Source organism: Stenotrophomonas maltophilia group sp. LNF247, from assembly GCF_054083135.1.
Genome location: NZ_JBSRQL010000014.1, coordinates 1 through 114735, shown reverse-complemented (window position 1 = coordinate 114735; position 114735 = coordinate 1). Strand labels below are relative to the sequence as shown.

At 66.7% G+C, this 114735-nt stretch carries 97 protein-coding genes, 1 other RNA gene and 2 riboswitches (1 of these 100 only partly in view); of the genes, 30 read left to right on the top strand and 68 right to left on the bottom strand.

Going from position 1 to position 114735, the window contains the following annotated elements:
• The 4 genes from ACTXG9_RS14505 to ACTXG9_RS14490 form a co-directional block, all read right to left on the bottom strand.
• Positions 1-24, bottom strand: partial view of a ChuX/HutX family heme-like substrate-binding protein gene (locus ACTXG9_RS14505; RefSeq protein ID WP_021203452.1) — the beginning only. Its footprint begins 576 nt before the window's first position; 24 of the gene's 600 nt are visible here — the first part of the coding sequence; the start codon lies at positions 22-24; the stop codon falls past the left edge of the window.
• Between the two features lie 4 nt (positions 25-28).
• A complete protein-coding gene (locus ACTXG9_RS14500; protein ID WP_456115518.1) occupies positions 29-2272 on the bottom strand; it encodes a TonB-dependent hemoglobin/transferrin/lactoferrin family receptor in 2244 nt (747 codons plus the stop codon).
• 153 nt (positions 2273-2425) lie between these two features.
• Positions 2426-2620, bottom strand: a complete 195-nt coding sequence (gene hemP / locus ACTXG9_RS14495) for a hemin uptake protein HemP (protein ID WP_005412278.1) — start codon at positions 2618-2620, stop codon at positions 2426-2428.
• 305 nt (positions 2621-2925) lie between these two features.
• Positions 2926-3897: an aldo/keto reductase gene (locus ACTXG9_RS14490; RefSeq protein ID WP_031270250.1), complete on the bottom strand. Its 972-nt coding sequence runs from the start codon at positions 3895-3897 to the stop codon at positions 2926-2928.
• Positions 3898-4090: 193 nt separating this feature from the next.
• Between ACTXG9_RS14490 and ACTXG9_RS14485 the strand changes: the two genes are divergently transcribed.
• The 5 genes from ACTXG9_RS14485 to ACTXG9_RS14465 all read left to right on the top strand — a co-directional run bounded on the left by ACTXG9_RS14485 (position 4091) and on the right by ACTXG9_RS14465 (position 8995).
• Positions 4091-5389, top strand: coding sequence for a NupC/NupG family nucleoside CNT transporter (locus ACTXG9_RS14485; protein ID WP_019661098.1), 1299 nt, complete (start codon positions 4091-4093; stop codon positions 5387-5389).
• A 25-nt stretch (positions 5390-5414) separates the two neighbouring features.
• Positions 5415-6380, top strand: a complete 966-nt coding sequence (locus ACTXG9_RS14480) for a ribokinase (protein ID WP_019661097.1) — start codon at positions 5415-5417, stop codon at positions 6378-6380.
• 149 nt (positions 6381-6529) lie between these two features.
• Entirely contained in the window at positions 6530-6961 is a 432-nt protein-coding gene (locus ACTXG9_RS14475) for a hypothetical protein (protein ID WP_111098003.1), read from the top strand.
• A 147-nt stretch (positions 6962-7108) separates the two neighbouring features.
• Positions 7109-8104, top strand: a complete 996-nt coding sequence (gene dusB / locus ACTXG9_RS14470) for a tRNA dihydrouridine synthase DusB (RefSeq protein ID WP_031270248.1) — start codon at positions 7109-7111, stop codon at positions 8102-8104.
• Positions 8105-8167: 63 nt separating this feature from the next.
• Complete coding sequence (locus ACTXG9_RS14465; RefSeq protein ID WP_019661094.1) at positions 8168-8995, top strand: class I SAM-dependent methyltransferase; 828 nt, start codon at positions 8168-8170, stop codon at positions 8993-8995.
• 57 nt (positions 8996-9052) lie between these two features.
• Here the strand turns inward: ACTXG9_RS14465 and ACTXG9_RS14460 are convergent, their stop codons facing one another.
• From ACTXG9_RS14460 to ACTXG9_RS14450, 3 genes are all read right to left on the bottom strand, one after another.
• Positions 9053-10120 carry a metal-dependent hydrolase gene (locus ACTXG9_RS14460; RefSeq protein WP_456115517.1) on the bottom strand — a complete coding sequence of 356 codons (1068 nt, stop codon included), beginning with the start codon at positions 10118-10120 and terminating at the stop codon, positions 9053-9055.
• A 123-nt stretch (positions 10121-10243) separates the two neighbouring features.
• Positions 10244-11044 carry a UDP-2,3-diacylglucosamine diphosphatase gene (locus ACTXG9_RS14455; protein WP_329867298.1) on the bottom strand — a complete coding sequence of 267 codons (801 nt, stop codon included), beginning with the start codon at positions 11042-11044 and terminating at the stop codon, positions 10244-10246.
• Positions 11041-12756 (bottom strand): lysophospholipid acyltransferase family protein, encoded by a 1716-nt coding sequence (locus tag ACTXG9_RS14450; protein ID WP_021203444.1) that lies wholly within the window; start codon positions 12754-12756, stop codon positions 11041-11043. The genes ACTXG9_RS14455 and ACTXG9_RS14450 overlap by 4 nt, the downstream gene beginning before the upstream one ends.
• Positions 12757-13083: 327 nt before the next feature.
• Between ACTXG9_RS14450 and metK the strand changes: the two genes are divergently transcribed.
• Together metK and ACTXG9_RS14440 are read left to right on the top strand one after the other, a co-directional pair.
• Positions 13084-14295 (top strand): methionine adenosyltransferase, encoded by a 1212-nt coding sequence (gene metK / locus ACTXG9_RS14445; RefSeq protein WP_005408103.1) that lies wholly within the window; start codon positions 13084-13086, stop codon positions 14293-14295.
• A 140-nt stretch (positions 14296-14435) separates the two neighbouring features.
• The gene (locus ACTXG9_RS14440; protein WP_021203443.1) at positions 14436-14942 is read left to right on the top strand and encodes an acyl-CoA thioesterase; all 507 of its coding nucleotides are present in this window, start codon (positions 14436-14438) and stop codon (positions 14940-14942) included.
• Positions 14943-15009: 67 nt separating this feature from the next.
• Here the strand turns inward: ACTXG9_RS14440 and ppc are convergent, their stop codons facing one another.
• Both ppc and ACTXG9_RS14430 read right to left on the bottom strand, forming a co-directional pair.
• Positions 15010-17721, bottom strand: a complete 2712-nt coding sequence (gene ppc / locus ACTXG9_RS14435) for a phosphoenolpyruvate carboxylase (protein WP_456115516.1) — start codon at positions 17719-17721, stop codon at positions 15010-15012.
• A 237-nt stretch (positions 17722-17958) separates the two neighbouring features.
• The gene (locus ACTXG9_RS14430; protein WP_456115515.1) at positions 17959-20475 is read right to left on the bottom strand and encodes a S9 family peptidase; all 2517 of its coding nucleotides are present in this window, start codon (positions 20473-20475) and stop codon (positions 17959-17961) included.
• Between the two features lie 120 nt (positions 20476-20595).
• Positions 20596-20679, top strand: a riboswitch (S-adenosyl-L-homocysteine riboswitch).
• A gap of 36 nt (positions 20680-20715) precedes the next feature.
• Here ACTXG9_RS14430 and ahcY point away from each other — a divergent pair.
• The 3 genes from ahcY (at position 20716) to ACTXG9_RS14415 (ending at position 23277) form a co-directional block, all read left to right on the top strand.
• Positions 20716-22161 (top strand): adenosylhomocysteinase, encoded by a 1446-nt coding sequence (gene ahcY / locus ACTXG9_RS14425; protein WP_019661087.1) that lies wholly within the window; start codon positions 20716-20718, stop codon positions 22159-22161.
• Between the two features lie 157 nt (positions 22162-22318).
• On the top strand, positions 22319-22792 hold the full coding sequence (gene ybaK, locus ACTXG9_RS14420) for a Cys-tRNA(Pro) deacylase (protein WP_019338083.1): 474 nt from the start codon (positions 22319-22321) through the stop codon (positions 22790-22792).
• Positions 22792-23277: a hypothetical protein gene (locus ACTXG9_RS14415; protein WP_188250052.1), complete on the top strand. Its 486-nt coding sequence runs from the start codon at positions 22792-22794 to the stop codon at positions 23275-23277. Before ybaK ends, ACTXG9_RS14415 begins: the two co-directional genes overlap by 1 nt.
• A gap of 75 nt (positions 23278-23352) precedes the next feature.
• On the opposite strand, the gene ACTXG9_RS14410 is transcribed toward ACTXG9_RS14415, so the two are convergent.
• The 4 genes from ACTXG9_RS14410 to ACTXG9_RS14395 are packed head-to-tail and all read right to left on the bottom strand — an operon-like array spanning position 23353 to position 26687.
• Positions 23353-23910, bottom strand: coding sequence for a DUF3228 family protein (locus ACTXG9_RS14410; protein ID WP_010481895.1), 558 nt, complete (start codon positions 23908-23910; stop codon positions 23353-23355).
• Between the two features lie 51 nt (positions 23911-23961).
• Entirely contained in the window at positions 23962-24693 is a 732-nt protein-coding gene (locus tag ACTXG9_RS14405) for a LytR/AlgR family response regulator transcription factor (RefSeq protein WP_111098010.1), read from the bottom strand.
• Positions 24690-25736, bottom strand: coding sequence for a sensor histidine kinase (locus ACTXG9_RS14400; RefSeq protein ID WP_031270244.1), 1047 nt, complete (start codon positions 25734-25736; stop codon positions 24690-24692). The genes ACTXG9_RS14405 and ACTXG9_RS14400 overlap by 4 nt, the downstream gene beginning before the upstream one ends.
• A gap of 24 nt (positions 25737-25760) precedes the next feature.
• Positions 25761-26687 carry an alpha/beta fold hydrolase gene (locus ACTXG9_RS14395; RefSeq protein WP_456115514.1) on the bottom strand — a complete coding sequence of 309 codons (927 nt, stop codon included), beginning with the start codon at positions 26685-26687 and terminating at the stop codon, positions 25761-25763.
• A gap of 203 nt (positions 26688-26890) precedes the next feature.
• Here ACTXG9_RS14395 and metF point away from each other — a divergent pair, with 203 nt between their 5' ends.
• Positions 26891-27718, top strand: coding sequence for a methylenetetrahydrofolate reductase [NAD(P)H] (gene metF / locus ACTXG9_RS14390; RefSeq protein ID WP_456115513.1), 828 nt, complete (start codon positions 26891-26893; stop codon positions 27716-27718).
• 40 nt (positions 27719-27758) lie between these two features.
• On the top strand, positions 27759-28343 hold the full coding sequence (locus ACTXG9_RS14385; protein ID WP_019338075.1) for a DUF4124 domain-containing protein: 585 nt from the start codon (positions 27759-27761) through the stop codon (positions 28341-28343).
• A 51-nt stretch (positions 28344-28394) separates the two neighbouring features.
• Here ACTXG9_RS14385 and ACTXG9_RS14380 read toward each other — a convergent pair whose 3' ends face one another.
• From ACTXG9_RS14380 to ACTXG9_RS14355, 6 genes are all read right to left on the bottom strand, one after another.
• Entirely contained in the window at positions 28395-29351 is a 957-nt protein-coding gene (locus ACTXG9_RS14380; RefSeq protein ID WP_456115512.1) for a Nudix family hydrolase, read from the bottom strand.
• Positions 29352-29448: 97 nt separating this feature from the next.
• Positions 29449-30273, bottom strand: coding sequence for a hypothetical protein (locus ACTXG9_RS14375; RefSeq protein WP_262257629.1), 825 nt, complete (start codon positions 30271-30273; stop codon positions 29449-29451).
• Positions 30270-30911: a HEAT repeat domain-containing protein gene (locus tag ACTXG9_RS14370; RefSeq protein ID WP_262257627.1), complete on the bottom strand. Its 642-nt coding sequence runs from the start codon at positions 30909-30911 to the stop codon at positions 30270-30272. Before ACTXG9_RS14370 ends, ACTXG9_RS14375 begins: the two co-directional genes overlap by 4 nt.
• A 233-nt stretch (positions 30912-31144) precedes the next feature.
• Positions 31145-31270, bottom strand: a complete 126-nt coding sequence (locus tag ACTXG9_RS14365; RefSeq protein ID WP_258390945.1) for a hypothetical protein — start codon at positions 31268-31270, stop codon at positions 31145-31147.
• Between the two features lie 633 nt (positions 31271-31903).
• The gene (gene secA / locus ACTXG9_RS14360) at positions 31904-34636 is read right to left on the bottom strand and encodes a preprotein translocase subunit SecA (protein ID WP_456115511.1); all 2733 of its coding nucleotides are present in this window, start codon (positions 34634-34636) and stop codon (positions 31904-31906) included.
• 278 nt (positions 34637-34914) lie between these two features.
• On the bottom strand, positions 34915-35871 hold the full coding sequence (locus ACTXG9_RS14355; RefSeq protein ID WP_019661077.1) for a M23 family metallopeptidase: 957 nt from the start codon (positions 35869-35871) through the stop codon (positions 34915-34917).
• A gap of 12 nt (positions 35872-35883) precedes the next feature.
• Between ACTXG9_RS14355 and ACTXG9_RS14350 the strand changes: the two genes are divergently transcribed.
• Positions 35884-36333, top strand: a complete 450-nt coding sequence (locus tag ACTXG9_RS14350; RefSeq protein ID WP_026347140.1) for a DUF721 domain-containing protein — start codon at positions 35884-35886, stop codon at positions 36331-36333.
• A 282-nt stretch (positions 36334-36615) separates the two neighbouring features.
• On the opposite strand, the gene lpxC is transcribed toward ACTXG9_RS14350, so the two are convergent.
• From lpxC to mraZ, 15 genes are all read right to left on the bottom strand, one after another.
• Positions 36616-37527: a UDP-3-O-acyl-N-acetylglucosamine deacetylase gene (gene lpxC / locus ACTXG9_RS14345; RefSeq protein ID WP_019661076.1), complete on the bottom strand. Its 912-nt coding sequence runs from the start codon at positions 37525-37527 to the stop codon at positions 36616-36618.
• Between the two features lie 171 nt (positions 37528-37698).
• Positions 37699-38934: a cell division protein FtsZ gene (ftsZ, locus tag ACTXG9_RS14340; RefSeq protein WP_058980418.1), complete on the bottom strand. Its 1236-nt coding sequence runs from the start codon at positions 38932-38934 to the stop codon at positions 37699-37701.
• A 177-nt stretch (positions 38935-39111) separates the two neighbouring features.
• The gene (gene ftsA / locus ACTXG9_RS14335) at positions 39112-40347 is read right to left on the bottom strand and encodes a cell division protein FtsA (protein ID WP_005408083.1); all 1236 of its coding nucleotides are present in this window, start codon (positions 40345-40347) and stop codon (positions 39112-39114) included.
• Positions 40344-41093 carry a cell division protein FtsQ/DivIB gene (locus ACTXG9_RS14330; RefSeq protein WP_456115510.1) on the bottom strand — a complete coding sequence of 250 codons (750 nt, stop codon included), beginning with the start codon at positions 41091-41093 and terminating at the stop codon, positions 40344-40346. The genes ftsA and ACTXG9_RS14330 overlap by 4 nt, the downstream gene beginning before the upstream one ends.
• Positions 41090-42052, bottom strand: a complete 963-nt coding sequence (locus tag ACTXG9_RS14325; protein ID WP_021203431.1) for a D-alanine--D-alanine ligase — start codon at positions 42050-42052, stop codon at positions 41090-41092. The genes ACTXG9_RS14330 and ACTXG9_RS14325 overlap by 4 nt, the downstream gene beginning before the upstream one ends.
• The gene (murC, locus tag ACTXG9_RS14320) at positions 42049-43485 is read right to left on the bottom strand and encodes a UDP-N-acetylmuramate--L-alanine ligase (RefSeq protein WP_019661073.1); all 1437 of its coding nucleotides are present in this window, start codon (positions 43483-43485) and stop codon (positions 42049-42051) included. Before murC ends, ACTXG9_RS14325 begins: the two co-directional genes overlap by 4 nt.
• A 40-nt stretch (positions 43486-43525) precedes the next feature.
• Positions 43526-44614, bottom strand: coding sequence for an undecaprenyldiphospho-muramoylpentapeptide beta-N-acetylglucosaminyltransferase (murG, locus tag ACTXG9_RS14315; RefSeq protein WP_111098015.1), 1089 nt, complete (start codon positions 44612-44614; stop codon positions 43526-43528).
• A complete protein-coding gene (gene ftsW / locus ACTXG9_RS14310; RefSeq protein WP_456115509.1) occupies positions 44611-45936 on the bottom strand; it encodes a putative lipid II flippase FtsW in 1326 nt (441 codons plus the stop codon). The genes murG and ftsW overlap by 4 nt, the downstream gene beginning before the upstream one ends.
• A gap of 1 nt (position 45937) precedes the next feature.
• Positions 45938-47023 (bottom strand): phospho-N-acetylmuramoyl-pentapeptide-transferase, encoded by a 1086-nt coding sequence (mraY, locus tag ACTXG9_RS14305; RefSeq protein ID WP_019661070.1) that lies wholly within the window; start codon positions 47021-47023, stop codon positions 45938-45940.
• Positions 47013-48407 (bottom strand): UDP-N-acetylmuramoyl-tripeptide--D-alanyl-D-alanine ligase, encoded by a 1395-nt coding sequence (locus ACTXG9_RS14300; protein ID WP_134731232.1) that lies wholly within the window; start codon positions 48405-48407, stop codon positions 47013-47015. Before ACTXG9_RS14300 ends, mraY begins: the two co-directional genes overlap by 11 nt.
• On the bottom strand, positions 48404-49912 hold the full coding sequence (locus ACTXG9_RS14295) for a UDP-N-acetylmuramoyl-L-alanyl-D-glutamate--2,6-diaminopimelate ligase (protein ID WP_207049920.1): 1509 nt from the start codon (positions 49910-49912) through the stop codon (positions 48404-48406). The genes ACTXG9_RS14300 and ACTXG9_RS14295 overlap by 4 nt, the downstream gene beginning before the upstream one ends.
• Positions 49909-51753, bottom strand: a complete 1845-nt coding sequence (locus ACTXG9_RS14290; RefSeq protein WP_019661067.1) for a peptidoglycan D,D-transpeptidase FtsI family protein — start codon at positions 51751-51753, stop codon at positions 49909-49911. Before ACTXG9_RS14290 ends, ACTXG9_RS14295 begins: the two co-directional genes overlap by 4 nt.
• A complete protein-coding gene (gene ftsL / locus ACTXG9_RS14285) occupies positions 51750-52013 on the bottom strand; it encodes a cell division protein FtsL (protein ID WP_005412242.1) in 264 nt (87 codons plus the stop codon). Before ftsL ends, ACTXG9_RS14290 begins: the two co-directional genes overlap by 4 nt.
• Complete coding sequence (gene rsmH, locus ACTXG9_RS14280) at positions 52010-52978, bottom strand: 16S rRNA (cytosine(1402)-N(4))-methyltransferase RsmH (protein ID WP_012479154.1); 969 nt, start codon at positions 52976-52978, stop codon at positions 52010-52012. The genes ftsL and rsmH overlap by 4 nt, the downstream gene beginning before the upstream one ends.
• Before the next feature lie 14 nt (positions 52979-52992).
• A complete protein-coding gene (gene mraZ, locus ACTXG9_RS14275) occupies positions 52993-53439 on the bottom strand; it encodes a division/cell wall cluster transcriptional repressor MraZ (protein WP_004143635.1) in 447 nt (148 codons plus the stop codon).
• A gap of 323 nt (positions 53440-53762) precedes the next feature.
• On the opposite strand from mraZ, the gene ACTXG9_RS14270 reads away from it, so the two are divergent.
• Both ACTXG9_RS14270 and ACTXG9_RS14265 read left to right on the top strand, forming a co-directional pair.
• Complete coding sequence (locus ACTXG9_RS14270; protein WP_111098018.1) at positions 53763-54515, top strand: NRDE family protein; 753 nt, start codon at positions 53763-53765, stop codon at positions 54513-54515.
• Positions 54516-54870: 355 nt separating this feature from the next.
• On the top strand, positions 54871-55350 hold the full coding sequence (locus ACTXG9_RS14265; protein ID WP_111098020.1) for a DM13 domain-containing protein: 480 nt from the start codon (positions 54871-54873) through the stop codon (positions 55348-55350).
• A gap of 89 nt (positions 55351-55439) precedes the next feature.
• Here the strand turns inward: ACTXG9_RS14265 and rnpB are convergent.
• Positions 55440-55791: RNase P RNA component class A (rnpB, locus tag ACTXG9_RS14260), an RNA gene on the bottom strand.
• Positions 55792-55946: 155 nt separating this feature from the next.
• Positions 55947-56765, bottom strand: a complete 819-nt coding sequence (gene rsmI / locus ACTXG9_RS14255; RefSeq protein ID WP_019661063.1) for a 16S rRNA (cytidine(1402)-2'-O)-methyltransferase — start codon at positions 56763-56765, stop codon at positions 55947-55949.
• A gap of 81 nt (positions 56766-56846) precedes the next feature.
• Between rsmI and ACTXG9_RS14250 the strand changes: the two genes are divergently transcribed.
• The 4 genes from ACTXG9_RS14250 (at position 56847) to ACTXG9_RS14235 (ending at position 60975) form a co-directional block, all read left to right on the top strand.
• A complete protein-coding gene (locus ACTXG9_RS14250; protein WP_019661062.1) occupies positions 56847-58568 on the top strand; it encodes a penicillin-binding protein activator in 1722 nt (573 codons plus the stop codon).
• Positions 58558-58926: a YraN family protein gene (locus ACTXG9_RS14245; RefSeq protein ID WP_031270824.1), complete on the top strand. Its 369-nt coding sequence runs from the start codon at positions 58558-58560 to the stop codon at positions 58924-58926. Before ACTXG9_RS14250 ends, ACTXG9_RS14245 begins: the two co-directional genes overlap by 11 nt.
• 85 nt (positions 58927-59011) lie before the next feature.
• The gene (locus ACTXG9_RS14240) at positions 59012-59593 is read left to right on the top strand and encodes a metal-dependent hydrolase (RefSeq protein WP_021204563.1); all 582 of its coding nucleotides are present in this window, start codon (positions 59012-59014) and stop codon (positions 59591-59593) included.
• Positions 59590-60975 (top strand): FAD-linked oxidase C-terminal domain-containing protein, encoded by a 1386-nt coding sequence (locus ACTXG9_RS14235; RefSeq protein ID WP_207049918.1) that lies wholly within the window; start codon positions 59590-59592, stop codon positions 60973-60975. The genes ACTXG9_RS14240 and ACTXG9_RS14235 overlap by 4 nt, the downstream gene beginning before the upstream one ends.
• 100 nt (positions 60976-61075) lie before the next feature.
• On the opposite strand, the gene ACTXG9_RS14230 is transcribed toward ACTXG9_RS14235, so the two are convergent.
• Both ACTXG9_RS14230 and ACTXG9_RS14225 read right to left on the bottom strand, forming a co-directional pair.
• Complete coding sequence (locus ACTXG9_RS14230) at positions 61076-63085, bottom strand: acyltransferase family protein (RefSeq protein ID WP_456115508.1); 2010 nt, start codon at positions 63083-63085, stop codon at positions 61076-61078.
• 195 nt (positions 63086-63280) lie between these two features.
• The gene (locus ACTXG9_RS14225) at positions 63281-66508 is read right to left on the bottom strand and encodes an autotransporter family protein (protein ID WP_111097823.1); all 3228 of its coding nucleotides are present in this window, start codon (positions 66506-66508) and stop codon (positions 63281-63283) included.
• A gap of 338 nt (positions 66509-66846) precedes the next feature.
• Between ACTXG9_RS14225 and ACTXG9_RS14220 the strand changes: the two genes are divergently transcribed.
• Positions 66847-69246, top strand: a complete 2400-nt coding sequence (locus ACTXG9_RS14220; RefSeq protein WP_456115507.1) for an autotransporter family protein — start codon at positions 66847-66849, stop codon at positions 69244-69246.
• A 174-nt stretch (positions 69247-69420) separates the two neighbouring features.
• Here ACTXG9_RS14220 and ACTXG9_RS14215 read toward each other — a convergent pair whose 3' ends face one another.
• The 3 genes from ACTXG9_RS14215 to ACTXG9_RS14205 are packed head-to-tail and all read right to left on the bottom strand — an operon-like array spanning position 69421 to position 73498.
• The gene (locus tag ACTXG9_RS14215; RefSeq protein ID WP_146256780.1) at positions 69421-70404 is read right to left on the bottom strand and encodes a hypothetical protein; all 984 of its coding nucleotides are present in this window, start codon (positions 70402-70404) and stop codon (positions 69421-69423) included.
• Between the two features lie 5 nt (positions 70405-70409).
• Positions 70410-70919 carry a fimbrial protein gene (locus ACTXG9_RS14210; RefSeq protein WP_021204588.1) on the bottom strand — a complete coding sequence of 170 codons (510 nt, stop codon included), beginning with the start codon at positions 70917-70919 and terminating at the stop codon, positions 70410-70412.
• A gap of 38 nt (positions 70920-70957) precedes the next feature.
• Positions 70958-73498, bottom strand: a complete 2541-nt coding sequence (locus tag ACTXG9_RS14205) for a fimbria/pilus outer membrane usher protein (RefSeq protein ID WP_111097820.1) — start codon at positions 73496-73498, stop codon at positions 70958-70960.
• Positions 73499-73755: 257 nt separating this feature from the next.
• Between ACTXG9_RS14205 and ACTXG9_RS14200 the strand changes: the two genes are divergently transcribed.
• From ACTXG9_RS14200 to ACTXG9_RS14185, 4 genes are all read left to right on the top strand, one after another.
• Positions 73756-74271, top strand: coding sequence for a fimbrial protein (locus ACTXG9_RS14200; RefSeq protein ID WP_021204586.1), 516 nt, complete (start codon positions 73756-73758; stop codon positions 74269-74271).
• A gap of 60 nt (positions 74272-74331) precedes the next feature.
• The gene (locus ACTXG9_RS14195) at positions 74332-75054 is read left to right on the top strand and encodes a fimbrial biogenesis chaperone (protein ID WP_031270831.1); all 723 of its coding nucleotides are present in this window, start codon (positions 74332-74334) and stop codon (positions 75052-75054) included.
• A 485-nt stretch (positions 75055-75539) separates the two neighbouring features.
• Positions 75540-75950 (top strand): hypothetical protein, encoded by a 411-nt coding sequence (locus ACTXG9_RS14190; protein ID WP_021204584.1) that lies wholly within the window; start codon positions 75540-75542, stop codon positions 75948-75950.
• 129 nt (positions 75951-76079) lie between these two features.
• Positions 76080-76451 carry a DUF805 domain-containing protein gene (locus tag ACTXG9_RS14185; RefSeq protein ID WP_021204583.1) on the top strand — a complete coding sequence of 124 codons (372 nt, stop codon included), beginning with the start codon at positions 76080-76082 and terminating at the stop codon, positions 76449-76451.
• 147 nt (positions 76452-76598) lie between these two features.
• On the opposite strand, the gene thiL is transcribed toward ACTXG9_RS14185, so the two are convergent.
• From thiL to ACTXG9_RS14160, 5 genes are all read right to left on the bottom strand, one after another.
• The gene (gene thiL, locus ACTXG9_RS14180; protein WP_111097819.1) at positions 76599-77561 is read right to left on the bottom strand and encodes a thiamine-phosphate kinase; all 963 of its coding nucleotides are present in this window, start codon (positions 77559-77561) and stop codon (positions 76599-76601) included.
• 125 nt (positions 77562-77686) lie between these two features.
• Entirely contained in the window at positions 77687-78166 is a 480-nt protein-coding gene (gene nusB / locus ACTXG9_RS14175) for a transcription antitermination factor NusB (protein WP_005408062.1), read from the bottom strand.
• On the bottom strand, positions 78163-78630 hold the full coding sequence (gene ribH / locus ACTXG9_RS14170) for a 6,7-dimethyl-8-ribityllumazine synthase (RefSeq protein ID WP_005408061.1): 468 nt from the start codon (positions 78628-78630) through the stop codon (positions 78163-78165). The genes nusB and ribH overlap by 4 nt, the downstream gene beginning before the upstream one ends.
• Positions 78631-78761: 131 nt before the next feature.
• A complete protein-coding gene (gene ribB / locus ACTXG9_RS14165; protein WP_457654786.1) occupies positions 78762-79862 on the bottom strand; it encodes a 3,4-dihydroxy-2-butanone-4-phosphate synthase in 1101 nt (366 codons plus the stop codon).
• Positions 79859-80485 (bottom strand): riboflavin synthase, encoded by a 627-nt coding sequence (locus ACTXG9_RS14160; RefSeq protein ID WP_021204341.1) that lies wholly within the window; start codon positions 80483-80485, stop codon positions 79859-79861. The genes ribB and ACTXG9_RS14160 overlap by 4 nt, the downstream gene beginning before the upstream one ends.
• Positions 80486-80562: 77 nt before the next feature.
• A riboswitch (FMN riboswitch) is annotated at positions 80563-80708 on the bottom strand.
• 187 nt (positions 80709-80895) lie between these two features.
• On the opposite strand from ACTXG9_RS14160, the gene ACTXG9_RS14155 reads away from it, so the two are divergent.
• The 3 genes from ACTXG9_RS14155 to ACTXG9_RS14145 all read left to right on the top strand — a co-directional run bounded on the left by ACTXG9_RS14155 (position 80896) and on the right by ACTXG9_RS14145 (position 83074).
• Positions 80896-81516: an outer membrane beta-barrel protein gene (locus ACTXG9_RS14155; protein ID WP_021204340.1), complete on the top strand. Its 621-nt coding sequence runs from the start codon at positions 80896-80898 to the stop codon at positions 81514-81516.
• Positions 81517-81668: 152 nt separating this feature from the next.
• A complete protein-coding gene (locus ACTXG9_RS14150; RefSeq protein ID WP_111102122.1) occupies positions 81669-82553 on the top strand; it encodes a hypothetical protein in 885 nt (294 codons plus the stop codon).
• 134 nt (positions 82554-82687) lie between these two features.
• The gene (locus ACTXG9_RS14145) at positions 82688-83074 is read left to right on the top strand and encodes a hypothetical protein (protein WP_227852434.1); all 387 of its coding nucleotides are present in this window, start codon (positions 82688-82690) and stop codon (positions 83072-83074) included.
• A 25-nt stretch (positions 83075-83099) separates the two neighbouring features.
• On the opposite strand, the gene ribD is transcribed toward ACTXG9_RS14145, so the two are convergent.
• The 6 genes from ribD to ACTXG9_RS14115 form a co-directional block, all read right to left on the bottom strand.
• Positions 83100-84185: a bifunctional diaminohydroxyphosphoribosylaminopyrimidine deaminase/5-amino-6-(5-phosphoribosylamino)uracil reductase RibD gene (gene ribD, locus ACTXG9_RS14140; RefSeq protein WP_456115506.1), complete on the bottom strand. Its 1086-nt coding sequence runs from the start codon at positions 84183-84185 to the stop codon at positions 83100-83102.
• A gap of 120 nt (positions 84186-84305) precedes the next feature.
• Entirely contained in the window at positions 84306-84827 is a 522-nt protein-coding gene (nrdR, locus tag ACTXG9_RS14135) for a transcriptional regulator NrdR (RefSeq protein ID WP_019661036.1), read from the bottom strand.
• 145 nt (positions 84828-84972) lie between these two features.
• Complete coding sequence (locus ACTXG9_RS14130; RefSeq protein ID WP_021204335.1) at positions 84973-85422, bottom strand: hypothetical protein; 450 nt, start codon at positions 85420-85422, stop codon at positions 84973-84975.
• 27 nt (positions 85423-85449) lie between these two features.
• On the bottom strand, positions 85450-85869 hold the full coding sequence (locus tag ACTXG9_RS14125; RefSeq protein WP_111096753.1) for a hypothetical protein: 420 nt from the start codon (positions 85867-85869) through the stop codon (positions 85450-85452).
• Between the two features lie 66 nt (positions 85870-85935).
• Positions 85936-87189, bottom strand: coding sequence for a serine hydroxymethyltransferase (gene glyA, locus ACTXG9_RS14120; RefSeq protein WP_019661033.1), 1254 nt, complete (start codon positions 87187-87189; stop codon positions 85936-85938).
• 159 nt (positions 87190-87348) lie between these two features.
• Positions 87349-87825: an RcnB family protein gene (locus tag ACTXG9_RS14115; protein WP_019661032.1), complete on the bottom strand. Its 477-nt coding sequence runs from the start codon at positions 87823-87825 to the stop codon at positions 87349-87351.
• A gap of 252 nt (positions 87826-88077) precedes the next feature.
• On the opposite strand from ACTXG9_RS14115, the gene ettA reads away from it, so the two are divergent.
• Together ettA and ACTXG9_RS14105 are read left to right on the top strand one after the other, a co-directional pair.
• On the top strand, positions 88078-89742 hold the full coding sequence (ettA, locus tag ACTXG9_RS14110; RefSeq protein WP_005415249.1) for an energy-dependent translational throttle protein EttA: 1665 nt from the start codon (positions 88078-88080) through the stop codon (positions 89740-89742).
• A 124-nt stretch (positions 89743-89866) separates the two neighbouring features.
• Complete coding sequence (locus ACTXG9_RS14105) at positions 89867-91183, top strand: NCS2 family permease (RefSeq protein ID WP_456115505.1); 1317 nt, start codon at positions 89867-89869, stop codon at positions 91181-91183.
• A 65-nt stretch (positions 91184-91248) separates the two neighbouring features.
• Here ACTXG9_RS14105 and bcsZ read toward each other — a convergent pair whose 3' ends face one another.
• The 13 genes from bcsZ to ACTXG9_RS14040 all read right to left on the bottom strand — a co-directional run bounded on the left by bcsZ (position 91249) and on the right by ACTXG9_RS14040 (position 110455).
• Positions 91249-92382 carry a cellulose synthase complex periplasmic endoglucanase BcsZ gene (gene bcsZ, locus ACTXG9_RS14100; RefSeq protein ID WP_021204333.1) on the bottom strand — a complete coding sequence of 378 codons (1134 nt, stop codon included), beginning with the start codon at positions 92380-92382 and terminating at the stop codon, positions 91249-91251.
• Positions 92366-95947: a cellulose synthase complex outer membrane protein BcsC gene (gene bcsC, locus ACTXG9_RS14095; RefSeq protein ID WP_456115504.1), complete on the bottom strand. Its 3582-nt coding sequence runs from the start codon at positions 95945-95947 to the stop codon at positions 92366-92368. Before bcsC ends, bcsZ begins: the two co-directional genes overlap by 17 nt.
• Entirely contained in the window at positions 95947-98310 is a 2364-nt protein-coding gene (gene bcsB, locus ACTXG9_RS14090) for a cellulose biosynthesis cyclic di-GMP-binding regulatory protein BcsB (RefSeq protein WP_219634192.1), read from the bottom strand. The genes bcsC and bcsB overlap by 1 nt, the downstream gene beginning before the upstream one ends.
• Complete coding sequence (gene bcsA / locus ACTXG9_RS14085) at positions 98307-100931, bottom strand: UDP-forming cellulose synthase catalytic subunit (protein ID WP_021204330.1); 2625 nt, start codon at positions 100929-100931, stop codon at positions 98307-98309. Before bcsA ends, bcsB begins: the two co-directional genes overlap by 4 nt.
• Positions 100931-101686, bottom strand: a complete 756-nt coding sequence (gene bcsQ / locus ACTXG9_RS14080; RefSeq protein WP_021204329.1) for a cellulose biosynthesis protein BcsQ — start codon at positions 101684-101686, stop codon at positions 100931-100933. The genes bcsA and bcsQ overlap by 1 nt, the downstream gene beginning before the upstream one ends.
• Positions 101683-101862, bottom strand: a complete 180-nt coding sequence (gene bcsR, locus ACTXG9_RS14075) for a cellulose biosynthesis protein BcsR (RefSeq protein ID WP_021204328.1) — start codon at positions 101860-101862, stop codon at positions 101683-101685. The genes bcsQ and bcsR overlap by 4 nt, the downstream gene beginning before the upstream one ends.
• Entirely contained in the window at positions 101862-103493 is a 1632-nt protein-coding gene (gene bcsG / locus ACTXG9_RS14070; protein WP_031270787.1) for a cellulose biosynthesis protein BcsG, read from the bottom strand. Before bcsG ends, bcsR begins: the two co-directional genes overlap by 1 nt.
• Entirely contained in the window at positions 103490-103669 is a 180-nt protein-coding gene (bcsF, locus tag ACTXG9_RS14065; protein WP_021204326.1) for a cellulose biosynthesis protein BcsF, read from the bottom strand. The genes bcsG and bcsF overlap by 4 nt, the downstream gene beginning before the upstream one ends.
• On the bottom strand, positions 103666-105204 hold the full coding sequence (locus ACTXG9_RS14060) for a BcsE family c-di-GMP-binding protein (protein WP_111098852.1): 1539 nt from the start codon (positions 105202-105204) through the stop codon (positions 103666-103668). The genes bcsF and ACTXG9_RS14060 overlap by 4 nt, the downstream gene beginning before the upstream one ends.
• Before the next feature lie 215 nt (positions 105205-105419).
• On the bottom strand, positions 105420-106454 hold the full coding sequence (locus ACTXG9_RS14055; RefSeq protein ID WP_021203174.1) for a fimbrial protein: 1035 nt from the start codon (positions 106452-106454) through the stop codon (positions 105420-105422).
• Positions 106445-109009, bottom strand: coding sequence for a fimbria/pilus outer membrane usher protein (locus ACTXG9_RS14050; protein WP_021203173.1), 2565 nt, complete (start codon positions 109007-109009; stop codon positions 106445-106447). The genes ACTXG9_RS14055 and ACTXG9_RS14050 overlap by 10 nt, the downstream gene beginning before the upstream one ends.
• Positions 109010-109101: 92 nt before the next feature.
• Positions 109102-109830, bottom strand: coding sequence for a fimbrial biogenesis chaperone (locus ACTXG9_RS14045; protein WP_111098854.1), 729 nt, complete (start codon positions 109828-109830; stop codon positions 109102-109104).
• An 85-nt stretch (positions 109831-109915) separates the two neighbouring features.
• On the bottom strand, positions 109916-110455 hold the full coding sequence (locus ACTXG9_RS14040) for a fimbrial protein (protein WP_019661017.1): 540 nt from the start codon (positions 110453-110455) through the stop codon (positions 109916-109918).
• A 459-nt stretch (positions 110456-110914) separates the two neighbouring features.
• On the opposite strand from ACTXG9_RS14040, the gene ACTXG9_RS14035 reads away from it, so the two are divergent.
• Complete coding sequence (locus tag ACTXG9_RS14035) at positions 110915-111280, top strand: hypothetical protein (RefSeq protein ID WP_111098855.1); 366 nt, start codon at positions 110915-110917, stop codon at positions 111278-111280.
• Between the two features lie 10 nt (positions 111281-111290).
• Here the strand turns inward: ACTXG9_RS14035 and pncB are convergent, their stop codons facing one another.
• The 3 genes from pncB to ACTXG9_RS14020 all read right to left on the bottom strand — a co-directional run bounded on the left by pncB (position 111291) and on the right by ACTXG9_RS14020 (position 114258).
• A complete protein-coding gene (gene pncB / locus ACTXG9_RS14030; protein WP_021203170.1) occupies positions 111291-112469 on the bottom strand; it encodes a nicotinate phosphoribosyltransferase in 1179 nt (392 codons plus the stop codon).
• A gap of 101 nt (positions 112470-112570) precedes the next feature.
• A complete protein-coding gene (locus ACTXG9_RS14025) occupies positions 112571-113410 on the bottom strand; it encodes a glycosyltransferase family 2 protein (protein WP_019661014.1) in 840 nt (279 codons plus the stop codon).
• Positions 113407-114258, bottom strand: a complete 852-nt coding sequence (locus ACTXG9_RS14020; RefSeq protein ID WP_021203169.1) for a glycosyltransferase family 2 protein — start codon at positions 114256-114258, stop codon at positions 113407-113409. The genes ACTXG9_RS14025 and ACTXG9_RS14020 overlap by 4 nt, the downstream gene beginning before the upstream one ends.
• Between the last annotated feature and the right edge of the window lie 477 nt (positions 114259-114735).

Sequence of the window (114735 nt, the reverse complement as noted above, 5' to 3'; positions counted from 1 at the left end):
GCGTGCGGACAAGGCTCGGCTCATGAGATCACCAGGAAACGGCAAGGCTGGCGGAGAAGGTGCGGCCCGGGCTGCTGAAACGATCGCTCAGTGCGCGATCGGTGATCAGGCTCGGGGTGATCGACGACCATTCGATGTAGCGCTTGTCGGCCAGGTTGAACACGCCGACATTGAAGGCGGCACCCGGCGCGAAGTTCCAGTGCGCCATCAGGTCCAGCACGCCGTAGCCGGCCGGCTGGTAGACGAACGGCGCCGGTGCGTTCGGATTGGTCTGCGCCGCAGGCGGCGGCAGGCGCTTCTTGCGCTGCACGAAGGTACCGGCCAGTTCGACGCCCCAGGTATCGGTGTCGTACATCAGGCCCAGCGTGCCACGCAGCGGATCGACCGAGGCCAGCGGTTCGTCATCGGTCCGGTTGTCACCACGCGACCATGCCAACGCACTGCGCAGCGCCCAGCCCTTCAGCGCCGGGCTGAGTTCGCCAAACTCGATGCCGGCCTTCATTTCCGCGCCATAGATGCGCGCGTCGGCGATGTTCTGCGACTGGAACACGGTCAAACCCTGTGCGTTGCGACCGGTATCGACGTTGGACTCGATGAAATCCTTGTAGTCGTTGTAGTAGCCGCTGACGCTGACGTACGCCGCCGGCGCGATGAAGCGCAGGCCCAGTTCGTAACCGTCGCTGGTTTCGGGCTTCAGGTCCGGATTGGCGATGGCGGTATAGTGGAAGGCGACATTGGTTAGGCCGATGTTGACGTCGTTGTACGGCGGCGAACGGAAGCCACGCGCATAACCGGCGAACAGCGACCATTCGTCGGTAAAGCGCCAGACCATGCCCAGCTTCGGCGACACGCTGGTCTTCTTTAGCTGCGCCACGGCCGTGGTCGGGTTGTCTTCGGCGAAGACGCTGTCCACTTCCGGCTTCAGCTCGTAGCGGTCCACGCGCACGCCCGGCACCAGCGACAGCCTGCCATCGGCAAAGCGCATCTCATCCTGTGCATACAGGCCCAGCTCGGTAGTCTTGCTGATCGGGAAGTCACGCACCGGGAAGGTGTCCGGCAGCACCGTGTTGCTGACCACGCCCGCCTTACTGACCTGATAGCCGTCGCGCTTCTGGCGGATCTCGGTACGGGTGCCTTCGAAACCGTAGGTCAATGCGTGCTCGACGCTGCCGGTGGTGAACGCCTTGTTGAACTGCGCCTGCAGGCCATAGGCATGCTGGTCGAAGGAGAACACGCGGTGGCGGCGGGTGCCGTCGGTGCGCGTTTCGTCGGTCTGCTGCCGGGTTTCGCTGTTCTGCGCGTACACCTGCCAGTGCAGGCTGTCGGCGAACGGCTGGTCCAGCGCATCCATTTCGTGGGCGAAGGAGACGCGGTTGCGCTTCTGGGTGTCGTGGGACTTCATGCCAGTGGCCGCAGCCATCGCGCCGGGGCGCGGTGCAACGCTGGCGATCGCCGACAGCACATTGGTATCGGTGGTGTCTTCGTTGCCTTCCACGGTCAGGCGGAAGCGCTGGTCCTCGCTGGGTGCATAGACCAGTTTGCTGAGCAGGCTGCGGCCGTCGCGATCCTGCGGATTGGACGCGGTGCGGGTGTCGTTGTCGCTGCGAACCGTGCCCTTGTTGTCCGTTTCCTGGCCCTGGTGGTGGTTGACGTTGACCAGGCCGCTCCAGTGGTCGCCACCGAAGGCGGCCGTGGCACCGCCGAGCAGGCCCTTCCACTCACCGTCGTAGCCGAACTTCAGGCCGAAGTAGCTGTTCTTGCCGTCCTTGAGATAGTCGGCCGGGTCTTTGGTCACGAACGCGACCACGCCACCGAGTGCATCGGAGCCGTACAGCGGGCTGGCCGGTCCACGCACGATCTCGACGCGCTTGAGCGTATCGAGGTCGGTGAAGTTGCGGTTGGAACTGGCGAACGAACCGATGTCGAACCGGGTCGGCATGACGATGCCGTCGGTCTGGATGCGCACGCGGTTGCCGTCCAGGCCACGGATGCGGAAACCATCCAGGCCGAAGCGGGTCGCGCTGCGGGTGACCGACAGGCCCGGCTCGTAGCGCACCAGATCCTTGATGTCCTGCACCAGGTGCCGGTCCATCTGCTCACGGTCGATGACATCCACGGTGGCCGCCACGTCGCTCAGCGCCCGCTCGGTGCGGGTGGCGGTGACCTGCACCCGATCGAATTCGCGCGCATCGGGGGCAGCAGTGGCAGCAGCGTGGGCGGACAGCGGCAGCGCCATCCAGACAGCAAGGCAAAGGGCGGTATGGCGGGTCATCGGGTTCGTTCGGTCAGGCAGGGGACCCCCCGGTTACCGGCGCACCCGGAAGGTGCACGCGGTAGACCGAGGGGGAGAGAGCGGGAGCGGACGGGTCGCCCACCCTGTCGGCGCTGCCGGCAGGAGGGAGGGAGGCGGGCGACCAGACCGCGATTACTTGGTCAGGATCAGCTTGTCGTTGCTGGTGTGCCGCAGGCGATAGAAACGGTCGCCGTGCTGGATCAGGATTTCACGACGGCCCTTGAGCAGGGCTTCGCTGTCGATGACCTCTTCCGGCGGAACGACACGGACCGGACGATCGCGGAGGGTCAGCGTTTCGGGGCGCAGCAGTACAGGTTGAGCATTCATGAGCATCTGGACTCGTGCGAGGGACGAGTTAAATGATAATGATTCTCAGTTGACAATCAACAACCATTCTCAATTTCATTGGTGAGATTAATGATCGAATTCCGTAATTCGATAGATCGCATCAATTAAATGGCGAAGCAGGTGTGTAGAGTCGACTGTTGGTCGACTGCTGTTGCTCGAAGCAGTCGGTTATTCGAAGCAGTCGACTAACAGTCGACTCTACCGTTCCCGTTCCTGTTCCCGTTCCTGTTCCCTCGGCCAAGCCGGCCCGACCGAGGCCCCCGAGGCCCGGTCGGCCCCGGGGTTCAGGCGAAGACGGCTTCGACCTGCGCCCAGCCGGCGGCGTCGACCTGCTCCAGCACCTCCAGTGCCTGCAGGTTCTGCAGCAGCTGGCTGACCCGGCTGGCGCCGAGGATCACGCTGGAGACATTCGGGTTGCGCAGGCACCAGGCGATGGCCAGCGTGGCCGGCGCCTGCCCCAGCGCACGCGCCACCTCGCTGAAGCGGCGCACCTGGGCCAGGCGGGCTTCGGCGTCGGCACCCAGCACCAGGTCCTGCAACCACTGCATGCCTTCCCGGCCCAGCCGCGCATCGGCCGGAATGCCCTGGTCGTACTTGCCGGTGAGCAGGCCCGAGGCCAGCGGCGAGAAGATGGTGGTGCCCAGTCCGGCGCCGGCATACAGCGGCGCGTACTCGACCTCCACGCGCTCGCGGTGCAGCAGGTTGTACTGCGGCTGCTCCATCGACGGGCCCTGCAGGTTGCGCGCCTGCGCGATGTCCAGCGCCTGCTGGATCTGCACGGCCGACCACTCCGAGGTCCCCCAGTAGAGGATCTTGCCCTGCCGCACCAGGGTGTCCATGGCATGCACGGTCTCGGCGACCGGTGCGTCCGGATCCGGGCGGTGGCAGTAATAGAGGTCCAGGTAATCCACCCGCAGGCGCTTGAGCGCGGCGTGGCAGGCATCGGTCACATGCTTGCGCGACAGGCCGCGCTGGGTCGGCCGCGGGTCCTTGGCGCTGCCGAAGAACACCTTGCTGGAGACGCAGAAACCGTCGCGCGGCAGGCGCAGGTCGGCGATCACATCGCCCATCACCTGTTCGGCGCGGCCGTTGGCATAGCCCTCGGCATTGTCGAAGAAGTTGACGCCATGATCCCAGGCGGCCGCCACCAGGTTGCGGGCCTCGTCGCGCGGGATCTGGTCACCGAAGGTCACCCAGGCGCCGAAGGACAGGGCGGAAATCGGCAGGCCGGTGGAGCCCAAGCGACGGTATTGCATGCGAATCTCCTGCTGCGGGCCCGCATCCGGGCCGGGATCGAACTCCATTCTACCTGCCGCCGCCGGCCGCAAGCCCTTGCCGTTGCTGGCCCGATCGGTACCGTTGGGTGCGCGCACGCTGCTTTTTCTTGCCCCGGCCCCTGCCCTGCACTAGGCTTCCCGTTTTTCGCGACGCCCCAGGGGAGTCACTCACATGGTCGAAGGTTTGGGCAGGATCGGCTTCGGCCTGTTCGGGTTGGCGGTGCTGATCGGCATCACCTGGTTGTTTTCCAACAACAAGCGTGCAGTTGACTGGAAGCTGGTTGCCACCGGTATCACCCTGCAGATCGCCTTTGCGGCGCTGGTGATCCTGGTGCCGGGCGGGCGCGACGTGTTCGATGCGCTGGGCAAGGGCTTCGTCAAGATCCTCAGCTTCGTCAACGAGGGCTCGGGCTTCATCTTCGGCTCGTTGATGGACACCAAGAACTACGGCTTCATCTTCGCCTTCCAGGTGCTGCCGACCATCATCTTCTTCTCGGCGCTGATGGGGGTGATGTACCACCTCAACGTCATGCAGGCGATCGTGCGCGTGATGGCCTGGTCGATCACCAAGGTGATGCGCGTGTCCGGCGCGGAAACCACCAGCGTCTGCGCCAGCGTCTTCATCGGCCAGACCGAGGCGCCGCTGACCGTTCGCCCGTACATCGCCAGGATGACCCAGTCCGAACTGCTGACCATGATGATCGGCGGCATGGCGCATATCGCCGGCGGCGTGCTGGCGGCCTACGTGGGCATGCTGGGCGGCGGCGATCCGGCGCAGCAGGCTTTCTACGCCAAGCACCTGCTGGCGGCCAGCATCATGGCGGCCCCGGCCACCCTGGTCGTGGCCAAGCTGCTGATTCCGGAAACCGGCACCCCGCTGACCCGCGGCACGGTGAAGATGGAAGTCGAAAAGACCTCCAGCAACATCATCGATGCCGCCGCTGCCGGCGCCGGTGACGGCCTGAAGCTGGCACTGAACATCGGCGCGATGCTGCTGGCCTTCATCGCCCTTATCGCGCTGCTGAACGCGCCGCTGACCTGGGTGGGCGAAGTGACCGGCCTGGCCGCTGCCATCGGCAAGCCGACCAACCTGTCGACCATCTTCGGCTATCTGCTGGCCCCGATCGCCTGGGTGATCGGCACGCCGTGGGCCGACGCCACCACCGTCGGCTCGCTGATCGGCCAGAAGGTCGTGATCAACGAGTTCGTCGCCTACACCGAACTGTCGCAGATCGTGAACGGCCAGATCCCGGGCGTGAGCCTGTCCGCCGAAGGCCGCCTGATTGCCACTTACGCGCTGTGCGGCTTCGCCAACTTCAGCTCGATCGCGATCCAGATCGGCGGTATCGGTGGCCTCGCGCCGGAGCGCCGCCACGACCTGGCCAAGTTCGGCCTGCGCGCGGTGCTGGGCGGTACCATTGCCACCTTCATGACGGCGACCATCGCCGGCGTGCTGACGCACTTCAGTTGAACCCCTGGTTGAGAAAAGATTTCCTATGAGCAGCAGTGTCGTTGTCGTCGGTTCCTTCAATGTCGATCACGTGTGGCGGTGCGAAACGCTGCCGGCACCGGGTGCGACCATTGCCGGCCGCTACAGCACCGGCCCCGGTGGCAAGGGCTTCAACCAGGCCGTGGCGGCCTGCCGCGCTGGTGCGGACACCCACTTCGTGTGTGCGTTGGGCGATGACGCCGGTGGCGCCACTGCGCGCGAACTGGCTGCGCACGATGGCTTCGCGCTGATCGCCGAGGCCAGCAGCGAGCCGACCGGCACCGCCGGCATCTACGTCGATGCCCGTGGCCGCAACACGATCGTGATCGGCCCCGGCGCCAATGCCGCGCTGGGCACCGATTTCCTGCAACAGCAGCAGGCCCTGCTGGCCGGTGCCAAGGTGGTGCTGGTGCAGCTGGAATCGCCGGTGCAGACCATCGAAGCGGCGCTGGCCACGGCCCGCGAGGCCGGTGTCACCACCGTGCTCAACACCGCGCCGGCCGATGCGCCCTCGACCATCGGCCTGCTCAAGCTGGCCGATGTGATCACCCCGAACGAGACCGAGTTCGCCGCCCTGCTCGGCCGCCATGTCGGCGAGCGCGTGGATGCCAACGACGTCGCGGCGCTGGATGGCGCCAGCCTGCATGCGCTGTGCCGCAAGCTGGTCGGCAACGGCACGGTGGTGGTGACGCTGGGTTCGGTGGGCGTGTTCGTCTCTCACGCCGACGAGAACCTGCGCGGCGATACCCAGCCGTACTACCGCGTCGGTGCCGAACAGGTGCAGGCCATCGACACCACCGGTGCTGGTGATGCCTTCAACGGTGCGCTGGCTGCGTCGCTGGCACAGGTGGCCGATGCACCGTTCGCCCGCCACGTGCGCTTTGCCAACCAGTTCGCCGGTCGCTCGACCGAGAAGGAAGGCGCTGCAGCGGCGATGCCGCGCTTCACCCCGGCCGACGCCGAAGCCAAGTAATTCCACGCCACGCGTGGATGACAAGGCCCGGGTGCACAGGCACCTGGGCCTTTCTTTCGCCCATTGCCCAGCCCCTGCGACCGCCTGTCGCATTGCCCACATCCTGCCCCTCGCTCACGATCCGCGCAGCTTCCTTGCACGGGCAGGACATGGACGGATTCCCCTGGTTGCTGGTCGCGGCCGCAGGCAGTGCCGCTGCGGCGCTGCTGCATATCGGCTGCATCGCCTTCGGCGCCGCGTGGTACAGGTACTTCGGTGCCGGCCAGCGCGTGGTCCGGCTGGCACAGGCCGGGCATTGGTGGCCACCGCTGATGACCGCCGGCATCACGGCCGTGCTGGTGGCCTGGACGCTGTACGCACTGGCCGCTGCGGGCTGGCATTCGCCACTGCCGGCCAGTCGTCTGGTCCTGTCGGGCATCGCCCTGCTGTTGCTGCTGCGCGCCGCGATGGGCTTCGGGCTGGCGCTGCTGCGGCCCGGCCACAACGGCCGGCGCTTCTGGATGGTCAGTTCACTGGTCTGCCTCAGCCTGGGGCTGGCCTTCGCACTGGGTACCCGCCAGGCCTGGCAGCGCCTGGGGTAGCCGCCCACCTTCGCCCGCCCTTGGGGGCGGCGGAAGCAACCGTCAAGCATCTGCTGATGCCGGTACGGCATGAGGTCGGTGCCGATCGGCCTGAACCGGGGCGCAGCCGATACGGCCGCGTCGCTGTCGGCGCCCTACAATGGGCGCATGCAGATCGGCCCGTACACCATTGCTCCGAACGTCGTGCTGGCGCCCATGGCCGGCGTCACCGACAAACCCTTCCGCCTGCTGTGCAAACGGCTGGGCGCGGGCCTGGCCGCCTCGGAAATGACCATCAGCGACCCGCGCTTCTGGACCACGCGCAAGTCGATCCACCGCATGGACCATGACGGCGAACCGGCACCGATCAGCGTGCAGATCGCCGGGACCGAGCCGCAGCAGCTGGCCGAGGCCGCGCGCTACAACGTCGACCACGGCGCGCAGATCATCGACATCAACATGGGCTGCCCGGCCAAGAAGGTGTGCAACGCCTGGGCCGGCTCGGCGCTGATGCGCGACGAGCAGTTGGTGGCGCGCATCCTCGAAGCCGTGGTCAACGCGGTGGACGTGCCGGTCACGCTGAAGATCCGCACCGGTTGGGACTGTGACCACCGCAATGGCCCGCTGATCGCGCGCATCGCCGAGGACAGCGGTATCGCTGCACTGGCCGTGCACGGCCGCACCCGCGACCAGCACTACACCGGCCAGGCCGAGTACGCCACCATCGGCGAGATCAAGGCCGCACTGCGCATTCCGGTGATCGCCAACGGCGATATCGATTCGCCGCAGAAGGCGGCCTACGTGCTGAAGGAAACCGGCGTGGACGCGGTGATGATCGGCCGCTCCGCACAGGGCCGGCCGTGGATCTTCCGCGAGGTGGCGCACTACCTGGCCACCGGCGACGAACTGCCACCGCCGTCGTTGGCGGAAGTGCGCGACATCCTGCTCGGCCACCTGCATGCGCTGCATGCGTTCTATGGCGAGCCGCAGGGCGTGCGCATCGCGCGCAAGCACCTGGGCTGGTATGCCAAGGACCGGCCGGAGAACGCCGCCTTCCGCGCCGTGGTCAACCGTGCCGAAGACCCACAGAGCCAGATCGCGCTGACCACCGAGTACTTCGACCGCCTGATCGCCGGGGAACCGGCGCTGCCTTCGGCCGCCTGACCGCCCTGCCGCGTCGCAACGTCGAGCCTGCTCGACCGAATTGAACTCCGAGAGCCCGCCTCCATGACCCCGCCGATCTCCTCTCCCACCTACCTCCACGGGTTTTCCGGCACCGAGCAGCAGCGCCTCATGACCCAGGCCCGGCTGCTGGAATCGAGCATCTTCGGCCAGATCGACTACAGCGGCGCGCGGCGCCTGCTGGAAGTCGGCAGTGGCGTTGGTGCACAGACCGAGATCCTGCTGCGCCGCTTTCCCGAGCTGCACGTGACCGGCGTGGACCTGAGCGAAGCGCAGCTGGCTACCGCACGCGAAAACCTGGCGCGTACGCCATGGTGCAGCGACCGCTACACCCTGCAGCAGGCCGATGCCGGCGAGCTGCCGTTCGAGGCCCGCAGCTTCGACTCCGCGTTCCTGTGCTGGGTGCTGGAACACGTGCCGTCACCGGCGCGCGTACTCAGCGAAGTGCGCCGCGTGCTGGCACCGGGTTCGCCGGTGTACATCACCGAGGTGATGAACGCCTCTTTCCTGCTCGATCCGTATTCGCCGCACATCTGGCGCTACTGGATGGCGTTCAACGATTTCCAGTACGACCATGGTGGCGACCCGTTCGTCGGCGCCAAGCTGGGCAACCTGCTGCTGGCCGGCGGCTTCCGCGACGTGCACACCGAGATCAAGACCATCCACCTGGACAACCGTGAACCGGCGCGCCGCAAGACGATGATCGCGTTCTGGGAGCAGCTGCTGCTGTCGGCGGCCGACCAGCTGCTGCAGGCCGGCTCGGTGGACGAGGAAACCGTGGAAGGCATGCGCCGCGAGTTCCGCCTGGTGCAGAACGACCCGAATGCGGTGTTCTTCTATTCGTTCGTCCAGGGCCGCGCCACGGTGTATTGATCCGGTGTTCTGCTGCCGATCGAGGCCGCAGAGCCACGCCATGCGTGGATCCACTGATCAATGCACGGCGGTGTGGTCGGCCGCGCCCGGCGCCGCCGCCGGCTCCTGCCAGATCCGCTGCCACATCGCCGCCAGGCGGCGACCGGCGTCGGCACGCGCGGCGGGACTGCTGTAGTCCACGCGCACCTGCTCGGGAACGATCGCCCGCCACTGCCCGTCGGCCTGCTCGGCCACGACGAAATTGAAGGTGTAGTCCGGCTCCAGCCCCATGCGCAGGTCGCTCAGCACCAGCCGGCCGTCCACGACCTGCGCACGCATGAAGCCACGGTTGAACCACTGCAGGCGCCGCACTGCCGGAATGCCCCCCGCTTCGCGCAAGGCCTTCACGTTGGACGCATGGCCTTCGAACTGCATCGGCCCGTGGTCGGCCACCAGCGAGCGATCACCCACCACGTAGCCGTTGGGCGTCATCGCCACCACCCGCCACAGCAGGGTGTTGAACGGCATCGGCACCGAGAAGCGCGGCGCATCGCCCAGGCCCATCGCGGACAGGCTCTGCTGCGCGGCACGGTCGACCTGTGCCTTGGCGATCAGGCCCCAGCCCAGGTAGCCACTGCTGATCAGCAGCGCCACGCCCAGCACCTTGCCCACCCAGGACCGGGCGCGACCAAACCAGGCCAGCACGCAGCCCAGCAGCAGCCATACCGTGTAGCCAGGATCGATGATGAAGACACTGGAACCCATGGTCGGATGTGGCCGCAACGGCCACCACAGCTGGGTACCGTAGACGGTGAACGCATCCAACAGCGGATGGGTGACCAGCGCCAGCTGGATCGCCCAGAACCAGCGCAGCGGTGATTGCGCGACGCGGCCATTGCCGAAGCGCTTGAACAGCCACCAGATCAATGCGGCCACCCAGGGCAGCACCAGCAGCGAATGACTGAAACTGCGGTGCTCGATCATGTTCGCCACCGGATCGGCTGCGGTGAAACCGAGCCACAGGGCGTCGAGGTCCGGCAGGGTGCCAAGCGCGGCACCGGCCAGCAGGGCCGCGCGGCGGTGGCCAGGCGGGGCGATGGCAGCAGCGACGGCGCCACCGAGCACGATCTGGGTCAGGGAGTCCATGGGCCGATGCTAGCGGCTTGCGGGCGGTGCATGTAGAGCCGAGCCCATGCTCGGCTGCTCTTCATTGCGTGTAACGGCAGCCGAGCATGGGCTCGGCTCTACAAGGGTACAGACGCGGGCGGGTTACGCCGCCTGCGACATGCGTGCGCCCGGCAGCTCCGCCAGCGTCTGGCCGTTGTGGTCCAGCAGGCGCAGCGCGCCATCATGGTCTTCGGCCAGCGCGGTCAGGCTTTCCACCCAGTCGCCGTCGTTGGCGTAGACCAAGCCATCGCGTTCAATCAACGCAGCTCGGTGGATGTGGCCACAGACGATGCCATCCAGCCCGCGACGGCGGACATCGTCCAGCCCGGCCTGCACGAAGCGCTCGATGTAGCGTTCGGCGGCGCCGCTGCGCTTCTTCAGGAATTCAGACAATGACCAGTAGCGCATGCCCAGCAGCCGCCGCACCGCGTTCAGCGCCTGGTTGCCGGTCAGGATGCGGTAGTACAGCCAATCGCCGAATTTCTCCTGCAGGCCACCGAAGTGGGTCACGCCGTCGTACTCGTCGCCGTGTGCGACCAGCAACCTGCGGCCATCGGCGGTCACGTGGATGGCACGGCGGCGCACCTGCATGGCCGGCAACATCACCCCGCATATGTGGCGCAGCGATGCGTCGTGGTTGCCGGGAATGTAGATGATCTCGGTCCCTGCGCGGCGCAGGGCGTGCAGGGCCTGGATGACTTCACTGTGCGACTGCCGCCAGTTGGCGCGGCGATGTGCCATCCACCACAGGTCGATGATGTCGCCCACCAGATACAGCCGTTCGCAGCGCAGCTGCGAGAGGAACCGCGCCAGCTCGGGGGCATGGCAATGACGTGAACCCAGGTGCACGTCGGAGACGAACACTGCGCGCCGGTGCGGCGACAGGTTCGCCAGCGTGCTCATGCCGGCGTCCCCGCGTCGCGCAGGTAGCGTTTGCGCTTGTTCGGCCGGATCGCACACAGGTCCACTTCGATCAGGCCGTCGATCGAATCGCTGAAGTCCGGGTCGACACCGAAGGCGAGGAAGCGGGCACCACCGGGTTCACACAGGTCGGTGTACTGGCGGTACAGCGTGGGTACGCCGGTACCGAGCGCAGCCAGGTTGGCCTTGAGCACCTCGAACGCGGCGCCTGCATCCAGCTCACCGAAACTGGGCGGTGCGGCGAAGTACTGGAACGGGCGGTTCGATTCGGCCATGCCAGCGGTACCGCTGTAATAGCGCTGGTAGTACGCCACCAGCTGCTCGCGCGCTTCACGCGGTAGCGCCGCGCTGATCGACACGGCGCCGAACAGGTAGCGGATGCCCGGCCGGCACTGCAGGTAGGCGCCGATGCCCTGCCACAGATAGTCCAGGCTGCGGCTGCCCCAGTAGTCGGGCACCACGAAGCTGCGGCCCAGTTCCAGGCCCTCGGCGATGTGGGTGATGGCATCGTCGGAATAGCGGAACAGCGACGCGCTGTAGAGCCCGGACAGGCCGTGCCGGGCCAGTGCGTGGGCGCCGCGCATGATCCGGTACGCGCCGGCGATGCGCTGCGCGGCGGCGTCCCAGATCACGATGTGCTCGTACTGCGGGTCGTAGTTGTCGAGGTCACGGCTGCGCCCGGTGCCCTCGCCCACCTGGCGGAAGGTCAGTTCGCGCAGGCGGCCCAGCTCCAGCAGCAGCGGCGAATCGGCAGTACAGGCGGCTAGCAGAATCTGCTTGCCATCGGCGGTCTGGCCCAGCTGGGTCGCTGCGGCAATCCCTGCGGCAACCTGCGAAGGGGGCACCGGGGCGGCCAGCGGCTCAGGGCCTGCGCAGGCAGCGGCATTGCCGGCCGCGCCATTGCGGCCCAGCGCATACAGCGCGCGACGTACCGCCAGCAGCTGTGCGCCCGGGTCACCGCCATCGCCCAGCCGCATCGGCTCGCCGATGCTCAGCCGCAGCGGGCGGCCACGACGGGTGAACATCTCGCGTGCCAGCAGGGCGGTGCCGGCCGGCTTGAACAGGGTTGATGCGCCGTAGAACAGCGCCGAGTTGCGCGCTTCCACCCGCACTGGCAGCACCGGCGCCCCGGCGGCGCGGGCAAAGCGCACGAACCCGCGCTGCCAGCGACCATCGCGGATGCCTCGCAGCGAGAGGCGCGAGACCTCGCCGGCCGGGAACACGATCACGCACTGCTCGGCGGCCAGCGCCTCCTCCACCGCGTGCAGACTGCCGCGCTGGGCCTTGCCGCCAAGGATGCGCACCGGCAACAGCAGATCCTGCAGTGGCGCGATAGCCCCCAACAGATCGTTCGCCACGATCCGCACGTCACGGCGGATGCGGCCGACCGCGTCCAGCAGCGCCAGCGCGTCCAGCGCCCCGGACGGATGATTGGCAACAATCAGCAGGCGTCCGGTGGCCGGGATCTTCGCCAGCGCGGCCGGATCCACCTGGTACTGGCCATCGACGAATTCCAGGGCGGCGGCGACGAAGCCGAATCCGCGCAACCCTGCACTGCGCTTCAGGAAGGCCTCGATCTGGTCCAACCGCGACCAGCGACCGACGCTGCGCAGCAGCGGCCGTGCCAGCTGGCCACGACGGCCATGGAACCAATCGGGGAAGCGTTGCTGGAGACGCTGTTCGAGTTCCTGCATGGCGGATCCACTCATGCCCGGCGGCCGGATTGGCCGACAGCCTGCGCCCGGCAGGCGGCAACCAGATGGCGGTTTCGGGGCAGAACGATGACGGCCGGCCCGGCAGGGTCGCGGCCTGCGTGGTCCGGGGTTGGACAGCCCCGTCCGTCGTCACGCTGGTGGAACACTGGGCCTCGAGGCCGGGCCCCAATCCCGTCACGACGGCCCCTGCCAGGCCTACGCGGGCTTAACCACCGGCAACCGGTACCGGTTCACAATGCACAGGCGGCGCACCCCGTGTATCATGCGCGCCCATCTTTCCATCCGAATCAAGGGATATTACGCCTGATGTCCAGCTATCTCTTCACCTCCGAGTCGGTCTCTGAAGGCCATCCGGACAAGGTTGCCGACCAGATCTCCGATGCGGTGCTGGACGCGATCCTGACCCAGGACCAGCGTGCCCGCGTGGCCTGCGAGACCATGGTCAAGACCGGCGTTGCCATCGTGGCCGGTGAAATCACCACCAGCGCCTGGATCGACCTGGAAGCGCTGACCCGCAAGGTCATCACGGACATCGGCTACGACAGCTCCGACGTCGGCTTCGACGGCGCCACCTGCGGCGTGCTGAACCTGATCGGCAAGCAGTCGCCGCACATCGCCCAGGGCGTGGACCGCAAGAAGCCGGAAGAAATGGGCGCTGGCGACCAGGGCCTGATGTTCGGCTATGCCACCAACGAGACCGACAGCTACATGCCGGCCGCGATCCACCTGTCGCACCGCCTGGTCGAGCAGCAGGCCAAGATCCGCAAGAAGAAGAACTCGCCGCTGTCGTGGCTGCGCCCGGACGCCAAGAGCCAGGTCACCCTGCGCTATGAAAACGGCGTGGTCTCGGCCATCGACGCCGTGGTCCTGTCGACCCAGCACGCCCCGGGCATCAAGCAGAAGGACCTCATCGAGGCCGTCCGCGAAGAAATCATCAAGCCGGTGCTGCCGGCCAAGTGGCTGCACAAGGGCACCAAGTTCCACATCAACCCGACCGGCAAGTTCGAGATCGGCGGCCCGGTGGGCGACTGTGGCCTGACCGGCCGCAAGATCATCGTCGACACCTACGGCGGCTGGGCCCGTCACGGTGGTGGCGCGTTCTCCGGCAAGGACCCGTCCAAGGTCGACCGTTCGGCTGCCTACGCGGCCCGCTACGTCGCCAAGAACGTGGTTGCTGCCGGCCTGGCCGACCGCTGCGAAGTGCAGGTCTCCTACGCCATCGGCGTGGCCGAGCCGACCTCGATCTCGGTCACCACCTTCGGCACCGGCAAGATCAGCGATGACAAGATCGAGAAGCTGATCCGCAAGCACTTCGACCTGCGCCCGTACGGCATCATCAAGATGCTGGACCTGATCCACCCGATGTACCAGCAGACTGCGGCCTACGGCCACTTCGGCCGCAAGCCGAAGGAGTTCAGCTACCTCAACGGCGAAGGCGAGACCGTCAACGCCACGGCCTTCTCCTGGGAGAAGACCGACCGCGCCGCCGCCCTGCGCGCCGATGCGAAGCTGAAGTAAGAAACACGAAGGGCCGCTCACGCGGCCCTTCTGCTTTCTGTAGAGCCGAGCCCATGCTCGGCTTTCTTTTTCTTGCGACAAGAGCAGCCGAGCATGGGCTCGGCTCTACAAGAGCTACGCCACGCCGATACAATCGGCCCATGTCGACCGAACTGAAAACCCACCAGCTGTCCATGACCGTGCTGATGTCGCCGGACATGGCCAATTTCTCCGGCAAGGTCCACGGTGGCGCGATCCTGAGGCTGCTCGACCAGGTCGCCTATGCCTGTGCCAGCCGCTACGCCGGCAGCTATGTGGTCACCCTGTCGGTGGACCAGGTGATGTTCCGCCAGCCCATCGCGGTGGGCGAGCTGGTCACCTTCCTGGCCTCGGTGAACCATACCGGCACCTCGTCGATGGAGATCGGCATCAAGGTGGTGGCCGAAGACATCCTCAAGCGCAGCGTGCGCCACGCCAACAGCTGTTTCTTCACGATGGTGGCCGTGGATGAGGAAGGCCGGCCGACGCCGGTGCCAACATTGCGGCCGGTCACCTCGGACGAGAAGCGCCGCCAGGCCGCAGCGCTGATCCGCCGCCAGCTGCGCCAGGAAATGGAACAGCGCCACCTGGAACTGCTGGCATCGAATCCTCCGTCGCCGGAGGAGTGAGGGCGTGCGGGGCACGCCCCGCACCCACCGAGGCAGGTAGCGCCGGGCCATGCCCGGCGGATACGCATCAACCCGTGTTCTGCACCCCCTGCGAAACACCGTTCACGCACGCCACCAGCGCGCGCAGCAGCTCGTCATCCTCGCGCCCGCTGGCCCGCCAGCGCTGCAGCAGATCCACCTGCAGCACGCTGATCGGATCGACGTAGGGATTGCGCAGGCGGATCGACAGCGCCAGCCGCGCATCATGGTCCAGCAGCGTCTTCTGGTCCATCAGCGCCAGCAGCCAGTGCCGGGTAAGTTCCAGTTCGCGCTGTACCTGCGGGAAGAAGCGCCCGTGCAGGTCGCCAGACAACAGCGAGAACTGCTCGGCGATGGTGATATCGCCCTTGGACAGCACCATCGCGATGTCGTCCAGGAAGGTGCGGAAGAACGGCCAGTCACGCGCCATTTCGCGCAGGGTCTCTTCATGGCCAGCGTCCACCGCCGCCTGCAGGCCGCTGCCCACGCCGTACCAGCCGGGAATGACGGCACGCGCCTGGCTCCAGGCAAACACCCAGGGAATCGCACGCAGGTTGCCCAGTGCCGCATCCTGGCCGAGCCGGCGCGAAGGACGCGAGCCCAGCGTCATCCGCTCGATCACGTCGATGGGTGTGGCGGTACGGAAGTAGTCCATGAAGCCGGCCTGGCCAACAAAGGCGCGATACACCTCGCTGCTGGCCGATGACACCGCGTCCATCACCGGCCGCCACGCATCCTCGCGCGGCTCGGCGGCACGCGGGCGCAGGCTGGCGCGCAGCACCGCACCGGCGGCCTGTTCCAGCGAGCGCAGGGCCAGCGCGCGGATGCCATATTTGCGATGGATCACTTCGCCCTGCTCGGTCACCCGCAGGCGGCCATCGATGCTGCCGCGCGGTGAAGCATCCACCGCGTGCGTGGTCTTCCCACCGCCACGGCTGATCGAGCCGCCACGGCCATGGAAGAAGGTCAGGCGGATGCCCGCCTCGGCCGCCACCTCCAGCAGTTCCACCTGCGCGCGCTGCAGGCCCCAGCGCGAGGCGGCGATGCCACCGTCCTTGCTGCTGTCCGAGTAGCCGAGCATCACCATCTGCACGTCGCCGCGCGCGCGCAGATGGGTGCGGTACACCGGGTCGTCCAGCAGGTCGCGCAGCGTGGCGGTGCCGCGCTTGAGGTCATCCACGGTTTCAAACAGCGGCGCGATGTCCAGCGGCACCGTGTCATCGGCGTCGACCAGGCCACCACGCCGCGCCAGCGCCAGTACCGCCAGCACGTCGCTGCGGTCGTGCGCCATCGAAATGATGTAACTGCCCAGTGCATCGCCGCCATGGCGTGCGCGTGCATCAGCCAGCGCGGCAAACACCGCATCCAGCCGCTGGTTGCCTTCGTCGTCGCCCTTCGGCAACGGGGCCTCACCGCTGGCATGCGGGGCCAGCAGGCGCGCGCGGCCCAAGGCATCCAGACCCTCCCACGCTGCGTCGCCGCCCAGCACTGCGGCCAGCGCGCGCGCATGCACGCTCGATTCCTGGCGTACGTCCAGCCGTGCCAGATGGAAGCCGAAGGTCTTCACCCGCCACAGCAGACGCTGCACGGCAAAGCCGCCAGCGTGTTCGCCGCGATTGGCGCGCAAACTGTCGAGGATCAGCTGCAGGTCGTCGATCAGTTCATCCGGACCGGCGTAAGCGCCCTCGCCGTCTTCCAGCGTGGCCTGCAGGCGCGCGCGCATGCGATCGTTGAGCAGGCGGTAGGGCATGTCGGCATGGCGCGGGCGCGACTGTACCTGCGGCAGCAGCTGCTGGTAGTGCGCCACGCGCGCCTGCAGCGCATCGCTCACGCCCACCCGCTCGGTGGACTGGCTGAGCAGGCTGGCCAGCTGCAGCAGTTCCTTCTGATAGCGCGCCAGTACCGCCTGCCGCTGCGCATCCAGCGTAGTGCGGATGGTGTGGGCATCCACGTTCGGGTTGCCGTCCATGTCCCCGCCCACCCACGTACCGAAGCGCAGCAGGCGCGGCAGCGGCAGTTCTTCGCCGAAGGTATCGCGCAGCGCCTGCTGCAGCGATTCGTACAGCACCGGAATCACGCGGTACAGAACCTGCACCAGATAGAAGCCGACGTGCTCGCGCTCGTCATCGACGGTGGGCCGCACCGGCGAGGAATCAGTGGTCTGCCACGACGCGGTCAGCGCCATGCGGAAGCGCGCAGCATCGGCGGCCGCTTCCCCCGGCGTGCGCTGGCCGTCGAGGTTGTCGACCAGGCTGGCCACCATCAGCTGCTCTTTCTCCAGCAGCGCGCGGCGCACCGCTTCGGTCGGGTGCGCGGTAAACACCGGTTCGATGTCGATGCGCGGCAGCCACTGCGCCAGCTCGTCCAGCGTCACGCCCTGCGCCTTCAGGTGCTGCAGCGCATCCTGCAGGCCATCGGGCTGCGCCCCTGCGGTACCGGCACGCTGGTAGTCACGGCGGCGGCGGATGCGATGCACGCGCTCGGCGATGTTGACCACCTGGAAATAGGTGCTGAACGCCCGCACCATAGTCTCGGCCTGCTGCGGCGTGCGTCCGGCCAGGCCATCGGCAAGCTCGGACAACGCCGCCTGGTTCTCGCGACGGGCGATGGCGCGGGTGCGCACGTCCTCGACCTCGTCGAGGAAGGCCGCCGATACCTGCTCGACCAGCAGGTCACCGACCAGTGCGCCGAGCCGGCGCACGTCATCGCGAAGCGGAAGATCGGGGGAAGCAAACTCGATGCTGCTGCGGTACTCGTTCATCGGCGACGCACAGGCCTCGGTCAACGGATCCAGACCCCAAGCCTAAACCAGAACGGGCAGCGTGCTGCGATGCAAAAATGGTTTCATCTGCACGTATCCATGGCGGACGCAGCCGAGCATGGGCTCGGCTCTACAAGCGTCATGGCGCGTGACACCGTGTAGCGCCCGAGCCCATGCTCGGGCGGCGGCGCAGCCGCACAGGCGGCCGCTGTTGCAGCGGCCACCCTCATGCACGTATCAGCGCTTCTTCTTCGCCTTGCCCTGCTCGGCCGGGCCAATGGTCTGCTCCAGCCAGCGCTCGCTCTCGGCCAGCATGGTCATGATCGATTCGCGTGCGCGGTAGGCATGCGATTCGTTGGGCAGCATCACCAGCCGCGCGGTGCCGCCCAGGCCCTTCACCGCGGCGAACATGCGCTCGCTCTGGATCGGGAACGTGCCGGAGTTGTTGTCGTCCACGCCGTGGATGAACAGGATCGGATCCTTGATCCTGTCGGCGTAATTGAACGGCGCCATCTTCTGGTAGACGTCCTGCGCCTGCCAGTAGTTGCGCTCCTCGGCCTGGAAACCGAACGGAGTAAGCGTGCGGTTGTAGGCACCGCTGCGCGCGATGCCGGCCTTGAACAGGCGGGTGTGTGCCAGCAGGTTGGCCGTCATGAACGCACCATAGGAATGGCCGCCGATGGCGATGTGATCGCGATCGGTCACGCCTCGGCGCACCACCTCATCCACCGCTGCCTGCGCGTTGGCCACCAGCTGTTCGATGTAGGTGTCGTTTGGCTCCTTGTCGCCCTCACCGATGATCGGCATCGACGGGCTGGCCAGCACCACATAGCCCTTGGCCAGGAACGCCTGCGGGCCCCAGTAGCTGACCGCGTTGAAGCGGTACGGCGAATCGGTCACCTGGCTGGCCGCAGCCGCGCTCTTGAACTCACCCGGGTAGGCCCACATCAGCAGCGGCCGCGGGCCGTCGCGCTTGGGGTCGTAGCCCGGCGGCAGCAGCAGGGTCGCGGTCAGGTCGACCCCATCCTTGCGCTTGTAGCGGATCTGCTCCTTCTGCACGCCCTTCAACTGCGGCAGCGGGTGCGCGAAATGGGTCAGCGCGCGCGGTGCAGCACCGGCATCGGCCAGCGACTGCACGTAGAAGTTGGCCGGCTCATCCGGGCTCTCGCGGCTCAGCAGCAGCGAGCTGGCCTGGTCGTCCAGCAACGCCACCGGCAGCGAATAGCTCGGCGCCTGCGAGTGGAACAGGCGCGTTGCCTTGCCCGTGGCGATGTCGAAGCGGTCCACGAACGGACGGTCGCCTTCCGGCGAAGCACCGGCACCGGCCAGGTACAGGCTGCTGCCATCGGGGCTGGTCTGCAGCAGCGAACGACCCCGCTCGTCACTGGCCAGCAGCGGCCGGCCCGGATCGGCATAGCGGTCCTGCGCGTCACGATCCCACAGCAGGCGCGGCTCGGCACCGGCGTTGTCCGGGGCGATCAGCCAGGTCTTGGTCCTGCGGGTCTTCCACCACGATTCGGTCAGCAGGGCCAGGTCACCGCGGCCCCAGCTGATGCCGGCCAGGCGGCTGCCAAGCTGGGCCAGGGTGACCGGCGGTTTGTCGAACGGCGCGGCCTGCATCAGCACCGCATCGCGCACCCTGGCCTCCCTGTTCGGGTCGCCGCCGTCCTGCGCTTCGGCCCAGACCAGGGTGGCGTCGGCATCACCGCGCCAGCTGATGTCGCGCACGCCGGTCACTTCGGCATCGTTGCCGGTCGGCAGCCCTTCCACCAGCGGGCGAACGGCGACGGTGTGCACCAGCTTGCCGCTGGCGCGGTCGATCACTTCAATGCGGCGCGGGAAACTGCTCACCGGCACCACGTAGGAGTACGGGCGCTGCACCGGCTGGCGCAGCACGAAGCGGCCATCCGGCGACACTGCAAAGCCCATGAAGATGCCGGCCGCGCCGATCACGCGGGTGCTGCCATCCAGGCCGACTTCCATTGGCTGGGTAGTGGCGTAGTAGTCGAACTGGCGTGCGTCGGCCTCGTTCTTCAGCAGGTCCTGGTAGGTACGGATCGACACCACGCCGCCGCCCTGGCTGGTCTGCTGCACGGCCGGGCCGGTCGGAATGCCATCGGCAGCCGGGGCCGCACCGAGGTTGGCCGGGCGGGTGAACACCACCAGGCCGCGGCTGTCCGGCAACCACTGGTAGCCGCTGCCGATCACCGTGTTCAGGCCGGCAACCAGGCGGCGGGCGCTGCCGCCGGCCACGTCCACCAGCCACAGTTCATTGGCGCCACTGGCAGCGTCGACCTGGTTGAAGGCAAGCCACTTCTGGTCCGGCGACCACATCACACTGGCGATCGACAGCTTGGCCGGCAGGCCGCTGATCTGCCGCTCCTTGCCGTCGGCCACGTTCATCAGCCACAGCTTCTCGCCGAAGCTGAAGCGGCTGTCGGAGAACGTGCGCGGGTTGATGCGCAGGCCAGCCAGCTTCAGTTCCGGCTGCGCCACCACCTGGATCGAAGGCAGCGACGGCATCTGCATCATCGCGGCCACGTCGCGTCGCGGCGACAGGTACAACGAGGGTGCACGCGGCGCGTCCACCACCGCCTGCAGCGCGGCCGACGGCAGTTCGTAGCCGTTGACGCCCTGGGCCTGTGTGGCCACCGGCTGCGGCGCTGCGGCCCAAGCCAGCGGGGCCACCGCCAGCAGTCCCATCGACAGGACCAGGCCGGTCCAGCGCCGTGTACGGCGCGCGTGCATGCTCATCGTTCCACCTGTGTGATGCGTGAAAACACCGACCTTAACAGGCCGTGCACGCGGCCCCATCTGCCGATGGTTGGGTCATCCGGATGTCACGCCGGGGCCGCGATATAATGGGGGTTCTCCCCTGCCGAGGGGCGCTGCGACCGGATCCCACGAGGCCCGGCCAGGCTCGGTAAGGTGGCTTTGTAACAACGGCGCCCGGCTAGATGCGAGCATCCGCTCGTCCACAACCGGAGCACACGAATGAACGCTGTTGCCAAGACCTTCTCCACCGAAGGTGACTACAAGATCCGCGATATCACGCTGGCCGACTGGGGCCGCAAGGAACTGGACATCGCCGAGCACGAAATGCCGGGCCTGATGTCGATCCGCCGCAAGTACCAGGCCGAGCTGCCGCTGAAGGGCGTGCGCGTGACCGGGTCGCTGCACATGACCATCCAGACCGCGGTGCTGATCGAGACCCTGAAGGACATCGGCGCCGACGTGCGCTGGGCCTCGTGCAACATCTTCTCGACCCAGGACCACGCGGCCGCCGCCATTGCCGCCACCGGCACCCCGGTGTTTGCCTGGAAGGGCGAGACCCTGGAAGAGTACTGGGACTGCACCCTGGACGCGCTGACCTTCACCCTGGCCGATGGCACCCTGACCGGCCCGGAGCTGGTGGTGGACGACGGCGGTGACGTGACCCTGCTGATCCACAAGGGCTACGAGCTGGAAAACGGCAGCGACTGGGTCAACACCGCCTCCGCCTCGCACGAAGAACAGGTCATCAAGAACCTGCTCAAGCGCGTGGCCAAGGAGCGCCCCGGTTACTGGGGCCGCGTGGTCAAGGACTGGAAGGGTGTCTCCGAGGAGACCACCACCGGCGTGCACCGCCTGTACCAGCTGGCCCAGGCCGGCACCCTGCTGATCCCGGCGATCAACGTCAACGACTCGGTCACCAAGAGCAAGTTCGACAACCTGTACGGCTGCCGCGAGTCGCTGGCCGACGGCCTGAAGCGCGCGATGGACGTGATGCTGGCCGGCAAGGTGGCCGTGGTCTGCGGCTACGGCGACGTCGGCAAGGGCTGCGCGGCCTCGCTGCGTGCCTACGGTGCGCGCGTGATCGTCACCGAGATCGACCCGATCTGCGCCCTGCAGGCGGCGATGGAAGGCTATGAAGTCAACACCATCGAATCGACCCTGGGCCGTGCCGACCTGTACGTCACCACCACCGGCAACCGCGACATCATCCGCATCGAGCACCTGAGCGCGATGAAGGACCAGGCCATCGTCTGCAACATCGGCCACTTCGACAACGAGATCCAGGTCGACGCACTGGTGTCCTACCCGGGCATCAAGCACGTCAACATCAAGCCGCAGGTGGACAAGTACATCTTCCCGAACGGCAACGCGATCTTCCTGCTGGCCGAAGGCCGCCTGGTGAACCTGGGCTGCGCCACCGGCCACCCGAGCTTCGTGATGTCCAACAGCTTCGCCAACCAGACCCTGGCACAGATCGACCTGTGGGCGAACAAGGACAGCTACGAGAAGAAGGTCTACCTGCTGCCGAAGAAGCTGGACGAGGAAGTGGCGCGCCTGCACCTGGAAAAGATCGGCGTGAAGCTCACCACCCTGACCCAGGAACAGGCCGACTACATCGGCGTGCCGGTGGAAGGCCCGTTCAAGCCGGACCACTACCGCTACTGATGCCTTCAGGGTGCCGGACAGCGGCCGGCACTACCGGTGCATGCGACACGGACGGGCGCCTTCGGGCGCCCGTTCTGCGTTGGCGCGCCACCGCCGCGCATCCACCCGCAGTAGCCTCGGTCAAGGCAACGCGCCCAGCGCGCGCTACGATGCAGCCATGACCCCGGCCATCAACCTGCTCAAGCGCGAGAAGATCGCCCACACGGTGCGCAGCTACGTGCACGACGCCCACGCCGAATCGTACGGCGGCGAAGCCGTCGACAAGCTTGGCCTCGATCCGGCCCAGGTGTTCAAGACCCTGCTGGCCAGCACCGAGGCACACGAACTGCTGGTGGCGATCGTGCCGGTGGCCGGCCAGCTGGACCTGAAGGCTCTGGCCGAAGCGGCCGGCTGCAAGAAATGCGAGATGGCCGCCGCCGACGCCGCACAGCGCGCGACGGGTTACCTGGTCGGTGGCATCAGCCCGCTTGGGCAGAAGAAGCGCCTGCGCACCTTCCTGGATGCCAGCGCTCAGGCATTGCCCGCGCTGCATGTCAGCGCCGGTCGCCGCGGTCTGGAAGTGGAACTGGCGCCGGCTGACCTGCTGCGCCTCACCGCCGGCCACTACGCTGCCATCGGCAAGTCTCGCTGATGCGCTGGCCCTGGTCTGCAGCGCGGGTACCCCGTCTCGACGATGCACAGGCCGATGTGCTGTTGCAGGACCTGCTGTCGCGCGACGCAACGCGCATCACCGATGCCGCACGTAGCGTCGCACGGCTGTTCAGTGCCTCATCGTTGGACGCGTTGGCCACACATGTCGACCTGATCGAACGCAGCTGCGAGGGCATCGCCCTGGGCGGCATGCTGATCAGCAACCAGGCACACCTCAAGGCGGGCCTGCAACGGCTACGCTACTGGCAGGCGCGTAAGGGATGCCTGTGTGCGCTCAACCCCGGCTACCCGTTCTTCGATCCGCGTCGCCTGATCGAACAAGGGCAGATGCAGCTGCTCTCGTTGCAGGAGGCCGAGGAGGGTTGGGGCGATTGCCACACCGTTGCCTGCACGCAATGCGGCCAGCATTGGCAGGCCATCGACCGCGAGTACCATTACCCGTGGTGGGAATGGAAAGCTGCCTGAAGGCCAAGCAGCCACGCATGGCGTGGCTCTACTACGGCCCGCACATTCACGCGATGCGTGGATGGCAAATATTGCTCACGGCCGCCAGTTCGCGTTGTTCTCCCAGAACTCGACAGAACGCCGGTACGCCTCACGGTCCAGCGGCACGCCGGAGCCCCCCTCCTCCACGCCCAGCGCATTGCGCATCATCGTGATCGGCGCCATTGGCACCTCTTCCGGTTCGGCGGTGTAGATGCAGCCGACGATGCCCCAGTCGGCCTCGATCGGCGAACCTTCCCTGGCCAGCTGCTCGGCGCTGTACAGGATCACCACCAGGTAGTTCGCACGCGGCGATTCGACGCCCTCGAACCAACGCACCAGCACCGGCAATTCCTCGCGGTTGCGCGCTTCGTAACCACTGCGCAGCAGGTGGCGGTTGGCCTCGGTGACCGGCACCGTCAGGCAGCGCGTGCTGGTCCAGTTCTCGTAGACGAACAGCTTGCAGAACGGGGCGTAGCCGTCGAGCACCTTCAGCGGCGCCTGCGCATTGAGGTGTGCCTCGAACTGCTCGGCAGTGCAGTCCTGGATGGTGTTGCCGCGCGGCACGCGCGGGAACAGGCGGGGACGGGCGAAATCGGTGAGGACGATGGACATGGCGCAGGTGTGATCAGGAGTTCTGCTGCACAGGGTAACTGCTGGCAGCCCCTACAACGCCATCCGCTCGCGCAGTTCACGTGCCTGCCGCCGCGATACCTCCACCTCGCTGCCGTCGTCCAGCGTCAGGTCGTAGCCATCTGCAATGCTGGGCGTCACGCCACGAATGCGGCGCAGGTTGACCAGCGTGTTGCGGTTGGCGCGGAAGAACAACTCCGGCGGCAGGCGAGCTTCCAGCGCGCTCAGGCTGCGGGTCAGCAGGGCGTTCTGGTCGCGGAACCATAGCCGTGTGTAGTTGCCATCCACCAGCAGCAGACGGATCTCCGAGACCGCGACGAACCAGCAGCGTTCGCCCTCGCGCACGAACACCTGGTCCTGCGCGCCCAGCGTGCTGCGCGGCTCCGGCGTTTCGCCCGCCACCACCTCGCGCTGGCGCGCCCGCTGCAACGCTTCCAGCAAGCGCGGCGCCTCGACCGGCTTCACCAGATAGTCCAGCGCGTTGGCCTGGAAGGCGCGCACCGCATAGGTGTCGTAGGCGGTAACGAAGACCACCGCCGGCACCGTCTCCAGCCCATCCAGCACATCGAAGCCGCTGCCGGAGGGCATCTGCACATCCAGCAGCACCAGGTCCGGCGCCAGTGTGGCGATCGCCTCGCGTGCAGCGGGCACATCGTCGGCCTCGCCCACGCACTGCACCCATGGCAGCGCCGACAACAGCGTGCGCAGCTCCTGCCGCGCCAGCCGTGCATCATCAACGATCAACACACGCAGCACGCCACTCATTGCGGAATCTCCAGCAGGGCCTGCATGCGGTCGCCGACCGGCTGCAACATGAAACTCCCCTGCGTGCCAAGCTGCGCACGCAGGTAGGCAAGGCCGACGCCATGGCCATGGGTGGGCTCGTTGGCGCCGCCCAGCGGATTGTCCACCTGCAGGCGCAGTACGTCATTGTCCAGCGTGGCCCGGATCTCTATCCCGCCGCCGCCCGGGCGGCTGGCGATGCCATGCTTGATCGCGTTTTCCACCAGCAGCTGCAGCGCCATCGCCGGCAGCTGTGCCTGCAGGGCGTCGGCATCGATCTGCCGGTTCACCTGCAGGCGCTGTTCGAAGTGGACTGCCTCGATGGCCAGGTAGTCGTCCACGACCGCCAGTTCCTCCGCCAGCGTGACCTGCTCGCTGCGGTTGTGTGCCAGCGCCTGGCGCAGCGTGCGCGACAGGCGGGTGACCATGTCGCGCGCACGCTCAGGATCTTCCAGGATCAGCGCACGCAGGTTGTTCAGCGCATTGAACATGAAATGCGGGTTGAGCCGTGCACGCAGTGCATCGCGCTCCAGCGCGCTGCGCTCGGCCTCGGCACGCAGGCGCGCCAGGTCCGCACTGCGTATCCGGCGCAGGCTGTGCAGGCCTGCCCAGAGCGCTGCCCACAGGGCCAGCATCACCGCAGTGGTGTACCAGTAGAGCAGCAGCGCCTTGGGGCTGAAGTCGGCCGTCTTCCGCCCCAGGCTCACCCAGTTCCAGGCCAGCGCCGAGTGCAGCGCGATGTTCACCAGCAGCTGCGCCACTGCCGCGCCCAATGCCACCGACAGCGCCAGCCGCAGCAACAGCCCGGCCGTGCCGCGCGCCCACCAGTCGGCACGCAGCGCCAGCGCACGGATGGCACCGCTGCACCCGAACAGGGCCAACGCCAGGCCCAGCGTGATCAACACGCCTGCGCTTCCGGCATCGCTGAAATAGGCCTGGCGCAGGCCGATTCCGGCAACGCCATAGAGCGCCCACACCAGCGCATTGAGCAGCCAGAAGCGTACCGTCGAGGAGGAATCCGGCATGTCCATTCCGAGGCGTGTTGAAACTCAGTGGTGGTGGTCGAGGAAGGCCTGCACCTGACCGCGCAGCCAGCGCGGATCATCCCACATCAGGACGTGGAACCCCTGCGCGCTCATCGCGATCTGCACGCCCTGCAGTTTCGCGTACTGCGCATGGAACACCGCGCGCGTGCTGTCCTCGGTGCCGCCCATCGGCTGGTAGCCGGCCCAGCTGCCCAGCACCAGCGTCGGTGCGGTGATCGAGGCGATGCTGTCACGCAGGTCGGTGGTCATCACCGCATGCATGGCGTCAGCGGTGGTCTGGCGGTCGCTGGCTTCGCCCCAGCGCCCCAGTTCGGCCTGCCGCTGCGGATCGCGTGTCATGCCCGGCAGGCCGGCTTTCAGCTGCGCCTGCCACTGCGCGGCATCGGCGGCGAGCATGCCCTTGCGCAGGTGGTCGGCCATCGGCCGCACGCTGTCTGCGGTGGCGTTCGGGTCACGCGCCGCCGGCAGGAACGGCAATGCATCGACCACCACCAGTGCGCTGACCGCCTTCGGCTCGGCCTGCGCCACCTGCAGCCCCAGCAGGCCGCCAAGACTGTGGCCGATCACCACCACCGGGCCCAGCTGTTGGTCGTGCAGGTAGGCCAGCAGCTGCCCGCGCATCGCCGTCAGGAATTCGGCCGGGCGCGGGTCGGCAGGCGCAGCGCCGGCAAAGCCCGGCAGCTGCACCAGATGGCACTGCACGTCCTTCAGCGCCAGGCAAGTCTCGCGCCAGACCTCGGCGCTGCTGTTCAGGCCGGGGATCATCAGCAGCGGACGGCCCTTGCCGACCACCTCGACCTGCACCTTGCCGGTGCCGGTGGCGGCCGCCGCATGGGCCGAACCGGAGCCGAGCACGGCCATCGCCATGCCGATCATCGCCAGCCGGGCCAGCGCCTTCATTGCGTACCAGAGTGCCAGGAAGATCTTCATCGTCTGCTCCTTCATCGGGTGGGTGCTGCCGGGATGGGAGCAGCGTGGGCCCGGCCGACGCATGCCGGTTGCGATTTCGGAGCATCGGCCGCACGGCGGGGCGAACGGTCGCGGGTTGGGGACGGCTGGCCCTCACGCAATCTTCAAGCATCCATCTTGATGAAGAGATATACTGCTTCGCACCGACCGCCGCCATCCGCGCCATGACCGCCATCAGCTTCGAGTTCTATCCGCCCAAGACCGACGAACAGCGCAGCCAGCTGGACCGTGCTGCGGCCAAGCTGAAGGACTACGCCCCCGAGTACGTGTCGTGTACCTTCGGCGCCGGTGGCTCGACCCTGAGCTACACCTCCGAGACCGTGCGCCACCTCAACCAGCACCATGGGTTCGATGCGGCGCCGCACCTGTCATGCGTGGGCGGCACCCGCCAGGAGATCCGCGAGCTGCTCAAGCTGTACCGCGCCATCGGCTGCCGCCGCTTGGTCGCGCTGCGTGGCGACCTGCCCTCGGGCATGGGCTTTCCCGGCGACATGCGCTATGCCGCCGAACTGATCGACTTCATCCGCGCCGAGCACGGCGATGCGTTCCATATCGAAGTAGGCGCGTACCCAGAAACGCATCCGCAGGCCTCCGACGCACTGGCCGACCTGAAGCACTTCAAGGCCAAGATCGATGCCGGTGCCGATGCGGCGATCACCCAGTACTTCTTCAACCCGGACGCGTACTTCCATTTCGTCGACGAAGTACGGCGGCTGGGCGTGCAGGTACCGATCACCCCCGGCATCATGCCGATTGCCAACTTCAGCCAGCTGCGTCGCTTCTCCGAACAATGTGGTGCGGAGATTCCACGTTGGATCAGCCGCAAGATGCAGGCCTATGGCGATGACGCGGAGTCAGTGCGTGCATTCGGCACTGAAGTGGTGGCCCGGCTATGCCAGCGCCTGATCGAGGGCGGCGCACCCGGCCTGCACTTCTACACCCTGAACCTGGCCAAGCCGACCACCTCGGTGCTGAAGCTGCTGCAGGGCTGAGAGCACGACGCGCAAGCGTGATCGGCGCTACCCTGCAGGAATGATCCGGCTTTCCTTCCTGCTGTTGCTGCTGCCGCTGTGCGTGCTGTCAAGCGTCGCCCAGGCGCAGTCCACGCGCCTGAACCGCTGTACCGATGCCCAGGGCCAGAGCGTGTATACCGACCGTCCCTGCGACAGCCTGGGTGCGCAGTCGCGGCTGCCGCCGCCTGCGCCCGCCGGCAACACCCTGCAGCGCGACACCCTGGGGGCACGCTGCCCGCGGCGACTGAGCGAACTGGTGGATGCGCTGCGTACTGGCATCCTCAGCAACGATGTGAACCGGCTGTCCTCGCTGTACCTGTGGGGCGCGGTCTCTGATGCGGGTGCGCAGCGCATCCTCGGCCAACTAGAATCGTTGGCGCGGCGGCCATTGGTGGACGTGGTGCCGGTGTATCCCTCGCAGGCGCTGCCGCAATCGCAGGATGAGGGCCAGAGCCCTGCTGCGCAGGGATCCGACTCTGTGGCCTCCGTGGCGCGGCATCCGATCGGCCTGCGCCTGGAACAGACCTTGCCCGGCAGCGTGTCGCGCGCTTCGACGGTGCTGGGGTTGCGGCGGCAGTACGGGTGTTTCTGGATCACGTTGTGATCGGGAGGGGTCAGAGCCCTGCTGCGCAGGGATCTGACCCCGCATGCCGGCTCACTCCGGCCACAGCCCGCGAATGGCGGCAATACCTTGCCCGCCATGGCGGCGCGCTTCGGCAATGTGACTGCGGCCCATGCCTCCCAGCGCATAGATGGGCAGTGACACCTGCGCGCGCAGCTCGGCGAAGGCATCCCAACCCAGCGGCACGGCATCTGGATGGCTGGGCGTGGCCTGCACCGGGCCCAGCACAGCGAAGTCGCAGCCCAACTGTTGTGCCTCCTGCAGTTGCTGCAGGTCGTGGCAGGATGCAGCCACCAGCTGGCCTTGGGGTAGTGGGCGCTGCGACAGCTGCAGCAGCTGTTCGCTGCCCAGGTGCACGCCCACGCCCAACGCACGCGCCAGTTCGATATCGCGGTTGAGCAACCATTGCACGCCGCTGCGGCGATGCGCACGCACGACCTGCTCGACCATCGCCTGCCGCTGCGGATAGGCCGTCGGCAACCGCAGTTGGATGCGCTGCTGGCCCGCAGCCACCACGCGCTGCAGCTGTTCGTGCCAGTGCTGCATGCCGCCCTCATCATCGGCCGGCGCCGGGGTGATCAGGTAGCTGTCGGGCTGGCGCAGGGCGGCCACCACCGGCAGGTCGGCCGGCGGCATCGAATAGCGGCCCAGCTTGTCCTGCGCCACCCAGGTGATCGCCTGGCCTTCGCGGCCACGCGGGGTGCCTTTCCAGCTGCGCACATGGCGCACCTCCAGGGTCAGGTGCTTGTCCGGATAGCGCTGCGGCACATCCATCAGCCAGGGCCCGACATCGGCCTCGATGCCCAGCTCTTCGCGCAGTTCACGCGCCAGCGCCTGTTCGGAGGTCTCGCCGGATTCGCGCTTGCCGCCGGGGAACTCCCACAGGCCGGCCATGTCGCGGTTCTCGGTACGGCGGTTGAGCAGCACGCGGCCACGGGCGTCGGTGATGACGGCGGCCACGACGTGGATCGATCGGGTGGGGGAAGGCATGGAGGAAGCATGCCGAACAACACCAAATCGATGCAACATCTGCCAAGCGAGAGTTCAATGCCTTCCTGATGAATGAGTTTCGCGATCAAATGGACGGTTAAAGGACCATTGCACGAACATAGATGCTCTCATCCTTCAGGGCCGATAGCCGATACTTCGAATCCATCGCGACAAGCGCTTTGAAAGCCACTGCTCGCTCATACTCGCCACCGGTCGAAGCAACCTCCTCGACATACTTCACACCCTCGCCACCCAGCGCGCAGGCAGCGCGTACCAACAACGATACTGGATTCACGTTTATTACCCTTCGAATCTGGGAGAAGTCACTATCAAATTCGTACTGCCTTCTCCTGATTCCAAATGCGTTAATGTCCTGAAGGACATTGAAACTGATGGATAGAGAACTGGGAGGCATTTGACAGTGGATGTCTTTCCCTCCTTCGTAGAAAACAACCCTCTGCTCCTTCAGCAGCCATCGCTCGTTACCATCGGTGCTAACGCCTTCGCCGGGCAGTCCAACAACGCTGGAGTGATCGTAGTGTTTCACTACAGTTTCATAACCCGGCCCGTAATAGCCGAGGGTAAAGAAGGAGAAGTCATGGTCATGAGGGAGCTCGTAGAGGAAAATCTCCTCACCCGGCAGACCTTGAGGCGCCTCCCAGAGAACCACCCTGAGCGTGAAGTACTTTGAGCGATGCATGACAAATACTTGCGACGAGTAGTCATTCCCCTCGGGATTACAAATCAACACCTTCTGAAGAAAACTGCTAATGAAATCACGATCATCGAAGAGCCCCCGAAGAACTTCGGCGGTAGAATCCAGATCTTCATGAAAAAGTCTGTCACCCATACTTTCCAGGTATCTGATAGCATCGCCAAATCTTACTAAACCAGCCCTCTCGATATCCCAAATCAATGTCATTGATTCGCCTCACATAGCTTTAGGTTTTGAAGGCAAGCATTTTGGACATGCCTGTGCGGGTCACACTGAGAGCGCTCCCGGAGCAGCTCAAGCATGTTCCTGTATCCCATGCCGAACAAAGACCTAATAGCCTCCATTCGAACAAAGTGGAACTCATGCTCCCGGGCGATCTGGCAGAGCACTTCAATAGAGCCGTCTTGACAGAGCGCTCCCAACGCTCGACAAGCCAGCTGATCACGTGTAGCGGCGACAGACGCTGATGAAACTGCACAAGCCCGTCGCGTTTCAAGGTCAAATGTCCAGATAAGCCGCTGTGATTGGCGCATCGAAACCTGCAGGACGTAGGTTCCCTCAGCAGGAGCATCGATCAACAAACATTCAGTGTCCGGCACGATTCTTAATGTACACCCCAGATCACAAGTACTAGCGCCCAGCGAGTGAATCATCGCATCCTTCGTAAACAAATCCATATTGCTCACGCCGCTCAATGAGAATCTCGTATACGTGATCGCACCTCCTGCAAATGGCAGCAAAACAGATGAAACTGGTGAAGTGGCTACTTTTGAAATCTTTGATTGACCATTTTTTCCGGGACACAGCCAGCGCAGATGAATGACAACAAACTCATCTTCAAACACGACAACCACATGCTCATCTCCCGCTCCGCCTCGTACCGGGAGACCATCTCCGCGAGTGAAGTTCCGCAACCAGAGTGCCAACGATGCAGCCAGTCCTCCTGACTTGTAGAAATTCCTCAACCAATCATCGTACGCATCCAACCTTGAGCTTCTTATCTTTCCAACATTATCCAAAACCACCCCCGCCTGCTTAAGAGAGGGAGGGACGGCTGTCCCTCCCCTTTTGCTAAATGTCAGGAAGCCGCATAGACCCAGATCGCCGCAAGTAGCACTACTGCAGGGAGCCCTGCCTGCATATCAATACTCTGCGTGTAGCCAACTTCCTGCTCCATGCCAACAAATTCATGCTTGATGTTCATTTATTAATTACCGTGTTAGCCATCGGGTCATGGCCTAACCAAACTATTCAGACCACAGCATCCAATCCGTGACATAAATCTCACATCAAAAGAAGCGACGCCAACCTACACATATTTCAGAATATTCTTAGGTTTTACTGGGCTTTTGCCTTCATCCCCATAAACATCCATGCACATTTCGCAAGCACGAATTCAAAACTCCTCACCAGAACTGGGCAATTCCGACAATTAAGGCTGGAGTGGTAGAGGAGTCATACGGCCAACCCGATCCGGCCTTGATCTCCAATTTCAGAGAAATCAATTTTCTTCCTGCGTCCGCCAAGCACATAGCTCCGTCGCTTAAGCCGTCAGGACAGATGTTTGCGATCGCCTCAAGGCTCTGCAGTCCGGCGCAGTCCACTTTGCGATGGTGGACACAAGTAACTGTCCGCACTGGGCTCCCGATCAAACGCCGAACTCAATGGATGGCGTCACTACGACTGCCCAGAGTGACCGCCCTGCATAGGCACTCGCCAGCATTTGCCCTGGATAGCTTTGATCCAGGCAACATGAGCCTCTTTCCGAAGATTAGAGAAGAGCAAAAAAATGCCCCGCATTGAGCGGGGCATTGTCAGGACTACAGCTCGCGACTTTTCAGCTCAGCTGGCCGTGGCAGTGCTTGTACTTCTTGCCACTGCCGCACGGGCACGGATCATTGCGGCCGATCTTCGGCTCGTCGCGCTGCATCTGCGCCACCCCCTGCTGGGCAGCCTGCACCTGCGCGGCTTCCTCGTCGGCACTGTAGCCGCCCGCATCCTGGTGCTGGAACTGCGACTGGTTCAGGCGAGCCTGCGCCTGCTGGCGCTCGGCGGCCTCCAGCGCCTGCACTTCCTCGTCGCTGCGGATGCGCACGCGCGACAGCAGGGTCACCACTTCGCGCTTGACGTTCTCCAGCATGTCCGAGAACAGTTCGAAGGCTTCCTTCTTGTACTCCTGCTTCGGCTGCTTCTGCGCGTAACCACGCAGGTAGATGCCCTGGCGCAGGTAATCCATGCGGGCCAGGTGCTCCTTCCAGCTCTGGTCCAGCACGGTCAGCATCACGTGCTTCTCCAGCGCGCGCATGGTCTCTTCGCCCACGCCGGCTTCCTTCTCGGCGAAGTGCTGGTTGACGCCTTCCTGCACCTTGGCAGCGATGGCTTCGGCGTCCAGCTCTTCGTGCGACTTGACCAGGTCGGTCAGCGACATCTGCAGGCCGAAGTCCGACTCCAGGGTCCCTTCCAGGCCACGCAGGTCCCACTGCTCGTCGATCGAGTTCGGCGGCACGAAGCGGGCCACCACGTCGAAGATCACGTCGTCGCGGATGCCGTCGACGTTGTCCTTCACCGACTCGGCGTCCAGCAGCTCGTCGCGCTGGGCGTAGATCACCTTGCGCTGGTCGTTGTTGACGTCGTCAAAGTCCAGCAGGTTCTTGCGGATGTCGAAGTTGTGGGCCTCGACCTTGCGCTGCGACTTCTCGATCATTCGAGTGACCAATCGATCCTCAATGACGTCCTCTTCCTTCATGCCCATCATGCGCATCATCTTCTGCACACGCTCCCCCCCGAACACCCGGAGAAGATTGTCTTCCAATGCGAGGTAGAAGCGGGACGAACCCGGGTCACCCTGGCGGCCGGAACGGCCACGCAGCTGGTTGTCGATACGGCGCGACTCATGGCGCTCGGTGCCGACGATGTGCAGGCCGCCCGCCGCCTTCACTGCCTCGTGGCGCTTCTGCCAGTCGGCCTTGACCGCGGCCTTCTGCTCGTCGGTCGCGTCCTCGCCCAGCGCGTGGAGCTCTGCTTCCAGCGAACCGCCCAGCACGATGTCGGTACCACGGCCGGCCATGTTGGTGGCGATGGTCACCGCGCCCGGACGGCCGGCGTTGGCGACGATGGTCGCTTCGCGGTCGTGCTGCTTGGCATTGAGCACTTCGTGCTTCACACCGGCCTTGCTCAGGTGCTCGGACAGCATTTCCGAAGTTTCAATCGAGGTGGTACCGACCAGCACCGGCTGGCCGCGCTTGGCGCACTCTTCAATGTCGGCCAGCACCGCATTGAACTTGCCCTTGCGGTTGAGGAACACCTGGTCCGGGCTGTCCTTGCGGATGGTCGGGCGGTTGGTCGGGATCACCACCACTTCCAGGCCGTAGATGCTCTGGAACTCGAAGGCTTCGGTATCGGCCGTGCCGGTCATGCCGGACAGCTTCTTGTACATGCGGAACAGGTTCTGGAAGGTGATGCTCGCCAGCGTCTGGTTCTCGCGCTGGACCGGCACGCCTTCCTTCGCTTCCACCGCCTGGTGCAGGCCATCGGACCAGCGGCGGCCGGCCAGGGTACGACCGGTGAACTCGTCGACGATGACCACTTCGCCGTCGCGCACGATGTAGTCAACGTCGCGCTGGTAGATCGCGTGCGCGCGCAGGGCGGCGTTGAGATGGTGGACCACGGTCAGGTTCTGCGCCGCGTACAGGCCTTCGGTTTCGCCGTTGAGGATGCCGGCTTCAACCAGCAGCTGCTCGGCGTGCTCCATGCCCGCTTCGGACAGGTGCACCTGCTTGCCCTTCTCATCGACCCAGAAATCACCTTCGCCGTCCTCGCTCTCCTGCTTTACCAGGTGCGGCACGACGCGGTTGACACGGATGTACAGCTCCGGGGAATCGTCGGCCGGACCGGAGATGATCAGCGGGGTACGCGCTTCGTCGATCAGGATGGAGTCGACTTCGTCGACGATGGCGTAGTGCAGGCCGCGCTGGTAGCGGTCGGCCTTGGACAGCGCCATGTTGTCGCGCAGGTAGTCGAAACCGAATTCGTTGTTGGTGCCGTAGGTGATATCCGCAGCGTAGGCTTCGCGCTTGTCGCTGTGCGGCATGCCCGGATACACCACGCCCACGCTCAGGCCCAGCCAGTTGTACAGCTTGCCCATCTGCGCGGCGTCGCGGCGGGCCAGGTAGTCGTTCACGGTGACCACGTGCACGCCCTTGCCTTCCAGCGCGTTGAGGTACACCGGCAGGGTCGCCACCAGGGTCTTGCCTTCACCGGTACGCATTTCTGCGATCTTGCCCAGGTGAAGCACCATGCCGCCGATCAGCTGCACGTCGTAGTGGCGCATGCCCAGCACGCGGCGGCCGGCTTCACGGCAGACCGCGAAGGCTTCCGGCAGCACCTTGTCCAGGGCTTCACCACCGGCAATGCGCTGCTTGAACTCCGGCGTCTTGGCCTGAAGCTGCTCGTCGGAAAGCTTCTCGATCTCCGGCTCCAGCGCATTGATCTTGGCGACGATGCGGTTGAGCTGGCGCAGCTGTCGTTCGTTACGACTGCCAAATACGCGGGTAAGCAGGCTGTTGATCATTGAAGGAACCGGGTTGGATGGACACGACGCCCGGCCTCCCCCTGGGGATCCGTCCGCCGCAAACGAAACAGGGCGCCTGGCGCCCTGTCGATGGCAACACCCATTGTAGCTTGGGACGGGCGGCTGAGGTTTCAACCCCGAGGGGGTAGTGCCGGCCGCTGGCCGGTGATCCGCGATGCTGCCGAAGATCATGAGGTTGCCGGCCAGCGGCCGGCACTACCAGGTCAACCGCATCGGGTCAGAGCCCTCCCGCGGCGCGGAAGGGATCCGACCCGGGATCAGCCGCGGCTGACGCGGCCGACCGGCGTGTTGCCGCCGTCGCCGAGGAATTTGCGCGGGTTGACCACGTTGCCGTTCTCCCACACCTCGAAGTGCACGTGGGCGCCGGTCGAACGACCGGTGGAACCGGCCTTGGCCACTTCCTGGCCGGCACGGACCAGGTCGCCGGCCTTCACCACCAGGCGGGAATTGTGCGCGTAGCGGGTGACGTAGCCATTTCCGTGGTCGACGTCGACCACGTTGCCGTAGCCCCCCTTCACGCCGGCGAAGCTGACCACGCCTTCGGCCACGGCCATCACCGGGTCACCGACCTTGGCGTGGAAGTCCATGCCCTTGTGGGTGGCGGCGCCTCGGCCGAACGGGTCGGCACGGGTGCCGAAGCCGGAGGTCACGTAGCTGTTGCGGATCGGCATGCGCGAAGGCACGGCGTTCTGCTGCAGCTGGTGGTCGAACATCAGCGACTCCATCACCGACAACTGGCGGCCTGAAGCAGCGAAGCGCTGCTCCAGCACCTGTAAGTCGGCGTTGACGTCCTTGACCGGGATGTCGCTGGTCGGACCGCCTGCGTCACCGTCACCGAGACCGGGGGTCTCGTTGAAGTCGAACTCGCCATCCTCCAGCTTGCCCATCTGGGTCAGCCGTTCGCCGAGCGCGTTGAGGCGGGTGGCCTGGGCCTGCAGCTCGCCGAGACGGGCCGCCAGCGCGTTGACCTGGGTCTGCGCATCGCGCTTGACCTTGGCCAGCTCCGCATCCTGGCGCTCGACCTTGGCCTGCAGCCGGGAATCATTCAGCGCGCTGACGCCAATGCCGCCAGCAAGGCCGATAATGCAGCCTACCCCGAGCACGCTGCCCAGCAGGGCGCGGGGGCGGTCCTCGAAATAGAACCGCAAACGCGTGATCGGCGACGATTTGGCCTGTCCTTCACGCGTTTTGATTACGATCTTTTTGAATGCCATCAGTGAGTTTTCATGTCTGAGCCGAAATCCAGCGTTCGCCCCGCGTCGGCACCGAAACCGGCGCTGGATGCGGTAATGGCGGACAAAAGCGGGAACCCGCTGCGGCGTGCCCTGTGGCTCGACGCGCTGGACCGACAGTTGCGCCCCCAGTTGCCGCCACCTCTGCGCAGCCGCTGCCGGCTGGCCAATGTGGACGGGGAACACCTCGTTTTTCTCGTCGAATCCCCGGTCTGGCATGCCAAGTTGCGGCTTGCCGAAGCCCAGTTGCTCGACGCGGCCCGTTCCATCGGGCTGAAGGCCACCAAGGTGACCATCAAGACTGCGTCTCCCACTCCCACGCGCTCCCCAGCGCTCGACAACCGGAATGGACCCCACGCAGTTTCAGCCGCCACGCACAAAGGGCTACGCGACGCCTTGGCTTGCCTGCAGGACGTTCCTTCCAAACCGAAGAAACGGTCATGATGGCAACGGAGCATCCGGCTCCGCTCCCCGTCGCGCGTGTCACCACGGCGTGAAACATTTCGGGGGCCGGGTCGCATCCTAGCGGCCATCCAGGGGCCTGTCGTTAGATTGTTGTTAAAACGGCGTTAAATTCAGGCTTCGGATCCAACAGGTTCACAAAACCGTGACCTCGAACCGGCCTTGATGCCTTTTCAAGCACACTGAATGCGTCGTCTTCGCCGGAAACAACAACGCCGCCTTGGGTGGCGGCGTTTTTATCTTTAAATTCAACGGCCTACGGAATTAGGCATAGGCCGGAGTGGCGTATTCGACCGGACCCGGGGTGGCAGGCGAGTCGAAGCTGACCCATTCCCAGGCAGTGGCGTCGGCCATCAGCGCCCGCACCAGCTTGTTGTTGAGCGCGTGGCCGGATTTGAAGCCTTCGTAAGCGCCCAGCACCTGGCCACCGGCCAGGTAGAGGTCGCCGATCGCATCGAGGATCTTGTGGCGCACGAATTCGTCGGCGTAGCGCAGGCCGTCTTCGTTGAGCACGCGGAACTCGTCCAGCACGATGGCGTTGTCCATCGAACCGCCCAGGCCCAGGTTGCGCTCGCGCATGTATTCCAGGTCGCGCATGAAACCGAAGGTGCGCGCGCGGGAGATTTCCTTGGTGTAGGCCAGCGTCGAGAACTCGATTTCCTGGCGCGACTGCTTGGCCGGGATCATCGGGTGGTCGAACTGGATGGTGAAGCCCAGCTTGTAACCCTCGTACGGGGTGAAGCGGGCCACCTTGTCGCCCTCGGTCACTTCCACGGTCTTCAGCACGCGGATGAAGCGCTTGGGCGCATCCTGTTCCACGATGCCTGCCGACTGCAGCAGGAACACGAACGGGCCGGCCGAACCGTCCATGATCGGCAGCTCGGCCGAGGACAGTTCGACGATGATGTTGTCCACACCCAGGCCAGCCAGCGCCGACATCAGGTGTTCGACGGTCTGGATCTTGGCGTCGTTGCAGGTCAGGCCGGTGCACAGGGTCACTTCGGTGACCAGCTCGGCCTTGGCCGGCACTTCCACCACCGGGTCCAGGTCCACGCGGCGGAACACGATGCCATGGTTGACCGGTGCCGGGCGCAGGGTCATGTAGACCTTGTCGCCGCTGTGCAGGCCAACGCCGGTGGCGCGGATCGTGTTCTTGAGGGTGCGTTGCTGGATCATGGGGGATGGACCGGAAGTGACACATTAGATTAACACGCACGCTCCCCTACCCCGGCTGAAACGCCGGCAGGACGCGCGTGAAGCAGGGCGGCCGGGCCCATCCTGGCCCGGCGCCCGCGTTTTCAGGACATGGTGGCGCTACCCGGGGAGGACAACCCCGGGCCGCCCCGCTCAGTCCGCCTGGCGGCGCAGGAACGCCGGGATGTCCAGGTAGTCGTTCGGCAGTTCCGCCGCAGCCGGGGCCGAGGAGGACGGCGCCGACGGGGCCGAAGCGGCCGCGGTATCGCTGCTGGCGCGACGCAGGCCCAGGCCCATGCCGCCGACGGCCTTGGACACGGCGTCGCCACCGTTGTCGAAGTCGCCGAACTCCGGCTGGCCGGTCGTGGCATTGCGGACCAGCTTGATCGGCGCACGCTCGCCCGGACGCTGGGTCTTGCTGGCCGAAACGCGGTTCAGGCCGGTAGCGACCACGGTCACGCGCACTTCGTCCTGCATGTCCGGATCCAGCACGGTACCGACCACCACGGTGGCGTCTTCGGAAGCGAAGCCATCGATGGTGCGGCCGATCTCGTCGAACTCGGCCATGGTGAAGTCGGCGCCGGCGGTGATGTTGACCAGGATGCCGTTGGCACCGGCCAGGTTCACATCGTCCAGCAGCGGGTTCTGGATGGCGGCTTCGGCGGCGGCCTGGGCGCGGTCATCGCCACGGGCGGTGCCGGTGCCCATCATCGCCAGGCCCATTTCGGACATGACGGTACGCACGTCGGCGAAGTCGACGTTGATCAGGCCCGGACGCACGATCAGGTCGGCGATGCCCTGCACGGCGCCCTGCAGCACGTCGTTGGCGGCGCGGAAGGCCTGGATCATGGTCGCGTTGCGACCCAGCACGGTGATCAGCTTCTCGTTCGGGATGGTGATCAGCGAGTCGCAGTGCTGGCTCAGTTCCTCGATGCCCTTCAGCGCCACCTGCATGCGGCGACGGCCTTCGAACGGGAACGGCTTGGTGACAACGGCCACGGTCAGGATGCCCATTTCCTTGGCCAGCTGTGCCACCACCGGCGCAGCGCCGGTGCCGGTGCCGCCGCCCATGCCGGCGGTGATGAACACCATGTCCGCGCCCTGCAGCGCGTCCATGATGCGCTCACGGTCTTCCAGCGCGGCCTGGCGGCCGACTTCCGGGTTCGCGCCTGCGCCCAGGCCCTTGGTCACGTTGGTACCCAGCTGCAGCTGCAGCTTGGCACCACAATTCTTGATGGCCTGCGAGTCGGTGTTGGCGGTGATGAATTCCACGCCGTCCACCGCCGAGTTGACCATGTGCGCCACGGCATTGCCGCCGCCGCCGCCCACGCCAACCACCTTGATCACCGCATTGGGTGCCATCTTTTCGATCAGTTCAAAATGCGCCATGTCCGTGTCCTCGTTGTATCCGCTTGTCGGTGGCATGGACGGTCGGGCCTCCTGCCTTCGCGTGTCATGTTGCCGTTGCGGCTGTGTGGGTTGTGTATTGCGTTGTTGCGTTGTTGCGTTGTGATGCGGGTACTGCGGGTGTTGCGCCGGGCCGGGCCCGGAGTTGCGGGTTCCGCGTCAGAACTCGCCGCGGAACCAGGTCTTGAGTTTCTTGAACATGCTTCCAGCGCGCCCGGTCGGCAGCGATGGCCGCCGCGGGTGCTCGATCTGGCTGCCCATCAGCAGCAGGCCCACGCCGGTGGCGTGCACCGGGTTGCCGACCACTTCGCCCAGGCCGGTGACGTGCTGCGGGATGCCCACGCGCACCGGCATCTGCAGCATTTCCTCGGCCAGTTCGACCACGCCCTCCATCTTCGAGGCGCCACCGGTCAGCACCATGCCGGCGCGCACCAGTTCCTCGAAGCCGGAGCGGCGCAGTTCGGCCTGCACCATCTCGAAGATCTCCTCGTAGCGGCCCTGCACCGCCTGCGCCAGCGAATGGCGCGGCATGCGGCGCGGTGGACGGTCGCCCACCGACGGCACCTGGATGCTTTCCTCGGCGGTGGCCAGCTGGGCCAGGGCGCAGGCGTAGCGCACCTTGATCTGCTCGGCTTCCGGGGTGGGCGTGCGCAGCATGTGCGCGATATCGTTGGTGACGTGGTCGCCGGCAATCGGCAGCGAGGCCGTGTGGCAGATCGCGCCCTGCACGAACACCGCGATGTCGGTGGTGCCGGCGCCCATGTCGACCAGCACCACGCCCAGCTCGCGTTCGTCAGCGGTCAGCACCGCCACGCTGGAGGCCAGCGAGGACAGCACCAGGTCGTCCACCTGCAGGCCACAGCGCTGCACGCACTTGCTGATGTTGGCTGCGGCCGACTGCGCGCACACCACCAGGTGCGCATGCACCTCCAGGCGCACGCCGGTCATGCCGACCGGGTTGCGGATGCCTTCCTGCGAATCGTCCAGCACGTACTCGCGCGGGATCGCGTGCAGGATCTTCTGGTCGGCCGGAATCGCCACCGCCTTGGCCGCATCGAGCACGCGATCCAGGTCGCCCCAGGTCACTTCCCCGTCGCGGATCGGCACGATGCCGGGCGAGTTCTTGCACTGCACGTGGTTGCCGGAGATCGAGGCGTACACCGAGCGGATCTCGCAGCCGGCCATCAGCTCGGCTTCTTCCACCGCGCGCTGGATCGACTGCACGGTCGATTCGATGTCCACCACCACGCCGCGCTTCAACCCGCGCGATTCGTGCGAGCCGATGCCGATCACTTCGATCGGGTTGCCCGGCGAATACTCGCCCACCAGCGCCACCACCTTGGAGGTGCCGATGTCCAGGCCAACGATCAGCGATTTGTCACCCTTGCGATTCATGTCCTTTCCTGCGTCCTGCTGGCTGGGGTCGCCGGCGTTTTCGCCTGCGTGGCCGGGGTACCCCAGCTCAGCGTGAAACCATTGGTGTAGCGGAGGTCGGCGCGCTCGATCGGCGCGTCCTGGCGGTTGAGCTGTGGCAGTACCTTGACGAAGCGCTGCAGGCGCGAGCGCGCATCGTCACGGCCGACCACCACTTCGGTGCCGTTGCTCAGCACCAGCGACCAGCTGCCGCGTGCATCCATCGTTACCCGGCGCACATCGACGCCGGCCGGTGCGAACAATGCACGCGAGTCGCTGTACAGCTTCATCACTTCTTCGGTCTGGCTGTCCGGGCCGTCCAGTTCGGGCAACGCCAGGTCGGCCAGCTTCTTCGGCGTGGGGAACAACTTGCCCTGCTCGGAAACCAGGCGGTCGTTGCCCCAGCGCGCGAACGGCTTGTGCTCGACCAGGGTCACTTCCAGCACGTCCGGCCACTGCTTGCGCACCCGCGCGCTTTCCACCCACGGCAGTTTTTCCAGTGCGTCCTGCGCGTCCTGCAGCTTGACCGCGAAGAAGCCGGCGCGCGCATACGGCAGCAGCACCTGCTGCAGCTGCTCGGCCGGTACCCGCTTGAACTCGCCATGCACGCGCAGCTTCGCCAGCGGCCAGCGCTCGGCGCCGACCCAGCCATTGACCACGGCCACCACCGGCAGTGCAACCACCGACAGCGCCAACAGCCAGACGAAGATGCGCAGCACCGCGTTCATGCGTGCGAAGCCTCCAGGGTCTGTTCCAGCACGCGCCACACCAGTTCCTCGAAACCGATGCCGGCCTGGCGGGCCGCCTTGGGTACCAGCGAATGGCTGGTCATGCCCGGCGCGGTGTTCACTTCCAGCAGGAAGAAGCGGCCGCTGCTGCGGTCGCGCATCACGTCCACGCGGCCCCAACCACGGCAACCGGCCGCGCGGAACGCGGCCAGCGCGATGCGGCGGATTTCCGCTTCGTCGCCACCCTCCAGGCCCGGGCAGAGGTACTGGGTGTCCTCGGCGATGTACTTGGCGTTGTAGTCGTACCACTGGCCCTTGGGCACGATGCGGATCGACGGCAGGGCAACGTCGCCGAGGATGGCCACGGTCAGCTCATCGCCCACCACCATCTGCTCCATCAGCAACTGGCCGTCGTAGCGCGCGGCCAGGGTCACGGCCTCGTCCAGGCCAGCCTCGTCGGTGACCCGGCTGATGCCCACGCTGGAGCCTTCGTTGGCCGGCTTGACCACCACCGGCAGGCCCAGCTCGGCCGCCAGTGCATGCACGTTCGATGCGTCGACCTTGCGGTATTGCGGGGTCGGCAGGCCCAGCGACAACCACACCTGCTTGGTACGGATCTTGTCCATGCTCAGCGCAGAGCCCAGCACGTCCGAGCCGGTGTACGGCACGCCGAAGGCGTCCATCAGGCCCTGCACGATGCCGTCCTCACCACCACCGTTGTGGCCGTGCAGGATGTTGAACACACGGTCGATGCCGCCGGCAGCCAGCGCCTTGGCCAGCGCCGGAATGCCGTCCACCGCGAACGCATCGACACCGCGCGACTGCAGTGCTTCCAGTACGTTGCGGCCGGAATCCAGCGACACCTCGCGTTCGCTGGAAGTGCCACCGAGCAGCACGGCGACGCGACCGAACACAGCCGGGTCGGTCACGCGCAGCGGCGGGAAGGTCAGCGTGCTCACGCCTCGCCCTCCCCCTTGAAGCCTTCCACCGCGATGTGGGTGGCCACGGCGCCAATATCGCCCGCCCCCATCATCAGCAGCAGGTCACCGTCCTGCAGCACGTCCGGCAGCACGCTGGCCAGTTCGGCAGCCTTGCCCACCACCACCGGCTCGCTGCGACCGCGGGCGCGGATGGCGCGGGCCAGCGCATGCGAGTCGGCACCGGCAATCGGTTCCTCACCGGCCGGGTAGACCTCGCTCAGTACCAGTGCGTCGACGCTGGACAGCACCGCAGCGAACTTGTCGAACTGGTCACGGGTGCGGCTGTAGCGGTGCGGCTGGAAGGCCACCACCAGGCGCTTGTCAGCCCAGCCACCGCGGGCCGCGGCGAACACGGCCTCCAGCTCGCTCGGGTGATGGCCGTAGTCATCGATGATACGGACCTTGGCACCACTGGCGGTGGTCACTTCGCCCAGATCGTTGAAGCGACGGCCGACACCGGCGAAGCTCTCCAACGCGCGCGCGATGGCATCCGGCGCCACGCCCAGCTGCCAGCCCACTGCGGCGGCGGCCAGCGCGTTGAGCACGTTGTGCCTGCCCGGCAGCGCCAGCACCACTTCCTGGCTGGTGCCCTGCGGCAGGCGCAGGGTGAAGCGCATGCGCGGCCCTTCCTGCACCACGTTCTCGGCGCGCACGTCGGCCTGCGGGCTCATGCCGTAGCTCATCACGTGACGCGGGGTTTTGGCGGCCAGCGCGGCCACTTCCGGGTCATCAATGCACAGCACGGCCAGGCCGTAGAACGGCAGGCGCTGCAGGAATTCGGCGAACGCCGCCTGCACGCGGGCAAAGTCGTTGCCGTAGTTTTCCAGATGGTCGGCATCAATGTTGGTGATGATCGACATCAGCGGGTTCAGGCGCAGGAAGCTGCCATCGCTTTCGTCGGCCTCGGCCACCAGCCACTGGCCTCCGCCCAGCTTGGCGTTGGCACCGGCCGCCAGCAGCTGGCCACCGATCACGAACGTCGGGTCCAGGCCACCTTCGCTCAGCACCGCCGCAGTCAGGCTGGTGGTGGTGGTCTTGCCATGGGTACCGGCCACGGCGATGCCGCGGCGGAAGCGCATCAGCTCGGCCAGCATCGCCGCACGCGGCATGATCGGAATGCGCTGGCTGCGCGCTTCCATCAGTTCCGGGTTGTCTTCGCGGATGGCACTGGAGACCACCACGCAGTCGGTGCCCAGTACGTTGGCTGCCGAGTGGCCGCGCATGATGCGCGCACCCAGGCTGGCCAGGCGGCGGGTCGCCACGTTGTCGGCATTGTCCGAGCCGGACACCTCATAGCCCAGCGTCAGCATCACTTCGGCGATACCGCTCATGCCGGTGCCGCCGATGCCGACGAAATGCACGCGCGGGAACGCGCGCACCAGGTCGTTGGTGTCGTGCAGGCGACGGATCATGCGCGGCCTCGCGCAGGGCAGGCGCGGTGGCATGCCTTCTTCATACAGCTTCCTCAAGAATGATATCGGCGATGCGCTCGGCGGCATCGACCTTGGCCAGGGCACGCGCGGCTTGCGCCATCTGCATGCGGCGGGCGGGATTTTCGGACAGATCGCGCAGCAGTGCGGCAATGCCGTCGGCCAGCGTTCCGTCCTGCTTCAGCAAAACCGCAGCACCGCGCTCGACCAGATACTCCGCATTGCGGGTCTGGTGATCGTCGACGGCAGCGGGGAATGGCACCAGCACACTGCCGACACCGACCGCGCACAGCTCGGCCAGCGTCGAAGCGCCCGCGCGGCACACCACCAGGTCGGCCCAGGCGAAGGCCTCGGCCATGTCGGCGATGAACGGCGTGATGTCGGCCAGCACGCCGGCCTTTGCATACGCCTCCACCGCTTCGGCGTGCATTTTCTCGCCACTCTGGTGGCGCACCTGTACCGGAATGCCGGGGCCGAGTGCGGCGATCGCCTGCGGCACGCCGGTGTTCAGTGCACGCGCGCCCTGGCTGCCGCCAACCACCAGCACGCGCAGCGGTCCGTGGCGGTCGGCGAAGCGCTGTTCCGGCGGTGCGGTGGCGGCGATCTCTGCGCGCACCGGATTGCCGACGAACTCCTCACGCTCGGCGAAGGTACCCGGGAAGCCGGTGAGGAGGCGGCGCGCATAGCGCGACAGGATGCGGTTGGTCATGCCGGGCGCGCGATTCTGTTCGTGCACCAGCAGCGGGAGGCCGTGCAGGCGGGTGGCCATGCCACCGGGGCCGGAGGCAAAGCCACCGAAGGCGACCACCGCGCGCGGCTGGCGCTTGCGGATGATCATGCCGGCAGCGCGCAGCGCGCGCATCAGCCGCCACGGCGCGCCCAGCAGGGCCAGCTTGCCCTTGCCGCGCAGGCCGGTGATGGCCAGCGTGTCGATTGGAATGCCGTGCTGCGGCACCAGTCGCGTTTCCATCGCGCCGTCGGCGCCCATCCAGGTCACCGGCACGCCGCGCTCGCGCAGCACGCGGGCCACAGCCAGGCCGGGAAAGATGTGACCGCCGGTGCCACCGGCCAGGATCATCACCGGGCGCACGCTATCGGTGGCCGCGCTCATGACAGCCTCCCGAAGGTCGGTTCGATACGCGACTGAAGGCGGCTGGTGCCGCGCGCGGCGTTTGCTGGAGCTGGAGCTGCGGCCGTCGCCCCGGCGCTGATCGGCGCGCTGGCGGCCACCTGCACGGCTGGCTCGCCCACCGGCTCAGCAGCTGCGTCTTCGGCACCACCGATACGCACGGCCTGGCGGCGCTCGGCACGCTTGAGTTCATAGGACACGCGCAGCAACAGGCCCATCGCAACGCAGGTCATCAGCATCGACGAACCGCCGGAGGAAATCAGCGGCAGAGTCAGTCCCTTGGTCGGCAGGATGCCCAGGTTCACGCCGATCGAGACGAAGGTCTGCATGCTGATCCACAGGCCGATGCCGAAGGCGATGTAGCCAGAGAAGTGGCGCTTCATTTCCACGCAGCGCATGCCCAGCCAGAAGGTCCGGCCGACCAGCAGCGCGTACAGGGCCACGATCACGCAGGTGCCCAGGAAGCCGAATTCCTCGGCGGTGACCGAGAAGATGAAGTCGGTATGCGCTTCGGGCAGGTAGTACAGCTTCTGCACCGAGTTGCCCAGGCCGACGCCGGTCCACTCGCCACGGCCCACCGCCATCAGCGCGTTGGACAGCTGGTAGCCGTCGCCCTGCTGGTCGGCCCACGGGTCCAGGAAGGAGGTGATGCGGCGCATGCGGTACGGCTCGATGATCGCCAGGGCGCTCATGCCGACCAGGCCGATGATCACCGGCATCGACATGCGCGGCATGTTCACCCCGCCCAACACCAGCATGCCGGCGGTGATCGCCAGCAGCAGGGTGGACGAGCCGAAGTCCGGCTGCAGCAGCAACAGCACCACCAGCGCACCGGCCACGCCCAGCGGCTTGAGCATCGCCGGCCAGGTCGCGTTGACCTCGTCGCGGAAGCGCACCAGGTAGCTGGACAGCCAGACGATGTAGAGCACTTTCACCGCCTCGACCGTCTGGAACTTGGAGATGCCCAGGTTGATCCAGCGGCGCGCACCGTTGACCGTGCTGCCCAGGCCCGGCGCGAACACCGCCAGCAGCAGCACGAAGCAGCCCAGCAGCAGCATCTGGTTGTACTGCTCGATGGACTTCAGCTCGGTACGGGCGGCAAGCACCGCCAGCACGATACCCACCGCCAGGAAGATCAGGTGGCGGTTGAGGTAGTAGAACGGGCTGCTCATCAGCGCGATCGAGCTGGACGCCACCATCACCACGCCAATGCCGGTGAGCGCGATGATCGCGCCCAGCAGCCACTTGTCGTAGCTGCCTTCGATGGCTTCAAGGCGTGTTGCCTGGCGGGACAGGTCGTTCATCTCAGCGCACCTTCAACGTGGCCAGGCCGATCAGCACAAGCACGACGGAGATGATCCAGAAGCGCACGATCACGCGCGGCTCCGGCCAGCCCTTCAGTTCGAAATGGTGGTGGATCGGCGCCATGCGGAACACGCGCTTGCCGGTCAGCTTGAACGAGGCCACCTGGATCATCACCGACAGCGTCTCGATGACGAACACGCCGCCCATGATCACCAGCACCAGCTCCTGGCGGGTGATCACCGCGATGGTGCCCAGCACCGCGCCCAGCGCCAGCGCGCCGATGTCGCCCATGAACACCATGGCCGGATAGGTGTTGAACCACAGGAAGCCCAGGCCCGCGCCGGCGATGGCCGCGCAGATGATGACCAGTTCGCCGGCCCCCGGGATCTGCGGGATCTGCAGGTAGTTGGCGAACACTACGTTGCCCGAGGCGTAGGCGAACACGCCCAGCGCGCAGGCCACCAGCACGGTCGGCATGATCGCCAGCCCATCCAGGCCGTCGGTCAGGTTCACCGCATTGGAGAAGCCGACGATCCAGAAGTAGGCGATCGCCACGAAGCCGATGCCGGCCAGCGGCAGCGCCACCGACTTGAACATCGGGATGTAGAAGGTCAGCGCTGCCGGCACGTCGGCTGTATGGAACAGGAACAGGCCGGCAGCCAGGCCGAAGATCGACTGCAACAGGTATTTCCAGCGCGACTTCAGCCCGTTCGGGTCGCGGCGGACGATCTTGATCCAGTCGTCATACCAGCCGATGGCACCGAAGCACAGCATCACTGCCAGCACCAGCCACACGTAGCGGTTGCGCAGGTCGGCCCACATCAGCACCGACAGGGTGACGGTCAGCAGGATCAGCGAGCCACCCATGGTCGGCGTACCGGCCTTGGAGAAATGGGTCTGCGGGCCGTCCTTGCGGATCGGCTGGCCGCCCTTGAACTGGGCAAGCTTGCGGATCATCGCCGGGCCGAGCCACAGCGACAGGAACAGGGCCGTCAGCGCGGCAAGGATGGCGCGGAACGTCTGGTAGTTGAACAGCCCGAACAGGCTCTCCAACTGCTGCAACCATCGAGCCAGTTCATACAACATGCGGGGATTCCTCTCCTTGCGCCAGCAGCGCTTTGACAATCGTGTCCATGGCGCTGCCACGGGAACCCTTGACCAGGCAGCGCACGCCGGCGTGCAGCTCGTCCTTCAGCGCCTTCGACAGCGCGTCATGGGTGGCGAAATGACGGCCGCCTTCGCCGAAAGCGGTAGCGGCAGCGGCGCTGAGCGGGCCCAGCGCATACAGGCGCTTGAGGCCGGCCGACCGCGCGCGGAGCCCGGCCTGCGCGTGCAGCGCTCCGGCGTCCGGACCCAGCTCACGCATGTCGCCCAGTACCAGCCAGCCCTCTTCCGGCGCGGCGGCCAGGGCGTCGATGGCCGCGGCCAGCGAACCGGGATTGGCGTTGTAGCTGTCGTCCACCAGCACCGCGCCATTGCGCAGCAGATGGGCAATCTGGCGGCCCGGTACCGGCTGCGCCTCGGCCAGGCCAGCCGCGATCAGCGACAGATCGACACCGGCGGACAGCGCCAGGCTGGCGGCAGCCAGCGCATTGCTGACGTTGTGGCGACCCGGCAGGCCGAGCACCACGCGAGCCTCGCCGGCCGGCGAGACCAGGGTGAACTGGCTGCCCTGCGCACCTGCGCGGATGTCGCGCGCGGTCACATCAGCAGTATGTTCCAGGCCGTAGCGCAGCACGCGGCAGCGTGCCGGGGTACCGACGAAATGCTGTTCGAACCAGCGGCCGTAGGCATCGTCGGCGTTGATCACCGCCACGCCATCGGCCGGCAGTGCGGCATAGATTGCGCCCTTGGTCACGGCCACGCCAAGCAGGCTGCCCATGCGTTCCAGGTGTGCCGGGGCGATGTTGTTGACCAGGGCATAGCGCGGGCGGGCGATTTCGGTCAGGTAGGCGATATCACCCGGCTTGCCGGCGCCCATCTCGTAGACGGCGTAGTCGGCATCTTCCGGCGCATCGATCACCGCCAGCGGCAGGCCGATCTCGTTGTTGCGGTTGCCCGGGTTGGCGTAGACCACCTTGTGGGCGTGCTGGGCCACCTGCTGAAGGATCGACAGCAGCAGGCTCTTCACGCTGGTCTTGCCGTTGCTGCCGGTGATCGCGAACACCTCGGTGTCCCGGTCACGCTGCATGCCGGTGGCGATCTTCGCCAGTGCAAGCTCGCTGTCGGCCACCAGCACCTGCGGCAGCTCGACCGGCAGCAGGCGCTCGACCAGCAGCGCGCTGGCACCGCGCACCTGTGCGTCGGCGGCAAAGTCATGGCCGTCGAAGCGCTCGCCGCGCAGCGCCACATACAGGCTGCCCGGACCGAGGCTGCGGGTGTCATTGCTGACCGCGTCGATGGCCACGTCGTCGCCGTGGATCTCACCGCCGGCCCAGTGGGCGATCAGCGAAAGCAGAGTGCGCTTCACGCGGCACCCTCCCCGGCCTGCGCCTCTAGTACACCGGCCTTGGCCGCCAGTGCAGCGGCAGCCACCTCGGTGTCGTCGAAGTCATGGCGCACACCGTTCACTTCCTGGTACGGCTCGTGGCCCTTGCCAGCAATCAGGATGATGTCGCCGGCACCGGCACGCTTCACCGCCAGGCCGATCGCACGCGCGCGACTGCGCTGCACGGTCACGACATCGGCATTCTGGAAGCCGGCCAGGATGTCGGCGACGATCACGTCACCGTCTTCGCCACGCGGATTGTCGTCGGTGACGATGACCTGGTTGGCCAGGCGCTCGGCGATCGCGGCCATCTGCGGACGCTTGCCGGTGTCACGCTCGCCGCCGCAGCCGAACACGCAGAACAGCGTACCCTGCAGGTGACCATGCAGGCTGCCCAGCGCTTGCTCCAGCGCGTCCGGGGTATGTGCATAGTCGACCACCACGGTCGGCAGGCCATTCTCGCCGCCGAGGCGGTTCATGCGGCCGCGGATCGGCTGCAGCGCCGACAGCACCTCGGCGATGCGTGGCAGCGGCTGGCCCTGCGCATGCAGGGTACCGGCCACCGCCAGCAGGTTGTCCACATTGAAGCGGCCCAGCAGCGGCGAATGCACGGCTGCGCGCTGGCCGTCGATGACCAGTTCAAACGCAATGCCACGACCATCCAGCTGCAACGCTTCGGCGCGCACGCTGGCATCGCTGGCACCACGCGAACTCAGGCCGATCGGCTGCACGCCCACCGGCAGGACGGCGAACAGCTGGCGACCGAAGGCGTCGTCCAGATTGATCACCGCTGCCTTCAGGCCCGGGCGATGGAACAGCCGCGCCTTGGCCGCGCCGTAGCTGGCCATGTCGCCGTGGTAATCCAGGTGATCGCGGGTGAGGTTGGTGAACACCGCCACGTCGTAGTGCACGGCATCGACGCGGCCCTGGTCCAGTGCGTGCGAGCTGACCTCCATCGCCACCGCGCGCGCACCGGCGTCGCGCAGCTGTGCCAGCAGCGCATGCATCTGCAGCACCAGCGGCGTGGTGAAACCGGTCGGCTCGACCGCACCATAAAGTCCGGCGCCCAACGTGCCGATACTGCCACTGGGCGTTCCGAGCAGGTGCCAGGCCTGGGCCAGCAACTGCACGGTGGAAGTCTTGCCGTTGGTGCCGGTCACGCCCACCATCGCCATCGCCCGCGACGGCGCGCCATGGAACTGGTCGGCCATCGCACCCATGCGTGCGCGCAGGCCCGGCACGGCGATCGCATCGGCTGGCGCCGGCAGTTCGGCCGGTGCCGGGGGCTCGAACAGGATGGCGCTGGCACCGGCCGCGCGGGCCTGCTCGACAAAGTTCAGGCCATGCGCGCCGAAACCGGCGATGGCGACGAAGGCATTGCCGGGACGCACGGCGCGGCTGTCCAGCGCCAGCCCGGTCAGAACGGGATCATGGCCCGCCAGGGCCACGTCCGGAAGCAACTGCGAAAGCAACATCGAAGGACTCATTGCGTGCCTCCCGTAACGGGGGGCGTCTGGGCGTGCGCGCTCGGCAGCGCAGCATCGAATTCAGCGGCGGCATCCACCGGCAGCGCGGTCTCGGCCGGCGGCGCGGGCAGGATCGAGGCCGAGTGGCCGACCTTGCCCGACTGCTGTGCGGCCAGCCACGACTGCAGGTCATCCAGCGGCACGTCCATCAGGCGCAGTGTGCCTTCCATCACGTTGTGATAGACCGGCGCCGACACCAGGCCGCCGTAGAACTTGCCGGCCTGCGGATCGTTGATGACGATGACGGTGGCGAAGCGCGGGTTGGTGGCCGGCACCACACCGGCAAACAGCGCGTTGTAATGGCCACGCTCGTAACCACCCGGGCCGGTCTTGCGCGCGGTACCGGTCTTGCCGGCTACGCGGTAACCCAGCACTGCTGCCTGCTTGGCGCCGCCCTGGGTGACCACCGTTTCCATCATCGCCACCACCTGCCTGGCGACGCTCTCGTCGATGATCTGATGCGCTTCGTTGCGCTGGCCCTTGACGAAGGTCGGCGCGATCAACTTGCCGCCATTGGCCAGCGCCGAGTAGGCGGTGGCGATCTGCAGCGGTGTCACGTTCAGGCCGTAGCCGTAGGACATGGTGGTCTTGGTGGCACCGTCCCAGTTGGCCGGGCGCCGCACCACGCCACCGGATTCACCCGGGAACCCGCTGTGCGGCACCGAGCCGTAGCCGAAACGGCGCACGCCGTCATAGAACACCTGGTCCGGCATCTTTGCCGCGACCTTGGCCGCGCCGATGTTGGAACTGCGGGTGATCACGCCGGTCACGTTCAGCACGCCGTTGTTGCGCGGCACGTCGCGGATGGTGAAGCGGGCCACCTGCATGTAACCCGGGTTGGTATCGATGATGGTGTCCTTGGTCACCGCACCAGCCTGCAGCGCCGTGGCAATCGTCAACGGCTTCATCGTCGAACCCGGCTCGACCAGGTCGGTCACCGCACGGTTGCGGCGCGCATCGGGCAGCGCGCCGGTCAGCGAATTCGGGTTGTAGGTGGGCAGGTTGACCATGGCCAGGATCTCGCCGGTGTTCACGTCCATGATCACCATCGAACCGCCGGCCGCTTTGTTGGCCACCAGCGCGTTGCGCAGTTCCTTGAACGCCAGGTACTGGATGCGGCGGTCGATGCTGAGCGTCAGGTCCTTGCCCGGTTCGGCGGCGCGCAGCAGATCGCTTTCGACGGTCTCGCCCTTGCGGTTGCGGATCACCCGCTTGGCACCGGCCTTGCCGCGCAGCCATTCGTCGAACGCCAGCTCCAGGCCTTCCTGGCCGCGGTCGTCGATGTTGGTGAAGCCCAGCACGTGCGCCATCGCCTCACCCTGCGGGTAGAAGCGGCGGAACTCGCGCTGCGCGGCCACGCCCGGAATCTTCAGCGCGACCACCTTTTCTGCCTCGTCCGGATTGATCCGGCGACGCAGGTACATGAATTCCTTGTCCGACTTCTGCGACAGGCGGCTGCTCAGCTCATCCACAGACATGCCGACCGCCTGGGCCAGCTCCGGAATGCGCTCGGGCGAACGCAGCAGGTCCTGCGGATTGACCCAGATCGAGGCGACCGGGGTGGACACCGCCAGCGGCTCGCCGTTGCGGTCGGTGATCATGCCGCGCGAGGTCTTGATCGGCAGCTCGCGCAGGTAACGGGCCTCGCCCTGGCGCTGGTAGAAGTCGCTGTTGATGATCTGCACGTAGGCGGCACGACCGACCAGCGACACCGAGCACAGGCCGAGCGCCAGCGCGACCCAGCGCAGGCGCTGGCGCAGGTTGAAGGCGTTGCGCGGGCGGTTGCGGCCGGTCTTGCTCATGGCCGCACCACCACGATGTCGGCGGCCTCGGGGAACTTCATGCCGAGCTTCTCGCGGGCGATGCGATCGACACGGTTGGCTTCGGCCAGGGTGGCCTGTTCCAGCTGCAGGCGACCGAACTCCAGGTTGATGTCATCGCGCTTGCGCTCGGCGCGCGACAGTTCGATGAACGTCTGCCGGTGACGATGACGCACGAACACGACGCCGATCGCCGAGGCCACGGTGGAAGCCAGCAGGATGATCAGCAGCAACCGGCTCATGCGTCGGCCTCCCGCTTCTGTGCCACGCGCAGCACGGCGCTGCGGGCACGCGGGTTGGCGGCCAGCTCTTCGTCGGTGGCCTTGATGGCACCGCCGATCAGGTCCAGCGTCGGCACGAACGCGACCGCCTCGGGCAGGCGGCGGTTGGCCGGCGGCGCCTTGGCCAGGCGGTTCATGTACTGCTTGACGATGCGGTCTTCCAGCGAATGGAAGCTGATCACCGCCAGGCGGCCACCGGGCTTGAGCCGTTCGACGGCGGCATCCAACCCGGCCTCCAGATCGGCCAGCTCGCGGTTGATGTGGATGCGGATGGCCTGGAAGCTGCGCGTGGCCGGGTGGATCTTGTCTTTTCCACGCGGCATCACCGAGGCGATCAGCTCGGCCAGTTCGGCGGTGCGGGAGAAGGGCTGCTTCTCACGGCGGGCCACGATGGCACGGGCGATGCGGCGGCTCTGGCGCTCTTCGCCGTAGGTCCACAGCACATCGGCGATCTCGCGCTCTTCCACGCGGTTGATCCACTGCGCGGCACTTTCACCACTGTCCGGATCCATGCGCATGTCCAGCGGGCCGTCCTTGCCGAAGCTGAAGCCACGTTCGGCCACGTCCAGCTGCGGCGACGACACGCCGAGGTCGAACAGCACGCCGTCCAGGCCTTCGGCCGTCGCATCCCACTGCAGCAGCTGGGCGAAGCTGCCACGGAAGATGGACACGCGCGGGTCCGGCGCGAAATCGCGCTCGGCAACGGCGATGGCTTCCGGATCCTTGTCCATGACCAGCAGGCGGCCCTCGGGACCGAGCTGGGTGAGCACGCCACGTGCATGACCGCCACGACCGAACGTGCCATCCAGATAACGTCCGTTTTCGATCACCCTCAGGCCTTCAAGGACCTGGGTGTACAGGACCGGCAGGTGCACCGCCGGCGACTGCGACACCGGAAGGTGACCGGTCTGCGCTTCTGGGCGCATCCGGGCACCCCGGCTCACAACTTCAGGTCGAGCAACCCATCACCCAGATCCTCGTCAGACAACGTCTGCTGGATCAGGGCCCGATGCGCCTGCTCGCTCCACAATTCGAACTTGTCGCCCATACCGAGCAATACCGCCTTCTTTTCAATGCCCACCGCACCGCGGTGGCTGGCGGGGATGCTGATGCGACCGTTGCCGTCCAGTTCCAGATGGGCGGCCGAGCCGACCAGCTTCTGCTGCAACAGGCGCACGACGCGCTGGGTGTTGGGCTTGGACATGACGTCGTCGCGGACCCGCTCCCACTCCGACTCTGCATACAGCCACAGGCAGCCGGCTTCGAACGGGTTGTAGGTCAGCACGAGACGGTTGTTGCTGGCGCGCGCGACGAGGTCGCGGTAAGCGGTGGGAACCGCCATGCGCCCTTTATCGTCAACTGTGATGGCCGTCTCGCCCTGGAACACGACGCGTGCACCTATCCTTCGCCCGGTGAAACATTGAACCACGAAAACCCACAAAACACCCGGATTTCCCTCTGATGCCCACCTTAGCAGCGGCCGAAGGGTTGTCAACAACTTTTCAGCGGGGAAATCGCCAGCCGCATCAATGGCTTGCAACGACCTTTAGAGAATTGTTCAAGCCTTATCCACAAGTTGCTGATCCGTCTCAATTTTTGAGATTGAACGGAAGTTCAGGGGTGTGGACAGAGCGTGAAACATCGCTCGCGCATTCATCCGGGACGGGCAGGAAGCGGCGCCAGACTGCGCAAACCGTGCACAATGAGGCCATGTGCCTGCTCGCTCTTGGCTGGATGCACCACCCGCGCTGGCGGCTGGTGATGACCGGCAACCGTGATGAGTTCCACGCCCGCCCGACAGCGGCGCTGGCCCCCTGGCAAGATGAGACCTCCGTCATCGGGGGGCGCGACCTGCGCTCCGGCGGCGGCTGGGCCGGCGTCGGTGCGGGTGGACGCATGGCTGTGGTCACCAATGTCCGCGACCCGCTGGCCGCACAGACCGGTCCTTCACGGGGTGCGCTGGTGGCCGACTTCCTGCGCGGCCGCGACCCGGCCGCCGTGCATATCGACCGGCTGGCGACCGTGGCGGGCGCGTATGCGCCCTTCAACCTGTTGCTGGCCGATGGCGACAGCCTGGAGTACCTGGGCAACCACCCCGCCGAGCGCCAGCGCCTGGGCCCGGGCGTGCATGGCATGTCCAACGGCGCGCTGGACGCGCCCTGGCCGAAGACCCGGCGGCTGATGGCTGCGCTTGAAGCCTGGTTCGAGGCCGGCGATGAGGACCTGACCCCGCTCTGGGCCGCCCTGGCGGACGAACATCGCCCCGCCGACAGCGACCTGCCCGACACCGGCATCGGATTGGAACGCGAGCGCTGGCTGAGCCCGGCCTTCATCCGCGGCGACGACTATGGCACCCGCGCCAGCACGGTGCTGCTGATCGATGCCGACGGCCACGGCGAGATCCACGAACGCCGTTTCGGCCCGCAGGGTGCACCGAGCGGACAAAGCCACGTCATTTTCTGACCCGGCCGTCCCGGCCACTGGGCGGATTCTCTTGCCAGCGGGGTAGTGCCGGCCGCTGGCCGGCAACCTTTGGATGCTCGGATTCGCCATGAAGCTGCCGGCCAGCGGCCGGCACTACCCACAGCGCGCTGTCGCGATCCACGCGACGGCAGCCGTCATCGCAACGGGCCTGAAACGTCATTCAGCTTCCAGCCGCGACCGCGATCCGCCCGTGCCACAGGGGCTCGGTATCGCAGCCCGCCCACTGTGCCCTTTTCGCATTCGGCACTGTGTCTATAAATGTCGGCCCTGACCTCCCAGGGTGGTCGCGCCCGGCACCCCGCCGCGCGATCGACCGCAACCCCAAGGAGGCCCCATGCGCCGCATCCTCATCCTGCTCGCCACCCACCTGCTCGCCCTCGGCCTGGGCTTCGGCCTGGGCGTCTACTTCCTGCCGATCCTGATCGCCCCCGATGATCCACCAGTCGCGCAGGTGCAGGCCGCCATGGATGAGGCCCCCTACCGCACCACGTTTCGCCGAGACCTCAAGGGCAGTGATGCGGTGCATTGGGCGGAAGGCAACGTCAGCGTCAGCCCGCGCCAGGTCGCGTTCGACGGCAAGATGGGTCCGGGTCCGGATTACAAGGTGTACCTGGTCCGTGACTTCGTCGACAACAAGGCCGATTTCCTGAAGATCAAGGCACAGGCCCAGCGCATCGGCGAGGTGAAGACCTTCAACCGTTTCCTGGTGGACGTGCCTGAAAGCGTCAACGTGGACGATTACACCACCGTAGTGGTGTGGTGCGAACGGTTCGAGCAGTTCATTTCCGCCGGGCAGTACCGCACGCCGGGTTGAACAACATCCCAAGCATCTGGGCGAAGAGCAGCCGAGCATGGCTCGGCTCTACTGTAGAGCCGAGCCATGCTCGGCCTACCGTAAGAAAGAGGCGGAGCCGGCCGATAAGCCGGGTTCTGTCGTGGACAGTCATTCCTCTAGGCGTTACGTCACCGCAACGCTCAAGCAACCTACCCGGATCCAACGCGGGCCGCGCCAAAGGATCCCTATTTGGTCTTGCTCCAGGTGGGGTTTGCCGTGCCGGTCTGTTGCCAGACTCGCGGTGCGCTCTTACCGCACCATTTCACCCTTACCGGCCTTCCGAAGAAGACGTAGGCGGTATCTTTCTGTTGCACTTTCCGTCGGCTTGCGCCGCCCAGGCGTTACCTGGCACCTTGCCCTATGGAGCCCGGACTTTCCTCGGCACCCCCGAAGGGATGACGCGACTGTCTGGCCGACTCCGCCAGCGCGCATTCTAGCGTACGCACGCCTTTCCTGCCGTGCCGATCGCGGCGTCCGGTTCATCCATCCACGCGTGGCGTGGATCTACCGATGCCGCTGCCCTGGTGGGTGCGGATTCCGCTCTGGTGGGTGCGGACCTTGGTCCGCACGATCCATCAACTGCCGTACAACGCCTTGCGCGGTGCGCCGGTCAGTTCCGCGGCCAGCTTTGCAGCGGTCGACGGCGGCAGATGCTCGCTCAGCTTGGCGTAGACGCGGCGGCCATGCGCCAGCTGCGCTTCCTCATCGTCGCCGGCGCCCTGCACCATCACCACGAACTCGCCCTTGCGCTGGTTCTCGTCAGCTTCCACCTTCGCCAACAGGCCGGCCAGGTCACCGTCGAGCACGGTCTCGAACAGCTTGGTCAGCTCGCGGGCCAGCACCGCCGGGCGCTCGCCGCCGAAGATCGCCGCCATGTCGGCCAGCGACTCGGCGATACGGTGCGAGGATTCGTAGAACACCATCGTGCGCACTTCGCCGGCCAGCGCCTGCAGGCGGTCGCGGCGGCCGCTGGCCTTGGCCGGCAGGAAACCCTCGAAGCTGAAACGGTCGCTGGGCAGGCCGGCCACGCTCAGCGCGGCGATGGCGGCGCAGGCACCGGGCACCGGGCTGACCTTGATACCCGCCGCGCGCGCGGCACGCACCAGGCGGAAACCGGGGTCGCTGACCAGCGGGGTACCGGCATCGCTGACCAGCGCCAGCGACTCGCCGGCCTGCAATCGCGAAACCAGGCGCTGCGCCAGGGCCTCTTCATTGTGTTCGTGCAGGGCCACCAGCGGTTGCTGGATGCCGAAATGGGACAGCAGCTGGCCGCTGCGGCGGGTGTCCTCGGCACAGATGGCCGCCACCGAACGCAGCACCTCCTGCGCGCGCGGGCTCAGATCGGCCAGGTTGCCGATCGGGGTGGCGACGACGTACAGGGTTGGAACACTCATTTCAGCGGTACTCACGGGGCAAGGGTAGAATCGTAGCGTGTACCCGGCCAAGGCCGCTGCCCTCATCGCATGGACCCGATCATGAACAAGCCCGCCGCACGGATCTCCGCCCTGTCGTTGTCGCTGATGCTGCTGGCCGGCTGTGCCACCACCAGCCTGACCAGCGCGCCCGAATCGCCGGCCCAGAGCCAGGCGCTGGCGCTGATCGAACAAGGCAAACCGCGCGACGCCGCCCTGCAGCTGGAAGCGCTGGCCGCAACCCTGAAAGGTGGCGCCCGCAGCAACGCCCTGGCCGATGCCGCCTGGGCCTGGCACCTGGCCGGCGACAGTGCCCGCGCGCGCAGCCTGCTTGGCCAGCTCACCGCCCGCCAGCTGTCCGGCGCCAGCCTGCAGCGCTACCAGCTGACCGGCGCCGAGCTGGCACTGGCCGACAAGCAGCCGGCGCAGGCCCTGGCCCTGCTGAAGGAACAGGGCGACAACGTCTTCCCCGCGCTGCGCACGCGCTGGCACGTAGCCCGCGCCAACGCGCTGCAGGGCACCGGCGATGCCTTCGGTGCCGCCACCGAGCGCGCCCGCGCCCACGCCAGCCTGACCGGCAGCGCGCGCAGCGAGAACCAGGCCGCCATCGCCGGTCTGCTCGGTACGCTTGACGATGCCACCCTGCGCAGCCGTGCCGCTGCCCTGCCGGCCAACGACCCGCTGTACAACTTCGCCGGCCGCGCACTGATCGCGCGCGGCCTGCCGCTGCCGCGCCCGTTCGACCGCGATGGCGCCGCCCAGTTCGACACCAGCAAGCGCCCGCCGGCGATGAGCGACGGTTACCGCCCGCCGGCCAAGCTGGCCGTGCTGCTGCCGCTCAGCGGCCGCCTGGCCACCGCCGCGCAGCCGGTGCGTGATGGCCTGCTGGCCGCGTACTACGGCGAGACCCGCCGCCGCCCGGACATCAACTTCATCGACACCGCCGGTACCCCGGCCGGTGCGCTGGCCGCCTATGACAAGGCCGTCGCCTCCGGCGCCGACTTCGTGGTCGGCCCGCTGGGCCGCGACGAAGTGGATGCGGTCTATGGCCGCCAGCAGCTGCAGGTGCCGGTGCTGGCCCTGAACCGTGGCAAGGACGCGCCGCCGGCCGGCAGCGCCGGCTTCTCGCTGGCACCGGAAGACGACGGCATCGTCGCTGCCGAATATCTGCGCGGCCGCGAGCGCGGCAAGGCGTTGGTGATCAACAGCGCCGACGATACCGGCCGCCGTGCCGCCGCCGCCTTCGCCCAGCGCTTCGCCCAGCGTGGTGGCCAGGTGGTGGCTACCGTCGGCGTCAGCGACGCGGTTGGCGATGTCGGTGCGCAGGTGCGCAATGCCGGCCAGGTCGATGCCGTGTTCCTCGCCGTGCGCGCGCCGCAGGCCCGCCTGCTGGCGCCGCAGCTGGCGCTGGCCGGTGCCGGTGGCGCCACCCGCGTTGGCACTTCGCAGCTGACCGTCGGCAGCGGCAAGGTGGAAGAAGACGTGGCGCTGGACGGCATCGTCTACCCGAACGAAGCCTGGAACGTGCGCAGCGTGTCCGGCCTGCCCTCGGCCAGCCAGGTCGCCAGCACCCTGCCCAGCGCACGCGGTGCGGCCGGCCGCCTGTTCGCCTTCGGCGCCGATGCCTGGAAGATCACCGCCTACCTGGACAAGCTGTCCAACGAAGGCGGCCTGGACGGTGCCACCGGCACCCTGTTCCTGGACAGCAATGGCAACATCCTGCGCCAGCCGGCCTGGTCGACCTTCAATGGCGGCCGGCCGATGCCGATCGTCGGTGGTCGCTGAGCGCAGCCAACGTGGCTCGGCGGTGGAAGCCGCCGCCGAGCAGCATCTGCAACAGGCCGGACTGCGGCCGCGTGCGCGCAACGTGCGTTATCGCGGCGGTGAACTGGACCTGGTGATGGACGATGCCGGCACCGTGGTGTTCGTGGAAGTGCGCTATCGCGCGCGATCCGATTTCGGTGGCGGCGCGGCCTCGGTGGATGTGCGCAAGTGTCGGCGCCTGGCACATGCCGCATTGTTGTACCTGCAGGACAATCCCGCGCTGGCCGATGCGCCGTGCCGTTTCGATGTGGTGGAAGCCACCGGCGAGCCGCCGCAGCTGCACTGGCTGCGCGATGCGTTCCGATTGGATGACTCCTGATGGCTACTCTTTGCCGGCCAGCGGCCGGCACTACCCGTCGGACCTGCAGCCGGACCACGGCCGGCACTACCATGGTACGTGACTGATGCCTTCGATCATCACCCATGCCGCTGTGCCGTTGGCGCTGTGGTGCGCCGCGGATCGTGGCCGCATTCCTGCGTGGTTGCTCGCTGCGGGTGTGGTCGCGGCGATGCTGCCCGATGCCGATGTACTGGCCTTTGCCCTGCACATTCCCTATGCCGATGCGTTCGGCCATCGCGGTGCCAGCCATTCGTTGTTGTTTGCCGGGGTGTTGGCGGTGCTGGCCGCGGTGTGGGCGTTCTTTGGTAGTCGCCGGCCTTGGTCGGCGGATGTGTGCCAACCAAGGTTGGCATCTACCGTACAAGCCGCTGTATTCGTCTTCGTCTGCGCCGCCAGCCATCCGCTGCTGGATGCGATGACCTCCGGCGGCCTCGGCGTCGCGCTGGCTTGGCCGTGGAGTGAACACCGCTTCTTCGCGCCGTGGCGCCCCATCCGCGTGTCACCGTTCGCGCCCCAGTTCTTCAGCGCGCGCGGCATCGCCACCCTGCTCTCTGAACTGCGCTGGGTGTGGCTGCCGCTGGCCGGCGCCGTTGTTGCATGGAAACTGATCCAACCCGCCCCTGCTGTCCCGCGAGATCCATCATGAGTACTGTCCTGCCCGCCGCGTTGGTTGCCGAACTGTCCGCCCTGCTGGGTGCCGATGGCTGGCGCATGGATGACAACGCGCTGGAGGCGAACGCACAGGACAACTCGTGGCGCCACCAGCGCCCTGCCGCCGTCGCGCTGCCCGCCAGCATCGAACAGGTGCAGGCGCTGGTGCGTGCCTGCCGTGCGCATGGCGTGGCACTGGTCGCGCGCGGCGCGGGCACCGGCACCACCGGCGCGGCCGTGCCGTTGCCGGGCAGCATCGTGCTGTCGTTCACCCGCATGGACCGCATCGTGGAGATCCGCGCCGGTGATCGCTGCGCGGTGGTGCAGCCGGGCGTGCTCAATGGAACCCTGCAGCAGGCGCTGGCCCCGCATGGCCTGTTCTGGGCGCCGGACCCGTCCAGCGCGGAGATCTGCAGCGTGGGTGGCAACCTGGCCTGCAATGCCGGTGGCCCACGCGCGGTGAAGTACGGCACCAGCCGCGACAACGTGCTGGGTCTGGTGGCGGTGACCGGCACCGGCGAGGTGATCCGCTGCGGTGGTGCCTACACCAAGGATTCCACCGGCTACGACCTCACCCACCTGCTGGTGGGCAGCGAAGGCACGCTGGCGCTGATCGTGGAAGCCACCCTCAAGCTCACCCCGCTGCCGGTCAGCCAGGCCGGACTGCGCGTGCTGTACCGCGACGCCGATGCGGCCGCCGCCGCAGTGTCACGCCTGATGTCGCAGCCGGTGGTACCCACGCGCCTGGAATTCATGGACGCGCGCAGCCTTGAGCTGCTGCGTCTCAACGGTGCGGACGTGCCGGAGGCCGGTGCGATGCTGCTGGTGGAAGCCGATGGTGACCACGACACCCTGCCCTATCTGCTGCAGGCACTGGCCAGCGCCGCTGAAGGCGACGGCATGATCGAACTGGACGTGGCGATGGAAGGCCGTGCACGCGACCAGCTGTGGGCCGCGCGCAAGGCACTGTCGCCGGCACTGCGCACCGTCGCGCCCGGCAAGATCAATGAAGACGTGGTGGTGCCGGTGTCGCGCATTCCAGAGCTTGTGGCTGGCGTGCAGGCATTGGCGCGTGACTACAGACTCACCATCGTCACCTTCGGCCATGCCGGCAACGGCAACCTGCACGTCAACATCCTCTACCATCCGGAGGATGCCGACGAAAACGCGCGCGCGCATGCCGCGCTGCCGAAGATCTTCGAGCTGACCCTGGCACTGGGCGGCACGCTGTCGGGCGAGCACGGCATCGGCCTGGCCAAGCGCGATTTCATGGCGCAGGCCTTCACCCCGGCTACCTTGGTGACGATGCGTGCGATCAAGGCCGCGCTGGACCCGGATGGGATTCTCAACCCGGGCAAGGTGCTGCCGCCGGTGTAGACCGCGCGCACTCCTGTAGCGGTGAGCCATGCCCGGCTCACCGCGCGCAGCGCGGACTTCCCGCCTGCGGAACGAAGAGCAGCCGAGCGTGGGCTCGGCTCTACAAAGGCTTGTCGTTCGCAATATCGATCAGGGTCTGCCGGAAACTGGGCAGCAGCACGCGATTACCGTGCCCACTCAGATGATCGTTGTCGAAGAACAACGGTCCGCCCTCTTCCACGGCCGAACAGGTCTGCGGCCCACACAGCAGCGGCAGTGGATCCCACACCGTCAGCGATGGATAGCGCGCTGCCAGTTCGGACAGCAACGCCATCTGCGGCGCTCGCAGCCTCTCCAGATCAGCGCGCGGCATGCTCAGGCCCCCGGCACAAGCCGGGTTGCGGCGGTTGAACCAGTCCGAACAGCGGTACGCACCGGCCTTGAACAACGGCAGTGGTGCATCCAAAACCACATGCACGCCCAGCTTCTGCAGACGTCCAAGAACACGATCAGCCTCATCACGCGCGGCCTGCGCATTGGTCGGGGTGCGCTCGGCAAGCAGTTGACGATAGATTTCCTGTGCATCCTGCCGCTGCCAGTCGAATCCACGCAGCTCCGGCATGCGCAATGCCGCCAGCAGCACGAAGTCACCGGGGCGCGCCTCGCGCTCGATGGTCGACAGCGCGTGCTCGATGAATGCCTGGCAGTCGGACGGGCTGGCCCGCAGCAGATTGACGAAGCTGCAGCCGCCACGATCATCCTGACGCACCTCCATGCCGGTCTGGCGCGCCACCATGCTGGTCATCGTGCGATAGGCCGCCGCATGCGAATCCCCCACCACGAACAGCCGCCGCCCTTCGAGCGCCGGCGCGCTCACCGGCTCCAGCGGACGCCATGCCGGGTAGCGCCGCGCCTGCCATGCATAGCCGTCACGGGTAACGCTCAGCGAGACCTGCTCGTGGTACTCCACGGTGGCCCAGGCACCCGCGCCACACAGCGCCACCACCGGCAACGCCATCGCCAGCACCTTGGCCGGTGCCAGCCCTGCACGGCGCAGCGGACGTTCGATGAAGTGGTAGGACGCGGCGGATACCGCCAGCAGCAGCACCGGGTACAGCCACAGTGCCGCTCCCTGCAGACCGTAGGTCCAGCGCAGCAGCACCAGCAACGGCCAATGCCACAGGTACAGCGAATAGGACAAGCGCCCCAGGTAGGCGAGCGGTGCGCAGCCCAGCGCGCGGGCGATGCGCGATGACCCCGCTGTCGACACGCTCGCCAACAGCAGCAGGGTACCGGCCACGGTGGCCAGCACGCCCGGCACCGGCATCGCCAGCTGCGGTGCGATCAGCGCACCTGCGGCCAGCAGCGCCAGACCGACCACTGCGACCATGTCAGCGTTCTGGCCCGGCGTGCGCGTGCGCATCCATTGGTACAGCAGCGCGCCTGCGGCCAGCTCCCAGAACCGCGCAGGCAGCAGATAGAACGCTGCCGCCGGTGCCGATTGCGCCTGCCAACCTGCCCACGCCAGCGACAGCGCGGTGAGCACCGGCAACAGCCAACGCGACCACGGCCAGCGCTCACGCCCGCGCAGCCAGACGAAGAACAGCAGCGGGAAGACCAGGTAGAACTGCTCCTCCACACCCAGCGTCCACGTGTGCAGGAACGGGTTGAGTTCGGCGCCGGGTGAGAAATAGTCGTCCTGCTGCCCAGCCAGCACGATGTTGCTGAAGCCGACCAGCGCGGCCCAGCCGGTCTGGTCGAACTGCTCGTTGCGCCACGCGCGGGGAATGAACAGCGCCGACAGCACGAAGGTGGCCATCAGCATTACCAGCAGCGCCGGCAACAGGCGCAGCACGCGTCGACGGTAGAAGTCGAGCAGCAGTGCGCCCAGTGATGCGTTGGCACGCGACGCCAGCGACTGGCTGATCACGAAGCCGGACACCACGAAGAACAGGTCCACACCGGTGAAGCCGCCGGGCAGCCATGCCGCATTGGTGTGGAACAGGATGACGGCCAGCACCGCCAATGCGCGCAGGCCGTCAATGGCCGCATTGTGGGAACGTTCGGGAGGGGACATGCGGGTGACCGGCAGCGAGCGATCCGGCAGCATCGCCACCGTTTGCGCAGTCATTCAATGGACGATCGCGACAGACGTGGACAACGTTCAGGTCCAGTCCCGGATCGGCGCGATTGTAGAGCCGAGCCATGCTCGGCTGCTCTTCGTTCAGATCGCGATGAGCCGAGCGTAGGCTCGGCTCTACGGCAGCAGCCGAGGGGTCAGAGCCCATTGCCCAGGCAATGGGATCCGACCCCGCAGCACGCCCGCTTACCAGGCCATGCGCAGGCCCAGCTGGCCGCCCACGTTGCGGTAACCGTGGTCGCCGCGCTGCACGGTCAGGCCACCCCACGCACCCCAGCGCTGGCCCAGCTTCAGCTCGGCACCGGCCTGCACCTCGTAGCGGTTGCGCGGCACGTCCGCGCCCAGCATGTCACCGTTGAACTGCAACGTGCTGGTGCCGCTGCCACGCAGCCAGCTCACACCCAGGTACGGCTGTACGATATTGCCGGCTGCAGTGCCATGGCCAAACACACGCACGCCCAGGCGCCCGCTCAGGCCACCGGCGTCGGCATGGTCGATCACCGTGCCGTTGCTCTCCACGTGGCGATCAGCGCGGAAATCGACATGGCTCAGCTGCAGCTGCGGCTGCACATACAGTGCGCTGGCGCTGCCCTGCCACACGTTGAAGGTGTAGCCGGCCTCCAGCGACACACTGGCCATGCGCGAATCGTAGTGCTCCGGCGCCAGGCCGATGCCCTGCACCCGGTTATCGAAGCGGCCGTACTGCAGGTTCGCATCCATGTACGCGCCCTGCGTGCCGTCAGCCGCCTGCAACCAGGTGCCGTACACACCCACCGCGCTGCCACGCACCCGCCCCTTGGCGCTGTAGCCGGTCAGATCGGACACTGCACTGCTGTCAGCACGCCCCGTGCCCAACATCACGCCGAACGCTGCATTGCCTCGGCGAACCAGGTCACTGCCGATCTGCAGCACCGAGGTGTTGCCGTCGATCGACAGCTGACCGCCGACCGCGCTGAAGTCCGCCTGCTGCCGGCCCACACGCGCCCACGCGGCACGGCCTTCATCCAGCGATACGGCCCCGATACGGTCGTTCAGACGATGGGAAAACATGTTGATGGCTGCCGACTGGTTTGCCAGATAGGCACCAGCTTCCGGGCGCAGCACCGGCGGAGGCAGGATCGGGTTGATTGGATCCACCGGATCGACGGGATCCGTCGGGTCGATCGGATCCGGACCCGGATCGACCACGCATCCCGGCGCAGCCGGGTTGTCCTTGCAGACATCGAACCACTGAGAACGCAGGTACCAGTTGCCATCGGCAGGATCCGCCAGGCCGCCCTGGAACAGGAAGTACTCGTACGATCCGCCCACCGCGCGGCCGCTCAGTGCGTAGCTCGCCAGTGATGCACCGTCGATCTCGATCAGTTGGATGCCATCCTTTGTCTGCGCACCCACCCCACCGATGTTCTTCACCGCGATCAGCGCATCGCCGGAGGTATCGCCGCGCACGTGCAGGCGATCCATCGCGCTGTCATCGCCGGCCAGCGCGCCCTGGAACAGGAACGTGGCCCCTTCGCTGTGCAGGTCGCCGTCCACGGTGAGCGTATTGAAGCGACCACTGCCGTCAGACAGTGCCACGCCACTGTTGAGCACCTGAAGTTCGCCTACCGTGGCATCACCGCTCAGTGTCCACTGGCTGCCGCTCTCGATCGCCATCGTCTGCACCAGGTCGGAACTGCCCTGCCACAGCGACCCATCCGCCAGCCGCACATGCACATTCGACTGTGGTGGCAGGCCTGCGTCCTCGTCCTCCGGGGTGATGACGATGTCGCCCACCATCTGCGAGCCTCCGCCCAGTGCAACATCGAAACGTCCGGCCACTGCGGCATCCAGTGCCAGCGCGATGCCATTGCCGCCCGATACCACCGCGCCGTTGGACAGGGTCAGGCCCGGGTCGCGGCTGCTGCGCAGCCATACACCGCCATGCTGGGCGCTCACCAGCGAACCGCCATCGATTTGCATACGACCGTTGTCATTGATCACCGCTGCCCATGCGCCTTCGCCTTCGGTGCGCACGTGGGTGTTGTTCAGCGTCATTTCGCCGGTGCCGCCAGACAGCACACCGTGTGAGTTGACGCCGGTGGTGCGCACGACACTGTCGGCCAGATGCACGGTGCCGCCCAGGCGCGCGATCGCGCCAACGGCGCCCGGGCCCTCGGTCAGGATGTCGATCTCGCTGGCAGTTGCGACCGGACGAACACCCGCCGCGCCTTCTGCATACAGGCCATGACCGTTCTGGCCGAGAGTGCGCAAGCGGCTGGAGGTGACGTGAGCGGTGCCGCCCAGCACCGAGATCGCCTGCCAATAGATGCCATCGGAGGTAATGGTCGAACCTTCGACCATCAGGTCTCCGTTCTCCACCAACATGCCGACGCCGTTCTGGGTGGTGATCGAGGAGCCGGTCACCTTCGCCACGACATCGCGCTGGTTCATGTTGATGCCCGTCGAAACACTGTCGAGTTGACTGTTCTGGAGGGTCAGGTCAGCACCTTCGGTCATATGGATGCCGTAGTGACCGGACAGCTCCACTCCCATCAGCCGCAGCACACCGCCTCCACCGGCGGCGAAGCTGACAGCACTGGCGTTGTCTCCGCGCACATGGACGCTGCCGCCACGCATCTCAAGCTCTCCTCCTACGAACAAGCCCATGCCCGAGCGTTCGTGGGTGAGATTGATGTCCACATCTTCCAGCAACACCTTGCTGCCCAGGCCCGCCAACACGCCCGAGGCACCTGCACCACTGCCGTTGATCTGGACCGAACGCAGCGTCACATCGCTGCTGCCCTCTGCCCACAGTCCCTGCCCGCTGCTGCCTACTTCGATGCGGACGCGTTCTGCCTGGAGCGTTCCGCCAACAGCCTCAAGACCATTGGACTGGCTTCCGTGGACGGTGATGGTGCTGTCATGGATCTGCGCCTCGCCGTCGCGGACTGTCACTCCGTGTGACAGTCCGCCACGGGTGACGATATCCACACGCTCCAACTGGATGCGCCCGGCGAGCGACTCAGCGCCGTGCGAGGTGGTTCCCGACGTCTCGATGCGCGTACCAACGGCCTGAACGTGCCCCCCGGCGGATGCCGATAGACCCGCCGCGCCCCGGCCGGTGGTCATGACCTGCCCGCCGTTGAGCTGGATGCTGCTGCCCACGCCCTCAGCCCGTGCGGCGGCGGCACGCAGCCCGTCGGTGCGCAGATTGACCTCGCCGGCTGGAATGATGGTGCCGCCGTTTACGGCAAGGAACGCATGACCGGCCGGATTGCCGGGCTCGACCGGCTCGGTCGTGGCGTAGTCGCCGGCCGCTGGGTTCTGCTCATCGCCATCGGCAACGACCTGCTGCGCCATCGCTGGCGAAACGATGGCCAGCGCGAGGGCCAGTGCCGAGTACAGGCGGCAACGCGAATACGGTAGGTGCATGACAGCTCTCCATGAAAGGAGCGCCATGTTCGGCATCTGCGGGGCAATCCAACATCGAATGCGTTGCAATGCCGGTGCGGCTCATTGCCGCAGCTGAAGCACTGTCTGAACGGGCGCCACCCAGAGCAGGGGATGCAAGCACGCTTTGCAACTAATTGCATGGGAACAGAGACGGCAGCAGCCGAAACTGCACCCCATTCGAGACACGCATTGTCGCCATCGACCCATCACTCAGCCTTCACGCGGTCGCGGCGTATACGTCACCCGCCTGAACAGGGGGCCGGCAACCGCAGTGGCAGTGCAGTGTCCCATCCGTCTCCCTTGTAGAGGACCAGACCATGCGTCTAGATCGGCCCCGCACTTCTCTTCCCTGCCTCCGCCCGCTGGCACGCGGCCTGCTGCTTGCCGTGGCGGTAGCACCTGCAGCTGCTGTATTCGCAGGAGATCTGGACAATCAGCGTGCCGATGTCGGTCCCGGCGATCCGATCGAAGCCTGGACGTTGCGCAATGACTCACGGCTGAGGGTGCTCGGCGGTGAGACGCAACGCATCCAGGCCATGGACTCCACCCTGTACATGGCGCGCGCGGTGATCAACCAGAGCGGCGCTGATGCGCTCTCGGTCCAGCTGCTGGGCGCGTCATTGCTGGAGGCGCAAGGCACCATCTTCCGCGGCGGTATCAGCATCAGTGATTCGTCCCAAGTACATCTGGTGGACAACCATATCGTTCTAGACTCCGCCGACATTCCGGTAGGCGCAGCCAGTTCCATTGGTGTCGATCTCGACAGATCGCTGTCCGGCACAGGTAGCGGCTCGCCGCAGGCGATTCTCGACAACACCCGAATCCAAGTGGCCGAAGCCCCCGGTGCAGCCGAGTACAACAGTGGATTGGGAGTGCGCTTGCAGAGAGGGCAGGCGGACATCGTCAACGGCTCGCAGATTCTCGCGGCCAATGTCGGTGTCATGCTCTGGTCGCTGGTTCCCGGCGCCACGGCCCCCATTCGCCTCAACATCAATGACTCCAGCCTGCAGTCGCGGCGCGGCGCGGCGATACGGGTCATGCCGGGCCTGGAGGGTACTTACGAAATCAATGTGGCCAACGATTCAAAGCTGATCGGTGGCGATGGCAACCTACTGCTGGTGCAGGCCCCCACCGCCGCGAGCACCGCACGTACCAACGTCATCTTCACCGTTGATGATTCCCGGCTGGCCGGCAACGTGACCCTCGACCCAGCCACGGTCACCAATGGCACGCTGGACATCATCCTGCGCAACAAGGCGCAGATCGACGGCCGCTTCCTCAACGTCACCTCGGCCAGCATCGACAGCGACAGCACCTGGCTGATGACCGGCGACAGCAACGTCGGCCACCTGGCGCTGGGTAGCACCGGCACGGTGGCACTCGGCAATGGCAGCACGTTCAACACGCTCACCGTGGATACCTTCGACGGTGCCGGCGGTACCCTGCTGTTCAACACCCAGCTGGGTGACGACAGCTCGGCCACCGACAGGCTGATCATCAAGGGCGATGCCAACGGCCAGGCCAACGTGCGCGTGCTCAATGCCGGTGGTGCGGGCGCGAAGACCGACAAGGGCATCGAACTGATCCGCGTGGGCGGTGCGTCCAATGCACAGTTCGACCTGCAGGGCCGTGCGGTGGGCGGGCAGTACGAGTACTTCCTGTTCAAGGATGCGACCAACGGCGGCTGGTACCTGCGCTCGGAGCTGGCCGGCACGCCGGACCCGTGCGTGGTGGATCCCACACTGCCGGAGTGCACGCCGGTCGATCCGGTGGACCCGGTCGATCCGGTTGACCCCACGCCGGTGCTGCGCCCGGAAGCCGGCGCCTACCTGGCCAACCAGTTCGCGATGGACCAGCTGCTGCGCCACGGCTGGCGCGACCGCCAGGGCGGCAACACCTCCGCCGTTGACGGCGTGCGTGGCTGGGCCCGCGTGGACGGCACGCAGAGCAAACTGTCTGCCGTGGAAGACCAGCTGGACCTGCGCGTGGACCGCTCGCGCCTGCAGCTGGGTGCGGACATCGGTGTGTTCGACAGCGGCCAGGGCCGCGTGGGCGTGATGGGCACGCTGGCCAAGTCCGATGCCACTTCGCGTTCGCAGCTGACCGGCTACAGCGCACGCGGCAAGGTCAACGGCGGTGCGCTGGGCGTGTACGGTAACTGGAGCAACGATGCGCTGTATGTGGATGCCAGCGTGCAGCGCGGCCAGTTCCGCAACCGCGTGCAGGGCGAAGGCCTGGCCGAAGAGCGCTACGACTCGGACATCTGGCAGTCGTCGCTGGAAGCGGGCTACCGCTTCGGCATCGGCCAGATCGGCAGCACCGCGCTGAGCCTGCAGCCGGAACTGCAGCTGATCTACACCGACGCCAGCACCGATCGCCACGAGGAAACCAACGGCACGGTGGTGCGCAGCCTGGGCGACAGCGGCCTGTCCGGCCGCGTGGGCCTGCGCCTGCAGGGCGAAGGCCGCAGTGCCGCCGGTGCGTCGGTCAGCCCGTATGTGGTGGCCAACTGGTACCGCGACGGTGCCAGTAACGGTATGGCGTTCGATGATGAAGCGCTGAAGGCCAGCGTGCCGCGCAACCGCTACGAGTTGAATGCCGGCGCGCGTGTGGATTTCCGTTCCGGGCTGAGTGCCTGGGGTGGATTTGGTGTGATGCGTGGTGACCACGGGTATCGCGAAGCGACGGCCAATCTGAGCATGTCGTACCGCTGGTAAGGTAATTGAAAAGACGGCGCCGGATGTTTCCGGCGCCATTCTCTTTTGCCCGGCGCGACGCCTTTGTAGAGTCGAGCCATGCTCGACTGCATCGATCAGATCGCGATGAGCCGCGGGCTGGATCCGGCCTTAGTGGAGACGATCACGCATCGTCCCGGATCGGGAAATACCGTGCTATTTCATGGTCGCAGTGATAATTGCTTCGCCCACGATGTCACCCGCACTCAAGGCATCACTGGTCCGGATATAACGGGCGGACAGCCCCTGGTCAGTCCAGGTAGCCCCATCGGTGAACATCCACCGGCTTCCCATCGGCAAAGGCACACCGTTGCGCAGAATCTGCAGACCCACGCCCGTTGCACTGGTACCCGCAGCCGGTGTCAGGACGCTGCTGGTGTTGCCCATATCCAGTGCATCGTCAATGCCGACCTCGGCCACTACGCCATCCCGCGAACAGCGCACGCGCGCCGGAAGGGGTTCTTCCCCGGCCGTATCGCCCGGGCGCTGCAGTTCCGGTTGCCGGGCCGGATCCAATATCACCCCTGCGCCATCCGCGCGCACCCGGCATGAATCGACAGCTGGATTCACTTCGACGCTTCCGCTGTTGGAAACCACGGCAGACGGATCGTTCAGCAATGAGGTCTCCACCACACCGAGGGCCTGGGTTTCCTTGATGATGGTACCGCCGCGCGCCACCAGCCCCACTCGAAGTGTCACCGCGAACTCGCCAGTAGGCCCTGCCAGGATTCCCTGTTGTGACGTCTTGTCGATCCTGAGCGGGAAGCGCCAGATTCCCAAGCCGGAGCCGGAGTAAACCTGAATTCCAAGAATCACCAAGGACGATGTTGCATTCCAGCCATAGGCGGGATAGGTGAGTCCATCGATGACCACGTCCCTCACATAGGTAAGGCCCGGCATCATCGGCTTTATCTGCAGCTGGAGTGGCTCCCCCGGCTTGCAGTTCCTGAAACGGGTTGCTCCACCTGGCCAGGGACCATGCAGAACCGTACCCGCTGACGCCTCGTTTTCAGTATTCACCACCAGATCCGTAGAGGAACTCGCCGTCTGCACGGCGCAGGTAGACTGCGCGGCGACACCGCCGGCGACGCAGAGCGTCAGCCCTACTGCCCAGCCCAGCCCGGTGCAGCGCTTGACCATGGCACTCACTGGTAGTCCGCCGTCACCACGATCTCGGTGGATACTTCTCCCGCGTTCGGCGTTTCGCCGGTGGGCAGGAAGTAGGCCGCCCGAAGGTCGTATCGCGCGGTGGCGCCAGTCACCGGCACATCGATGCCGGTGTCACCATCCTTCAGATAGGTGCTGCCGGTGGTACCGGACAGCAGCGAGATCGACACGCCTTCGGCCGCATCGCTCGCAGCGGTGTTCTTCCAGCGCGTAGCATCGCCGTCGGCAGCGGTACCGGCGAAGGACAGCACGGCCTTGCTTACGCCAACGCAGCCCGCGAATTGCAGCGCCCCGGCCTTGATCTGCGCATCGGCGCCGGGCGTCAGGTCGCTGGCCTTCACCGGGTCCAGGGTGATCGGCGCTGCGGTGAGCGTGCAGGTGCCGGGCAGCACCTTGCCGCTGATGGTAAGGGTGGCAGTGTCGGCCAGAGCCAGCGGCGCGGCGGCCACCAGTGCGGTGCACAGGGTGATGCGGTTGAACAGGGTCATGGAAGAACTCCTTGGGTTATAAGAATGAAATCAGGACATCAGAACGAGGTGGCTTCGACCGCATCCAAGACGGCCTGCAGCCCTGTGCTCGGGGCCGGCAACGGCATGCACACCGCTTGGCTCCACGACAGCCCATAGGCATCGGGTGCATCCGGGGTCGTGTACTCCAAGCGGCAGCGATGCGGGCCGTCCGGGTCGACAATCAGCTGGCCCTGTTCGGGCGCGCCGCGCAGCTGGATCACGCCGCCCTGGCCCACCGCTCCCCAGCCGCGTCCGGCGTCATCTTCGATGCGCGCCGCAAACGGCAGCGGCTGGCCCAAGGCATCGGTGGCGTCAATGAACAATGTGCGTTCGCGCTTGGCATTGAACGCAACCCGCACGATGCTGCCCGCCGTCGGCGCAATGCGCTGCGAGGTCTGCAGCAGTTCCACATCCATCGGCAGGCCCGACGGGTCCAGTTCGATCTGGTTCCAGCGGTAGGGGCTGACGTGCGGCAGCAGCGCATAGCCGTTACGACCGATGCGCGCGTCGCTGCCGTAGCCGATGCGGGCGCCCCGCGCGCCATCGGCCTGTACCAGCACGAAGCCATCGCCCACTGGCGCACCGAAGTTGATGCCACCGCGATGCAGCGCCACGCTCCCGGCAGCGCTGGCATTGAAGGCGTTGTAATCACCCGAGCGGCTGTAGGCAGCGGTTATCGTGCCATGCCCACCACGATAGGACGCGTAGGCGTCGGCGCTGCCCGCCCCCTCACGGGTCTCGCTGGTAGACAGGCTGTAACTCAGCTGCTGATCAGTGCCCAGCGTTCCGTTCAGACCCAGCTGGCCCAGTTCACCACGAGCCGAATGGGCCAACTGCGTGCTCAAACGCGGCGCGCGCGGGGCTGAGCCCAACGGAATGCTGAGGGTTGCCGCATAGCGGCTGTCCTGACGGCCATCGCCCAGCTGCAGACGCATGGCAGACAGGCTCAGATTGGCGCGGCCAATGCTGGTCTGGAAGCGCAATTGCAGATCGTTGTGCTGCTGCGCGCTGTCCCAATAGCGCACCTGACCGCCATTGAGCGAGAGCGTGCTGCGCTCGCCGATGCGCTGCGAGAAATTCACCTGAAAGCGCTGGCGCGCACGGCCACTGACGCCCCAATCATCGTTGTACGCCTGCGCGAAATCATTCAGCGAGAGATAGCCGCGCGTGCTGTAACGCAGCGCTGCCAAGCCGAAGTTGGTACCCGTTGCGGTGATATAGCGCTGGTAGTTCAGCCGGAAGCTGTTGCCGGTTACCTGTTCGTCATTGGCCAGGCGTGCGCGCGAATGGGTAACGTCGGCGCCGAACGCACCAAGCGGCGTATTGATTGCTCCGCCGAACAGCGCGGACTGGAAGCCTTCGGCAATCTGCACCCCGCCCAGCGCGGTGAAATGGTTGCTGATGCCACGTGCGTAGGTGCCTTCTGCAAAGCGCAGTGCTTCATACACACCGCGTGCGTCGCGAAGTTCGCCTGCGGTTGCGCTGAAACGGCTGGCGCCGGGGCGCAGCGCCTGCGGCACTGCGGAGAAGCTGACAGTGAACTGCTGCTGGCGGCCATCGGTTTCGATGACGGTGACGTCCAGGTCGCCACCGAAGTTGGTCGGGTAGAGGTCTTCGATGGAGAACGGCCCCGGCGCCACGCTTACTTCGTGGATGACGTAGCCATTCTGGCGGATGCTGACCACCGCGTTGGTTTCGGCGACGCCTTGCACCACCGGCGCGAAGCCGCGCAGCGAGTCCGACAGCATGCGCTCATCGCTGGCCACCCGCACACCGGCAAATGACAGCGACTCGAATAGTTCGCCACCGGTCGTACCCTGCCCAAACAGCAGCTGGGCATTCCATGCCGGAAGATCGCGCTGCAGCGTGCTGCTGATCACATCGTGACGCGAGCCATGGCTGCCCTGGCTGAAGGACGAACGATGACGCAGCCGCCACGCGCCCAGGTTCACGCCCGTGTTCAGCCCCAGGTAGGTCGCCTGCTGGTCCTGGTTGCGGTTGTGGTTGATGTTGTAATCGAAGAAGGCGGCCGTGACGCCATGGTCGCGCTGTGCAGGTGCCACGTAGCCGCGCGCATCGCGCGCCTGTGCTGCCTGCGGCACGTTCACCAGAAGCTGCAGGTTGCCTTCGTCGAACTCGACGGTGGCACCGACGATCAGGCTGGGAAGCGCGACGCAGCTTTCATCCTCCTGGTCCAGCTCGGCCAGGAACATTTCCTTCAGCTGCAACTGGCGTACCAGCCCGGCGGGCAGGCACGGGGTCGCACCCAGAGGCGCCGGTGCCGCCACGAAGGTGATGTCGCGCTTGTCGTGGAACCGGCCATTGACCACCACGTCCAAGGGATACACGCCAGGCTCCGTGGGATTGCCCAGCGCATAGCGCTGCATGTCGATGGCCCGGCCACCCATCAGGAAGCCTTCACTGAACTGCAGGGACTCATCACCCTGCGCATGGGCATGACCGGCAATGGCCAGTGCCACCGCGACGGAAATCGCCAGGCCCAGCACATGAACGGCAGGACGGCGTGATGTCCAACGAGGAAAGGGACAGTTGTTCATGGCTGGCGTCATTCGATGAGGTCGCGGGCGACATCGCTCGTGGTCGATGGGGGCCGCAGCGTAGGCAGCACTCCCCTGCCCTCCAATTGAATTTGTTGCAAAGCGAAGACACCTGGCGTAGCCACGCGTTCAACGCAAGCGTCCGCCAACACGCTTGCAACTAATTGGATGTTGGCCCGGTGCCGGCCCGGGAAAACTGTGCGCATCCGCTGGCGCATTCACTGCGGATTCCCTGATTCCCAACCAAGGAAAACTCCATGTCGAACCGACTGAACCTGATCGCTGCTGGTGCGCTTGCGCTGGCCCTGTCCCCCACGGCCTTCGCCGAGACCCTGGAGATCACCGGCGAGCTGATGACCAGCACCTGCTCGGTGGATGCTAGCGGCGGCACCATCACCGTGCCGATGGGCAAGGTGGATGTAGCGTCGGTCAATGCGTCGGAGCGTGCCGGCATGAAGAACTTCAGCATCCTGCTCGACTGCACTGGCGCTGGTGCCGCCCAGGATGTCGGCGTGCGCTTTGGCGGCACGCCCGACGGCAGCACCGGCAACCTGGCGCTGACGGCTGCGTCTACGGCTACAAACGTGGGCGTTGCGCTGTATGACGCTTCAGGCAACCACCAGAAGCTGGGCGATGACCCGCTGCAGTGGGTGAACATTCCTGCCGCCGGCAAGGGCCAACTGGACTACAGCGCCTGGTATTCCTCGCCGGGCAAGAACGCCACGGCCGGCACGGCCAACGCCTCGGGCGATTTCGTGGTGCTTTACAAGTAACCCGCGCCTGTGTGCGCCGCCTCGCGGTTGGGGTGGCGTACGCTATCGGAGGATGAGTTGATGAAGATCCGAGCAACGACGTGGATGACCGCACTGTTGGCTGGCGTCGTGGCGCTGCCGGTGTCGGCAGCGGTCACGCTGCAGGGCACGCGTATCGTGCATGACGCGGCGCAGGGCCGCGATGTAACGGTGAAGGCGACGAACGCAGGCAACCAGGTGGCCATGGTGCAGGTCTGGATTGACGATGGTGACAGCCGTGCGCGTCCTGAAAACGTGCGCACGCCATTCCGCCTGACGCCGGCCGACCCTCGCCTGCTGCAGGCCCACCAGGGGCAGGCGTACCGCATTACTTACGCGCCGCGCCCGTCGGAGACACCGCTGCCGACGGATCGTGAATCGCTGTTCTACTTCAACCTGCTGGACATTCCGCCCAAACCCACCGATGCCGCCAGCAAGAACCTGCTGCAGTTCGCGGTGCGTACCCGGGTGAAACTGTTCCATCGCCCGGCCGGCCTGCCCGGCAAGCCGCGCGATGCTGCCGGGCAACTGCAATGGCGTGCGCGGGCCGGCGCCCTGCAGGTAAGTAACCCCAGCGCCTACCACGTGACCCTGAGCACGTTGACACTGCCCGACGGCCGGACGGTGGAAGCAGAGATGATCGCACCGGGCGCGCAGGTACGTCTGCCGCTTCCGAGTGGTGCGGCGATGCCCACGTCGGTGACGTTCCAGTGGCTGGACGACTACGGCACGCCGCGTGATGCCGAGGCGAAGATCTCCCCTTGAGCGCAGCCTGACGCGCGAGCCGTCTTCTGTAGAGCCGAGCCCATGCTCGGCTGCTTTGCGGCCAGATCGGGCTGAACCCCGTGCATTGCGCTATGAGCCGAGCATGGGCTCGGCTCTACACGCTTTGTCGTAATTGACGCGCTCCCGTGCGAGCGGAACATTTGCAACGCTTTCGAACTTTCCAACAATTCTCATTGGCAGCACTGGCCCTTCATGCAAATCATGTAGCGCCACCGACAACGGGTGGCACGGGCTTCCAATCCCGTTTGGTAAATGTTGTTTACGCTTGCCTGCCGGCGTCGCCCTTTCCTTGTTGGGTGGCGTCGGCAGGCAATCTGTCCGTGCATCTATGGCGGACGGTGCGTGGGGGCCTCGTGCCCGCCGGCGTTTGACAACGTTAGCCACCGGTATTGGAACCATGCACCGTCCGCCACCCTCGTTGTTAAGCGGGGTGGCTCCTTCGTCACATGCACAAGGAAGCCGCCATGACTGCCACACACTACCCGTTCCTGTTCGCCACCCTCGGCGAGGCCGCCAACGTGCTTCCCGAAGCCGTCGCGCGCGCGTTGGAGACCACGCTGAGCGCCACGCACGGCAACACTGTGCCGGCCAGCACCTCGTTATTGGCGTGCCTGCAGCGCATCCGCCAAGTGGATGCCGCCGACGGCCAGCCCTGGCCAGAGAAGGGCCGCACATCCGGACAGCGCATGGCCATGGCCCGCGCCAACCGCGCCAATGCCGGGCTGACGTTGCTATTGGAACTGCTGCACGCGACCGAACGCGTGCGCGTGGATGGCGATGAAGATCAGCAGGTGGGTGACGACGTGCGCGAAGGGCTGCTGCTGGCCTGCCGCGGGTTGGCCGAGTATGTGGATGTGCAGTTGCACGCGACTTGAGCAGCGCGCGTTCTGAACTGCGGAAGAGCGCTCAGTTCCGTATTGCACGGTTCGCGATTACAACAAATCTGATGGCCGACCTATCGCGCTGGCGCGGATAGTTCGCACTTCTTCTCAGGGAGTGTACCGATGCACAAGATGATGGTTCCGCTGAAGCGCTATACGCAGTTCAGTGGACGCGCCAGCCGCAGCGAGTACTGGTGGTTCCAGTTGTTCATGATGATGTTCACCATTCCGTTGAACGTGCTGGGCTTCATCGCCGGGTACACCAACTCCACATCGCTGGCGCTGGTTTCGTCCGGGCTGATGTTGGTGGTTTGGCTGGCGCTGGCGCTGCCACTGATCGCGGTGACCATTCGCCGGCTGCACGATACCGATCGTTCGGGCTGGTGGTTGTTGCTTGGGCTCGTGCCGATTGCCGGCCTGGCCGTGCTGGTGTTCATGCTGCTGCCCAGCACGCCGGGCGACAACCGGTTTGGTAAGCCCGTTCCGCACGTTTAAGGGGGGCGCCGGGCAATGCCCTGCGTTCCCGTTCGCCACGGCCCCGCCTTGTTAGGTGTCGACCTTGGTCGATACGGAGAAACGCCAACCAAGGTTGGCATCTACCACAGCAGCGCGGTAGCGCCGGGCCATGCCCGGCGTCTTCGCTCAGGCGAAGTGCTGGTAACCGCCGTCGGCGGCTTCGCCATCCACGTGCACGCCCTGCCCTTCGGCAATGCGGCCGATGCGGGTGAGCGGCACGTCCAGCGATTCGGCCAGGTAGTGCAGGGCGTCGCGCTGATCGGCGGCGGCGGTGAAACACAGCTCGTAGTCATCGCCACCGCGCAATGCGCAATCACGCGCACCGTCGCGGCCGAGCAGATCGCGCAGCGCGTGCGAGATCGGCAGCGAATCGGCATCGACGTGTGCGGCCAGGTTGCTGCGCGTGGCGATGTGGCCCAGATCGGCCAGCAGGCCATCGGAGACATCCACCGCTGCATGCGCGAAGGCACGCAGGCGCAGGCCGAGGGTGACTCGCGGCGTCGGCCGCAGCAGGCGCAGGCGCAGGCGTTCGTAGTCGGCCAGCAGGGTCGCGGTGGCCACGTTCAGCGCACCCTGCTGCCACAGGCGCAGCGCGCCGGCGGCATCACCCAGCGTGCCGCTCACCCATATGTCATCGCCCACCTGTGCGCGGTCGCGGCGCAGCGCCTGGCCACGCCCGACCTGGCCCATCGCAGTCACCGACAGCGACAGCGGACCGCGCGTGGTGTCGCCGCCGATCAGCGCGATGTCGTGCTGGTCGGCCAGGGCAAAGAAGCCATCGGCGAAGGCCTCGATCCAGTCTTCAGACGCTTCCGGCAGCGACAACGCCAGCGTGCACCACGCCGGCCGCGCGCCCATCGCGGCCAGGTCCGACAGGTTGACCGCCAGGGTCTTCCAGCCGATGTCGAAGGCCGGGGTTTCCACCGGGAAGTGCACGCCGCTGTTGAGCGTGTCGGCGGTGACCACCAGTTGTTCGTTGGCGCGCGGCTGCAGCAGCGCGGCGTCGTCACCGATGCCGAGCAGGATGTCGTCGCGCTCGAGGGTACGGGCGCGGATGCGTTCGATGAGGGCGAATTCGGCCAGGGACATGGGGCGTTCTACTTTCATGTAGAGCCGAGCCATGCTCGGCTGCAGTTCGATCACGCGCCGCACTGCCGGACGCAACCGTGCGCTGCACGGTGAGCCGAGCATGGCTCGGCTCTACAGGAATCGGGTCAGTGACCCGATTCGACCTTGCGCCATTCCACGGCGGCACGATCCAGCACGCCGTTGACGTAGGTGTGGCCATGTTCGGAACCGAAACGCTTGGCCGATTCGATGGCTTCGTTGATCACCACGCGGTACGGCACGTCCAGGCGGTAGCGCAGCTCGTAGGCGGCCAGGCGCAGCACGGCGCGTTCGATCGCGTCCACTTCTTCGATGCCACGGTCCAAGTACGGGCCGAGCGCTTCGTCGATGTCGCGACGGTTGTCGAGCACCCCGTGCAGCAGCGCCTCGAAGTAGGCCAGGTCGGCAATTTCGCGGGCCTGCTCGTGGGCGAACTGGGCGATCAGCGACTGTGCGTTGCCGCCGGAGATCTGCCAGGCGTAGATGGCCTGCACGGCACGACGGCGGGCGCGCGAGCGCAGCACCGGATCGACGCCATCGCGACGGACGGGTTTACCGGAGGGCTTGCCCTGGGTGTTCTTGTTCATGGCAGCTGCTCCAGAAGATTGACCATTTCCAATGCGGCGAGTGCGACTTCCTCGCCCTTGTTGCCGTGGCTGCCGCCTGCGCGGGCCTCGGCGTCTTCAACGCGTTCCACCGCCAGCACGCCGTTCAGCACCGGCACGCCGAAATCCAGCTGCACGCGCATCAGGCCCTCGGCGCAGCGGTCGGCCACGTGTTCGTAATGACGGGTATCGCCACGGATCACGCAACCCAGGGTGAGGATGGCGGCGTGTTCGTGGGCGGCGGCCAGGCGCGCGGCCACCAGCGGCAGCTCCCAGGCACCCGGCACGCGGATCACGTCGATGTTGGCTTCGGTGATGCCGTTGCCGGCCAGGCTCTGGCGGGCGCCAGCGACCAGCGTGTCGGTGATGCGGGCATTCCAGCGGCTGGCCAGGATGGCGAAGCGCGCCGATTCGGGAGTGCGAAGATCGCCTTCGAAGTGGCTCATATGCGGCTTGGGGACTCGATAAGGGGGTAATTCTAGCGTGGATGGGCCCCGGCCGTGGCTGGCGGAGGCCCAGGGCTGTGCCGACCGACGGTCGGCACCCACCCGAGGTAGGGCATGGCCGGCACTACCCATTACAGAGTGACCGTCTCCACCACTTCCAGGCCGTACCCGGCCAGGCCGATCTGGCGGCGCGGGGTGCCCAGCACGCGCAGCTTGCCCAGGCCCAGGTCGGACAGGATCTGTGCGCCGGCACCGTTGCGGCGCCACTGGCCCACATCCTTGTCCTTGCCCGGCACCACCGGTGCCGGCTGCTGGCGCAGGCGGGCCAGCAGGGCTTCGCCGTCGCGTGGGGCCGACAGCACCACCATCACGCCCGCGCCTTCGGCATCGATCGCACGCAGGGCATCGGTGGCCGCCACGCCGAAGTCGTCACGGCGCCAGTGCAGCAGGTCGGCCAGCGGGTTTTCCACCTGCACACGTACCAGGGTCGGGGTGTCCGCGTCCGGGGTGCCGCGGACCAGAGCGAAATGCAGGTCGTGGGCGATGCGGTCGCGGTAGGTCACCAGCTTGAACGGGCCGAATTCGGTGTCGATCTCGCGCTCGTCGACACGTTCAACGGTCTTTTCGGTGGCCAGGCGGTAGGCGATCAGGTCGGCGATGGAGCCCATCTTCAGGCCGTGCTCGCGGGCGAACACTTCCAGCTCCGGGCGGCGCGCCATGCTGCCATCCGGGTTCAGGATCTCCACCAGCACGCCAGCCGGCTCCAGCCCGGCCAGCATGGCCAGGTCAACGCCGGCTTCGGTGTGGCCGGCGCGGGTCAGCACGCCGCCCAGCTGGGCGATCAGCGGGAAGATGTGGCCCGGCTGGTGCAGGTCCGACGGCTTGGCGTTGGGCTTCACCGCGGTGCGGATGGTGTGCGCGCGGTCATGCGCCGAAATGCCGGTGGTGACGCCCTCGGCAGCCTCGATGCTGACCGTGAAGTTGGTCTGGAACTGGGCGGTATTGGCCTGCACCATCGGCGCCAGGCCGAGGTCGGCGGCGCGGGTGCGGGTCAGCGGCAGGCATACCAGGCCACGGCCGTGGGTGACCATGAAGTTGATGTCACTTGCCTTGACCAGCTCGGCGGCCATGATCAGGTCGCCTTCGTTCTCGCGGTCTTCGTCATCGACGATGACCACCATGCGGCCCTGGCGGATGTCTTCCAGGATTTCCGGGATTGGGGCGAAATTCATGCGACGTCTCCCTGGGGGTGCTGACCGTTGGTCGGCACGCTGATCAGCCGCTCCACGTAACGGGCGACCAGATCGATTTCCAGATTGACCGCGTTGCCCACGCCGGTGGCGGAGAAGGCGGTGTTGGCTACCGTGTGGGGGATCAGGGCGACTTCAAAACCCTCATCGTCCACTTCGTTGACGGTGAGGCTGACGCCGTCCACGCAGATCGAGCCCTTCCTGGCGATGTAGCGGCGCAGCGAGGCCGGCGCGGCGAAACGCCAACGCTGGGCACGCGCGTCTTCGTGGATGGACAGGACCTGGCCAAGGCCGTCGACGTGGCCGCTGACCAGATGGCCGCCGAGGCGGTCGGTCGGCCGCATGGCGCGCTCCAGGTTGATGACCGCCCCTTCGCCCAGCTGGCCCAGCGTGGTCAGGCCCAGGGTTTCGGTGGAGGCATCGGCCTGGAAGCTGCTGGCGTCGAATGCGATGACGGTGAGGCAGACGCCGTTGATGGCAATGCTCTCGCCCATCTGCACGTTGTCGAACGGCAGGTTTCCGACATTGAAGGTGAAGCGGACATCGCCGCCGATGGATTCGCGTGCGGCCAGACGGCCGACGCCTTCGATGATTCCAGTAAACAAGAAACGTTCTCCGCGAAAAGTGAGCGAAAAACGCCGCAAGGCAAACAGGCGGGCGCAGGGCCGCGAAGGCCCTGTGGCACCGTCTTCTTTCATCCGGACTATGACCGTCGGCTCCGGCATTGGACCGGATCTGCTGACCCCCGGCCGTGGGCCGGAGCGCTCGCGGGCTCGTGCTTGCGCACCTACCGCCGGTGGGGAGTTGCACCCCGCCCTGAAGACGTTTGTGTACCGGCGAACCGGCGTGGCCAGTGTACCAGCCCGGGCTGAACGGGGCTGGATGCCACAGCTGTGACGGCCGTCGCTCGCAATTTGTAAAACTTTCATTAAAATTCGCAGCGGACGACATGAGGTCGCCCACGGGTAGCCGAGAGGGCTGGCCCGCCAATGGACTGAAATTCACAGGAATTCCCATGCGCAAGATGCTGATCGTGGCCGCCCTGCTGGCCGCCGCCCCGCTCTCGGCTTCGGCCGACGCCCTGAGCTACACCTACGTCGAAGGCGGTTGGACGCAGGTCAAGGTTGACGACAACGCACTGGACGACCCCAAGGTCGACGGCGGCTACCTGCGTGGTTCCGTGGCGATCGCCGAACAGGTCTACGTGTTCGGTGGCTGGTCGCGCACCAGCAAGACCAATCACTACGGCAATGATTCGCTGAAGCTGGAACTGAACCAGCCGGAGCTCGGCATCGGCTACCACATGCCGTGGACCGACCGCCTGGACTTCACCGCCGATGCCGCATGGGTGCGCCAGAACGCCGAAGCCACCGTCCGCTACGACGGCCTGCGTTTCAGCCAGAAGGATCACACCAACCTGGGCCGCGTCACCCTGGGTATCCGTGGCAAGCCGTCGCGCATGACCGAAGGTTGGGTCAAGGCCGGTTACATGGACGGCGGCAACAACTTCAAGGGCACCTGGGTCGGCACCGTCGGCGGCCAGATCAACTTCACCAGGACCTGGGGTCTGGTGGGCGAGATCTCCGGCTACCGCGACGTCACCCAGTACTCGGCCGGCGTCCGCGCCAGCTTCTGATCCAACGATCGCTCCTCGTCGTGCGATCGAACGGGCCCCGCAAGGGGCCCGTTTTTTTGGCCGCTGCACACCGTCACCTGGCTGCATCGCGCCATCGAAAGTGTGGGTAGATGCGCTAGGCTTGCGCGCCTCTGGAACAGGAAAACACCGTCATGAAGACCCCCACCCGTACCCTTCTGGCCAGCGTGCTGCTGTGCGCCCCGCTGATTGCCAGCGCGGCACCGGCCCAACTGACGCCCGAGCAGGCCTTCGACCTGTATGCACGCGTGCTGCTGGAGGACGACGCGGCCGCCACGCGCACGCTCAACGACGCACTGAAGCCGGCGTTCGAGGGCCAGGATGCCGTGACCCCCAACCCGGGTGCGCTGGCCAAGGCCTTGGCCGAACCCTGGCAGACGGTACTGGCCAGCACCGGCGCCAAGGTCGACGCTGCGGCCACCGAAGCGCTGTATGCCAAGGCGCTGCGTGATTCGAAGTGCCGCGCGACCAAGAGCGTGATCGAAGACAACGAGTACGTTGAAGACCAGAAACTGGCGCGGATCACCTACAACTGCCAGCTGCCCGACCTGGGCAAGGTCCGCCCGCTGTTTGCCGCCAGCCTCGCGTCTGACGCCAGCCCGGCCGCGCGCAAGCAGTTCACCGATGCCTATACCCAGGCACTGCTGAGTGGCATGCGCGTGCCGGTCAACGGCACCTTCACCCTGTACCCGGCCAAGGACAACGGCTACTGGTACAGCGGTAATTTTGACGATCTGGTGGGCACCGTAGCCGGTGCGCTGGCGCCGTTCGAGGACTGGATGCAGGATGCACAGGCCGCCAGCGCGCCGAAAGTAACCGGCGTACCGGGCTGCGACTTGCTGCTGCAGCAACACCGCGCCTGCGTAGCGAAGATCGCGCCGGACCAGATCAGCGGCGTGGATGCGATGGCCGAGGAACTGAAGGCCAAGGCGCAGGTGAAGTCAGCCGATGAGATGACGCAGGAGTGCAAGGCGCTGCGCCCGATCGCCGAAATGATGTGGACCGACGAATGCGCGTAAGCGCGAGCTAGAGCCGAGCCCACGCTCGGCTCATCGTTACCTGCGGCAACGGCGAGCGCACTTTCAGAACCGTTGCATGGCCTTGCGCGGCCCGCATGGTCAATGCTGTTGCCCTCTTCCACCGGGGCAACCGCATGAAACATCGTACGACGTCGACTACCGTCATGCTGCTGGCGCTGATGGTGAGTGGGCAGGCCGAAGCGTACAGGCCCAAGACCTTCATCATCCGCCCATCGGTTGCCTTCGAGTCGAACCAGCTACGTGACAGGGACATCGATGCACAGCTGAGCGAGAACGACGACTGCCGCGCGTTCCTGCAGTACCACGATCGATGTGCACCGACGGTCCTGCCGGACGAGTACGACGACGGCATCAGCCGCCGCAGACTACGGTCGAAGTCGACAGAGCTGGCGGGGGAAGCGCTCAGTGCCTACTGCCGCGACCTGCACGTGCTGTGGAAGCAGCAGTGGAAAGAACAGTGCCCCGCCTACGAAGACGAGGACGAGGACAAGGGCACCTGACGACGCCGGAGATACCGCCATTCCCTCACGGCCGCAGCAGCAGCCTGATGTCCTCGCCGACCTGGCGCTGGTCAACCACCCGCAGGCGGCGCTGCTGGTCCATGGCATCGATGCCGAGGCCGGTCAGCAACGGGCGTCCGCCGTCGCCCAGCAGTGTGGGGGCCTGGTACAGCAGCAGCTCGTCCACCCAGCCGCCGCGCAGCAAGGCACCGGCCAGCGTCGCGCCGGCTTCGGTATGCACTTCGTTGATGCCGCGTTCGGCCAGCAGGGCCAGCACCGCGCCCAGATCCAACCGTCCCTCTGCGCTGGGCACGCTGGCGAATTCGGCGTCGGCCGCATCCGGCGCGCTCACCGCCGCATCGTGCAGGTACAGCGTCGGGGCCCCGCCTTCGCGCACGCGGCTGCATTCGAGCGAACGCAGGCGCGAATCGAGCACCACGCGCAGCGGTGGCATCACCTCGGTCTCGGCCAGGCGCACGGTCAGCATCGGGTCGTCGGCAATCACGGTGTCGGCGCCGGTCAGGATTGCACCCGCACGTGCGCGCCAGTGCTGCACGTCTTCGCGCGCGGCCGGCCCGGTAATCCACTTGGAGCTGCCATCGGCCATCGCGGTGCGGCCATCGAGGCTGGCGGCCAGCTTCACCCGCAGCCATGGGCGATTGCGCTCCACGCGCGACAGGTAACCCTTGTTGAGCTCGCGCGCCTGTGCCGCCATCAGCCCTTCGGCGACGTCGATGCCGGCGTTGCGCAGCAGATCGAAGCCACCGCCATCGACCTTGGGGAACGGATCGCGCATCGCCGCGACCACTCGCGACACGCCCGCTTCGATCAGTGCCAGCGCACACGGCGGCGTGCGCCCGTAGTGGGCGCAGGGCTCCAGGGTGACGTAGGCGGTGGCGCCACGGGCGTCGCTGCCGGCCTCGCGCAGCGCGAACACTTCCGCATGCGGGCCACCGGCGCGCTGGTGCCAGCCCTGCCCGACCACGCGTTCGCCATGGGCGATCACGCAGCCGACCATCGGATTGGGACGGGTGGTGTAGGCGGCACGCTCGGCCAAGCGAAGTGCGTTGGCCATGTGCAGGTGGTCGAGGACGGAGAACGGGGTGGTCATGCGGCCATGGTAACGCCGCCGGTGTGGATCCATGCCGTCAGTGCCAACCAACGGTTGGCACCCACCAGTGAATGCGGCCACCGGTGCCCACCAAGGTTGGCACCCCCAAGGCAGAGGCAGTCAGCCTTTCTTTTTCTTGGTCAGGGCAATCACATCGCCCAGCAGCTGCAGCTGTTCGGTACTGGCCGGAAGCTCGCGCTCGAGCTTCTCGATCTCCTCGCGGAAATCGGCCACGTCCTCGAAGCTGCGGTACACCGAAGCGAAGCGCACGTAGCCCACGTGGTCGAGCTTGCGCAGTTCGTTCATGACGAACTCGCCAACCTTGATCGAGGGCACTTCGCGCTCGCCGCTGATACGCAGCTGGTGCACCACCGCACGTACCGCTGCTTCGATCTTTTCTTCGGGCACCGCGCGCTTCTGCAGCGCGCGATCGAACCCCGCGCGGACCTTGCGCTGGTCGAACGCTTCACGGGTGCCATCGCTCTTGACGATGGCCGGCAGCTTCAGCTCGACCGTTTCCAGGGTGCTGAAGCGCTCGCCGCAGGCTTCGCATTCCCGCCGACGGCGAATCGTCGCGCCGTCTTCAGAGACGCGCGAGTCGATGACCCGGGTATCGGCATGTTGGCAGAAGGGGCAATGCATGGAACGCCTGGCTCAGGGAGCAATTGCCACGGTCATGGCAGCGTCGCAAAGGTACCTGAGAAAGGGCGCCGCAGCAAATGCTGCCTTGCGCGGAGGCGCCTGCATTCTGGCTACCCAGCGTGTCCGGCGAGTTCGGATGCCCGGCTCAACCGGGTGCGGGTGGCGGCGATGCCATGCGTGCCCAGCGCAGCCACGCCAAGTGCCCGGACATCACCAGTAGCGGCGGGCCAAACCCGAGGAAGCCCAATGTCGAGATCTCGCCATTGCTGATCGTGGAGTACAGCGTGGCGACGACCACGCCCGACGCGGCCAAGCCACCCAACGCCAGGCCGACCCAGGCCATGACCGGTGATTGGCGAAGGCCGGCAACACCGCGCCACAGGAACAGCCCGCTCAGCCACAGCCACGACAGCAGGCCGATGATGCCGGCCGACGACCACAGCAGCAACAGCGTGTACTCGTCGCCCGTCAGGTACTTGCCGTCCCATACGGCCATCAGCCCCAGCACGGCACCCGTGCCGCCTGCCGCCACGGTGGGCAGGCCCACCAGCAGGCCGGCGATCGCCATCCAGCGCTTGTGCAGGCGCTCATCCATGCGTTCGATGTCCTTCCATGGGCCACGTCATGCCCGGCGCTTGATCCACACCAGCATCGCAGCCGGCACCAGCATCGACGGGCCCAACAGCAGCAGGGCGATGCCTTCGGCGTGGACGGTGCTGCTCCACCACAGCGCCAGCCCCAGCGGGGGCACGGCGGCAAGACCGCCGGCCAGCAGCATCCACCACCAGAGGCGATGCACCTGCAGCCCGGCACGCCCCTGCAGCAGATACCCGGCGCTGAGCCACAACCAAGCCAGGCAGCCGGCAATGCCGGCCAGGCCCCACAGCGGCATCACGGTCACCGCAGCCAGCGTGCCATGGCCGAACTGGCCCAGCCCCGTCAGCAGCAGCATCAGTGCGGCAAAGCCGCCGGCCACCAGGCTGGGCAGGCCGAACAGCACGGCCAGGGTGGCGTACAGGTACTTGAGGCGGCGCTCATCCATGCGCGATCGCTGCAATGCCGGGGTCAGAGCCCTGCCCTGCGGGAAGGGATCCGACCCCTGTTTCGATCAGCCGTAGACCGGGTACTTGCGGCACTGCGCGCTGACGGCGTCGCGCACGCGGGCAATGACAGCGTCGTCGTTCGGTGCATCGAGCACGTCGGCAATCCAGTTGGCCAGGTCCACGCAGTCCTGTTCGACGTAACCACGGGTGGTCACCGCCGGGGTACCCAGGCGCAGGCCCGAGGTCACGAACGGCGAACGCGGGTCGTTCGGCACCGAGTTCTTGTTGACGGTGATGTGGGCCTTGCCCAGCGCGGCTTCCGCGTCCTTGCCGGACACGTCCTTGCCGATCATGTCCACCAGCATGAGGTGGTTCTGGGTGCCGCCGGAGACGATCTTGTAGCCGCGCGCGATGAGCGTGTTGGCCATCGCCTGGGCGTTCTTCACCACCTGCTGCTGGTAGGTCCTGAAGGCCGGTTCCAGCGCTTCCTTGAAGGCCACGGCCTTGCCGGCGATGACGTGCATGAGCGGACCGCCCTGGATGCCCGGGAACACGATCGACTGCAGCTTCTTGACCAGGTCTTCGTCGGCGCCCTTGGCGATGATGATGCCGCCACGCGGGCCGCGCAGGGTCTTGTGGGTGGTGGAGGTCACCACGTGGGCGTGTTCCAGCGGGCTCGGGTAGACGCCAGCGGCGACCAGGCCGGCCACGTGGGCCATGTCGACGAACAGGTAGGCACCGACCTTGTCGGCGATGGCGCGGAAGCGCGCCCAGTCGATCACCTGCGAATAGGCCGAGAAGCCGGCAACGACCATCTTCGGCTTGTGCTCCAGGGCCAGGCGCTCGACTTCGTCGTAATCGATCAGGCCCTGGTCGTTCACGCCGTACTGCACGGCGTTGAACAGCTTGCCCGAGGCATTCACCTTGGCACCGTGGGTGAGGTGGCCGCCGTGGGCCAGGCTCATGCCGAGGATGGTGTCACCCGGCTGCAGCAGGGCGAAGTACACGGCCTGGTTGGCCTGCGAGCCGCTGTGCGGCTGCACGTTGGCGTAGTCGGCACCAAACAGCTGCTTGAGGCGGTCGATCGCCAGCTGCTCGGCAATGTCCACGTATTCGCAGCCGCCGTAGTAGCGCTTGCCCGGGTAGCCTTCGGCGTACTTGTTGGTCAGCTGGCTGCCCTGGGCTTCCATCACCGCCGGGCTGGTGTAGTTCTCGCTGGCGATCAGCTCGACGTGGTCTTCCTGGCGCTGGGTTTCAGCGGCAATGGCCTTGGCCAGTTCGGGATCGTAGGATTCGATGCGGACGTCACGCGGGAACATCGGGTACTCCAGCAGGCAGGGAAAGGGGTACGGCTCAGCCCCTGATTGTAGCCCCGCACCGGCCCGCCGGGGCCGAAAAGGACGGGGCCGGCACTTCCGAAGGAATCCGGCCCCGTGCATGCCAGTGGATCCACGCCATGCGTGGACGTGGCCGCCGGCTCAGCGGCTGTTGATGATGTAGTCGGCGATGATGCCGGTTGCCACCGCCACCAGCAGCATGTTGCCGCGGTCGTCGCGGATCCAGTGGTGCCCATGCGGCGGGCGGCGCAGGTGGTAGCGCGGGTAGTCGTTCACCACGTAGATCGGGCCACGGTAGTAGTCGCGGTAGCGGTGGCCGACCTTCCAGCCGTAGCCCGGGCCATAGGCCGGTCGATAGACCACGCGCGGCGGCGGTGCCGGGCGGTAGTAGCGGTCATGGTCGCGGTGCCAGTCGCGGCGGTCGCGTTCCCAGTCGCGCCGGGCCTCGCGGCGGTCGCGTTCCCAGTCACGGCGGTCCTGTCGCCACTCGCGGCGGTCCTCGCGCCACTCGCGGCGGTCGTGGCCGCGGCGGTGGTCGTTGTCGGCGAAGGCGGGAGCCACGGCACCGAGCGCCAGCACAGAGGCCACGGCGCTGGCCATTACTCGATTGATGCGCATGTCAGACCTCTGTTTGGGTGGTGGTGAGCCCATATTGCGCAACCGATCTGAACCGTTTCCGGCTGGAAACGCTTCCCGCTGCAGGACTGTGACGCAGTATTCAGGCCACGGCCAGCCGGCGCCCCTGCGCCGGGCGCGGCCCGGAACCGGTTCCGGCTATAATTGGCGGTATTCCATTCCAGTCTGTGCCCGCTGCCGCAACGGGATGTTCCCGTGACGGGTCGGGTGCAGGGCCGCGCCTACGGAGACCTCATGTCGTCGCAATACATCTACACCATGAACCGCGTGTCCAAGGTGGTCCCGCCCAAGCGGCAGATCATCAAGGACATCTCGCTGTCCTTCTTCCCGGGTGCCAAGATCGGCCTGCTGGGCCTGAACGGCGCCGGCAAGTCCACCGTGCTGAAGATCATGGCCGGCGTGGACACCGATTTCGAGGGCGAGGCCCGCCCGCAGCCGGGCATCAAGGTCGGCTACCTGGCGCAGGAACCGGAACTGGACCCGAACAAGACCGTGCGCGAGTCGGTCGAGGAAGGCGTGGGCGAAGTGCTGCAGGCGCAGGCTGCGCTGGAAGCGGTGTATGCCGCCTACGCCGAGGAAGGTGCCGACTTCGACGCGCTGGCCAAGGAGCAGGAGCGCCTGGAGGCGATCCTGGCCGCCGGTGATGCGCATACCCTGGAAAACCAGCTGGACGTGGCCGCCGATGCGCTCCGCCTGCCGCCGTGGGATGCCAAGATCGCCAACCTGTCCGGTGGTGAAAAGCGCCGCGTGGCGCTGTGCCGCCTGCTGCTGCAGAAGCCGGACATGCTGCTGCTGGACGAACCGACCAACCACCTCGACGCCGAGTCGGTGGAATGGCTGGAACAGTTCCTGGCGCGCTACACCGGCACCGTGGTGGCCGTTACCCACGATCGCTACTTCCTGGACAACGCCGCCGAGTGGATCCTGGAACTGGACCGCGGCCGCGGCATTCCGTGGAAGGGCAACTACACCGAATGGCTGGTGCAGAAGGATGAGCGCCTGAAGCAGGAAGAAAACCAGGAAAAGGCCCGCCAGAAGGCGATCCAGAAGGAACTGGAGTGGTCGCGCCAGAACGCCAAGGGCGGCCGTTCCAAGGGCAAGGCCCGTCTGGCCCGCCTGGAAGAGCTGCAGTCGCAGGATTACCAGAAGCGCAACGAGACCAACGAAATCTTCATTCCGCCGGGCGAGCGCCTGGGCAACATGGTGATGGAGTTCAAGAACGTCTCCAAGAAGTTCGGCGACCGCCTGCTGATCGACAACCTCTCGATGCTGATTCCGCCGGGCGCGATCGTCGGCATCATCGGCCCGAACGGCGCCGGCAAGTCGACCCTGTTCAAGATGATCACCGGCCAGGAAAAGCCGGATTCGGGCGAGATCGTGATCGGCCCGACCGTGCAGCTGTCCTACGTGGACCAGAGCCGCGACAAGCTGGAAGGCAACCACAACGTCTTCCAGGAAATCGCCGGCGGCCTGGACATCCTCAACATCAACGGCATCGAGATCCAGTCGCGCGCCTACATCGGCCGCTTCAACTTCAAGGGCCAGGACCAGCAGAAGATGGTCGGTTCGCTGTCTGGTGGTGAGCGTGGCCGCCTGCACATGGCCAAGACCCTGCTGCAGGGTGGCAATGTGCTGCTGCTGGACGAACCGTCCAACGACCTGGACATCGAAACGCTGCGTGCGCTGGAAGATGCGCTGCTGGAGTTCCCGGGCAACACCTTCGTGATTTCGCACGACCGCTGGTTCCTGGACCGCATCGCCACGCACATCATCGCTTTCGAAGGCGACTCGCACGTGGAGTTCTTCCAGGGCAACTACCGCGAGTACGAGGAAGACAAGAAGCGCCGCATGGGCGACGACGCTGCGCCGAAGCGCCTGCGCTTCAAGGCGCTGAAGTAAGGCAACCGGAAAGGCCGCGCTCGCGCGGCCTTTCTCCTTTCGGTAGGTCACCACCGTTGGTGGTGACGCTTCAAGGCGTACCGACCAACGGTCGGTACCCACCACCAACGGGTCGAGATTCCCCATGTCCCTGTTCGAGCGCCTGTTCCAGCTGCAGCAGCACGGCACCACCGTGCGCACCGAGCTGCTGGCCGGTGTCACCACCTTCCTGACGATGTCCTACATCGTCTTCGTGAACCCCGAGATCCTCGGCACCACTGGCATGGACGCCGGCGCGGTGTTCGTGGCCACCTGCCTGGCTGCTGCACTGGGTTCGGCGGTGATGGCGCTGGCCGCCAACGTCCCGGTCGGCATGGCACCGGGCATGGGCCTGAACGCGTTCTTCGCCTTCACCGTGGTTGGTGCTGCCGGCCTGCCGTGGCAGCAGGCGCTGGCGGCGGTGTTCATCTCCGGCCTGGTGTTCCTGGTGCTGTCACTGACCGGCGTTCGGGCATGGCTGGTATCGGGCATTCCTTCGTCGCTGCGCTCGGCCATCGTGGCCGGCATCGGCCTGTTCCTGGCGATCATCGCGCTGCAGAAATCCGGCGTGATTGTCGGCAATGAAGATACGCTGGTGGCACTGGGACCGTTGAACACGGCGCCGCCGCTGCTGGCACTGGCCGGCTTCCTGCTGATCGCGGTGCTGGAAGCGCGCCGCGTGCGTGGTGCGATCCTGATCGGCATCCTCGCGGTGACCGGCGCCGGCTGGGCATTGGGCGATGTGCAGTACCAGGGCCTGGTTTCGCTGCCGCCGAGCCTGGCGCCGACCTTCCTGCAGCTGGACCTGCCGGGCCTGCTGCACCATGACGGTGGTGCGCCGATCGCCGTATTGCTGCAGGTGGTGCTGGTGTTCGTGCTGGTGGAAGTGTTCGATGCCACCGGCACGTTGTACGGCGTGGTCGGTCGCGCCGGCCTGCTGAAGCTGCCCGGCGCGCAGAAGCGTTTCGGCCGCGCGCTGCTGGCCGACAGCACCGCCATCGTGGCCGGTTCGGTGCTCGGCACCAGCAGCACCACGGCCTTTGCCGAAAGCGCCTCGGGCGTGCAGGTGGGCGGCCGCACCGGCCTGACCGCATTGGTGGTGTCGGCACTGTTCCTGGCCGCGCTGCTGTTCTCGCCGCTGGCGTCGATGGTGCCCAGCTATGCCACCGCGCCGGCGCTGCTGTTCGTGGCCGGCCTGATGCTGCGCGAACTGGTGGAGGTGGACTGGAGCGACCTGACCGAATCGGTGCCGGCCGCGCTGTGTGCGCTGGCAATGCCGTTCACCTACTCCATTGCCAACGGCCTGGCCTTCGGCTTCATCGCCTATGCCGCGCTGAAGGCGGGCACCGGCCGCTGGCGCGAAGTGCATCCGGCGGTGTGGCTGGTGGCGGTGCTGTTCACCCTGCGCTACGCGCTGGAATGATGCCTGGCTGAGGGTCGGTCGGAGCCCACTGCGCTGCGTAGGTACCTGACCCCGCAGCGCTGCAGCTACCAGCGCGGCTGTAGGCGGCCGTCGGTGGCGAAGCGCCAGCGTCCTTCGGCCCAACCCACGCCGAACAGGGCCAGCATCTGCGAGTAATAGGCCGGTGCATCGGCGCGTTGCTGCTCGGCGCTGGGCAGGCTGGCCCGCAGCGACTGCGCGCGCTCCGCTTCGCCCTGCGCGATCAGATAGGGCAGCAGGGCCGCGCGGAATCCGTAGTTGCCTTCGCCCTGCCCCTGGCCACTGCGGGTGTCGATCTTTTCCCACATCGGTGCACCACTGCGCAGGCGCTGCAGCGGTCCGGACAGCGCCGCCAGCTGCGCGCGGAACAACGGATCGCGCGATGCGGTCATGCCTGCCCAGGTGTAGCAGCGGATGGCGTCGTAGCCGCCGACCGCACCGCGCACCGGATCGACGACGAAGCGATCGCCTTTCCACGCCGCCCAGTCCGGTGCGAACCCGTGCGGGCTGCTCTGCTGCAGCAACTGCACGCTGTTGCGCGCCAGCGCCTGCCACGGCCCGCTGCGATCCTCCGCCGCAAAGCGGCGCAGCAGCGGCAGTGGCAGATAGCTGGGGTTGACCCGCGTGGCGTCCCCTTCAATGAACCCCTGTGGGCCTGGCAACAGCATTGGGCCGAGCCCGGGCAGATCCACGATCTCGCGCGCCCGCACCTGCACCAGCATGCCCTCCGCGATGGCCTTCAGCGCCGGACGGCGCCACAGCCGCGCGCCTTCCAGCAGCGCGTAGGCCAGCCAGAGATCGGAGTCCGAGGCCGGGTTGTCGTCCAGCACCCGCCAGGCGCCGGCGTCATCGCGTCCCCACAGCCAGGCCGGCAGGCGCTTGCCCATGTCGCCACCGGCAAGGTTGTCCTGGGTCCAGCCCAGGATGCGGTCGAACAGCGCCTGGTCGTTGTCGACCAGGGCGAAGAACAAGGCATAGGACTGGCCTTCGGAGGTGCTGCGCTGATCGTCCTGGCTGCGATCGATCATGCGCCCGTCGCGGCTCAGGCTGCTGTCGAGCAGTACCTGCCACGCCGGCCAGCGCGCGTCGGGCGCGGCCTGCACACGGCACACGCCGAGCAGCGGCAGCGTGGCGACCGCCTGCAGCAGGCGCCGTCGCCGCAGGTCAGCGGAATTCGCCATACGGCACCAGTGGTGATACGGGCAGCGGCAGGTTTCCCTGCCAGGGCTTGAAGGTGTAGCGCAGGTAGAGCTGGAACGAATTCGGCGAGAAATCGCGGCTGCGCTGGAGGGTGCCGGCAGCGCCCAGCACGAAGTGGTCGCCGAGGCGGCGCTCCACCGCGCCGTACAGGCGGTACCCGGTGCCCGTGCTGCTGCTGTCACCGGTGTACAGGCCGGCCTCGTCCAGCCGCAGCGGGCCGTACTGCGGCTCAAGCTGTGCAATCACGCGCTCGATCAAGGCCTGGTCGGGGAAACGGCTGATCGACGAGGTACGCGCACTGGACACACTGACCGAGCCATCCAGGCGCACCGACCACACGTCGTTGCGCCAGGCAAAGCTGACCGGCAGGCTCAGCGATGCATAGCGCTGCGGGCTGTAGTAGCCGCCCTGGCCCAGCGAGTAGCCGCCCAGGTCCTTCTGGTAGCGCCAGTACATCGCGGTGGTACCCACATCCAGCCGCATGTCGGGGCGCTGGATCAGCTTGTGGTACCAGCCCACCATCGCGCGTGCGCGGGTGTTGTCGACCACGTTGTGCCCGGTCAGCCGATGCCAGCTCCAGTTCGACCACACGCCATCGCGGCCGCCCTGGTCGTAGCCGAGGCTGAAGGTCACGCCGTTGGCGGTGACGCCGCCCCAGCTGATGCCGCTGCGCGGATCAACCGCACCGGCCTGCGACAGCAGCGAATTGGTCATCGGCCGCCGCGACAGCGTGGCGCCCCAGCCGAAGCGCCCGAGGTCGCCATTGAGGGTGACACCGCCAAGCCAGTTGCCGACCACGTAGTTGGACGGGGTGTGGCCGATATCGACGTTCCAGCGGTCATCCAGGGTGCGCCAGCCGACGGCGAAGCCGGCACCGGAGGTGCGCCGCTGGTGCACGAAGCGGGTGCAGCCCGGTGCGCGCAGGCGGCTGTCGTCGGCCTGCAGCAGATCCAGGTCACAGCTGCCGAAATCCTCGTCGTAGGCGCCGCTCTCATCGGTCTGGAAGCGGCCCGCATCGAAGCTGACCTGCTCGATGCGCGCCCAGCCCAGGCCACCGGCGAATGGCGCGTCCAGATGCGCGATGCGGGTATCGCGCGACAGCCGCGAAATGCCCGGCGTGCCATCGCTGCGGCGACCGGTGTCCTGCATCACCGTCAGGGTGGGATTCTCCTGCTGGTACAGGGTTTCCACATCGCTGCGCAGGCTGCGCCGCAACCAGTCATCGCCGGCTGTCTCGCGGCTGGCCAGGGTCAACGCGCGGTTGTCGCGCGGCGTGACCTGGCCGGGAGCCAACAGGCCGTTGTCGGCCATCGCCTGCGCGTACATGTCCAGCGCCTGCTGCGGATCATCGCGGCGCACCAGCCGTGCCGCATCACGCCAGGACTGTGCGTCTGGCCCGGCCTTGCGCGCAAGCAACGCGCGCAGGATCGCCAGGGCCTTCGTGTCCTCGCGCAGGTCGGTCCAGATGGTGGCGAGCTGACGCTGCTGGCCGATCTCGTCATCGTCCACTGCCGGCGGTGCGTCGTGCATCTGGCGGCGTGCGCTGGCCAGATCGCCGGTGCCAATCCAGGCCTGGACCTGGCCCAGCTGCGCATCCACATTGTCCGGCTGTGCGGCAAGCACGCGCTGGTAGTAGTGCAGCGCCTGCACGTGATCGCCGCGCAGGCGCGCCCACTCGGCCATCAGCAGATCATTGTCGGTGCTGGGCGGTTGCTGCTGCAGCAGCGCGATGGCTTCGGCCTCCCTGCCCTGCGCACGCAGATCCCACAGATGATCGACCAGCTGCTGCCGCTGCAGGCGCGCCGACAGCGCGCGGATGTCATCGTTCCACTTCGCCTGCGGCAGCGCGTCGAGTACCGCCAGCGCTTGCGGCAGCCGATCGGATCCCGACAGGTAGAGCGCCTGCGCGTAGCGCGCTTCGGCGCTGTCGTTATGCGTGGCCATGTCGGCCACCGCCGCGTCGGCCTCGTCCTGCCGGCCAGCGGCGCGCAGCTCGTTGGCCAGCGCGTAGGCCAGCCATGCATCGCCCGGCAGTTCGCCGTGCAGCTTCTGTCCCAGCATGATCGCGGTGGTCGCATCACCGGCAGCCAGCGCCTGCTCGCGACGCTCACGCAGGCGGCTGATCTGGAGCTGGCGCAGGTCTTCGGCATACAACCTGCGTTGCGCAGCGGGCAGTGCGTTGATGAAGGCTTCCAGCCGCTGCGGGTCGGTGCGGCCGTACAGCTGCACCAGCTTGCGGATCACGTTGGCATCGTTGGGCGCCATCCGCCGCGCAACCTGCAGCTGGCGTTCGGCTGCGGCGTCGTCACCGCGGGCCACGGCCACGTCGACCAGGCCCAGTGCAGCATTGACGTCGCGGGGCTGCTGGCGATGCGCCTGCGCATAGAGGCGCTCGGCCTCGTCCAGCCGGCCGGCCGCCAGCGCCGCATCGGCCTGGTCCAGCTGCAGCCAGTAGCGGGTGCTGGCGATCAGGTCGCGCCACTTGTCGTTGCTGTCGCCGGCCGGGGTGGCCTGCACCGCACGCTGGAAATAGCTGATGGCCTGCTCGCGGCGGCCCTGGCGCATCAGCGCCATGCCCAGCCCCCCCAACAGGTCGGGCTCGCGCGGATAGCCGCGCAACGCCTGCAGGAAAGCGCGCTCGGCCTCTGCATTGCGGCCTGCGTCGAGCAGCTGCTGGCCGCGCAGGCCGGCGCGCCACGCCGGGTCGCTGACCCGCTTGTGCTGGTCGGTGTAGCGCTCGCGCACCAACGCGATGTCGGCAAACGCTGGGTTGCGGGTGATGAAGTCCTGCAGCCGGCGCACGCTGCGGTCGTCGGCCGGCTGATCCTTCAGGTAGGCCCATTCGGCGTCCGCCGCCATGCCGCGGGCCTCCGGATTACGCCCCATGCGCTGCAGCGCGGCGAGCGCCTCTGCATCGCGGCCGGCAGCGAACAGCATCTGCGACAGCGCCTGCAGCAATGGCACATTGCCCGGATAACTGCGGTCCAGTTCGCCCAGCGCACGGATCGCCTGTGCACGCCCATCCGGCTGGCCGCCGCGCAGGCGCCAGTACTCCAGGCCCAGCTGCAGGCCGGGTGGATCATCGTTGAACAGGCGGCGGTAGATCGCCAGCGCTTCGGCGCTGCGACCACCGGCAGCGAACAGGCGCGCCTGCTGCAGATCCTGCTGCAGATCACCGCGGTAGGCCCTCCAGAGGCGTTCGCCGGCGGCCAGTTCACGGGTACCTGTACCGATCTCGCGCAGGCGCTTCAGGGTCGCCTCGGCATCCTGCAGCTTCTGTTGCGAGAGCTGCACTTCCAGGATCGCCACCAAGGTGCCGCGATCATCCGGTGCCAGCATGCGCAGCCGCGCCAGGGCGTCTTCGATCAGACTCTGGCGACCGGTGGCCTCACCGATGCGCACCTGCTGCAACAGCCACTGGCGCTGCTCGGCGACGGTTCCGCCCGGCGTATCGGGCAAGGCCTGCGCCGCGCAGGGCCCGGCACCGGCCAGTCCCAACAGGACGAGGCCGGACGCGGTGACCAGCGGATGCCGCGTACGTGCCATCAGTGCCCCGGGTCCAGGCGCTTGGCCGCGACCCAGCGCAGCGCGCGCCACAGCAGGAAGGCGACCATCAGCACCACCAGCGTGGCCAGCACCGCCAGCAGCGCCGGGTGGTCGGCCAGGTGGTACCACAGCAGCAGCCACCACGGCAGCGCGCCAACGTAGTAGTGATCACCGACGAACTGGCTGTGAATGCCCGAGGTACGCAGGATCGCCACCGAGCCGGCGATGGCTTCGCGCTTGCCGGTATCGCTGAGTGCATCGTGGAGCAGGCCGTAGTCGGCGGCATTGCTGGCGGCCAGCGAAACGATGCTGCGCTGCGCATGCGTCGGTGACTGCATGCCGATGATCGCGGCAAACGGTGCCTGCGCGCTCACTGCCACTTCGGTCACCGCTGGATCGCCATCGCGGCTGCCACGGCGGGCCTGTTCCATCGCCTGCTGCGGCGACGGAGACTGGCCATTGAGCAGGCGCGTGCGCTGGTCGTCGATCAGCAGCGACAGCTGCTGGCTACCGCGCAGTTCGGCCGGCAGGGCACCCAGCATCAGCAGGTCCGCATCCAGCGCGCTGGCCTGCTTCCAGTCATCGGACAGGCGCAGCCCATAGGCCGGATAGCCGCTCTGCACGCCCAGCCCACCGATCAGGTTCAGCAGCAGGCTGACCTGTGCCTCGTTGGCTTGGGGCGGCACCAGCACGACAGTCTCCGACAGATCGGCCATGCGGGTGAAGGGGAATCCACTGAGCGCGAACGCGGACAGGTCCGGCAGGCCCATGTAGTGATGGAATCCGGAGAAGTCGATGGTCGAGTCGTCTTCGATCGCTGCCTGCAGGTTGGGCGGCAGCACGGTCTGGCAATGATCGCGCTGCGCACTGCCCATCACGCTGGCAAAGTTGAAATCGAAACGCAGCTGGTTGCGGTCGCCCAGTTTGAGCGCCGGAATCAGCAGGCGACCGTCATCGGCACCGGCATCGCCAGCCAGCACCGGCAGGCGGATTTCCTCCAGGCCCTGCTTGCCGTTGCGGCGCACCAGCGGGAAGCTGGAGATGAACTGGTCGTTGATCGCCACGCCCAGCCGCGACTCATCGCTGCCAAACGGCGGCGTGTAGCGGTAGCGCAGGTTCAGCGGAATACCCTGGTTGCGCCAGATGAACAGATCCGGCGGCAGGTTGAGGTTGACCGTGATCGGCTGCGGCGACACGCCGTTGGCGTGCAGTTGTTGCGGATAGTCGAGCAGTTCAGCCAAGCGGACGGCGCGGTCGGTGCGTACCCAGTTCGGTGCGTCGTACGGCTTGCGCGGGGCCAGTGGCTTGACCTCATCGACACTGACCTGGCGGCCGCGGAACAGCACGTTGCCGGCCGCCATCGCAGCCACGGCCTTCTGCAGGTCGTCATCGTTGCGGCCCAGCACCAGCAGCAGCTTCCGCTGCGGATCCTCCGGCAGCGACATCAGTTCGATCATCGGGCCGTTCACCGGGGCATGGTTGGCGATCACCGGCGGGAACCTGCCGTTGACCGCCAGCACCACCGCGTGGCCCTTGTCCGGCAACGTGCCGAAGCTGACCGGGAAACGTGCCTGGCGCCACCAGCCGGACAGGCTGCCGAAGTACGAGGACATCACCGCCGCCGCCCGCTGCTGTGCCAGGCTCGGCGCAGCGGCGAACACCACTGGCAGTTCCAGCCGTGCTGTATCACGCGGATCGAAGAACGGCAGCGGGAAGTTGGCCAGGTCGTCCTGCATCGCCAGCGGCTGGCCGCCCAGGCGCAGCGTGCTGTTGCTCGAGAGATTGACCCACAGCGAGCTGTGCGTCGGCTCTTCGCAGATGTCGGTGTAGTGGCCGACGAACTCCAGGCGGACCTGGTTGAAATCAGCAATCAGGCGCGCGTCCAGCGGTAGCTTGGCCTGCACCGGGCGGCCCAGCTGCTCGTTGCTGATCGGCACCACGCCCATCATCGCGTCGTTGAGATAGACCCGCAGGTGCGACAGGGTCGGCAGCAGCGACGGTGAAGGCGTGAAGCTCAGATCCAGCTCGGCATCGCGGACCAGGCGGTCACGGCGGACCTGGAACTCGAAGGTGGTGGCATTGCGCACGCCCGACAGCAGCGTGTCCTGGCGGCGCCCCAGCTGCGCGAAGGTGTTCTGCCGCTGCCAGGGCCAGGCGCTGCCCGCCCAGGTCTGCGCCAGCGCGGGCTCGGTACCGGTGGCAGGCGTGGTGGCTGGCGCGGCCGGCACCCCCGGCGCCGGCGGAGCGGCAGGCGCGGTAGTGGGAGGGACAACCGGCGCCGGGGCAGGCGCGCTGTTGCCTGACGCCACGGGCAGGGCCAGCAGGGGCAGCAGCAGCCAACGCAGAGAGGACGGACGGGTCATGGACGAAGCCCTGGATCAGCGGCTGGGTCAGCCGGGTGGGAAGGAAGCGGACGTTGCGGAGCAAAACTGGCCAGCCATCGCAGCAGGCGACGGTTCCAATGTGCGGGGCGGTCGAGGTCGAACGGTGCGAAATCACCCATCCGCCGGTAGCCGCGCCAGCCCAGGACCAGCACGCTCCACAGGCTGCGCGGCAGGCTCTTGGGCTGGTAACCGGCGTGCCAGTCAAGCCAAGCATCGGCGCGGGCGAAGGTGCATTGGGCGAACTCGACGCGCTGGCGCTCGTCCTCGAACAGCAGCAGCAGGCCCAGTCGCTGGCCGACCGTGCGTTGCACGCGCGCCGGGAATGCGAACTCGCGGCGACCCCGCCCCAGCAGCACCTGCACGCGCTGGCCTTCGGCCAGCTGTGCGTCTTCGCCGAGTTCGACGCCCACGCCATCGTTGGAGTAATCCTGCAGCACGCCGCGCAGGCGGCGGCCATCGGGCACCTGCAGCGCCATCGGCAGACGGGTGGTGACGCGATGCGTGCGTCGCACCTGCTGCACTTCGGCCGCCACCGCCAGCGCACCGCCGATGATCAGCAGGTTGTACAGCACCCACAGCGAACTCACGATCACCGTGCCACGTTCGTCAAGTGGGCCGTGCACGAAGCGCCACACGGCAAAGCACAGGCCCAGCACGTTCAGCAGCGCCAGCACCAGGTAGGGCTGCGCCACGCGCCAGTCGAAACGATCGCCGGCCTGGGTACCGCCCTTGTCGGTGACGTTGAACTTGCCGCGGCCCGGACTGAACAGCGCCACGGTGGTGGGCCGTGCGATGTACCAGGCCAGCACCGTCTCGTACACCTCACCCCAGAACGGACGCCGGTACTTACCCTGGATGCGTGCGTTGGTCAGGCTGGCGTGGGCCATGTGCGGTACCACGAACAACAGGATGGCCAGCGCCGGTGCGTAGATGATGTACACATGCAGCAGCAGGAACGCCAGCGGCGCAGTGAGGAACACCAGGCGCGGAATGCCAGCCAGGAAATGCAGCATCGCGTTGGCATAGCAGAAGCGCTGGAACAGGCTCAGGCCCTTGCCCAGCAACGGGTTGTCGATGCGGAAGATCTGCACCATGCCACGCGCCCAGCGGATGCGCTGGTTGACGTGCGCGCCGAGGCTGTCGGTGGCCAGGCCGGCCGCCTGCGGAATGCGCAGGTAGGCCGAGTTCCAGCCCTTGCGGTGCAGCCGCAGCGCGGTGTGCGCATCCTCGGTGACGGTCTCGGTGGCAAACCCGCCGATGGCATCGATGGCTTCGCGCCGCAGCACCGCGCAGGAGCCGCAGAAGAACGCCGCGTTCCACAGGTCGTTGCCGTCCTGCACCAGGCCGTAGAACAGCTCGCCTTCGTTGGGATCGCTGCGGAACACCTGCAGGTTGCGTTCGAATGGATCGGCCGAGAAGAAGTGGTGCGGGGTCTGCACCAGCGCCAGTTTGGGATCGCGCAGGAACCAGCCGCAGGTGATCTGCAGGAACGACCGCACCGGCAGGTGGTCGCTGTCGAAGATGGCCACCAGCTCGCCATCGATCAGGGTCAACGCATGGTTGAGGTTGCCGGCCTTGGCATGGCGGTTGTCGGCACGGGTGATGTAGTTGACCCCGGTGCGCTCGGCGAATGCGCGGAATTCTTCGCGCTTGCCATCATCAAGGATGTGGAGGCGCAGCTTGTCGGCCGGCCAGTCCAGGCCCATCGCCGCGTACACGGTGTGCCGCACCAGCGCCAGGTCTTCGTTGTAGGTGGGGATCAGCACATCCACCGTCGGCCACTGGCGGATATCGGCCGGCAACGGCGCCGGGCGGCGCCGCAGCGGCCAGGCCACCTGCACGTAACCGAGCATCAGTACGAGCCACGAGTAGGTTTCCGCCGCCAGCAGCACCACGCCACAGACCAGGTCGAAGGTGCTGTTCCAGTTCAACGTGGCCGTATAGCGCCACCACAGGTACCGGCAGGACACGGTGATCGACAGCACGACCAGTACCAGCGTCGCATAGCGCCCCTGCATGCGCCGCACCAGCAGCGCGATGGCCCACAGCAGCACCACGAACACGAACTGCGCCAGATAGGTGAACGGCTGGGTGATGCACAGCGCCGCCAGCCCCAGCGTGGCCAACCCGACCAGCAGGGTCAGCAGGTGCCGCGAACGCGGCGACAGGCTGCCCATCTTCCGGCCGAACCACGCCGCCACGCGGCTGTTCCAGAATTCACTGGGTGCATCGCGCATGGCGCGCAGGTAGCGCAGGCGGCCGCGACCGGCCGCACCGCGCAGTTCGGCAATGCGTTCGCGACGGGCCCGGGCCAACCGTTGCCGCCTCAGCGAGGGCTGCGGTACCAACCGCACCACCGACAGCCACATGGCCTGGATCAACAACCGCAGTGGATCGCCCGGGCGCCAGCGGCGGTCACCCTGGATCTGCGGGAAGGCGTTGCGCAGGCGCGGGGCCTGTGCCTGCCATGCCGGCCCTTCCAGGCGCAGGAACGCCCAGCCCACGCACTGCAGCAGCCACAGCAGCGAGCGGGTTGGCCAAGGCGCATGCACGCGTTCGCGCAGGCGCCCCCAGTCCAGGTAGTAGACGCGGGCGCCCATCAGCGTGTCCCCGCAACGGGCTGGCGCCGTGCGGCCTCGGCCAGGCACCACAACACCAGGCCATCGACATCGGCAGCGGCCAGCGAATCGGTCGCATAGCGCCCCAGTGGCTGCTTGCTGGCCAGCGCGGAGGGCACCCGCGCATCCTCGTGCAGCGGCTGCGGCACCAGCCGCGGGCCGTGCGCGTGAAGCCACAGCTGCATCAGATCGCGCTGCACCGGGATGACCGGGTCATAGCGGTTGGCCAGCAACAGGCGTGTGTCCTCCGGCTGCCGCTGCAGGAACACGTGGCTGACCGGATCGACACAGGCCAGGCGCAGCGGCAGCGTGCAGCGCACGTGCTGGTTGATGGCCGCTGCATGCGCCGGCAGGCGCTGCGGCAGGTCGAACAGGATCCAGTCGAACTGGGTCTCCAGCAGCGGAATGCGTTCGGCCCAGGTGCCCGGTGCCTGTTGCAGCTGCTGTTCGATGCGCATTGCGGCCTCGCTATCGACGCGACCATAGGGCAGCACCGCAAGTCCTGCTGCAACAGCGTAGGCGGCATCACGCCAGTCCGTGCCGTCCAGCTGCGCGCGCCCCCAACCGTTGTCCACGTCGGCAGGCAGCCCCAGGTGCAGGCCGAGCATCTGGTCCGGACTGCATTCGACCAGCAGGACGCGCTGGCCCTGCGCGTGCAAGCCCTGGCCGAGTGCGGCCAGCACCGTGGTGACACCGGTTCCGCCATGGATGCCCTGCAGCGACAGCACGGTGCTCATCGGCGCGGCTCCAGTTCGGCCAGCAACGGCCAGCGCGCCAGCGCCTGGGCACGCTCATGCTGGGCAGAGAAGTCCACGTAGGGCAGCCCCGGCATGCCCAGGCTGCGGCGCAGCAGGTCGATATCGTCCTCTTCCACGGACAGCGTGACCGGTACGGCAAGGATGTCGGCAGGCATCAGCGTGCCTCCTCGGGGTAGGGGCTCCAGGCCTGGCTGCCCTGCAGCTGCAGCCAGGGCTTGCCGGCGTACTCGATGACCTTGGCGCCTTCGTTTTCCGACACCGACGGTGTCTGCGGCAGCCCCTTCAGCAGGCTGTCCCAGTTGCGCTCGCTCGGCGGCGACTGGGCGTTGAGCGCGTACACGCGCGAAACCAGCTCGGACACGGCCAGGTAGCTGCTCGGTTCGGGGACATGACGCGGGCCGCCGGCCGCCGGCGCGCCCATGCCGATCAGCTTCACGCCCACCGGCACGTGGGTGATCGACGGGCTGGGAATCTCGCGCATGCCCGGAATCTGCATGCGGTCGCCATGCAGGGCCGCGCCATGCTCGGGTACCACCACGATCATTGCGCGGCGGCCACTCTTCTCCACCGCATCGACGAAACCGGCCATGTCGCCCAACACCATTTCCGCACGTGCCTTGTAGTCGGCGGCATTCGAACGGCCATCGGCGCCGACGATGCGGTTGCCATCGTGCAGCGAAATCGTGTTGTAGAACAGCGCCACCTGCTGGCTGGACCCGGCCAGCCGCTGTTTCCACCACGCCATCAGCACATCGCCATCGCGGCGCAGCGGCGACTTGTCGAACGCCACCAGCGCTTTAGGAAACGCGCTGATATCCATCGGCTGTGCCTGCAGCCCGCCGTACTGGTGCAGTTCACCGATGAAGTCGTCGAAGTGACCGTCGTGGTTCATCGCCAGCTCGCTCTGGAAGCCCAGACGCTGCAGGTTCGAGAACAGCTGGCACTCGGCCGGCACCGGATCGAACAGCCCGGTATGCGAGGTCTGGCCACAGCTGGCGCGCAGCAGGCGGATCGCCGCCGGGCCGCTGTAGGCGGTTGCCGAGTTGAAGTCGTCGAACACCACGTCCATGTGGTCGAGCAGATTGTTCTGGCGCAGCCCCACTTCATCCAGATCGCTCCATGCCAGCGAGCAGATGTTGAGGATGATGACGTCGAACGGCGCGCCGCTGCCCGGTGCCGGGAAGCTGGTCTTGAGGCTGGCCTGCTGCTGGTAGAAGCCTGCCAGCCATGCGTTGAGCGTCTCGTTGTTGGCCGGCGGCAGGCCGCCACCTGAAGTGCCTGCGACGCTGGTGGTGGCCGCGGTGGCGGTACCCTGCCCCCAGTTCCAACCCGCCGGCATCGGTATCGCCATCACAGCCAGGCCAAGCATGCCCAGCACGCTCAGAGTGGTGATGCGCAGCCACGGCTTGAGCAGTACGTAGGCCAGCACCAGCATCGCCAGTACCGCCACCATCTGCCAGTTGATGAAGCGCTGGGCCAGCTCGAGCCAGTAATCCGCCGAGAAGTCCAGCACGCCAGGTTGCACCAACAGGCGCCGGAACGGCGGCCACCAGGTGTCCTGGTAGTACAGCGCCACGCCCACCGGTACCGCAGCGACAGTACGCGCGATGCGTGCCCAGCGCCAGCGCAGTGGAACCAGCAGCGCGCCCAGGAACAGCAGGTTGGGCAGGATCTTCAGATCCAGCGCGCCCATCCAGGCCAGTACCACCTTGGACAGGAAATACAGGTTCCAGCCGCGCAGGTCGGCCCAGGCGAAGGGCGATGCGGGAGCCACCTGCGGACTCATGCAGCCCCCCGCGGCGCACGCAGGCGTACACCGGCGCGGCGCAGGTGGCGAGGGGGCAGCCAGCGCGCGGCACGGCGGCCCAGCGCACGCCACAGCGTACCGAGCATGGCACCGAAGGGAATCATCACGAGCGCACAGGCGACGATCAGGGTCCAGAGTTGCTGGTCGGTGGTCATGCGCGATCTCCCAGTCGCAGCGGCTTCGGGACAGTGAAAACAGGCGCCTCCAGCGCCGGGGCCACCGGCGGCAGGACGGCGGGGGCTTCGGGCAGGACCTCGGCCTCCGGATCGCTGCTGCCGGCGTTCATCGCTGCAATGTCGTATTCGGCCAGACGCTGGTAGCCATCGAACAGCTCCCGCCAGGGCAGGCGGAACAGATTGCCCAGGGCCTGTTCGACCGCATCACGCCGGCACCCGAACAGGAACAGGCGCACCTGCCCGCGGTAGACACAGGCCAGATCGCCCTGGCGGCGGATGCGCAGCTGCTGCAACGTCTGCTCGGCGCGCAGGCCGGCCACCGGCTGCAACGCCAGCACGGCGCTTTCCACCGCGCTGCCGTCCTGGTCGATGCGTTCGCCAGCGATCTGGCGGAAGCGTGCGGCGTTGACCAGGCCGCTTACCGGTGGCGGCCGATGCGCACGGATCAGCGGCTCCGGATCGTCAGCCAGCTGGCCCTGCCAACGCTGACGCTGCACGGTTTCCAGCAGGGTCAGCAGGCGCGGCAACGGCGTGGCTGACGGCACTACCAGGCTGCAGCCGCACTGCATCAGCAGCCGCTCATCAGCGTAGCGCAGGCAGGGCTGCAGCTCGCGCACCACCAGTTTCAGGGCATTGCCACGTTCCCGGCGCAGGCGGTGCAGCAGTCGGGCCAGTGCATCCACCTTGGCGTTCTCGTCGATGGCCAGCACTACGGTGGCCTCGCGCGCCTGCAGCGCGGCCGGCAACAATCCAGCCCAGCCGTCATACAGGTGCCAGGCTGCCGACAGTGGCGGCGCACCGTCCAGTACTTCGGTCTGGGCCAGGAAGACATCGCGATCACTGCCACTGGTGGCATCGACCCCAGTCCCGGCGGCATCGGCCTCGGCCAGATGGCGCAGCCCGCGGCTTTCCTGCTCGACGCCGAACGATCGCTGGGCCACCACGCCATGGCTGTTGGACCAGTAGTGCAGCAGCAGCTGCAGGGCACCACGATGCGGATGCAACTGGGCCACACCGGCGCAGCTCCGGTTCAATGACAACAGGCGCGGGGCCAGGGTCGCCACTTCGCCATGGCACAGCAACAGCAGCACCTGCTGCGCCTGCCCGGCCCAGTCCTGCAGCTGCTGGCACCAGCGCGCCAGCCGGGCATCATCCCAGCCGTCCAGCGCCGCCACCGGGAACTGCACCACGCTGAGCCGGGTGCGCACCGAGGCGGTGCGCGGCAGATCGGCGGTCAGCCCGCGCAGCGCCTGCTGCATGCCGTGATGCGACCGCTGGAACAGCCGCAGGCGGGCCGGCCCCTGATCGGCCGGCAGCAGCGTCAGCATCGATTCGGGCCCCCGCCCCAGCGTGACCAGCACGGCCTCATCCAGTGCGTCGGCCGTGGCCAGCACACCGGCACCGAGCAGATCCGTCGGCGCGCTGCCCGCGGCAACGACCCAATACAGGCCCCCGCTGCGCATCTCCACCAGTTCGGTGGGCAGTCCGGCAATGGCAAGGTGTGTTGCTGGCACGCCGGATCCTTTCATTGCCCCTCACCCAGGCCGACGGCCCGGCAGCGGGGGCGCTGCAGTGGAGAGGGGATCATTTCCATGACGCACATCACATTCATGTGTCTGTACGGCAATGATAGCCCTGATCTTCACGTCTGCGGGATCAAGACGCAGTCAACGCCCCCCCCCGCGGAGCGGGGGGGGGAGGCTCCAAACTCAGCAATGGGAGACCTGCGCTACTCGTACTGGATGGTGAACGTCGCCTGCCCGTTGGCGGTGCCCGCACCGACGGTACCTGCCTGGGTCTGCACATAGCGCGCGCGCAACGGCAGCGCCATGACGCTGGTACCCGGCGCCGTAGTGCCGACGTTGATGGTCTGGCCGAAGCGCACTTCTCGCTCGGTGCTGCCGTCGCGCTGGACCATCTGGATGCCGATGCGCGTGGCGCTGTTGCTGGCCGCGCTGAGCTTGAGCACGCCCGGCATGTTCGAGCTGTCCTGGTCGGCGTCGAGGCGGATGCCGATCTTGCTCTGGTAGGCGGCCACGTTGCTGCCCTGGCAGTTCAGGCGGATCTCGAAATCGCGATCAGCGGCCTTGGAGCCGACACCGGTGAAGGTGGTGTTGGGCACGCTGCCGAAGTCGACGGCGATGTTGCGGCTGCCGGCCTGCACTTCGCAGGTCGGGCTGACCACGGTGGTGCCCGAGCCCTTGAAGGTCGAGGTCAGCTCCGGACGGCCAGGACCGTCGCCGTCGAGATAGTAGGTGGTGAAGCGGCCGTTGGGCGCGATGATGCCCGAGCCCGTCTGCGCGGCGGTCTTGATCAGCTCCACGCGGAAGCGGCCACCATTGAGGGTCAACGTCCGGTTGCCCCCCAATTGCAGCGTGTGCGGGTAGTAGGTCTGGATGGTGCCCGAATCACGATAGACACGGATACCCACTCCCGCTACATCGGTCGCATAGACGTTGCTGAAACCCGGGACTGCGTTTTGCTGTGCGGCGTTGACGAAACGCCCGTTGGCACTACCGCCCCAGCGATCGCAGTAGCCGATGCTGTCGCGCTGGTTGATCGGCACGATCAACTCCTTGATCACACCACCGACGGGCAGGCTGGGCAGGATCACGATCTGCCCCATGTCCATCTGCACGTCCTGCGCGACAAAGCCCTGCTGGGTGATATAGCAGGTCGCCAACGCCGGGCTGGCCACGGCGATACCCCCCATCACGGCCATGGCGGCAAGCAGCGTGCGGCTGCGGGAAGAAATCATCGGCATGCTGCCTCCAGCGGGATGAAGCCGGTCTTGGACGCATCGGCGCCCGCCGGAACCTGGTAATCGATGGTGCAGCGCTGGTCTGCACCGGCGCCCCACTCCACCAGCAGGCGGCCCTGGCTCTTTTCACTGCGCACGTACAGGCGGCCGCCCTGGCTGACCATGCCCACCGGCTGGCCCTGCTCATCCTTGACCTGCGCACCGAACGGCATGCTGCGGCCATCGGCATTGCGTACCTGGATCAGCAGCGCATTGCCCTTGCGGGTATCGAAGCGCAGGTAGCTGATGGCACCGGCGAACGGCGCGATCGACTGGCTGGTGCTTTCCAGCTCGACGTCATGGGCCATGCCCTGCGGGTCAAGGGTGACGGTGTTGAGGCGGTACGGCGACACGTACGGCACCACGGCGTAGCCGCGGCCATCGACGCGCAGGCCCGGGGCGTTGCTGACGATCGCATCGCGCGCACCCGGCGCTTCCACCAGCACCATGGTGTCGCCCCGCTGCGGAGTGAAGGTGAAGCCGCCCGGATGCACGACCACGCTGCCGTTGGCACCGACCGAGGCCTGGCGGAAATCACGCGAGTGGCTGTAGGTGGCATTCAACGCGGAGTAGCGGCTGCGGTACTCGGCGTTGCCGACCGCCGTGGTGCCCCCCTCGCGGGAATCGGACAGCGCCACGCCGTAGCTGAAGTTGTTGTCGACGCCGGCCGACCCGGTGATGCCGACGCGGCTGTTGTCGTAGCCACCACGATCGCGCATGCCCAGATCGGCGCTGAACGACACCGGGTGGGTACCCCGGCCCAGCGGCACGCTCATCGACAGCAGGTACTGGGTATCGGAACGGCCGAGCACGCCCTCTTCGGTGCGCAGCGCCGAGAAGCCGTAGTTCACCGAGCGCCAGGCGTTGTTGTAGCCCACCTGGTACTGCTTGGAGGTGCCCGAACGATCATAGAAGTCGCGCACCGAGCCGGTCACGTACAGCGCGCCGCCGCGACGTCCCAGCGGCTGGTTCAGCGTTATCTGGAACTGGCTGCGCTGACGGCCACGGGTGGTCGGATCGATGCCGCGCGTGTCCGAATCACGGCCATACAGCGCATCCTGCAGGCTGTAGAAGCCTTCGGTCGAATAGCGGTAGGCGGCCAGGGTCAGATTGGTGCCGGTCTCGCCGATCATGTTGCTGTAGCTCAGCCGCACGCTGGCGCCGGTGTGGCTGCCGTAGTGGTCGAACGAGGTACGCGCATGGGTGACGTCGGCAGCGAACGCACCGACCGGCGTGGACAGGCCGACGCCATACAGCAGCGACAGGTAGCCGTCGCTCAGCGCAGTGCCCCCGTACAGGGTCAGCTGGTTGCCGATGCCACGCTGGTAGGTCCCCTGCACCAGCCAGGGTTCGTCGGCCAGCAGCTTGTTGCGCACCTGGCCGGCGGTCAGCGAGTAGCGCGACACGCCTTCGCGCAGCATCTGCGGCACCGAGCCGAACGGCACCTTGAATTCGCGGCGGCGGCCATCGGCCTCGATCACGCTCACTTCCAGGTCACCGCCGTAGCCGGTCGGGTACAGGTCGTCGATGACGAAGCTGCCCGGCGAGACGGTGGAGGAGTAGATCAGCTGCTGGTTCTGGCGCACTTCGATGCGCGCATTGGTCTCGGCGATGCCGCGCACCACCGGCGCGTAACCGCGCAGCGAGTCCGGCAGCATGCGGTCGTCGCTGGCCAGGCTGGCACCACGGTAGCCGATCGAATCGAACAGTTCGCCGGTGGTGTAGGCCTCACCGATGGTGAGCATGCCGCGCACCTGCGGGATGCCGCGTTGTGCGTAGGTGGCGATGCTCTGCCAATGGCGGCCGTCACCCTCGGACCAGGTCAGGTTGGAATCATGGCGGAACTGCCAGCCGCCCAGGTTCAGGCCGGCGTTGAGGCCGAGGTAGGCGCTGCGGTTGCGCTGGCCACCTTCCACACGGCTGTTGCTGTCGATGGCGTTGAAGCTGTAGCCGACGAAGCCGGCATTGATGCCACGGTCCCACAGCGCCGGGTTGACGTAGCCGCGCGCCTCACGGCGCAGGAACACCTGCGGGATGCTGAGGTCGTAGCGCAGGTTGCCGCTGTCATAGACACCATAGGCATTGGCCATGCGCTGCTGGACCGGCACGCAGCTGGTCTTGTCGGTGGGCACGGACGGATCCTGCTGCAGCAGCACGGCCTCGCTGTCCACGCCCATTTCTTCCAGCATCGGCAGCGGCAGGCAGGCGTCGACACGGCCCTGCGCATCGGCCTTGAACTGCAGATCGCGACGGCCCTGCCAGGCACCGTTGACGTAGACGTCGACACGATAGTTGCCGGCCACCATCGGATTGCCGTTGCTGAAGGCCGCCAGGTCGACCTGCTTGGCCTGGCCAGACAGGAAGCTGGAGTTGAACTGGGCCGATTCCGGTGCACGCGCATTGGCCGCACCACTCTGCGCCATCAGCGCCTGTTCGCCGAGATTGGCCGGGGCAGCCAGCGCCCATCCTGGGCAGGCCACACCAGCAACCAACAGGCAAAGCGCCTGATGGATCGACAATGTCAATCTGTTTCCGATCACACTGACATTCCTTCAATTCGCCGCACAGCGGCGGTGGCGGGATGCGCAGGCCAGGGGCCGGCGCGGCGCGTTCAGCCCCCGGTGCTGCCGAGGCGGATGGTGTGTTCCACCCGGCCGCCGTAGTCGTTGATGGTGATGAAGCGGACCTGGTCGGTGCCCGCCGGTGCGGCGAACTCCAGGCTCTGCTTCGGCGCGACCATCGCGCCCTTGTCCTCGACGGCCTTTTCACTGCTGCCGGTCACGGCATGTACTTCGGCCAGAGTGACGTGGAAGGGGCTCGGGTTTTCCACCCGCAGGCGGTCGCCATTGCGGGTCCAGCGCAGCGCTGCCGGCGCGTCGTTGGCGACGCCCTTCAGGCCCTGCGGCCGGTAGAAAAGCTTCAGGCGCGAACGGAACGCGACCTGCAGGTAATTCTGTTCGCCGCTTTCGGCGTTGTCCGGGGACGGCGGCACATCCAGCACGTTGAGCCAGAACACCGACTCACGGTCGGTCGGCAGCTGCGCGCCGGAGAAGATCAGTCGCAGCGCCTGGCTGCGGCCCGGCTCGACACGCGCGATCGGCGGTGTAAGCACGAACGGGGCATCGCTGGTATCGGCGGTCTGGTTGGCATCGCCACTGTCGATCCAGGCCTGCACCAGCGCCGGCGAATCGCCCACGTTGTCGACCTGCACGGTGACTTCGCGCGCCTGCGCCGGATAGATCACTCGCGTGCCATTGACCACCACGCCGGCCAGTGCGTTCTGGCAGAAGGGCAGCGTGAACGCTGCCAGCAGCAGCGCCCGGGGAAAGAATGCTTTCATCGGAAGTACTACGCTCGAGGGGTGTGGCCAGCGGCCGCGGAACACCGGCCGGCGCGAACGCCGGCCAGTGGGGGCATGACTGCGATCAGTTGTAGATGATCGTGTACTTGACGCTGCTGGTGACGTCGCCCGGGGTGGCGGCGGCAGTGGCGTAGTACTCAGCGTAGTAGTTCAGGTCGGCCGAGCCGTCGGTGCCGACGGTGACCCACTGCGAGTTGGTCTGGGCCAGGCCAGCACCAGCCGCCTTGATCGGCAGGAACTGGTTGTTCGAGCCCAGCAGCTGCAGCTGCACGTTGGTGGCAGCGTTGGCCGAGGCCTGGTTGACCAGGCGGCCACTGTTGAAGTCGACGGTCGAACCCGGCTCGAAGTAGGTGGCGACGTTGCCGGCGCTGCACTTGGTCAGGTTGATGGCGAACGGGGTGCGGCCCGCAACGGCGCCGGCGGTGGCCAGGGTGTTCTTGGACACGGTCGGCAGCGTCACGGCGAAGTCCTTGCCGCCCGGGGTCGAGATGGTGCAGGTCTTGTCGGTCACCTTACCATTGAAGGTGATGGTGCCGTCGGCGGCGTTGGCGGCCAGCGGAGCGGCGGCCAGCATCAGAGCGGCGATGATATTGATCTTGTGCATTCGCTTTTACCTAACCCTACTGAAGAGATGAGAAGTAGAGGAGGAAGCAAGGAGCACTGCCGGGCTAACAAGACCCATCCTTGCGTCTCACCTGTGGCCGGACTCGGACGTAGCTTTCCCTGAATCCGTGACGCAAGTATAGGTGCAAGTGTGATGAAAGTCTCATTATTTTTCTGAACGTCAATTCATTGACGTTGGAAATGTGACGTGATAGCCGAAATCAGGACCCACGGGGGTTCGGGAACCCGACGGTCGCCGGATCAGGTCAGAAGCGACCCTGGATGACGCTTCGGGTGGCGCGTTCGGCATGCACGGAAACAAACCTTTTCCCGGCGGAAATCGCCTTCTTTGATGCGCATCACTCTTTCTTGGTGATGGCCCTAGCAGATTCGGAATCGTCCTATTAAAGGCTGATCGAAGCTGTCGCTAACTAGGACACACCGAACCAGAGAACGTGTCATGAGGAATTCCATTCTGCTGTGCGTGGCCCTGATGTCCGTCAGTGCGCTGGCCCAGGCCAGCAGCGGCAGCATCCGTTTCAGTGGCCGCATCGCCGAGCCGGGCTGCACGACGAATCTGTCCCAGGGCGAGCTGAGCCTGGCCGCCTGCCCGCCGTCGGCCAAGGGCTCGACGGTGGAAGTGACGGCGCTGGCCAACGGCCAGGCCGCGACGCTGCGCGACGGCAAGCGCCACGGCCAGAAGCTGTCGGTGTCGGCCAGCGCGCTGCGCGCCGGCGATATCGCCTTCTCCGAGCGTTACAGCGTGCAGGCGTCGACGCAGCAGCCGCTGCAGGGCGCCTATCTGGTGGTGGTCGACTACCTGTAAGCCGGCACGCTTACGCCGGCGGCAGCTCGAACACCTGGCGCAGGTAGGCCAGGTAGCCCGGGTCGTCGCACATGCTCTTGCCTGGCGAATCGCTGAGCTTGGCCACCGGCTGGCCATTGCAGCGGACCATCTTGATGACGATGTTGAGCGGCGTTGGCCCCAGATCATTGGTCAGGTGGGTGCCAACGCCGAAGGCGACCTGGCAGCGACCACGGAAGTAGTCGTACAGGCGCATCACCTTGGCGATGTCGAGCCCATCGCTGAACACCAGCACCTTGGTGCGCGGATCCACCCGGCGCTGCTGGAAATGCGCCAGCATGCGGTCGCCCCAGTCGAACGGATCGCCCGAGTCGTGGCGGACACCGTCGAACAGCTTGCAGAAATACATGTCGAAATCGCGCAGGAACGCGTCCAGGCCAACCACGTCGGACAGCGCGATGCCGAGGTCGCCACGGTACTCGCGTGCCCACGATTCCAGTGCCGCCACCTGCGAATCACGCAGGCGCGGGCCAAGTGCCTGGAATGCCTGCAGGTACTCATGGGCCATGGTGCCGTGCGGGGTCATGCCGTACAGGCGGGCGAAGTGCACGTTGCTGGTGCCGACCAGTTGCGGGCCGAGCGCATCGCGCAGCAGCGGCAGCAGGCGCGCATGCCAGTCACGCGAATAACGGCGGCGGCTGCCGTAGTCGGCAATGCGGCACTGTTCGAAACCGGGAGTATCACGCAGCAGCGCGGCCTTGGCCTGCAGCCGACGCTCGCCCTCGGCAAAGTCGGCGGTGGTGGTGTTGCGGAACCAGACTTCGTTGATGATCGCCAGCAGCGGGACTTCGAACAGGATGGTATGCAGCCACGGGCCAGTGATGTCCAGTTCGATTTCGCCGGGCACGGCCGTCGACGCGCGCAGCTGGATGTACTTGCGGTCCAGATGGAACAGGCCGAGGAAATCGGCAAAGTCGGGCTTCACGAAGCGCAGGCCGCGCATGTAGTCCAGTTCCGCGTCGCTGAAACGCAGGCTGCACAGGTGGTCGATCTCTTCGTCGATCTGGTCGATGTAATGGGCCAGGTCGATGCCGGGCGTGCGGCACTTGAACCGGTACTGCACCTGGGCACCGGGGTGCTGGTGGAGCACCGCCTGCATCATGGTGAACTTGTACAGGTCGGTGTCGAGCAGGGACTGGATGATAGGCATGAGGCGGATTATGCGCCCGGACGGGTGAACCGGGGTGGCCGCGGGCACGCTCGGCTCTCCGCGTGGGTAGATCCGCGCCATGCGTGGATGCAGGTTCGGCCCTACAACGACCTGCGCAACAGGCGCGGTACCAGCATCAGGGCGTGCCCCCAGATCGCGGCCCACACCGCCACGCGCACCGGCAGCGAACGCTGCCTGGCCTCGAACTTCTGAAAGTAGCGCCACAGGCCCCTGTGCTTGTGCCATTCAACGAAGAATGGCCGCGATCGGCTCGAGACGCCACGTACATGGGTGACCTGCAGGTCGTTTGCAATCGCCACCACGGCCCCGGCTTCGCGTGCACGCCGGCACAGGTCCAGGTCTTCGGCGTGCAGACGATACCCGGCGTCCCAGCCTCCGATCCGGTCGAACAATGCACGCGGCATCATCAGCAGTGCGCCAGACAGTGCCGGCACCCGCTGCAGCACCTGCTGCGGGTCACGCGGCAGCGCCAGCTTCGAGCCCTTTCCCGGCGAGCGCAGCATCATCAGGAAATCCGGGTCGCGGCGGCGCACGGCTTCGTCGGCATGGCCCTGCTCGTCCACCTGCTCGACACCGAGCAGGCAATCGCCCAGTGCTTCCGCCCGGCTGCGCAGTGCGGCCAACGTCTCCGGCTCGACCATCAGGTCCGGGTTGATGAAGGCCAACCAGGGGCTGCGCGAATCGGCCACGCCCTGGTTGTTGGCAGCGGCGAAGCCGGGATTGTCCGGGTTGCCGACGAAACGCACGCGCGGATCGTGGCTGGCATGGCGCTGCACGATGTCCAGCGTGCCATCCATCGAGCCATTGTCGATCACCCGGATCTCGGCCACGTCCTGCGCCTGGCGCAGGCGCGAGAGGCAGGCATCGATGGTGCTGGCGCTCTGGTAGGTCACGACGATGGCGGCGATGGCAACATTCAAGCGAGTGACTCCGGCGCGGAAGGAACGAACAGGTCGCCCTGTTCCTTCGGCATTATCGCCTGCCGCATGCGCTGCTGCAGGTCGGCGCGCAGCCCGTGCAATGGATCGTGCATCAGGAAATCGGCCAGGCGCGGCACCCAGCCAGGCCAACGCGCAGCCAGCGCCTCAAGGTCGCCATCGCGGCTGGCCGCCTCGCCCGCCCGGCTCACAAAGGCGGTCTCGCACAGTACGTTGCGCCAGCCCAGGCCGGCCATGCGCAGGCTGAGGTCGACCAGGGCCGCGTTCCAGCCAGCGTAGCTGTCCACATCCAGGCCACCGGCGCGCCGGCGCGCATTGCCACGCACCAGAACCGCATGGGTGACCGCCGATGGCAGTTCCGGGTGCAGCGCCGGCAAGGCGGCGCAGGTCTGTGCCAGCAGCGCCGCATCTTCGGGCTCGGGATTGATCTCGCCCAACCGTGGCCACGCTGCGGTTTCGCCGGCATTGCACCACGGGGTTGCGGTCGCGATGGCGGCATCGCGGGCGAAGGCGTCCTGCAATTGTTGCAGCCAACCCGGCGCAGGCACGCTGTCCGGTGCCAGCACGGCCACGTCCAGGCCATCGCAGGCGCGCAGCATCTCGTCCAGATGGGCGACCTCGCCCAGTGGCCGCGCGCGCCGGGTGTACTCGGCCTGTAGTGGCGTATGTGCCAGCCAGTGTTCCACCACCGCCTGCGCACGCGGCCCGGTCTGCGCATCGTCGGCCAGCCAGACCGCGGTGCCCGGCGCGGTGCCCGCATCCAGTGCGGCCAGGCAGCGGTCGAGCGCGGCATCGTCCACGCACAGCGGCAACAACACGATCGCCCCCATCCCGCCTCCGTGGTTGTCGGTGGCCACAGCCTAGCACCGGGAGGGTATCGGCCGGGTTGCACCCGGCACCCGCTTCAGGCCAGGGCAACAGCAACAGCCGAAGCAAGAGCTGGGTTCCTGGGGTTGGCGGGGGGGGTCCGGTTGCGGGGGACGCTGCAAGTACGTCCATGTAGGTCGGTCGCCGCATCCATGCGGCTCACGCCCCCACAACTGGACCCACCCCACCGTCGACAGTTTTCCGCGACCTGCCTGCTCTTCTGTAGAGCCGAGCCGTGCTCGGCTCAGATCTCACAGATATCGAAATATTCGATTTCGATGGAGAGTCATCCACGCATGGCGTGGATCGTGTCGACCAAGGTCGACACCTACCAACAGCAAGCAGGAAACTGTCGAAGGCGGGGCACTGTGGGTTTGAGGGGTGTGAGCCGCATGGATGCGGCGACCAAGCCTACATGGACGTATTCACGGCGTCCCCGA

Excerpts from the sequence above, each read along its gene's own strand:
- ACTXG9_RS14190 (WP_021204584.1), top strand. The coding sequence starts at position 75,540 with ATGACTGCCACACACTACCCGTTCCTGTTCGCCACCCTCGGCGAGGCC.
- ACTXG9_RS14250 (WP_019661062.1), top strand. The coding sequence starts at position 56,847 with ATGAACAAGCCCGCCGCACGGATCTCCGCCCTGTCGTTGTCGCTGATG.
- ACTXG9_RS14235 (WP_207049918.1), top strand. The coding sequence starts at position 59,590 with ATGAGTACTGTCCTGCCCGCCGCGTTGGTTGCCGAACTGTCCGCCCTG.
- ACTXG9_RS14295 (WP_207049920.1), bottom strand. The coding sequence starts at position 49,912 with ATGAGTCCTTCGATGTTGCTTTCGCAGTTGCTTCCGGACGTGGCCCTG.
- ACTXG9_RS14200 (WP_021204586.1), top strand. The coding sequence starts at position 73,756 with ATGTCGAACCGACTGAACCTGATCGCTGCTGGTGCGCTTGCGCTGGCC.
- ACTXG9_RS14440 (WP_021203443.1), top strand. The coding sequence starts at position 14,436 with ATGTCGACCGAACTGAAAACCCACCAGCTGTCCATGACCGTGCTGATG.
- ribB (WP_457654786.1), bottom strand. The coding sequence starts at position 79,862 with ATGAATTTCGCCCCAATCCCGGAAATCCTGGAAGACATCCGCCAGGGC.
- ACTXG9_RS14355 (WP_019661077.1), bottom strand. The coding sequence starts at position 35,871 with ATGGCATTCAAAAAGATCGTAATCAAAACGCGTGAAGGACAGGCCAAA.
- rsmI (WP_019661063.1), bottom strand. The coding sequence starts at position 56,765 with ATGAGTGTTCCAACCCTGTACGTCGTCGCCACCCCGATCGGCAACCTG.
- ACTXG9_RS14365 (WP_258390945.1), bottom strand. The coding sequence starts at position 31,270 with ATGAACATCAAGCATGAATTTGTTGGCATGGAGCAGGAAGTTGGCTAC.
- ACTXG9_RS14375 (WP_262257629.1), bottom strand. The coding sequence starts at position 30,273 with ATGACATTGATTTGGGATATCGAGAGGGCTGGTTTAGTAAGATTTGGC.
- ahcY (WP_019661087.1), top strand. The coding sequence starts at position 20,716 with ATGAACGCTGTTGCCAAGACCTTCTCCACCGAAGGTGACTACAAGATC.
- metF (WP_456115513.1), top strand. The coding sequence starts at position 26,891 with ATGACCGCCATCAGCTTCGAGTTCTATCCGCCCAAGACCGACGAACAG.
- ACTXG9_RS14330 (WP_456115510.1), bottom strand. The coding sequence starts at position 41,093 with ATGAACGCGGTGCTGCGCATCTTCGTCTGGCTGTTGGCGCTGTCGGTG.
- ACTXG9_RS14215 (WP_146256780.1), bottom strand. The coding sequence starts at position 70,404 with ATGGTCAAGCGCTGCACCGGGCTGGGCTGGGCAGTAGGGCTGACGCTC.
- ACTXG9_RS14395 (WP_456115514.1), bottom strand. The coding sequence starts at position 26,687 with ATGAAGATCTTCCTGGCACTCTGGTACGCAATGAAGGCGCTGGCCCGG.
- bcsQ (WP_021204329.1), bottom strand. The coding sequence starts at position 101,686 with ATGAGCACCGTGCTGTCGCTGCAGGGCATCCATGGCGGAACCGGTGTC.
- ACTXG9_RS14045 (WP_111098854.1), bottom strand. The coding sequence starts at position 109,830 with ATGAAAGCATTCTTTCCCCGGGCGCTGCTGCTGGCAGCGTTCACGCTG.
- ACTXG9_RS14145 (WP_227852434.1), top strand. The coding sequence starts at position 82,688 with ATGAAACATCGTACGACGTCGACTACCGTCATGCTGCTGGCGCTGATG.
- dusB (WP_031270248.1), top strand. The coding sequence starts at position 7,109 with ATGCAGATCGGCCCGTACACCATTGCTCCGAACGTCGTGCTGGCGCCC.
- ACTXG9_RS14185 (WP_021204583.1), top strand. The coding sequence starts at position 76,080 with ATGCACAAGATGATGGTTCCGCTGAAGCGCTATACGCAGTTCAGTGGA.
- ACTXG9_RS14125 (WP_111096753.1), bottom strand. The coding sequence starts at position 85,869 with ATGGATGAGCGCCGCCTCAAGTACCTGTACGCCACCCTGGCCGTGCTG.
- ACTXG9_RS14270 (WP_111098018.1), top strand. The coding sequence starts at position 53,763 with ATGTGCCTGCTCGCTCTTGGCTGGATGCACCACCCGCGCTGGCGGCTG.
- ACTXG9_RS14500 (WP_456115518.1), bottom strand. The coding sequence starts at position 2,272 with ATGACCCGCCATACCGCCCTTTGCCTTGCTGTCTGGATGGCGCTGCCG.
- bcsZ (WP_021204333.1), bottom strand. The coding sequence starts at position 92,382 with ATGGCGAATTCCGCTGACCTGCGGCGACGGCGCCTGCTGCAGGCGGTC.
- hemP (WP_005412278.1), bottom strand. The coding sequence starts at position 2,620 with ATGAATGCTCAACCTGTACTGCTGCGCCCCGAAACGCTGACCCTCCGC.
- metK (WP_005408103.1), top strand. The coding sequence starts at position 13,084 with ATGTCCAGCTATCTCTTCACCTCCGAGTCGGTCTCTGAAGGCCATCCG.
- ACTXG9_RS14415 (WP_188250052.1), top strand. The coding sequence starts at position 22,792 with ATGCGCTGGCCCTGGTCTGCAGCGCGGGTACCCCGTCTCGACGATGCA.
- ACTXG9_RS14350 (WP_026347140.1), top strand. The coding sequence starts at position 35,884 with ATGTCTGAGCCGAAATCCAGCGTTCGCCCCGCGTCGGCACCGAAACCG.
- ACTXG9_RS14105 (WP_456115505.1), top strand. The coding sequence starts at position 89,867 with ATGTCCCTGTTCGAGCGCCTGTTCCAGCTGCAGCAGCACGGCACCACC.
- ACTXG9_RS14485 (WP_019661098.1), top strand. The coding sequence starts at position 4,091 with ATGGTCGAAGGTTTGGGCAGGATCGGCTTCGGCCTGTTCGGGTTGGCG.
- bcsA (WP_021204330.1), bottom strand. The coding sequence starts at position 100,931 with ATGGGCGCCCGCGTCTACTACCTGGACTGGGGGCGCCTGCGCGAACGC.
- ACTXG9_RS14385 (WP_019338075.1), top strand. The coding sequence starts at position 27,759 with ATGATCCGGCTTTCCTTCCTGCTGTTGCTGCTGCCGCTGTGCGTGCTG.
- secA (WP_456115511.1), bottom strand. The coding sequence starts at position 34,636 with ATGATCAACAGCCTGCTTACCCGCGTATTTGGCAGTCGTAACGAACGA.
- ACTXG9_RS14220 (WP_456115507.1), top strand. The coding sequence starts at position 66,847 with ATGCGTCTAGATCGGCCCCGCACTTCTCTTCCCTGCCTCCGCCCGCTG.
- ribD (WP_456115506.1), bottom strand. The coding sequence starts at position 84,185 with ATGACCACCCCGTTCTCCGTCCTCGACCACCTGCACATGGCCAACGCA.
- ACTXG9_RS14130 (WP_021204335.1), bottom strand. The coding sequence starts at position 85,422 with ATGGATGAGCGCCTGCACAAGCGCTGGATGGCGATCGCCGGCCTGCTG.
- rsmH (WP_012479154.1), bottom strand. The coding sequence starts at position 52,978 with ATGCGCCCAGAAGCGCAGACCGGTCACCTTCCGGTGTCGCAGTCGCCG.
- murG (WP_111098015.1), bottom strand. The coding sequence starts at position 44,614 with ATGAGCGCGGCCACCGATAGCGTGCGCCCGGTGATGATCCTGGCCGGT.
- ACTXG9_RS14155 (WP_021204340.1), top strand. The coding sequence starts at position 80,896 with ATGCGCAAGATGCTGATCGTGGCCGCCCTGCTGGCCGCCGCCCCGCTC.
- ACTXG9_RS14240 (WP_021204563.1), top strand. The coding sequence starts at position 59,012 with ATGCCTTCGATCATCACCCATGCCGCTGTGCCGTTGGCGCTGTGGTGC.
- ACTXG9_RS14205 (WP_111097820.1), bottom strand. The coding sequence starts at position 73,498 with ATGAACAACTGTCCCTTTCCTCGTTGGACATCACGCCGTCCTGCCGTT.
- ftsZ (WP_058980418.1), bottom strand. The coding sequence starts at position 38,934 with ATGGCGCATTTTGAACTGATCGAAAAGATGGCACCCAATGCGGTGATC.
- ACTXG9_RS14020 (WP_021203169.1), bottom strand. The coding sequence starts at position 114,258 with ATGGGGGCGATCGTGTTGTTGCCGCTGTGCGTGGACGATGCCGCGCTC.
- ACTXG9_RS14490 (WP_031270250.1), bottom strand. The coding sequence starts at position 3,897 with ATGCAATACCGTCGCTTGGGCTCCACCGGCCTGCCGATTTCCGCCCTG.
- thiL (WP_111097819.1), bottom strand. The coding sequence starts at position 77,561 with ATGTCCCTGGCCGAATTCGCCCTCATCGAACGCATCCGCGCCCGTACC.
- lpxC (WP_019661076.1), bottom strand. The coding sequence starts at position 37,527 with ATGATCCAGCAACGCACCCTCAAGAACACGATCCGCGCCACCGGCGTT.
- bcsF (WP_021204326.1), bottom strand. The coding sequence starts at position 103,669 with ATGACCACCGACCAGCAACTCTGGACCCTGATCGTCGCCTGTGCGCTC.
- bcsB (WP_219634192.1), bottom strand. The coding sequence starts at position 98,310 with ATGACCCGTCCGTCCTCTCTGCGTTGGCTGCTGCTGCCCCTGCTGGCC.
- ACTXG9_RS14055 (WP_021203174.1), bottom strand. The coding sequence starts at position 106,454 with ATGCCGATGATTTCTTCCCGCAGCCGCACGCTGCTTGCCGCCATGGCC.
- murC (WP_019661073.1), bottom strand. The coding sequence starts at position 43,485 with ATGATCCGTCGCCTGCACGACACCAACGACCTGGTGCGCGCGTTCCCG.
- ACTXG9_RS14410 (WP_010481895.1), bottom strand. The coding sequence starts at position 23,910 with ATGTCCATCGTCCTCACCGATTTCGCCCGTCCCCGCCTGTTCCCGCGC.
- ettA (WP_005415249.1), top strand. The coding sequence starts at position 88,078 with ATGTCGTCGCAATACATCTACACCATGAACCGCGTGTCCAAGGTGGTC.
- ACTXG9_RS14430 (WP_456115515.1), bottom strand. The coding sequence starts at position 20,475 with ATGAGCATGCACGCGCGCCGTACACGGCGCTGGACCGGCCTGGTCCTG.
- ACTXG9_RS14150 (WP_111102122.1), top strand. The coding sequence starts at position 81,669 with ATGAAGACCCCCACCCGTACCCTTCTGGCCAGCGTGCTGCTGTGCGCC.
- ACTXG9_RS14210 (WP_021204588.1), bottom strand. The coding sequence starts at position 70,919 with ATGACCCTGTTCAACCGCATCACCCTGTGCACCGCACTGGTGGCCGCC.
- ftsA (WP_005408083.1), bottom strand. The coding sequence starts at position 40,347 with ATGAATCGCAAGGGTGACAAATCGCTGATCGTTGGCCTGGACATCGGC.
- bcsC (WP_456115504.1), bottom strand. The coding sequence starts at position 95,947 with ATGGCACGTACGCGGCATCCGCTGGTCACCGCGTCCGGCCTCGTCCTG.
- ACTXG9_RS14475 (WP_111098003.1), top strand. The coding sequence starts at position 6,530 with ATGGACGGATTCCCCTGGTTGCTGGTCGCGGCCGCAGGCAGTGCCGCT.
- ACTXG9_RS14455 (WP_329867298.1), bottom strand. The coding sequence starts at position 11,044 with ATGAGCACGCTGGCGAACCTGTCGCCGCACCGGCGCGCAGTGTTCGTC.
- ACTXG9_RS14480 (WP_019661097.1), top strand. The coding sequence starts at position 5,415 with ATGAGCAGCAGTGTCGTTGTCGTCGGTTCCTTCAATGTCGATCACGTG.
- glyA (WP_019661033.1), bottom strand. The coding sequence starts at position 87,189 with ATGTTCCCGCGTGACGTCCGCATCGAATCCTACGATCCCGAACTGGCC.
- ACTXG9_RS14225 (WP_111097823.1), bottom strand. The coding sequence starts at position 66,508 with ATGCACCTACCGTATTCGCGTTGCCGCCTGTACTCGGCACTGGCCCTC.
- bcsR (WP_021204328.1), bottom strand. The coding sequence starts at position 101,862 with ATGCCTGCCGACATCCTTGCCGTACCGGTCACGCTGTCCGTGGAAGAG.
- ACTXG9_RS14465 (WP_019661094.1), top strand. The coding sequence starts at position 8,168 with ATGACCCCGCCGATCTCCTCTCCCACCTACCTCCACGGGTTTTCCGGC.
- ACTXG9_RS14400 (WP_031270244.1), bottom strand. The coding sequence starts at position 25,736 with ATGCCGGATTCCTCCTCGACGGTACGCTTCTGGCTGCTCAATGCGCTG.
- ACTXG9_RS14195 (WP_031270831.1), top strand. The coding sequence starts at position 74,332 with ATGAAGATCCGAGCAACGACGTGGATGACCGCACTGTTGGCTGGCGTC.
- nusB (WP_005408062.1), bottom strand. The coding sequence starts at position 78,166 with ATGAACAAGAACACCCAGGGCAAGCCCTCCGGTAAACCCGTCCGTCGC.
- ppc (WP_456115516.1), bottom strand. The coding sequence starts at position 17,721 with ATGAACGAGTACCGCAGCAGCATCGAGTTTGCTTCCCCCGATCTTCCG.
- ACTXG9_RS14380 (WP_456115512.1), bottom strand. The coding sequence starts at position 29,351 with ATGCCTTCCCCCACCCGATCGATCCACGTCGTGGCCGCCGTCATCACC.
- ACTXG9_RS14460 (WP_456115517.1), bottom strand. The coding sequence starts at position 10,120 with ATGGACTCCCTGACCCAGATCGTGCTCGGTGGCGCCGTCGCTGCTGCC.
- ACTXG9_RS14450 (WP_021203444.1), bottom strand. The coding sequence starts at position 12,756 with ATGCAGGAACTCGAACAGCGTCTCCAGCAACGCTTCCCCGATTGGTTC.
- ybaK (WP_019338083.1), top strand. The coding sequence starts at position 22,319 with ATGACCCCGGCCATCAACCTGCTCAAGCGCGAGAAGATCGCCCACACG.
- mraY (WP_019661070.1), bottom strand. The coding sequence starts at position 47,023 with ATGTTGTATGAACTGGCTCGATGGTTGCAGCAGTTGGAGAGCCTGTTC.
- ACTXG9_RS14230 (WP_456115508.1), bottom strand. The coding sequence starts at position 63,085 with ATGACTGCGCAAACGGTGGCGATGCTGCCGGATCGCTCGCTGCCGGTC.
- ACTXG9_RS14265 (WP_111098020.1), top strand. The coding sequence starts at position 54,871 with ATGCGCCGCATCCTCATCCTGCTCGCCACCCACCTGCTCGCCCTCGGC.
- ftsW (WP_456115509.1), bottom strand. The coding sequence starts at position 45,936 with ATGAACGACCTGTCCCGCCAGGCAACACGCCTTGAAGCCATCGAAGGC.
- ftsL (WP_005412242.1), bottom strand. The coding sequence starts at position 52,013 with ATGAGCCGGTTGCTGCTGATCATCCTGCTGGCTTCCACCGTGGCCTCG.
- bcsG (WP_031270787.1), bottom strand. The coding sequence starts at position 103,493 with ATGAGTCCGCAGGTGGCTCCCGCATCGCCCTTCGCCTGGGCCGACCTG.
- ACTXG9_RS14040 (WP_019661017.1), bottom strand. The coding sequence starts at position 110,455 with ATGCACAAGATCAATATCATCGCCGCTCTGATGCTGGCCGCCGCTCCG.
- ACTXG9_RS14035 (WP_111098855.1), top strand. The coding sequence starts at position 110,915 with ATGAGGAATTCCATTCTGCTGTGCGTGGCCCTGATGTCCGTCAGTGCG.
- pncB (WP_021203170.1), bottom strand. The coding sequence starts at position 112,469 with ATGCCTATCATCCAGTCCCTGCTCGACACCGACCTGTACAAGTTCACC.
- ACTXG9_RS14405 (WP_111098010.1), bottom strand. The coding sequence starts at position 24,693 with ATGAGTGGCGTGCTGCGTGTGTTGATCGTTGATGATGCACGGCTGGCG.
- nrdR (WP_019661036.1), bottom strand. The coding sequence starts at position 84,827 with ATGCATTGCCCCTTCTGCCAACATGCCGATACCCGGGTCATCGACTCG.
- ACTXG9_RS14290 (WP_019661067.1), bottom strand. The coding sequence starts at position 51,753 with ATGAGCAAGACCGGCCGCAACCGCCCGCGCAACGCCTTCAACCTGCGC.
- ACTXG9_RS14115 (WP_019661032.1), bottom strand. The coding sequence starts at position 87,825 with ATGCGCATCAATCGAGTAATGGCCAGCGCCGTGGCCTCTGTGCTGGCG.
- ribH (WP_005408061.1), bottom strand. The coding sequence starts at position 78,630 with ATGAGCCACTTCGAAGGCGATCTTCGCACTCCCGAATCGGCGCGCTTC.